The organism is Micromonospora sp. RTGN7, assembly GCF_033804645.1.
Lineage (GTDB): Bacteria > Actinomycetota > Actinomycetes > Mycobacteriales > Micromonosporaceae > Micromonospora.
This window is the reverse complement of the sequence record NZ_JAPZLF010000015.1, coordinates 57,672-153,675: the sequence shown is the minus strand read 5'-3', so window position 1 is coordinate 153,675 and position 96,004 is coordinate 57,672. Positions and strand designations below refer to the sequence as shown.

The following is a 96,004-nucleotide window of genomic DNA, read 5'->3' as shown; positions in this document are numbered from 1 at the left end:
CGAATGCGACGCATAATCCACCGGAATCAACCGCGCCCGCACGTCCTCGGCCTGACACGCCTGCACCAGATCCGCCACCGGCTGCGGCGGACCCGACACCACCACCGTGCCCGGACCATTCACCGCCGCCACCCCCACCCCGGGGAAACCAGCCAACCGCTCAGCCACCGCCTCGGCCGACAGATCCACCGACGCCATCGCCCCCGTACCCCGCAACACCACCAACGCCCGCGAACGCAACGCCACCGCCTTCGCCGCATCCTCCAGGGTGAGGATCCCGGCCACACACGCCGCACCGATCTCGCCCTGCGAGTGACCGATCACCGCCTGCGGGACCACCCCCGCGTGCTCCCACACCGCCGCCAGAGCAATACCCACGGCCCACAACACCGGCTGCACCACCTCCACCCGGTCCAACCACGACTCATCCGCGCCGGTCAACACCGACACCAAATCCACATCCAAATACGGAGCCAACGCCCGCCCGCACTCCGCAAGCCGCCCGTCGAACACCGGGGTCCGGCCGACCAGGCCCGACGCCATCCGCGCCGACTGCGCACCCTGACCCGGGAAAACGAACACCGCGCCGGGACCATGCGACGCGGCCACGCCCGACACCAGGCTTCCCGCCGGAGTCCCGGCGGCCAGGGCGTCCAGGCCCGCCAGCAACTCCCCGACGCCCGCGCCGACCACGGCAGCCCGCTGGTCGAACACCGACCGGGTCGCCGCCAGGGACCAGCCGACCGCCGCCGGGTCGAGGTCGCCGTGCTCGCGTACGTGCCGGGCCAGCCGCGCCGCCTGCCCCGCCAGGGCCCCCTTCGACCGCGCCGACACCGGCCACACCACCACGTCCGACGTCAACAGGCCTGGGGCGGGCTCCCCCGCCGCCTCGCCGACGCCGGTCTCGTCGGCCTGCTCGAGGATGACGTGCGCGTTCGTGCCCGAAATGCCGAACGACGACACCGCCGCCCGGCGGGGCCGGTCCGCCGCCGGCCACGGCCGCGCCTCGGTCGCCAACTCCACCGCGCCGGTGGACCAGTCGATGTGCGGGGACGGGGCGTCCACATGCAACGTCGCCGGGACCAGCCCCTCCCGCATCGCGAGCACCATCTTGATCACACCCGCCACGCCGGCCGCAGCCTGGGTGTGCCCGATGTTCGACTTCACCGAGCCCAACAGCAACGGCCGGTCCCGGTCCTGCCCGTACGTGGCCAGCAGCGCCTGCGCCTCGATCGGGTCGCCGAGCGTGGTGCCGGTGCCATGCGCCTCCACCACATCCACATCGGCCGTGGAAAGCCGCGCATCGGCGAGAGCCTGCCGGATCACCCGCTGCTGCGACGGCCCGTTCGGAGCGGTCAGCCCATTCGACGCACCATCCTGATTCACCGCGGAGCCACGCACCACCGCCAGCACCGTGTGGCCGTTACGGCGAGCGTCGGAGAGCCGCTCCAACAGCAGCATGCCGACACCCTCACCCCAGCCGGTGCCATCGGCGGCGGCGGCGAACGCCTTACAAAGACCATCGGCGGCGAGGCCGCGCTGCCGGGAGAACTCCACGAACAGACCCGGCGTCGCCATCACCGTCACGCCGCCGGCCAGGGCGACCTCGCACTCGCCCCGCCGCAGCGCCTGCACCGCCAGGTGCAACGCCACGAGCGACGACGAACACGCCGTGTCCACCGACACCGCCAGCCCCTCCAACCCCAACGCGTACGCCACCCGACCCGACAGCACACTCGCCGCGTTCCCGGTCGCCCCGAACCCCTCGGCCTCGTCACCGGACGCCACCAACAGGGCCCCATAGTCCTGACCATTCGTGCCCACGAACACCCCTGTTCGTGAACCCCGCAACGCGCCCGGCACCACCCCTGCCCGCTCGATGGCCTCCCACGACGTCTCCAGCACCAGCCGCTGTTGCGGGTCCATGGCCAGCGCCTCACGCGGGCTGATCCCGAAGAACGCCGGATCGAAGTCCGCGACGTCGTACAGGAAGGCGCCGCTGCGGACGTAGGAGGTGCCGCTGGAATAGGGGTCGGGGTCGTACAGCCGGTCGACGTCCCACCCCCGGTCCCCGGGCAGCTCGGAGACGGCGTCCCGGCCATCGCGCAGTAGCTGCCAGAACCGCTCCGGGTCGGTCGAGCCGCCGGGGAACCGGCAGGACATGGCGACGATGGCGACGGGCTCGTCGTCGGTCAGCGCCACGGGTGCGGCGGCGACGGCTGCCTCGGCCTCACCCCCCAGCTCCTCGTGCAGGTGCCGGGCGAGCCCGGTCGGTGTCGGGTAGTCGAAGACGAGGGTCACCGGCAGCCGCAGCCCGGTCGCGGTGGCGAGCCGGTTGCGCAGCTCGACGGCGGTCACCGAGTCGAAGCCGAGGTCCCGGAACGCGTGGTTCGGGTCGACGGCCTGGCCGTCGGCGTACTTGAGGACGGTGGCCGCCTGGTCGCGAATGAGGTCGAGCAGCGCCTGCCGGCGCTCGGCGGCACCCATCCGGGCGAACGTCGCGCCGGGGCCGGCCGGGTCGGCCTCCCCCGCCTCGGGGCTGCCCTTGATGGCCGCGAGCTGCTGCGCCTCGGGGATCTCGGCGATCAGCGGGCCGGGCCGGGTGGCGGTGAACGCGACGTAGAACCGGTCCCAGGCGATATGGGAGACGGTCAGGAACGTCTCGTCGTGCTCGACGGCCTGGTGCAGCGCGGCGACGGCGAGCCTCGGGTGCATCTCCGGGGCGCCATGCCGGTGCAACATTTGGCCGAAGCCCCCCTCGGCCATGCCGCCGCCGCCCCAGGCACCCCAGCCGATGGAGGTGGCGGGGAGGCCGAGGCCGCGCCGGTGCTCGGCGAGGGCGTTGAGGAAGGCGTTGCCGGGGGCGTAGTTGCCGACGCCGGAGCTACCGACGGTGCCGGCCATCGAGGAGAACAGGATGAACGCGTCGAGGTCCCGGTCGCGGGTCAGCTCGTGCAGGTTGATCGCGGCGGTGACCTTGGCGTGCAGTGCGTAGTCGATCTGGTCGAGGGTGAGCGAGCTGATCACGGCGTCGTCGAGCACGGCGGCGGTGTGCACGACGGTGGTCAGCGGGTACTCGGCCGGCACGGCGTCGATGACGGCGGCGAGCGCGGCGCGGTCGGCGGCGTCGCAGGCGGCGATGGTGACCCGGGCACCGAGGCCGACCAGCTCGGCCTCCAGCTCGGCGATCCCCTCGGCCTGCCGGCCGCGGCGGCTGAGCAGCACCAGGTGGGACGCGCCGTTGGCGGCGAGCCAGCGGGCCATGTGCCCGCCGAGCGCGCCGGTGCCGCCGGTGACCAGGGCGGTGCCGGTGGGCCGCCAGGTGCGGGTGGCGGGGGCGTCGCCGAGGGGGGCCCGTAGCAGCCGGCGGGCGAACGCGCCGGCCCGGCGCAGCGCCACCTGGTCCTCCCCGTCGGTGCCGGCGAGGACGCGGACGAGCCGCCGGCCGGCGGCGTCGTCGAGGTCGTCGGGCAGGTCGACGAGGCCGCCCCAGCGGTCGGGGTGTTCGAGGGCGGCGACCCGGCCGAAGCCCCAGGCGAGCTGCTGCAGCGGGTGAGGCAGCGGGTCGCCTCCGACGGCGGGGACGGCACCGCGGGTGAGGCACCACAGGGGCGCGCGGACGCCGGCGTCGCCGAGCGCCTGGGTCAGGGTGACGGTGCCGGCGAAGCCGACGGGCACCGAGGCGTGCGTGGGGCTCGGCGTCTCGTCGAGCGCGAGCAGCGACACGATCCCGGCGACGGGGCCCGCCCCGGCGAGGTCGCGGGCCCGGGCCGCGAGGGCGCCGCGCTCCGTCCGCTCGCCGTCCAGGGCCAGCGGTACGACGGTGCCGCCGCGCCGTTCGAGGGCGTCGCGGCAGAACGCGGCCTGTTCGGCGGTCTCGTCGGGGCCGGTGACGAGCCACCAGGTGCCGGCGAGGGTGGGCTCCCCGCCGTCGGCGACGGGCAGCCAGGCGTCCCGGTACCGCCAGGAGTCGATGGTGGCCTGGTCGCGGTGGCGGCGCCGCCAGGCGGCGAGCGCGGGCAGCACGTCCGCGACGGCGGCCTCGGGCACGGTGCCGGTGGCCTCGGCGAGTTCGGCGGTGACCGCGCTCAGGTCCTCCGCCTCGACGGCGGCCCAGAACCGGGCGTCGACCTCGTCCTCGACGACCGCTCCGGCGGCCGGTGCGGGCGCGGCGGCGGCCGACTGCGGCCAGTAGTGCTGCCGCTGGAAGGGGTACGTGGGCAGGTCGATCAGGCGGCCGGGTCGGTCGCCGAAGGCAGGCCGCCAGTCCACCGCAGTGCCACCGGCATAAACCTCCGCCAACGCACGGTGGAACCGGGCCAGACCACCCTCCCCACGACGCAGACTGCCAGTAACCGTCACCCCCGCCGAATCAACGACGGCCACCTCCACCGACTCCTGCACCGCCATCGTCAACACCGGATGCGCACTCACCTCCACAAACGTCGAACAACCAGCAGCAACCAGACCCCGCACCGCCTCCTCAAACCGCACCGTCTGCCGCAAATTCCGATACCAATACCCGCCGTCCAAACCAGCCGTGTCCAACCAGCCACCATCAACCGTGGACCAGAACCGGATTCCACCGGTGCGGGGACGCAGCTCGGCCAACGTTTCCAGCAACCGCTCTCGCAGCGGCTCCACATGCGCCGAATGCGACGCGTAATCCACCGGAACGCGACGCACCCGCACACCACACGACTCGTAATGAGCAACCAACTCATCCAACGCCGCGTCATCACCCGACACCACAACAGACGTCGGCCCGTTCACCGCAGCCAAAGCAATCCGACCGCCCCAACCCGCGATCGTCGTGGCGGCCTCCTCAGCGGCCGTCGCCACCGAAACCATCCCCCCACCCCCAGCGATCCCAGCGATCACCCGACTCCGCAACGCCACCACCGCCGCCGCATCACCCAACGACAACGCACCAGCCACACACGCCGCCGCAATCTCACCCTGCGAATGACCCACCACCGCCGACGGCCGCACCCCAAACGACTCCCACAACGCCGCCAGAGACACCCCCACCGCGAACAGGGCCGGCTGCACCACATCCACCCGATCCAGCGACGCCGCACCAGGCACCCCGCGCACCACATCCAGCAACGACCAATCCACAAACGGACGCAACGCCTCCGCACACTCCGCCAACCGCTCCGCGAACACCGGCGCCGTGTCGAGGAGCTCGGCGGCCATCCCCACCCACTGCGAACCCTGACCCGGAAACACAAACGCCACCTCACCGGGGCTGCCGGCGACACCGGAGACCACCTCGGAGCCGGTCCGCCCCTCGGTGAGCCCATCAAGCGCGGCCGTCAGATCATCCCGACCGGCGGCGAAGACCACCGCCCGGTGGTCGAGGGGGGCGCGGGTGGCGACCAGCGACCAGCCGACGTCGCCGAGGGCGGCGTCCTCGACGAGGTCGAGGTGGTCGCGCAGGTCGCGGGCACGGGCGGCGAGGGCGGCGGCGGTACGCCCGGAGAGCACCCAGGGCAGCTCCCCGGTCGGCCCGTCGGCGGCCGGGGCGGGCTCCTCCTCGGGAGCCTGTTCGAGGATGGTGTGCACGTTGGTGCCGCTGATGCCGAACGAGGACACCCCGGCGCGGCGCACCCCGTCGATCGGTTCCCAGGGACGGGCCTCGGTCAGCAGCGCGACGCTGCCGGCGGACCAGTCGACGTGCGAGGTGGGCTCGTCGACGTGCAGGGTGGGCGGCAGCACCCCGTGCCGCATGGCCAGGACCATCTTGATGATCCCGGCGACGCCGGCGGCGGCCTGGGTGTGGCCGATGTTCGACTTGATCGAGCCTAGCCAGAGCGGCCGGTCGGCGGGGCGGTCCTGCCCGTACGTGGCGATGAGGGCCTGCGCCTCGATCGGGTCGCCGAGGGTGGTGCCGGTGCCGTGCGCCTCGACGACGTCGACCTGGTCGGCGGTGAGCCGGGCGTTGGCGAGGGCCTGCCGGATGACCCGCTGCTGGGCGGGCCCGTTGGGGGCGGTGAGCCCGTTGCTCGCGCCGTCCTGGTTGACAGCACTGCCCCGCACTACCGCGAGGACGGGGTTGCCGTCTCGGCGGGCGTCGGCGAGCCGCTGGAGCACCAGCAGGCCGACGCCCTCGCCCCAGCCGGTGCCGTCGGCGGCGGCGGCGAACGGCTTGCACCGGCCGTCGGCGGCGAGGCCGCGCTGGCGGGAGAAGCCGACGAAGATGCCGGGGGTGGCCATCACGGTGACGCCGCCGGCGAGGGCGAGGTCGCACTCCCCCGCCTGTAGGGCCTGGGCGGCGAGGTGGAGCGCGACCAGGGATGACGAGCAGGCCGTGTCGACGGTGACGGCGGGGCCGTGCAGCCCGAAGGTGTAGGCGAGCCGGCCGGAGATGACGCTGGCGGAGACGCCGGTGGCGAGGTAGTTCTCGTCAACGTCCCCGGCCCCCATCAGCAGCGAGCCGTAGTCCTGCCCGTTCGTACCGACGTACACGCCGGTGCGGCTGCCGCGCAGCGCGGTCGGGTCGATGCGGGCCCGCTCGAACGCCTCATAGGTGGTCTCCAGCAGCAGCCGCTGCTGCGGGTCCATGGCCACCGCCTCGCGGGGGCTGATGCCGAAGAACGCGGGGTCGAACTCGCCGGCCCCGGCGAGGAAGCCGCCCTCGGAGACGTAGCTGGTGCCGAGGTGCTCGGGGTCGGGGTGGTACAGCTCGGCGACGTTCCAGCCGCGTTCACCGGGCATCGGGGTCATCGCGTCGGTGCCGGCGGCCACGAGGTCCCACAGCTGCTCGGGCGAGGACACGCCGCCGGGGAAGCGGCAGCTCATGGCCACGATGGCGATGGGCTCTCCGTGCCGGCCGGCGCCCTCGGCGACAACCTCGCCGGGGGTGTGTCCGGCGGCCAGGCCGTGCAGGTGGTCAGCCAGCTCGGCGACGGTGGGGTAATCGAAGACGAGGGTGGCGGGCAGCGTCATGCCCGTCTCGACGGCCAGCCGGTTGCGCAGTTCGACGGCGGTGAGCGAGTCGAAGCCGAGGTCGCGGAACGTCCGTTCGGGCAGCGCCTGCCCGGCCGGGTAGCCGAGCACGGCGGCGGCCTGGGTGCGGACGACGTCGGTGAGCTGCGGCAGGGAACGGCCGACGACGACGGCGCGGACGGTGCCGGCTGGTGCGGCGGGCACCCCGGTCAGGGCGGCGATCAGCGGGGTCGGCCGGCCCCAGGCCGCGGCGAGGCGGCCCCAGTCCACGTCGGCGACGGTGACCGCCGGCTCGGCGGTGTTGACCACCCGGCCGAGCGCGGCGACGGCCTCGGCGGGGGGCAGCGGGGTGAGCCCGCCCCGGGTCAGCCGGGCGGTCAGCGCGGTGGTGGCCGCCGCCATGCCGTCGGAGGCCCAGGCACCCCAGCCGATGGCGGTGGCGGGCAGCCCCTGGGCGCGCCGCCACGCCGCGAACGCGTCGAGGTACGCGTTGGCGGCCGCGTAGTTGCCCTGCCCGGCGCTGCCCACGACGCCGGCGAGGGAGGAGAAGAGCACGAACGCGTCGAGGCCACGGTCGACGGTGGCCTCGTGCAGCACCCGCACGGCGCGGACCTTGCCGTCGAGGACGGCCTGCATCCGGGCAAGGTCGAGGCCGTCGAGAATACCGTCGTCGACCACCCCGGCGGTGTGCACGACGGCGGTCAGCGCGGGCAGGTCGGCGACGAGGGCACCGACGGCGACGGCGTCGGTGACGTCGCAGGCCACCACCCGCGCAGCGCCGATCCCGGTCAGCTCGTCGAGCAGCTCGTTCGCGCCCGGGGCGTCCGGGCCACGCCGGGAGGCGAGCACCACCTCGGCGGCGCCGTTGGCGAGCAGCCACCGGGCGGTGTGCCGGCCCAGCGCACCGGTGCCGCCGGTGACGAGCACGGTGCCGGTGGGCCGCCAGGCCGTCCCGGCGGTCGGGGCGGTCGGGGCGGCGGGGACGAGTCGCCGCTCGAGCACGCCCTGCGGGCGGATCGCCACCTGGTCGTGGCCGCCGTCGGTGAGGACGGCGAGCAGCGCGTCCCCGGCGGCCCGGTCGAGGCGGCCGGCGGGCAGGTCGACCAGTCCGCCCCAGCGGTCCGGCTGTTCGAGGGCGACAACCCGGCCGAGGCCCCAGGCAGCGGCGGCGAACGGCTCGGTGACCGGCTCGCCGCCGCCGACGGACACGGCGCCCCGGGTGAGGCACCACAGCCGGCCGGGCAGGCCTGCGTCGGCGAGGGCCTGGACGAGGGTGAGCAGCAGCGCCGTCCCGGCGGGCACGCCGGGCGCCCCGGCCAACGGCAAGTCCCGCTCGGGCACCAGGCACACCACCCCGCCCCACCCCGCCTCCCCCCGCTCCCGCAGCACCGCACTGACCCGCTCGCGCCCACCCCCCGCCGCCACAGCAAGAACGTCAACCCCACCCCCACCCCGCCCCAACACGTCGACAACCCCACCCCACTCCCCGCGATCTTGCAGTTGCGGCCCCGGCGAAAGCCACATAGCACCCGTATCGGGGGCCGAAAGTGCAAGATCGGCGGGGTGGGTGGGGGTTACTACGAGCCAGCGGGGGGTGGGGGTGGGGGTGGGGGTAAGGGTGGGGGTGGGGGTGGGGGTGGGGTGGATCGGGGTCCAGGTTATGCGGTACTGCCAGGCGTTGAGGGTGGCGTCGCGCTGGCGGAGGCGGCGCCACGAGGAGAGCACCGGGACGGCCGGGGCGAGGGCCGCCACGGCGTCCGGGTCGTCCTGCACGGCCAGGTGGGACGCCACGGCGGGCAGGTCTCCACGTTCGACGGCGGCCCAGAAGTCGCCCTCGGCGCCGTCGACGCCCTCGCCCGCCGGGGCGGTGACGCCGGAGAACTCCGGCCAGTAGCGCGCGTGCTGGAAGGCGTACGTGGGCAGGTCGACCCGGCGCGCGCCGGTGCCGTCGAACCACGGCCGCCAGGTGACCGGGACGCCGTGGACGTGCAGCTCGGCCAGGGCCGCCAGCAGGGCGGAGGCCTCGGGCCGGTCCTTGCGCTGGGCGGCGACGGAGAGCACGCCGGTGTCGCCGGGCAGGATGTCGGCCGCCAGCGCGGTGAGCACGCTCTGCGGGCCCAGCTCCAGGAACACGCCCGCCCCGGCCGCGCGCAGGGCAGCCACCCCGTCGGCGTACCGGACGGTCTCGCGCACGTGCCGCACCCAGTAGTCGGGGCTGCGCAGCTCGTCGGCATCCGCCAGGGCGCCGGTCAGGTTCGACACGACGGGCAGCGTCGGCTCGGAGAAGGTCAACTTGCGCAGGACCGCCCGGAAGGTGGCCAGCATCGGCTCCATCAGCGGACTGTGGAAGGCGTGGCTGACCGTCAGCCGACGGGTACGGACGCCCCGGTTCCGCCAGGCCCGCTCGATCTCGTCGAGGGCCTCGGCCGCGCCGGAGAGCACGACGGAGGCGGGGCCGTTGACGGCGGCGACGCCCACCCGGTCGGCCAGAGCGTCGAGGGAGACCGGCACGTCGAGGGAGACCGGTCCGTCGAGGGAGGCGAGCACGTCGGCCTCGGGAGCGGCGACGGCGAGCATCCCGCCGCCGGCCGGCAGGGCCTGCATCAGCCGGCCCCGCGCCGCGACGAGGGCGCAGGCGTGCTCCAGGGTGAGCACCCCGGCGACGTACGCGGCGGTGATCTCACCGATCGAGTGCCCGCCCACGAGGTCCGGCACCACGCCGAACGACTCCACGAGGCGGAACAGCGCCACCTCGACGGCGAAGAGCCCGGCCTGGGTGAACACGGTCTGGTCCAGCAACTCCGCCTCGGGGGTGCCCGCCTCGGCGAACAGCACCGCCTTCAACGGCCGTGGCAGCGCCCGGTCCAGGTGGGCGCACACCTCGTCCAGCGCGGCGGCGAAGACGCCGAACGTCGCGTACAGCTCACGCCCCATGCCGGCGCGCTGCGCGCCCTGGCCGGAGAAGAGCACGGCGACTTGGCCGCGCCCGGAACCCGTACCGGCGGAGACGTTGCCGGCCGGCGTGCCGGCGGCCAGGGCGCGTAGCCCGGCCAGCAGGTCGTCGTGGCCGGCGGCGGCGACCACCGCGTGGTGGTCGAGCACGGACCGGGAGACCACCGAGGAGTACGCGACGTCGAGCGGACGGGCGTCGGCGTCGGCGTCAGCGTCAGCGTCAGCGTCGGCGTCAGCGTCGGCGTCAGCGTCAGCGTCAGCCAGCCAGGCGGCCCAGCGGCCGGCCTGGGTGGCGAGGGCGGCGGCGGAGCGGGCGGAGAGCAGCACCGGGACGACGGGACGGCCGACCGTCGGCGGCTCGTCGGAGGCGGGCTCCGCCGCCGGGGCCTGCTCGATGATGGCGTGCGCGTTGGTGCCGGAGACCCCGAACGACGACACCGCCGCCCGGCGCGGCCGGTCCACGGCCGGCCACGGGGTCGCCTCGGTGGCCAGCGCGACCGCCCCGGCGGCCCAGTCGACGTGCGGGGACGGCGCGGCCACGTGCAGGGTGGGCGGGACGGTGCCGTGCTGGATGGCCAGCACCATCTTGATCACCCCGGCGACGCCGGCGGCTGCCTGGGTGTGGCCGATGTTGGACTTGACGGAGCCCAGCAGCAGCGGGGCACCCTCGCCCCGGTCCTGCCCGTACGTGGCGAGCAGGGCCTGCGCCTCGATCGGGTCGCCGAGCCGGGTGCCGGTGGCGTGCGCCTCCACGACGTCGACGTCGGCGGGGGCGAGCCGGGCGTTGTCGAGGGCCTGCCGGACGACCCGTACCTGGGAGGGGCCGTGCGGGGCGCTCAGCCCGTTGGACGCGCCGTCCTGGTTGACGGCGCTGCCGCGGAGCACGGCGAGGACGGGGTACCCGTGGCGTCGGGCGTCGGAGAGGCGGGCGAGCAGCAGCACGCCGGCGCCCTCCGACCAGGAGGTGCCGTCCGCGTCGGCGGAGAACGCCTTGCACCGGCCGTCGGGGGCGAGGCCGCGCTGCCGGCTGAAGCCGACGAAGACCGTCGGGGTGGGCATGACCGTCACGCCGCCGGCGAGGGCCAGCTCACAGTCGCCGTTGCGCAGGGCCTGGGCGGCCAGGTGGAGCGCCACCAGCGAGGAGGAGCAGGCGGTGTCGACGGTGACGGCCGGACCCTCCAGGCCGAGGGTGTACGCGACCCGCCCGGAGATGACGCTGGTGGCGTTGCCGGTGAGCAGGTGCCCCTCGCCGTTCTCGCCCGTGGCCTGCGCGATCACCGCCTCGTAGCCGTGCCCGGCCGCCCCGACGAAGACCCCGGTACGACTGCCACGCACCGCCTGCAGCGGCAGCCCGGCCCGCTCGAAGGCCTCCCAGGACGTCTCCAGCAGCAGCCGCTGCTGCGGGTCCATCGCCAGGGCCTCGCGGGGGCTGATGCCGAACAGGTCGGCGTCGAAGTCCCCGGCGTCGTAGACGAAACCGCCCTCGGAGACGTAGCTGGTGCCCTGGTGGTCGGGGTCCGGGTGGAACAGCCGGTCGAGGTCCCAGCCTCGGTCGGCGGGGAACGGGCCGATGCCGTCGCCGCCGTCGCGGACGAGCTGCCACAGCGACTCGGGCGAGTCGACCCCGCCCGGGTACCGGCAGCTCATCGCGACGATGGCGACGGGCTCGGTGTCCCGGGCCTCCAGCTCACGCAGCCGACGTCGGGTGCGCCGCAGCTCCGAGGTCGTACGCTTGAGGTACTCGACGTACTTCTCGTCCTCGTTGCTCACCGTGGACCCACCTCACTCGGCATGCCGATGTCGTTGCGGCTGGCGGTCACGACGTCTCCAGCTCACGGTCGATCAGGTCGAAGATGTTCTCGGCGGTGGCCGAGTCCAGGTCGTCGTCGCCGTCGGGCCGCCGGTCGGCCAGCCGGTCGAGCAGGCCGTGCAGCCGGTCGGTGATCCGGCGGAACTCGTCGTCGGCCGGGTCGAGGCGGTCGAGCGCCGCCTCCAGCCGGTCGAGTTCCCGTCCGGGCCCCGTCGACGGGTCGGCCGCCGCCGGGTCGGCCGAAGTGAACTGCGTCGCCAGGTACGCGGCGAGCGCCGCCGGCGTCGGGTGGTCGAAGACGAGGGTCGCCGGCAGCCGCAGCCCGGTGGCCGCTCCGACCCGGTTGCGCAGCTCGACGCCGGTGAGCGAGTCGAAGCCGAGTTCCCGGAACGCCCTGGTCGGTTCGATGTCGGCCGAGTCGCCGCGGCCGAGGACCACGGCGACGTGCGCCAGCACCAGGTCGCGCAGGGCGCGTTCCCGCTTCTCCGCCGGCAGGCCGCGCAGGGTGTCGACGAACGCCTGCCCGCCGGCGGTCTCGGCGGCGACGGCCCGGCGTCCGGCGGGCCGGACCAGGGCCGCCAGCAACGGGTGGCCGGGCGCGCCGGACGCCGCCACCGCCGTGTTGATCTTCGCGGGCATCAGCACGGCCCGCTCCGACCGCCAGGCCGCGTCGAAGAGGGTAAGGGCCTCGTCGTTGGTCAGGGCCACCAGTCCGCTGCGCTCCAGCCGCCGCAGGTCGACGGCGTCGAGGTGCCCGGTGATGCCGCTGGCCTGCCCCCACAGGCCCCAGACCAGGGAGACCGCCGGCAGGCCGAGGGCCCGCCGGTGTTCGGCGAGGGCGTCGAGGAACGCGTTGCCGGCGGCGTAGTTGCTCTGGCCCGGCCCGCCGAAGACGCCGGCGGCGGCGGAGTAGAGCACGAACGCGGTCAGCTCGCGCTCGAGCGTGGCCCGGTGCAGGTTCCAGGCGGCGTCGACCTTCGGCCGCAGCACGGCGGAGAGGCGGTCCGGTGTCATCGACTCGACGGTGGCGTCGTCGACGACACCGGCGGCGTGCACGACGGCGCGCAGCGGGTGTCGGGCGTCCACCATGGACAGCACGTCGGTGACGGCGTCCGGGTCGGCCAGGTCGGCGGCGACGATCGACACCTCCGCGCCGAGCGCCTTGAGGTCGGCCAGCAGCTCGTCCGCGCCCGCGGCGTCCGGGCCGCGCCGGCTGACCAGCAGCAGGTGCCGGGCCCCGTGCGCGGTGACCAGGTGCCGGCAGAGCAGCCCGCCGAGGGTCCCGGTGGCGCCGGAGACCAGCACCGTGCCGTCGAGCCGCGGCACCCGCGGGATGCTCAGGGTCAGCTTGCCCACGTGTCGGGCCTGGCTGAGGAAGCGGAACGCCTCGGGGGCGCGCCGCACGTCCCAGGTGCGCCGGGGCAGCGGCCGCAGCGCACCGCCGGCGAAGAGCGCCATCAGCTCGGTCAGCATCCGCGCGATCGTGTCCGGGCCGGCCACCATGAGGTCGAAGACCTGGTAACTCACGCCGGGGTGCTCGGCCGCGACCCGCCGCGGGTCCCGCTTGTCCGTCTTGCCCATCTCGACGAACCGGCCGGCCGGGGAGAGCAGCCGCAGCGACGCGTCCACGAACTCGCCGCTGAGCGCGTTGAGCACCACGTCCACGCCGCGCCCGCCGGTGTGCTCGTGGAACGTGTCGACGAAGTCGAGGGTGCGCGAGGAGGCGATGTGCGCGTCGTCGAAACCGGTGGCACGCAGCGCCGGCCACTTGCCGGGGCTGGCCGTGCCGTAGACCTCCGCGCCGAGGTGACGGGCGATCTGCACGGCGGCCATCCCGACACCGCCGGCGGCCGAGTGCACCAGCACCGACTCCCCGGCACCGAGCCCGCCCAGCTCGACCAGCCCGTACCAGGCGGTCAGGAAGACCACCGGCACGGCCGCCGCGTCGGCGTACGACCAGCCGTCGGGGATGCGGGTGAGCATCCGGTGGTCGGTGACGGCCACGGGGGAGAACGAGCCGGCGATGATGCCCATCACCCGGTCGCCGGGCACGAGGTCGGTGACGCCCGGGCCGACCTGGAGCACCACGCCGGCGCCCTCGCTGCCCAGCACCTCCTGGTCTCCGACCATGCCGAGGGCCAGCACCACGTCGCGGAAGTTGAGCCCGGAGGCGCGCATCCCGACCACCACGTGGCCCGCCGGCACCTCGTCCTCGGCGACGGGGACGGGGAGCAGGGCCAGGTTCTCCAGCGTGCCCTTCTCGGTGACGTCGAGCCGCCACGGCGCCTCGCCGTCGGGCGGCGACAGCACCCCGGCGTCCCGCGCCCGGACCAGCCGCAGCACCGCCACGGCGCCGTCGCGGACCGCGAGCTGCGGTTCGCCGGTGCCGACCGCGGCCGCGACCGCGGCGAGCGAGGAGGCGGCGGCGTCGGTGTCGAGCAGCGTGAACCGGCCGGGGTGCTCGGACTGCGCCGAGCGGACCAGCCCCCACAGGGCGGCGCGGGCGAGGTCGCGGGGGGCCTCGCCGGGTGCGGCGGCTACCGCGCCCCGGGTGTGCAGGACCAGCCGGGTCTCCTCCAGTCGTGGCTCGGCGAGCCACCCCTGCACCAGCACCAGGGCGTCGCGGGCCGCGTCGTGCGCGTCCGCGCCGACGGTGGCCGGGTCCGCGTCCGCGCCGGCCCGCAGGGCGACCACGACATCCGGTACGTCGCCTCCGCCGTCGAGCGCGGCGACCAGCGCCGCCAGGTCGGCGTGGCCCGCCACCGGGTGCCCGGCGTCGGCCAGCGCGTCGGCCAGGCCGAGGGGGTCGTCGCCGAGCAGCGCCCAGCGCGGCGCGCTCCCGGCCGCCGCGTCGCCCGTCGCCACCGGCGTCCAGTCCAGGTGGAACAGCGCGCTGCGGCGCAGCGCGGCGGCCTCGTCGGCCCGGCCGGCGGTGACCGGCCGGAAGGTCAGCGACTCCACCGTGGCGACCGGCTGACCGGCCGCGTCGGCGAGGGTGACGGCGACCGTGTCCTGGCCGAGCGAGCGCAGCCGCACCCGCAGCCGGGTGGCGCCGTGGGCGTGCAGGGCGACCGAGCGGAAGGAGAACGGCAGCCCGCCGGTGCCGGCGGCGTCGGCCGGGTCGCCGAGCAGCCCGGAGGGCCCGGTGGCCTGCAACGCGGCGTCGAACAGGGCCGGGTGCAGGCCGAACCGGGACGCCTCGGCGGCCACCGCCTCGGGCAGCGCCACCTCCGCGTACACCTCGTCGTCGCGGCGCCACACCCGGCGCAGGCCGCGGAACGCGGGTCCGTAGCCGAGGCCGCGCTCGGCCGTCCGCGCGTACCAGGCGTCGAGGTCGTCCTCGACCTCGACGGCGCCGGCCGGCGGCCACTCCCCCGCCACCGCCTCGGCGGCGGGCAGCCCCGGCAGCAGCAGGCCCTCCGCGTGCCGGGTCCACTCCGCGTCCGCGCTTCCCTCGACGCGCGAGTGCACCGTGACGCCCCGCTCGCCGGCTTCGCCGGACGCGCCGACGTGCACCTGCACCTGGACGGCGCCGGTGGGCGGCAGCACGAGCGGGCTGATCAGGGCCAGGTCGCCCACCTGGCCGGCGTCGACCTCGTCGCCCGCGCGGATCACCATGTCCGCCAGGGCGGTGCCGGGGACGATCACCGCCCCGCCGACGACGTGGTCGGCCAGCCACGGGTGGGTACGCACGGAGAGCCGCCCGGTGAGCACCACCGTCCCGTCGTCGGCGACCGGCACGGCCGCGCTGAGCAGCGGGTGCCCGGCGTCGGAGAGGCCGGCGGCGCCGACGTCGCGCACCAGGTGGGCGGGAGCCTCCAACCAGTACCGCCGCCGGTCGAAGGCGTACGTGGGCAGGTCGACGGCCGGCGTCGGGGCGAGGACCTTCGTCAGGTCGACGGGAAGGCCGATCGCGTGGGCGGTGGCGAGGTTGGTCAACAGCCGCGTCGGGTCGTCGTCGCCCCGGCGCAGGCTGCCCAGGACGTGCCCGGCGGTGCCGGTGTCGTCGAGGATCGCGGTGACCGGCATGGCCAGCACCGGGTGCGCGGAGACCTCGACGAACGTGGTGTGCCCGGCGGCGATCGCCACCCGCACGGCCGCGTCGAACCGCACCGGGTTGCGCAGGTTCTCGTACCAGTAGCCGCCGTCCATGGCGGTCGGGTCGGCCCAGTCCCCGGTGAGGGTGGACACCAGCGGGGTGTGCCCGCGCTGCGGGCCGAGCCCGGCCAGGTCGGCCGCCATCCGGTCCCGGATCCGCTCCACCGCCGGGGAGTGCGACGCGTAGTCGAACCGGATCGGCCGCGCCCGCACCCCCTCGGCCCGGAACGCCTCGACCAGCGCCGCCACCCGCGGCGGCGGCCCGGAGATCACCACCGTCGCCGGCCCGTTCACCACCCCCACCACCACCTCGGGGTGGTCGGCCAGCCGCGCCGCGACCTCCTCGGCCGGCAGGTCCACCGCCGCCATCGCCCCCGTGCCGGCGAGCTCGGCCAGGGCGCGGGCCCGCAGGATCACCGCCCGCGCCGCGTCGTCCAGCGATAACACGCCCGCCGCGCACGCCGCCGCGATCTCCCCCTGCGAGTGACCGATCATCGCCTGCGGCGTCACCCCGGCCTGCCGCCACACCTGCGCCAACGCCATGCCCACGGCGAACAGCACCGGCTGCAGGATCTCCACCCGGTCCAGCCAGGACTCGTCGGCGCCGGTCAGCACCGACGCGATGTCCACGTCCAGGTACGGCGCGAACGCCCGCTGGCACTGTGCCAGCCGCGCGTCGAACGCCGGGCAGCGGCCCACCAGACCGGCCGCCAGCCGCGCCGACTGACCGCCCTGACCGGGGAACACGAACACCACGCCCGGCCCGTGGCCGACGGCCGTGCCGGTCACCACGTTGCCCGCCGGAGCGCCGGCCGCCAGGGCGTCCAGCCCGGACAGCAGCTCCTCGGCGCTCGCGCCGATGACGGCGGCCCGATGCTCGAACCTCGACCGGGTGGTGGCCAGGGACCAGCCGACCGCCGCCGGGTCGAGGTCGCCGTGCTCGCGTACGTGCCGGGCCAGCCGCGCCGCCTGGCCGGACAGGGCCGCCCTCGACCGCGCCGACACCGGCCACACCGCGACATCCGACTCCACCAGGCCCGGGCCCCGGGGCACGTCGTCTGCGGCCTTCGCGTCGTCGGGCAGGTCGTCGGGCCGCTCGACGATCAGGTGGGCGTTCGTGCCGGAGACGCCGAACGACGACACCGCCGCCCGGCGGGGCCGGTCCACGGCCGGCCACGGCCGCGCCTCGGTCGCCAACTCCACCGCGCCGGTGGACCAGTCGATGTGCGGGGACGGGGCGTCCACATGCAACGTCGCCGGGACCAGCCCCTCCCGCATCGCGAGCACCATCTTGATCACACCGACGACGCCTGCGGCGGCCTGGGTGTGGCCGATGTTCGACTTGATCGAGCCGAGCAGCAGCGGCCGATCGGCGGGCCGGTCCTGCCCGTACGTGGCGAGCAGCGCCTGCGCCTCGATCGGGTCGCCGAGCGTGGTGCCGGTGCCGTGCGCCTCCACCACATCCACATCGGCCGTGGAAAGCCGCGCGTCGGCGAGAGCCTGCCGGATCACCCGCTGCTGCGACGGCCCGTTCGGAGCGGTCAGCCCATTCGACGCACCATCCTGGTTCACCGCGGAGCCGCGCACCACCGCCAGCACGGTGTGGCCGTTGCGGCGGGCGTCGGAGAGCCGCTCCAACAGCAGCATGCCAACGCCCTCGCCCCAGCCGGTGCCGTCCGCCGCCGCCGCGAACGCCTTGACCCGCCCGTCGGCGGCCATCCCGCGCTGCCGGGAGAACTCCACGAAGAGGCCAGGGGTCGCCATCACCGTTGCGCCGCCGGCCAGGGCGAGTTCACACTCGCCCCGCCGCAGCGCCTGCACCGCCAGGTGCAACGCGACGAGCGACGACGAACACGCCGTGTCCACCGACACCGCCGGTCCCTCCAACCCCAACGCGTACGCCACCCGACCCGACAGGACGCTGGCCGCGTTTCCCGTGCCGCCGAACCCCTCGACCTGGTCGCCGGCCACCACCAACAGGGACCTATAGTCCTGACCGTTGGTGCCCACGAACACCCCTGTTCGTGAACCCCGCAACGCGCCCGGCACCACCCCTGCCCGCTCGATGGCCTCCCAGGACGCCTCCAGCACCAGCCGCTGCTGCGGGTCCATGGCCAGCGCCTCACGGGGGCTGATCTCGAAGAACCCCGGGTCGAAGTCCGCCGCGTCGTAGACGAAGGCACCCTTGTCGGTGTACGTGGTGCCGATCTTCTCCGGGTCGGGGTCGATGAGCCGGTCGAGGTCCCAGCCCCGGTCGGTGGGGAACTCACCGACGGTGTCCACGCCGTCGGCGACGAGCCGCCACAGGTGCTCCGGGTCGGTGACTCCGCCCGGGAAGCGGCAGGCCATCGTCACGATGGCAACCGGCTCGTCGCCGTCCACGGCGGAGGGTGCCACGGTCGCGGCGGCCGCCACGGTGTCGCCGAGCAGCCCGGCGAGCAGGAAGCGGGCCAGCACCACCGGGGTCGGGTGGTCGAAGACCAGGGTGATGGGCAGCGGCTGCCCGATCGCGGCGACCAGCCGGGCGCGCAGCTCGACCGCGGTCAGCGAGTCGAAGCCGAGGTCCCGGAACGCGGTGGTGGCCCGGATGGCGGCGGCGTCGTCGTGGCCGAGCACGCCGGCGGCGAGCTCCCGCACCAGGTCGGTGAGGGTTTCCTCCCGGCGGGCCGGGGTCAGCCCGGTCAGCTCGCGGCGCAGGCTCGCGGCGGCGCCGTCCTCGCCGTCGTCGACCGGCGCGTCGCCGTCGAGGGCGGCCTTCGCCTCCGGTACGCCCTCGAGCAGCGGCCGGCGCCGGGCGGAGGCGTACGCGGGGGCGAACCGGGACCAGTCGACGTCGGCGACGGTGAGGGCGACGTCGTCGTGGTCGAGGGCCTGTTGCAGGGCGCCCATCGCGACGGCCGGGTCCATCTCGGGCACGCCCCGGTTGCGCAGCTTCTGCGCGGAGTCGGCCGTGTTCATGCCGCCGTCGGGCCACGGGCCCCAGGCGATGGCGGTGCCGGCCCGACCGTCGGCGCGGCGCTGCTGCACGAGTGCGTCGAGGTACGCGTTGCCGGCGGCGTAACCGGCCTGGCCCGCGCTGCCCCAGGTGGCGGCGATGGAGGAGTAGACGACGAACGCGTCGAGTTCCTGATCGGCGAGAAGCTCGTGCAGGTGTGCGGCGCCGGCTGCCTTGCCGGCGGTCACCTCGGCCACCTCGGTGGGGGTGACCGCCATGAGCGGGGTGGTCTGGGCGATGCCGGCGGTGTGCACGACGGTGCGTACCGGTGGGCCGGCGGTCTGGATCCGGTCGAGCAGTGCGGCGACGGCGGCCCGGTCGGCGATGTCGCAGGCGGCGACGGTGACCCGGGTGCCGAGGTCGCGCAGCTCGGCGGCCAGCTCGGCGGCGCCGGGGGCATCGGGGCCGCGCCGGCCGACCAGCACGACGTGCTCGGCGCCGGCCGTGGCGAGCCAGCGGGCGGCGCGGGCGCCGAGGCCGCCGGTGCCGCCGGTGATCAGCGCGGTGCCGGTGGGCGTGAAGCGCCGCACCGGGGGACGGTCGCCGATCGGGGCGCGGACCAGGCGGCGAACGAAGACGCCGGGGGCGCGTACCGCGAGTTGGTCCTCGCCGGTCGATCCGGCGAGGATCGCGGCGAGCCGGCCGGCGGTGCGGCCGTCGAGGCGGGACGGCAGGTCGACCAGGCCGCCCCAGCGGTGGGGGGCCTCGACGCCGACGACCCGGCCGAGGCCCCAGATCGCGGCCTGGCCGGGGTCGGCGAGCCGGTCGTACGAGGCGGCGGCGACCGCACCCCGGGTGAGCAGCCACAGCGGGGCGGTGAGCTCGGCGTCGCCGAGTGCCTGTGCTAGGGCGAGGGTGGCGGTCAGGCCGGGCAGGGCGGCTCCCTCGCCGGCCGGGGCTTCCCAGGCGAGCAGGGAGACCACCCCGGCGAGGTCGACGCCGGCCAGGGTCGCGGCGAGCCGGGCCCGGTCGGCGTCGGGCGCGACGGCCAGCGGCAGCAGCTCGGCACCGGCGTCGGTCAGCGCGGCCCGGACGGTGCGCACCGCCGGGTCGTCGTCTCCCCCGGCGGGCAGGGCCAACAGCCAGGTGCCGTCGAGGCGGGCGGCGGCGGGCTCGGCGGTGACCTGCCAGTCGGCCCGGTACCGCCAGCCGTCGAGGAGGGAGTGTTCCTGCCGCTGGCGTCGCCAGCCGGCGAGGACGGGCAGCAGGGTACGCAGCGACTCGACGGCCTCGGCGTCGTCGACGGCGAGGGTGGCGCGCAGGGCGTCGAGGTCGGCGCGTTCGACGGCGTCCCAGAACCGGTGGTCGAGCAGTCCGGCACCGGTGGCCTGGGCGGCGGGCTCCTCGGCCGGCACCCAGTAGTGCTGCCGCTCGAACGGGTATGTGGGCAGGTCGATCAGGCGGCCGGGTCGGTCGGCGAAGACCGGCCGCCAGTCCACAACAGTGCCACCGGCATAAACCTCAGCCAACGCGCGATGGAACCGGGCCAGCCCACCCTCACCACGACGCAGACTGCCAGTGACCGTCACGGCGGCCGAATCAGCGACGGCCACCTCCACCGACTCCTGCACCGCCATCGTCAACACCGGATGCGCACTCACCTCCACAAACGTCGAATAGCCGGCAGCAACCAGACCCCGCACCGCCTCGTCGAAACGCACCGTCTGCCGCAGATTCCGATACCAGTACTCGGCGTCCAAGCCGGCCGTATCCAACCAGTCACCATCGACGGTGGACCAAAACCGGATTCCACCGGTGCGGGGACGCAGCTCGGCCAACGCTTCCAGCAACCGCTCTCGCAGCGGCTCCACATGCGCCGAATGCGACGCGTAATCCACCGGCACCCGCCGCACCCGCACACCACACGACTCGTAATGAGCAACCAACTCATCCAACGCCGCGTCATCACCCGACACCACCACAGACGTCGGCCCGTTCACCGCAGCCAAAGCAATCCGACCGCCCCAACCCGCGATCGTCGTGGCGGCCTCCTCAGCGGTCGTCGCCACCGAAACCATCCCACCGCCCCCGGCGATCCCAGCGATCACCCGACTCCGCAACGCCACCACCGCCGCCGCATCACCCAACGACAACGCACCAGCCACACACGCCGCCGCAATCTCACCCTGCGAATGACCCACCACCGCCGACGGCCGCACCCCAAACGACTCCCACAACGCCGCCAGGGACACCCCGACCGCGAACAGGGCCGGCTGCACGACGTCCACCCGATCCAGCGACGCCGCACCAGGCACCCCGCGCACCACATCCAGCAACGACCAGTCCACGTGCGGACGCAACGCCTCCGCACACTCCGCCAACCGCTCCGCGAACACCGGCGCCGTGTCGAGGAGCTCGGCGGCCATCCCCACCCACTGCGAACCCTGACCCGGGAACACAAACGCCACCTCACCGCCGCCACCGGTCACGCCGGTCACGACGTCCGGCCCAGGCCGGCCCTCGGCCACGGCGTCGAGCGCGGCCGTCAGCTCATCCCGGCCGGCGGCGAAGACCACCGCCCGGTGGTCCAGCGGCGACCGGGAGACCACCGAGGTCCAGGCGACGTCGGTCGGGCTCAGGTCGGCGTCGCCGGCGACGTACCCGGACCAGTGCTCGGCCTGCCGGCGCAGCGCGCTGCGGGTGCGCCCGGTGAGCAGGACCGGCGCGGGGGCGGGCGGCTCCGCCCGCTCGGCGGGGGCCGGGGCCTCCTCGGGCTGTTCCAGGACGAGGTGGGTGTTGGTGCCGCTCATGCCGAACGAGGAGACGGCGGCCCGGCGGGGCCGGTCCACCGCCGGCCACGGCGTCGGCTCGGTGACCAGGGTGACCGCGCCGGCGGCCCAGTCGACGTGCGGGGTGGGCTCGTCGACGTGCAGGGTGGCGGGGACGACGCCGTGCCGCATGGCCAGGACCATCTTGATGATCCCGGCGACGCCGGAGGCGGCCTGGGTATGGCCGATGTTCGACTTGACCGAGCCGAGCAGCAGCGGGGCGGCGTCGCCCCGGTCCTGCCCGTACGTGGCCAGCAACGCCTGCGCCTCGATCGGGTCGCCGAGGGTGGTGCCGGTGCCGTGCGCCTCGACGACGTCGACCATGTCGGGGGTGAGCTTCGCGCCGGCCAGCGCCTGCCGGATGACCCGCTGCTGGGCGGGCCCGTTGGGGGCGGTGAGGCCGTTGCTCGCGCCGTCCTGGTTGACCGCGGAGCTGCGGATGATCCCGAGCACCGGGTGGCCGTTGCGGCGGGCGTCGGAGAGCCGTTCCAGCAGCAGCATGCCGACGCCCTCGCCCCAGCCGGTGCCGTCGGCGGCGGCGGCGAAGGACTTGCACCGGCCGTCGGCGGCGAGGCCGCGCTGCCGGGAGAACTCGACGAACGGGCCGGGGGTGGCCATCACCGTGGCCCCGCCGGCCAGTGCCAGGCCACACTCGCGTTCGCGCAGCGCCTGGCAGGCGAGGTGGATGGCGACGGAGGACGACGAGCAGGCGGTGTCCACGGTGACCGCCGGTCCCTCCAGCCCGAACGTGTAGGCGAGCCGGCCGGAGACCACGCTGGCGGCGGTGCCGGTGAGGACGTAGCCCTCCACACCGGGCGCGCGGTGCAGCACGGCGGCGTAGTCCTGGCCGGAGGTGCCCACGAAGACGCCGGTGCGGCTGCCGCGCAGGGACAGCGGGGCGAGGCCGGCCCGCTCGAACAGTTGCCAGGTGACCTCCAGCAGCAGCCGCTGCTGCGGGTCCATCGCCACCGCCTCGCGGGGCGAGATGCCGAACAGGGCGGCGTCGAACTGCCCGGCGTCGGAGAGGAACCCGCCGGCGGCGGCGTACGAGGTGCCGGGGTTGTCGGAGTCGGGGTGGTGCAGCCGGTCGAGGTCCCAGCCGCGGTCGGCGGGGAAGTCGCCCATGGCGTCGCCGCCCGCCGCGACGAAGCGCCACAGCTCCTCGGGGGAGTTGATGCCACCGGGGTAGCGGCAGCTCATCCCCACGATGGCCACCGGCTCGGACTCCTCGGCGGTAACCTCGCGCAGCCGCTGGCGGGTCTGGTGGAGCTCGGCGACGACGCGCGTCAGGTACTCGCGGAGCCGCACCTCGTCCGACATGGTCGGTCGCGGCCCCTCGTTCTCCGTCGGCACGTTCGCCATGGTTCGTCTCACTTCCTCGTTACGTGACGCGTGCCTCAGGAGAGCCCGAGGTCCCTGTCCAAAAGATCGAAAAGCTCCTGGTTGCTGGCGTTACGCAACCGGTCGGCCACGTCGGCGGTCTCCTCGGGCTGTCCGGCAGCGCCGAGGCGCTCCAGCAGCCGGTGCAGCCGCATGGTGATCCGCACCCGGCCGAGGTCGTCGGCCTCGCGGCGGACGAGCGACTCCTCCAGCCGGTCGAGTTCCTCGACGGTGGGCAGCGCCTCCACCGACGCCTCGTCGACCAACTCGGCGCGTAGGTGCTCGGCGAGGGCCTGCGGGGTCGGGTAGTCGAACACCACGGAGCTGGGCGGATGCAGCCCGGTGGCCTTCGCCAGCCGGCCGCGCAGCTCCACTGCGGTCAGCGAGTCGAAGCCAAGGTCCCGGAACGGCCGGTCGGCCTCCAGGGCGTACGGGCTGTCGTGGCCGATGACCTCGGCGGCTGCGGTGCGGATCAGGTCGACCAGCAGCCGGTTCTGCTCGGCGGCGGTGAGGTCGGCGAGCCGTTTGCGCAGCCCGGTGCGGGTCTCGTCGTCGCCGTCGGCGGCCGGGTCACCGTCGGCGCGCAGGGCCGCCACCTCGGGCAGTTCGGCGATCAGCGGCCGGGGCCGGGCGGAGGCGAAGACCGGGGCGAAGCGCGCCCAGTCGACATCGGCGACGGTGAGCACCGTGCCGTCGCCGACGATCGCGGCGCGCAGCGCGGCCATCGCCGGCTCCCGGTCGAGCAGCGTGACGCCCCGGCGGCTCATCGCCACGGCGTGCGCGTCGCTGACCATGCCGCCGCCGGCCCACGGCCCCCAGTTGACCGAGAGCACCCGGGCCCGGCCGGCGGGCCGCGACTGCGCCCAGGCGTCGAGGAAGGCGTTGCCGGCGGCGTACGCGCCGTGGTCGCCGACGCCCCACGCGGCGGCGATGGAGGAGAAGTAGACGACCAGTTCCAGGTCATCGGGGTCGAGCAGCTCGTCGAGGTGGCGGGCCCCGGCGGTCTTGGCGGAGACCACCTCGGCGAGTTCGTCGGTGTCGACCGCGGCGATCGGGTTGAGCCGGCCGACGCCGGCGGCGTGCACGACGGCGCGTACGGTCTCGCCGTCGCGGCGCAGTCCGTCGACGAGGGCGGCGACGGCGTCCCGGTCGGCCAGGTCACAGGCCATGGCCCGGGCCTGCGCGCCGAGGTCGGCCAGCTCGGCGAGGGTATCGGCGACGCCGGGGGCGTCCGGGCCGCGCCGGCTGACCAGGACCAGCCGTCGCGCGCCGTGCCGGGCGAGCCAGCCAGCGGCGTACCGGCCGACGGCACCGGTGCCACCGGTGACGAGCACGGTCTCCGGCGACCGCCAGTCGGGGGCGTCAGGCAGCTCGGCGCGGGGGGCCCGGGCGAGCCGGCGCAGGTGCGTGCCGAGGGGCCGCACGGCGAGCTGGTCCTCAGCGTCGGCGTTGGTCAGCGCCCGCAGCAGGTGCTCCCCGGCGGCGGCGTCCAGCTCGGCCGGCAGATCGAGCAGGCCGCCCCAGTGCGTGGGGTGTTCCAACGCGGCGACGAGGCCGAGGCCCCAGGTAGTGGCCTGGGCGGGGTGGGCGATCCGGTCGCCGGGGCCGGTGCTGACGGCCTGCCGGGTGAGCAGCCACAGCGGCCCGGCCGGGGCGGCGTCGGTGACGGCCTGGATCAGGGCGAGGTTGCCGGTGAGCCCGGCCGGCACGGCCGGGTGGTCCGGGTGGGCCCGCTCGTCCAGGGCGAGCAGGGAGACGATCCGGGCGGGCGTCCGGGTCGGCGGGGGCAGCAGCCCGGCCAGTTCGTCCCGGGTGAGCGTCGCCGGGTCGACCGCGAGGGTGCGCACGGCGCCGCCGTGGTCGCCGAGCAGCGCGGCGACCCGCTCGGCGGTCTCGGACGCGGCCCCGGTGGGGACGACCAGCAGCCAGTCTCTGACGGCGGGGCCGGCGGCGAGCCGCCGCTGCGGCCAGGTGATCCGGTAGCGCCAGCCGTCGACCAGCGCATCGGTCTGCCGCTGCCGGTGCCAGCGCGCGAGGGTGGGTAGTTGGGCGCGTAGCGGCTGGTCCGGGTCGACACCGAAGCGGGCGGCCAGCCCGTCGCCATCGTCGGCGGTCACGGCCTGCCAGAACGCCTCGTCGACGGTGCCGGCCGTCGGGGCGGCCGGCGCGGCGACGCCGACCACGTCGCCACCGCCGACCGGCCAGAACCGCTGGTGCCGGAAGGCGTACGTGGGTGTCTCGACCGGCTCGGCGGCGGGTAGCAGCGCCGCCCAGTCGACCCGTACGCCGTGGCAGTGCAGCCGGGCCAGCGCGCCGAGCAGGGCCGCAGCCTCATCCCGGCCGGGGCGCTGGGTGCCGGTGACCAGGGTGCGCCCGGCGTCGGGCAGCGCCTCGGCGGCCAGGGCGGTGAGCACGCTGTCGGGGCCGACCTCCAGCAGGGCGGCCACTCCGAGGGAGTGCAGGTGGGCGACGGTGTCGGCGAACCGGACGGGCTCCCGTACGTGCCGCACCCAGTAGTCGGGGGTGCAGAGCAGCTCGGCGTCGGCGACCCGGCCGGTCAGGTTGGACACCAGCGGGACGGTCGGCGGGGCGTAGTCGAGCGTGGCGGCGACGGCGGCGAACTCGGCGAGCATCGGCTCCATCAGCGGGCTGTGGAACGCGTGGCTGACGGTGAGCCGCTTGGTGCGTACCCCGAGGGCGGTGAAGTGCCCGGCCAGTTCGGCGAGCGCGTCGCCGGCCCCGGAGACCACCACGGCGGCCGGCCCGTTGACGGCGGCGATCGCGACCCGGTCGGTGTACGGGGTGAGGGCGTCGGCGACCTCGGCCTCGCCGGCGGCGACGGCGAGCATCCCACCGCCGGCCGGGAGGGCCTGCATGAGCCGGCCCCGGCTGCCGACCAGGGCGCAGGCGTCGGCGAGGCCGAACACGCCGGCCACGTGGGCGGCGGCGATCTCGCCGACGGAGTGCCCGGCCACCAGGTCGGGGCGCACGCCCCAGCCGGCCAGGAGCCGGTGCAGGGCCACCTCGACGGCGAAGAGGCCGGCCTGGGTGAAGACGGTCTGGTCGAGCAGCGCGGCCTCGTCGGTGTCCTCGGCGGCGAAGAGCACCTCCTTCAGCGGCCGGGGCAGGTGGGCGTCGAGGTGCTGGCAGACCTGGTCGAGGGCCTCGGCGAAGGCGGGGAACGCGTCGTACAGCTCCCGGCCCATCCCGGCGTGCTGGGCGCCCTGGCCGGAGAAGAGGACCGCGAGGGTGCCGCCGGGCTCGGCGATGTCGCGGGTGACACTCGGGTGGCCCTGCCCGGCGGCGAGCGCCCGCAGCCCGGCCACGTACCCGTCGCGGTCGGCGGCGAGCAGCACGGCCCGGTGCCGCAGGTGGGACCGGGTGGTGGCCAGCGCCCGAGCGACGGCGACGACGGGCGCGGCGTCGGCGTCGGGCGCGGCGTCGGCGTCGGCCTCGGCCTCGGCGTCGGCGTCGGCGTCGGCCCAGTCGGCGAGCCGGGCGGCCTGGGCGCGTAGCCCGTCCTCGTCGTTGCCGGAGACCGCCCAGGGCAGCAGCGGCGGCACGGGCGGCTCGACGTGCTCCGCCGGCGGGGCGGGTTCGTCGGCCGGCGGGGCCTGTTCGAGAATGACGTGGGCGTTGGTGCCGCTCACCCCGAACGCCGACACCGCGGCGCGGCGCGGCCCGCCCCGCTCGGGCCAGGCGGTGGGCTCGGCGAGCAGTGCCACCGCGCCGGCCGACCAGTCGACGTGCGGGGTGGGCTCGTCGACGTGCAGGGTGGGCGGCAGCAGGTCGTGCCGCAGCGCCATCACCATCTTGATGACCCCGGCGACGCCAGCGGCGGCCTGGGTGTGGCCGAGGTTGGACTTGACCGAGCCGAGCAGCAGCGGCCGGTCGGCGGGCCGGTCCCGCCCGTACGTGGCGAGCAGCGCCTGCGCCTCGATGGGGTCGCCGAGGCGGGTGCCGGTGCCGTGGCCGTCGACGGCGTCCACGTCGGCGGCGGTGAGGCCGGCGTTGGCGAGGGCCTGCCGGATCACCCGCTGCTGGGCGGGGCCGTTGGGGGCGGTGAGCCCGTTGGACGCGCCGTCGGAGTTGGTGGCGGAGCCACGTACCACGGCGAGGACCCGCCGGCCGTCGCGCCGGGCGTCGGAGAGCCGTTGCAGGAGCACCAGGCCGGCGCCCTCGCCCCAGCCGGTGCCGTCGGCCGCGCCCGCGTACGACTTGCACCGGCCGTCGGCGGCGAGGCCGCGCTGCCGGGCGAACTCCAGGAACGGGCCGGGGGTGGCCATCACGGTCACGCCGCCGGCCACCGCGAGTTCGCACTCCCCGGCACGCAGCGCCTGGACGGCCAGGTGCAGCGCGACCAGCGACGACGAGCAGGCGGTGTCGACGGTGAGCGACGGACCTTCCAGCCCGAAGGCATAGGAGAGCCGGCCGGAGACGACCGCCGCCGCGTTGCCGGTGGCCTGGTAGCCCTCGGTCTCCGCGCGGGCGGCCATCAGCAGGGTGGCGTAGTCCTGGCCGTTGGTGCCGACGAAGACGCCGGTGTCGCTGCCCCGCGTGTCGGCGGGGGCGATGCCGGCCCGCTCGAAGAGCTCCCAGCCGGTCTCCAGCAGCAGCCGCTGCTGCGGGTCCATCACCAGCGCCTCGCGCGGGGCGATGCCGAACAGCGCGGCGTCGAAGCCGCCGACGTCGGCGAGGAAGCCGCCCTCCCGGGCGTACGAGGTCCCGGGGGCATCCGGGTCGGGGTCGTAGATGGCGTCGAGGTCCCAGCCCCGGTCGGCGGGGAACGCGGCGATCGCGTCGCGGCCGGAGGCGACCAGCCGCCACAGGTCCTCAGGGCTGGCCACCCCGCCGGGGTAGCGGCAGCTCATCGCGACGATCGCGATCGGTTCGTCGAGGGCGGCGGCGGCCCGGGTGGGCGCGGCGGCCTCCCCGGTGACGCCGAGGATGCGGTCGGCCAGCCAGCCGGCGAGCAGCGCCGGGGTGGGGTGGTCGAAGACCAGCGTGGCGGGCAGCCGCAGCCCGACCGCCTCGCCGAGCCGGTTACCCATCGCCACGGCGCTGAGCGAGTCGAAGCCGATCTCCCGGAACGGCCGGTCCGCGCCGATCGCCTCGGCGGAGGCGTGCCCGAGCACCGCCGCGGCGTGCACCCGGACCAGTTCCAGCAGGGTGCGGCGGCGTTCCGGCTTGGCCAGGCCGGCGAGCCGGCCGCGCAGCGGGGACGCCTCGGCCGGCTCGTCGTCGCGGTCACCGGCGGCGAGGGCCCGGGCCACCTCGGGGATCTCCTCGATCAGGGGCCGGGGGCGGGTCAGGGCGAAGGTCTGGTGGAACCGGTCCCAGGCGATGTCGGCCACGGTGAGGGCGGTCTCGTCCTGGGCGAGGGCCCGGGCCAGCACCGCGACAGCCAGGTCGGGGCGCATCGGCCGGACGCCGGAGCGGAACATCTGGTCGGCGGCGCCCTCGCTGTCGAGCATGCCGCTGCCCTCCCAGGCGCCCCAGGCGACGGCGGTGGCGGCGAGGCCGCGGCGGCGCCGGTCCTCGGCGAGGGCATCGAGGAAGGCGTTGCCGGCGGCGTAGCCGCCCTGGTGGCCGCCGCCCCAGACGCCGGCGCCGGAGGAGAAGAGGACGAACGCGGCGACGTCGCCGAAGGTCCGGTCGAGGTTGGCCGCGCCGGCGACCTTGGCGTACAGGCCGTCGGCCAGCGCGGCGAGGTCGGTGTCGCCGAGCGGGCCGGCATGGGCCACCCCGGCCGCGTGGAACACGGCGTCGACGGTGACATCCTTCGCGGCGAGCCGGTCGACCAGGGCGCGCAGGGAGTCCGGGTCGGCGATGTCGCAGGCGGCCACGGTGACGGCTGCGCCGAGGCCGGTCAGTTCGGCCTCCAGTTCGGCGGCGCCGGGGGCGGCCGGGCCCTGCCGGCCGGTGAGCACCAGGTGGGCCACGCCCTCGCGGGCCAGCCAGCGGGCCACGTGCGCGCCGATCGCGCCGAGGCCGCCGGTGACCAGGACGGTGCCGCCGGGCCGCCAGCCGGTGGCCTCCGGCGCAGCATCGGCGCCGGAGCGAACGAGCCGGCGGGCGAAGAGGCCGGAGGGGCGCACGGCGACCTGGTCCTCGTGGCCGATGCCGGCGAGGACGGCGGCGAACCGGCCGCGCGCCCGCCGGTCCAGGGTGGCCGGCAGGTCGACCAGGCCGCCCCAGCGGTCGGGGTGTTCCAGGGCGGCGACCCGACCGAGGCCCCAGACGAGGGCCTGCCGGGGGTGGTCGAGCGGGTCGGCGCGGCCGGTGGAGACGGCGCCGCCGCTGGCGCACCAGAGCGGGGCGGTGACGCGGGCGTCGCCGAGGGCCTGGATGAGGGCGAGGGTGCCGGCGAGGCCGGCGGGGACGACGGGCCGGTCCGGGTGCCCGCTCTCGTCGAGGGCGAGCAGGGAGAGCACGCCGGTGACGGCGTCGGTGGCGACGTCGGCGAGCCGCGCGGCCAGCGCCGCCCGGTCGGTCTCGGCGACGCTCACCGGTACGACGTCGGCCCCGGCCTCGCCGAGGGCCAGCGCGACCTGCCCGACGAGCGGGTGGCCGGCGCACGCGGCCGGGGTGACGAGCAGCCACGTGCCGGCCAGGGAGGCTTCGGCGGCGGCGAGCGGCGTCCACCGCACCCGGTAGCGCCAGGCGTCCACCGTGGACTCGTCGCGTCGACGCTGCCGCCAGGAGGAGAGCAGCGGCAGGGCCTCGCCGAGCATCCGGGCCTCGGTCTCGTCGACGCGCATCGCGGCGGCCAGGGCCCCGGTGTCGGCGCGCTCGACGGCGTCCCAGAACCGGCGGTCGGCCTGGTCCTCGGCGGTCGCGGTCGGGCCGCTGCGCACCGGCGACTCTGGCCAGTACCGCTGCCGCTGGAAGGCGTATGTGGGCAGCGGCACCGCCGGACCGGTGCGCGCGCCCCAGACGGCGTTCCGGTCCACCTCGACGCCATACGTGTGCAGCTCGGCGAGAGCGGTGAGCAGCCGGGCCCAGCCTCCGGAGTCGCGGTCCAGGGTGAACACCGTGGCGGCCTCGTGCTCGGTGGCGTCGATCGCCTCCCGCACGGCCGGGCTGAGCACCGGGTGCGGGCCGACCTCCAGAAAGACCTGGTGGCCCTCGGCGAGCAGGCCGTGCACGGCCCGCCCGAGGTTGCCGGCCTCCCCCGGGTCGCGGTGCCAGTGGCCGGCGTCGAGGGTGCCGGTGTCGACCGCCCCACCGGTGAGCGAGGAGTGGTACGGCAGCTCGGCGGGGCGGATCGTGACACCGTCGGCGGGGTCGGCCGGCGCCCGGCCGGCGGCGAGCCTCGCGCCGTCCGCCAGGGAGATGACCCCGGCGACGCAGGCGGCGGCGATCTCACCCTCGGCGTGCCCGAGCACCGCGCCCGGGCGTACGCCGAGCGAGCTCCACAGCCGCGCCAGGGAGACCGTCACCGCCCAGTGGGCGGGCCGCGCCACGCCCGGGGCGGCCGGCGGCGGGGCGCCCTCGGCGCCGCGCAGCACGTCGGTCAGCGACCAGTCCACCCAGGGCGCGAGGGCGGCCTCGCAGTCGGCGATCGACGCGGCGAAGGCCGGGGCGGAGTCCAGCAGTTCCCCGACCGTCCCGGGCCACTGCGAGCCGTCGCCGGGGAAGACGAGGACGGGGGCGGTGCCGCGCAGCGTCGCGCCGGTCACCACGGCGGCCGCCGGCTCGTCGTCGGCCAGCGCGGTCAGGCCCCGGGTCAGCTCGGCCCGGTCCCGGCCGAGGACGACGGCCCGCTGCGGGAAGGCCGCCCGCGTGGTGACCAGGGCGTACGCCACCTCGGCGGGGTCGACCTCCGGGTGGGCGGCCAGGTGCGCGCGCAGCCGGACGGCCTGCTCCCGCAGGGCGGGGCGGTCCGTGGCGGAGAGCACCAGCGGGACGAGCCCGCCGCCGGTGACGGGCTCGGTGCGCGGGGCGGCGGCCGGCTCGGGGGCCTGCTCCAGGACGACGTGGGCGTTGGTGCCGGAGATCCCGAACGACGACACCGCCGCCCGACGCGGCCGACCCACCTCCGGCCACGGCGTCGCCTCGGTGGCCAGGGCCACCGCCCCGGCCGACCAGTCGACATGCGGGGACGGCTCGTCCACGTGCAGCGTCGGCGGCAGCACGCCGTGCCGCATCGCCAGGACCATCTTGATGACACCGGCCACCCCGGCGGCGGCCTGAGTGTGGCCGAGGTTCGACTTGACCGAGCCGAGCAGCAGCGGCGCGACCTCGCTCCGGTCCTGCCCGTACGTCGCCAGCAACGCCTGCGCCTCGATCGGGTCGCCGAGGGTGGTGCCGGTGCCGTGCGCCTCGACGGCGTCCACGTCGGCCGTGGTCAGTCGGGCGTTGGCCAGCGCCTGCCGGATCACCCGCTGCTGCGACGGGCCGTTCGGGGCGGTCAGCCCGTTGGACGCACCGTCGGAGTTCACCGCCGTGCCGCGCACGATCGCGTGGACCCGGCGGCCCTCCCGGCGGGCGTCGGAGAGCCGCTGCACCAGCAGCACCCCTGCCCCCTCCGACCAGCCCGTTCCGTCCGCCGACGCCGCGAACGACCGGCACCGCCCGTCGGCCGACAGACCCCGCTGACGGGAGAACTCGATGAACGTCCCCGGGGTGGCCATCACGGTTACGCCGCCGGCGAGGGCCAGATCGCACTCGCCGGACCGCAGCGCCTGCACGGCGAGGTGCAGCGCGACCAGCGACGACGAGCATGCGGTGTCCACGGTGACCGCCGGCCCTTCCAGGCCGAACGTGTACGCCACCCGGCCGGACAGCACGCTGCCGGAGTTACCGGTCCCGATGTACCCCTCGACCTCGTCGGGGGCGTCCATGAGTCGGGAGGCGTAGTCGTGGTACATGACGCCGGCGAAGACACCGGTCCGGCTCCCCCGTAGCCCCGCCGGGTCCATCCCGGCGGACTCGAACGTCTCCCAGGAGGTCTCCAGCAGCAGCCGCTGCTGCGGGTCCATCGCCAGGGCCTCGCGCGGCGAAATGCCGAAGAAGGCCGGGTCGAAGTCGGCGGCCCGGTACAGAAAACCACCATGCCGCGTGTACGACGTGCCCGGATGGTCCGGATCCGGGTCGAACAACGACTCCAGGTCCCAGCCCCGATCTGCGGGGAACTCGCCGATCCCCTCAGCACCGGCGGCCAGCAACGCCCACAACTGCTCCGGCGTCTCCACCCCACCCGGGTAGCGGCAGGCCATGCCGACGATCGCGATCGGCTCGTCGAGGCCGGTGCTGGTACGCGCGCCCGACACGGCCACGGTGCTGCCGGCCCCGGACAGTTCGTCGTGCACATGGGCGGTCAGCGCCTGCGGCGTCGGGTAGTCGAAGACCAACGTCGACGGCAGCCGCAGGCCGCTGGCGGCGTTCACCCGGTTGCGCAGGTCCACCGCCGTCAGCGAGTCGAAGCCCAGCTCGCGGAACGCCCGGTCCGCCGGCACGGCCTCCGCGCCGCCGTGACCGAGCACCTGGGCGACGAGGCCCCGGATCAGCACGTCGATCTGGGCACGGGCCTCCTCGGCGGTGAGGCCGGCAATGCGGGTGGCCCAGGTGGCCCCCTGTCCGGCCTGGCGGCGGCTGGTGGTTGCCCCGACCAGGGTCCGCAGCAGCGGCGGCACCATGCCGGAGCCAACTGCGGCCCGTAGGGCGGCCACGTCGATCACGGCCGGCACCAGCGCCGGCCGGTCCGCCGCGACCGCCGCGTCGAAGAGCGTCAGCGCGGTCTCGGCGCTCATCGCGGCGACGCCGCCCCGGGTCGACCGGACCCGCTCGGCCTCGCCGAGGGACGCCGCCATCCCGTCGGTGTCCCACATGCCCCAGGCGAGACTGACCGCCGGCAGGCCCGCCTGCCGGCGGTGCGCCGCCAGCGCGTCCAGGAACGCGTTGCCCGCCGCATACGCCGCCTGACCCGGGGAGCCCATCACCCCGGCGATGGACGAGAAGAGCACGAAGAGGTCCAGGTCCAGCTCGGCGGTCGCCTCGTGCAGGAACCAGCCCGCCGACACCTTCGGCGCCAACACCCCCGCCAACCGCTCGGCGGTGAGCCCCTCGACCACACCGTCATCGAGCACCCCGGCCGTGTGCACCACGCCCGCCAGTCGGCCCGCCGAGGCGATCTCCGCGACCAGCCCGGTCACCTGCTCCCGGTCGGTGACGTCGCACGCCACCACCCGGGCCTCAGCGCCCAACCCCGCCAGCCGCTGCACCAGTTCGGCCGCGCCCGGAGCGTCCACGCCCCGCCGGGACACCAACACCAACGACCGCACCCCATGCGCCGTCACCAGGTGCTCCGCCACCAACGCACCCAACGCACCCGTACCACCGGTCACCAACACCGAACCCTCGCCCACCCCGGGCGAGGAATCCGACGCGGCCACCGACGCGCGGACCAGGCGCGGCGCGAGCACGTCGCCACCCCGTACCGCGACCTGGCCGCCGGTGGCGAGCGGTTCGTCCGCCACCCGGGCCAGCAGGCTCAGCGTCGCCACATCCAGGGCACCGTCCACGTCGGCGAGGACGATCCGACCCGGATGCTCCGACTGCGCCGACCGCAGCAAACCCCACACCGCCGCACCCGCCAGATCAGCCACCACATCACCGTCCCGGGCCACCACCGCACCCCGAGTCACCACCACCAACCGCGAACCAGCAAGGACCTCCGCCGCCAACCACCCCTGCACCACCGCCAACACACCAGACGCCACCCCACCCACCAACTCCGGCACCGCCCGACCAGCCACCGACGGGGACGACCCCACCACCCCGGAGGCAACAGCGGACACCGGCAACACCAACGCAACCGGCGCCACCGCACCCGCCGCAACCGCCTCCACCACCCCCGCCACATCCACATACGACGCCAACCCACCGGCGGCACTGGGAACCTGCCCCGGCGGTGCTACCAGCAACGCCCAACCGTCGAGCTGCCCAACCGGGGAGACCTCCTCGGCCAACCAGGACACCTCGAACAACGACCGGGCCGCCGGACTCACCGCAGCCACCCCGGACATCTCCCGCAACACCAACGAATCCACCGACACCACCGGCACACCCAACTGGTCCACCGCCACCAACCGCACCCCAGAACCCACCCGCGACAACCACACCCGCAACACCGCAGCACCCGACGCATGCACCTGCACACCCTCGAACACAAACGGCACCCGAGGACCACCAGACTCACCCGCCAACAACAACCCCACCGGATGCAACGCCGCATCCAACAACGCCGGATGCACCCCGAACGCCGCAGCCTCCCTGGCCACCTCGTCCGGCAACGCCACCTCCGCGAACACCTCGTCACCGGTCACCCACGCCCGACGCAAACCCCGGAACACCGGCCCGTACGCCAGGCCACGCTCCGCGACCGCCGGGTACCAGCCGCCGAGGTCCACCTCGGACGCGCCGGCCGGGGGCCACTGCCCGAGCACCGGCTCGTCGGCCGACACCGGCTCCAGCACTCCCTCGGCGTGCCGGACCCACTCCGGGTCGACGTCCTCCTCCGGCTGCGAGTGCACCGTCACCGACCGCACGCCGGACGCGTCGGCCGCGCCGACCCGCACCTGGACACGCACCCCGCCGGTCGCGGGCAGCAGCAGCGGCGCGGCCACGGTCAACTCCCGCACCCGTGACGCGCCCACCTCGTCGCCGGCCCGCACCGCCAACTCCACCAGCGCGGTCCCCGGCACCACCACGGAGCCGGCGACCACGTGATCGGCCAACCACGAATGAGTCGCCACCGACAACCGGCCAGTCAGCACCACCATGTCCTCGCCAGCCACCGAGACGGCGGCGCCGAGCAGCGGGTGCCCGGCCGCGCCGAGACCGGCCCCGGAGACGTCCATCCACCGGCCGGCGGACTCCAGCCAGTACCGCTGGTGCTGGAACGCGTACGTCGGCAGGTCGATCCGCCGGCCGTCGGCGTCGCCGAGCAGCCGTGCCCAGTCGAGTGCCAGGCCGTGCACGTGCAGTTGGGCGAAGGCCTCCAGGACGGCCTGCGGCTCGGGCCGGTCGGGCCGGGACACCGCGACCAGCAGGGGCTCGGGGTCGTCCCCCGGCCGGTCGGTGAGGCAGCCCTGCGCCATGGCGGTGAGCACGCCGCTCGGCCCCAGCTCCAGGTAGGTGCCGACCTCCTCGGCGTGCAGGGAGGCGACGGCGTCGGCGAAGCGCACGGCGCCTCGGACATGCCGCACCCAGTACCGGGGGTCGCGCAGCTGCCCCGGCTCGGCGATCCGGCCGGTCAGGTTGGACACGACCGGGATGGCCGGCGGGTGGTAGGTCAGCCCGTCGGCGACGGCCGCGAACTCCGCCAGCATCGGGTCCACCCGGACGCTGTGGAAGGCGTGGCTGACCCGCAGCCGGCGGGTCGGGACGCCCCGGTCGGACCAGGTCCGCTGAAGTTCGTCGAGGGCCTCGACGTCCCCGGAGACGACCACGGCGGCGGGGCCGTTCACGGCGGCCACGTCGAGCCGGTCGGCCAGCCCGACCAGAGACTTGACGACCGCGGCCTCGTCGGCGCCGATCGCGAGCATCCCGCCGCCGGCCGGTAGGTCCTGCATCAGCCGGCCCCGCGCGGCGACCAGGACGCACGCGTCGGCCAGGGAGAGCACCCCGGCGACGTGGGCGGCGGCGATCTCCCCGATCGAGTGCCCGGCGACGAAGTCCGGGGTGATGCCGAACGACTCGACGAGGCGGAACAGCGCTACCTCGACGGCGAAGAGGCCGGGCTGGGTGAAGACGGTCTCGTTCAGCAGTTCCGCGTCGGGCGTTCCCGGCTCGGCGAACATGACCTCGCGCAGCGGGCGGGGCAGACGCGGGTCGAGTTCGGTGCACACCTCGTCGAGGGCGGCGGCGAATCGGGGGAAGGTCGCGGCGAGCTGGCGGCCCATGCCGGGACGTTGGGCGCCCTGGCCGGAGAAGAGGAACGCCACCCGGCCGCGCGGGGACGCCGACCCGGTGGTGACCGTCCCGTTCGGCTCGCCGTCGGCGAGGGCCCGCAGCCCGGCGAGCAGATCGTCGGGCCCCTCGGCCAGGACGACGGCCCGGTGTTCGAGCCCGGAACGGCTGATCGAGGAGACGGCGACGTCCACCGGCCTCGGGGCGTCGCCCGCGGCGAGGTGGTCGGCCCACCGGGCGGCCTGCCCGGCGAGCGCCTCGGCGGTGCGGGCGGAGAGCAGCACCGGGGCCAGCGGCAGCGCCACCGGTGCGCCGGTCGGGGCAACGGCGTCCACGGCGGGCGCGACGGCGGGGGCGGGGGCGAGGGCGGCGGGGGCGTCGGCGGGGGCGTCGGCGGGCGGGGCCTGCTCCAGGATGACGTGGGCGTTCGTACCGCTGATGCCGAAGGACGACACGGCGGCCCGGCGCGGCCGGTCGGACGCCGGCCAGGCGCGGGGCTCGGTCAGCAGCGAGACCGCACCGGCGGTCCAGTCGATGTGCGGGGACGGCTCGTCGACGTGCAAGGTCCGCGGCATCGTCCCGTGCCGCATCGCCTCGATCATCTTGATCAGGCCGGCTGCGCCCGCCGCCGCCTGGGTGTGGCCGAGGTTCGACTTGATCGAGCCCAGCCAGAGCGGCCCGCCCTCGCCCCGGTCCTGCCCGTACGTGGCGAGCAGCGCCTGCGCCTCGATCGGGTCGCCGAGGGTGGTGCCGGTGCCGTGCGCCTCGACGATGTCGACGTCGGCCGGGGAGAGCCGGGCGTGGGCCAGGGCCTGCCGGATCACCCGCTCCTGGGAGGGGCCGTTGGGTGCGGTGAGACCGCTGCTAGCGCCGTCCTGGTTCACGGCGCTGCCGCGCACCACGGCGAGGATCCGGCGGCCGTCGCGGCGGGCGTCGGAGAGCCGCTGGAGCAGCAGCACGCCGACCCCCTCGGACCAGCCCGTGCCGTCGGCGGCTGCGGCGAACGACTTGCACCGGCCGTCGGAGGAGAGGCCGCGCTGCCGGGAGAAGTCGGCGAAGGTGCCCGGGGTGGACATCACGGTCACGCCGCCGGCCAGCGCGAAGTCGCAGTCGCGCTGGCGCAGGGCCTGCCCGGCGAGGTGTACGGCCACCAGCGAGGACGAGCACGCGGTGTCCACCGTGACGGCCGGCCCCTCCAGACCGAGGGCGTACGCCACCCGACCGGAGACGACGCTGCCGGAGTTGCCGGTGCCGATGTACCCCTCGACGCCGTCCGGCAGGTCCAGCACCCGGGACGCGTAGTCGTGGTACATCACCCCGGCGAAGACGCCCGTTCGGCTGCCCCGCAGCCGCTGCGGGTCGATGTCGGCGTGCTCGACCGCCTCCCAGCAGGTCTCCAGCAGCAGCCGCTGGTGCGGGTCCATGGCCAGGGCCTCGCGGGGGCTGATGCCGAAGAAGCCCGGGTCGAACTGTGCGGCCTCGTAGAGGAACCCGCCCTGGCTGGTGTACGAGGTGCCCGGGTTGTCCGGGTCGACGTGGAACAGCCGCTCCAGGTCCCAGCCCCGGTCGGTCGGGAAGTCCCCCACTCCGTCGCCGCCCGCGTCGACCAGATTCCACAGCTCCGCCGGGCTGGACACCCCGCCCGGGTAGCGGCACGCCATCCCGATCACGGCCATCGGCTCGCGGTCCTTGGCCTCCACCTCACGCACCCGCCGGCGCGCGTCGCGCAGGTCAGCGGTGGCGCGCCGGAGGTAGTCGAGGAACTCAGCCTCAGTGGGCATCGGGCTACTCCGTATCGGGAATCAGGGTGCGGAACATGCCGGTCAAGCCGAGCCGAGTTCTTCGTCCAGGAAGCTGAAGATCTCCTCTGCGGAGGCCGAGGAGAGGCTCGCGCCGTCGTCGGTGGCGTCGTGGGCACCGGAGCCGGTGTAGGTCCACAGGGAGACCAGCTCGCGCAGCCGGTCGCCGACGGCGACCCGGTCGGCGTCGGTGTCGGCCACGGTGCGCATGACGTGTTCCAGCTTGTTCAGCTCGCCGAGCACCGTCAGCGCGGACGTGCTCCGCTCGGCCAGCAGCGCGCCGCGCAGGTACTCCACGAGGGCGGAGGTGGTCGGCCGGTCGTAGATCAGCGTGGACGGCAGGCGCAGGCCGGTGGCCACGTTGAGGCGGTTGCGGAACTCGACGGCGGTGAGCGAGTCGAAGCCGAGTTCGACGAAGCCGCGCTCGGCGTCGACGGACCGGATGGAGGCGTACCCGAGGACTGCGGCGGCGTGGGTGCGGACCAGGTCGGACAGGACCTGGTCGCGGTCGGCCTCGGCGGTGGCGGCGAGGGTGTCGCGCAGCGCCGCCGCCGGGTCCCGCTCGGCGGCGCGAGCCGCGCCGGTGGTCGCGGGGCGAACCAGCGCCCGCAGCACCGGCGGCACGGTGGCGGGCCCGTGCCGGCCGATCAGGGCAAGATCGAGATTGACCGGTACGACCACCGGGTCGGCGCAGCGCAGCGCCTCGCTGAACAGGTCCATGCCCTCCTCGGCGCCGAGCGGGACGAAGCCGCCCCGGTTCATCCGCTCCTCGTCGACGTGCCCCGGCTGCCCGTCGCCGGTGTCGTTGGCCCACGGCCCCCAGGCCATGGAGGTGGCGGGCAGTCCCCGGTCCTGCCGGTGCTGGGCGAGGGCGTCGAGGAAGCAGTTGGCGGCGGCGTGGTTGGCCTGCCCGGGGCCGCCGAACAGGCCGGCGGCGGAGGAGAAGAGCACGAACGCGGCCAGGTCCAGCTTCTCGGTCAGCTCGTGCAGGTGCCAGGCGGCGTCGACCTTGGGTCGGAGCACGGTGTCGAAGCGCTCCGGGGTGAGCGCGCCGAGGATGCCGTCGTCGAGCACGCCCGCGGCATGCACGACGCCGGTGAGCGGCCGGTCGGCCGGGATCTGGTCGACCAGCAGGGCCACCGCGTCCCGGTCGGCGACGTCGCAGGCGACCACCCGGGCGGTCGCGCCCAGCTCGGCCAGCTCCTCGACCAGCGCCGCCACGCCGGGAGCGTCCGCGCCGGTGCGGCTGGCCAGCAGCAGGTGGCGTACCCCGTGCCCGTCGGCGAGCCGGCGGGCGACCAGCCGGCCGAGCGCGCCGGTCGCGCCGGTGACCAGGACGGTGCCGGCGGCCAGGTCGGGGGCGGGCCGGTCGGCGGGCGGCGGGGCCAGCCGGGTCAGCCGGGGCACCCGGAGCTGGCCGACGCGCACCGCGAACTGCGGCTCACCGGTGGCGAGCGCCGCCGGCAGCAGGTCGGCGGCAGCCCGGTCGTCGTCGACGTCGACGAGGACGATCCGGTCCGGGTTCTCCGACTGGGCGCTGCGCAGCAGGCCCCACCCGGTGGCGGCGGGCGCGTCGGCGATCCGGTCTCCCGGGTCGACCCGGACCGCGCCGCGGGTGACCACCACCAGCCGGGCGGCAGCGAGGGCGTCCTCGGCGAGCCACCGTTGGGCGAGGGCGAGCGTGCGGTGGCTGACCCGGTGCGCCAGCCGGGCCGGGTTCGGCTCGTCCGGGTCCGGCCCGCCGCAGGTGACCACCACCGCGTCGGGGACGGGTGCGCCGCCGCGCACGGCGACGAGCAGGGCGTCGAGGTCGGCGAACCGGTCGACGGCGGGCCAGTCGTCGCCCAGGGCGACCAGCCGGTACGGGTCGTCGACGCGGCCCGCGTCCCGGGTGATCCAGTCGAGGCGGTGCAGGGAGCGGCTGGCCGCGCGGCGGGCCACGCCGAGTTGCTCACCGGAGATGGGCCGCAGGACCAGGCCGGCGACGGAGGCCACCGGCGTGGCCCCGGTGTCGGTGACGTTCAGCGCCAACGTGCCGGAGCCGGTGGCGGTGAGCCGGATCCGCAGCTCCCGGGCGCGGGTGGGGCGGATCGTCACGCCGGTCCAGGTGAACGGCAGGCCCGGCCGGATGTCGGAGGTGTCCCGCGCCGGGGTCGGGTCGGGGCTGCCCTCGATGCCGGCGACGCTGGCACCGATGGCGTGCAGCGCCGCGTCCAGCAGCGCGGGGTGCACCGAGAAGGCGGTGGTGCCGGTCGCCGCGTCGGCGTCCAGGGCCACCTCGGCGAGGATGTCGGTGCCGCAGCGCCACGCGGCGCGCAGGGCCCGGAACGCCGGGCCGTAGTGGTAGCCCTGCTCGGCGAGGCGGGTGTAGAGGCCGTCGAGGGCGATCGGCTCGGCGTCGGCGGGCGGCCACACCGCCGCCGGGGCGTCGGCTGGGTCCTCGGTCGCGGCGAGCAGGCCGGAGGCGTGCCGCTGCCACTGCCGGGATCCGTCGGGCTCGGCGTCGTCGGGTCGGGTGTGGACGGCGACCGGGCGGTGCCCGGTGTCGTCGGCGGGGCCGACCCGGACCCGCAGGTCGACGCCGCCCTCGGCGGGGATCACCAGGGGCGCTTCCAGGTTCAGCTCCGCCACGGAGGCGGCGTCGGCGTGCCGGCCGGCCCAGGACGCCAGCTCGACCAGCGCGGTGCCGGGCAGCAGCACGGTGCCGAGCACGGCGTGGTCGGCCAGCCACGGCTGGGTGGCCAGCGAGATCCGGCCGGTGAACAGCAGCCCCTCGTCGCCGGGCAGCTCGGCGACGGCGCTGAGCAGCGGGTGGTCGACGACGTCGAGGCCGACGGCGGGCAGCACCGCCCGGTGGGCGCCGGTGCGCTCCAGCCAGAAGCGGTGCCGCTCGAACGCATACGTGGGCAGTTCCACCGGGTCGGCTCCGGCGAGGATCCGGCGGTGGTCGACGGGCAGCCCGACGGCGTACGCGGCGGCGAGGGCGGCCAGCAGTCGGGTGGGTGCGTCGCCGTCGCCGCGCAGGGTCTCCAGCACCTGGGCGGCAGCGCCGGTCGCGGCGAGGGCTCCGGTCAGCTCGGCGGTCGACGCCGGGTCCGGCGACAACGCCACGAAGGTGACGTGGCCGGCGGCGACGGCGGTCCGCACGGCGGCGTCGAGTGCCCCCGACTGCCGTGCGCCGTCGGCCCAGTGCTCGGCGCCCAGGGACGCCGGGTCGGCCCAGTCCCCGGTCACGGCCGAGAGCAGGCGGGCGGTGCCCGGTTGCGGGGCGAGGCCGGCCAGCTCTGCGCGGAACCGGTCGGCTCTGGCAGCGGGGTCGGCCGGGGCCGCGCCGGCCCGGGCCCGCAGGGCGACCACCCGGGCCGCGTCGGGCAGGGAGAGCACGCCCGCCACGCAGGCGGCGGCGATTTCCCCGTCGGCGTCGCCGAGCACGGCGGCGGGGGCCACCCCGGCGTGCCGCCACACGGCGGCGAGGGCGACGCCGGCGGCGAAGGCGACCGGCTGGGCCAGCTCCGGCCGGTCGGCCCAGGAGCGGTCCGCGCCGGTGAGCAGGGCGGCCGGGTCGACGTCCAGCCAGGGGGCGAGGGCGTGTCGGCACTCGGCGAGGGCGTCGTCGAGGACCGGGCACCGGCCGACCAGCCCGGCCGCCGCGTCGAGGGCCGCCCGGGTGTCCGGGAGGACGAGGACGGGACCGGGGCCGTGGCCGGCGACGACGCCGGTGAGCAGGTTGCCGGCCGGGGCCCCGGCGGCGAGCGCGTCCAACCCCGCCAGCAGCTCGGGGGTGCCCGCGCCGAGCACGGCGGCCCGGCGGTCGAACGCCGACCGGGTGGTGGCCAGCGACCAGGCCACCGCCGCCGGATCCAGCCCGGGGTGTTCCCGCAGGTGCCGGGCCAGCCGGGTGGCCTGCGCGGCCAGGGCGGCCGTGGAACGCGCCGACAGCGGCCACACCACCACGTCGGAGGCGACCAGCCCGGGGGCGGCGGTGGCCTCGCCGGTTGGGCCGTCGGTGGCCTCGCCGGCCGGGGCGTCGGTGGCGGGCAACTCGACGACCACGTGGGCGTTGGTGCCGGAGATTCCGAAGGAGGAGACCGCGGCCCGGCGTGGCCGGTCCACCGCCGGCCAGGGGCGGGCCCGGGTGACCAGTTCCACCGCCCCGGCCGACCAGTCGATGTGCGGGGACGGCTCGTCGGCGTGCAGGGAGGCCGGGACCAGCCCCTCCCGCATGGCCAGCACCATCTTGATCACGCCGGCCATCCCGGCGGCGGCCTGGGAGTGCCCGATGTTCGACTTGATCGACCCGAGCAGCAGCGGTTCCGCGCCGTCGCGGCCCTGGCCGTACGTGGCCAGCAGCGCCTGCGCCTCGATCGGGTCGCCGAGGACGGTGCCGGTGCCGTGCGCCTCGACGACGTCCACGTCGGCCGTGGTCAGCCGGGCGCTGGCCAGGGCCTGCCGGATCACCCGCTGCTGCGACGGCCCGTTCGGGGCGGTCAGCCCGTTCGACGCGCCGTCGGAGTTCACCGCCGAACCGCGTACCACGGCGAGGACCCGGCGGCCCTCCCGGCGGGCGTCGGAGAGGCGCTGCACCAGCAGCATGCCGACGCCCTCGGCCCAGCCGGTGCCGTCGGCTGCGGCGGCGAAGGACTTGCACCGGCCGTCGGCGGCCAGCCCGCCCTGCCGGGAGAACTCCTGGAACGCGGTGGGGGTGGCCATCACCGCCACACCGCCGGCCAGGGCCAGATCACACTCGCCCCGGCGCAGCGCCGCCCCGGCCAGGTGCAGCGCCACCAGCGACGAGGAGCAGGCGGTGTCGACGGTGACCGCCGGCCCCTCCAACCCCAGGGCGTACGCGACCCGGCCGGAGATCACGCTGTGCGCGGCCCCGGTCATCAGGTATCCCTCGACGCCCTCGGGGACCTCGGTCAGCCCGCTGCCGTACCCGGAGGTGGAGGCGCCCACGAAGACGCCGGTGCGGGTGCCGCGCAGCTCCGCCGGGTCCACCCCGGCCCGCTCCAGCGCCTCCCAGGACGCCTCCAGGGTGAGCCGCTGCTGCGGGTCCATGGCGAGTGCCTCGCGGGGCGAGATCTCGAAGAACGCGGGGTCGAAGTCAGACACGTCGTAGAGGAAGCCACCGGCGGGGCCCTGGGCCCCGTCGAGGCCCTCGGGGATCTCCCAGCCCCGGTCGGTGGGGAACGCCGAGACGGCGTCGACGCCGTCGGCGACGAGCCGCCACAGCTCCTCCGGCCCGCCGACGCCGCCCGGGTACCGGCAGGCCATGCCGACGATGGCCACGGGCTCGTCGGCGGGAACGACGGTGTCCCGTGCCGCGTCGGCGGTGTCGGTGCCGAAGACCAGTTCGCGCAGGTGCGCGGCCAACTCGCCGGGGGTGGGGTAGTCGAAGACGAGGGTGGTGGGCAGGCGCAGGCCGGTGGCGGTGTTCATCCGGCCCCGGAAGTCCACGGCGGTCAGCGAGTCGAAGCCCAGGTCCTTGAAGGGGCGACCGCGCAGCTCGTCCGCGGTGGCGTGGCCGAGGACCGCGACGGTCTGCTCGTTGACCAGCCGCAGCAGTTCGCGCTCCTGGTCGGTGGGGGCCAGGCCGGCCAGGGAACGCAGCGGTTCGGCGACGGTGCCCGGCGCGGGCGCGGCGGCGTCCTCGGCGTCGAGCAGGGCCCGCACCTGCGGCAGGTCGGCGAGGAACGGGCTGGGCCGGGTCACGGTGAACGCCGGGTGGAACCGGGCCCAGTCCACGTCGGCGACGGTGACGCATCCGGTGGGCCGGCGGGTGGCCCGCTCCAGCGCGACGAGCGCCTGATCGGGGGCGATCGGGGGCAGACCCATCCGGTGGAGCTGCGCGGTGGCCACGTTCTCGGCGGCCATGCCGCCCTCGCCGCCCCAGGCGGTCCAGGACACGGCGGTGGCCGGCAGCCCTCGGCCGCGCCGGTTGACCGCGAGGGCGTCCAGCAGCGAGTTGCCGGCCCCGTACGCGCACTGGCCGGCGCTGCCCCACACCCCGGAGATGGAGGAGAAGAGCACGAACGCGGCGAGCGGGCGGTCGGCGAGGCAATCGTCGAGGTGCAGGGCGCCGAGCACCTTCCCGGCGACGACCTGCGAGAACTCGTCGAGGGTGGTGCCGGTCAGCGGGGTGAGCTGGTCGGTGCCGGCGGCGTGCACCACGGCGGTCAGCCCCGGCAGCGAGTCCACCAGGGCGGCCACGGACGACCGGTCGGTCACGTCGCAGGTGGCGGCGGTGACCCGCCCGTCCGCGCCGTACGTCTCGAGCAGTTGCGCCACGGCGGGGGCGGCGGCGCCCCGGCGGCTGGCCAGCACCACCTGGCGGGCGCCCCGATCGAGCAGCCAGCGGGTGAGGTGGCCGCCGAGCCCGCCGGTGCCACCGGTGACCAGGATCGTGCCGGCGGCCCAGTCGACGGCCGGCGGGTCGTCCACGGCGGCCGGGGCGGTCAGGAGCCGGCGGGCCCAGACGCCGCCGGACCGGACGGCCACCTGGTCCTCCGTACCGTCGGCGAGCACCGCGGCCAGCCGGCGGGCGACGGTCTCGTCCACGGTGGACGGCAGGTCGATCAGGCCGCCCCAGCGGTGCGGCTGCTCGACGGCTGCGGCGCGGCCGAGCCCCCAGACCTGGTTCTGCAACGGGTGGTCCACCAGGTCTGCCGGGGCGGCGGCGACCGCGCCGCTGGTGACGCACCAGAGCGGGGCGACCAGGTCCAGGTCGGTGACGGCCTGGACCAACGCGAGGGCGGTGGCGGCGGCGAGAGTGACGCCCGGGTGCTCGGGCAGCAGCCGGTCCTGGCCGGCGACGACCAGCAGCATCCCGTCGACCGGCCGTTCGCCGGTGCTCTCCGCCAGCCGGGCGGCCAGCGCCGCGCGGTCCAGGTCGGCCGCGCCGACGACGAGCCGGTCGGCGTCGGGCAGCAGGTCGGCCAGCCCGTCGGCCCAGGTGGGGGCGTCGGCGGCGGGCAGCACCACCAGCCAGCGGCCGGGAGGTGCGGCCCGGTCGGCGACCGGCACGGGCTTCCAGGCCACCTGGTACGACCAGTCGTCGGCGCGGGACCGTTCCCGGCGGGCCCGTCGCCAGGAGGCGAGCACCGGCAGGGCGGGCAGCAGCGCCCGGACGGCGTCGTCGTCGGGGTCGACGCCCAGCTCGCCGCCGAGGGTCTCGGCGTCGGCGCCGTCGAGGGCCGCCCAGAACCCGTCGTCGGAGCCCGGGGCGGCGAGCGCGGCGGGGGCGGGCGGGGGCTCGGGCCAGAACCGCTGGCGGCGGAAGACGTAGCTGGGCAGCGGCACCCGCGCGGCGTCGGTGCCTGCGAAGAGCGCCGCCCAGTCCACGTCGACCCCGCCGGTGTGCAGCTCGGCGAGGGCGGCGAACGCGGAGCCGGGTTCGGTGCGGTCGCGGCGCAGCAGCGCCGTCGCGGCCCGGCCCTCGTCGCGGCCGGTGGCGGCGAGGAGGTCGCGGGTGAGCGCGGTGAGCACCCCGCTGGGGCCGACCTCCAGGAAGGTACGCACGCCCATGGCGCAGAGCCGGTCCACGCCGTCGGCGAACCGGACGGCCTCCCGCACGTGCCGTACCCAGTACTCGGGGGTGCGCACGGCATCCGGGTCGACGACCTCGCCGGTCAGGTTCGACACGATCGGCAGGGTCGGCGGGTGCAGCTCGACCCCGCGCAGCACGGCGGCGAACTCGTCGAGCATCGGTGCCATCAGCGGGCTGTGGAAGGCGTGGCTGACCCGCAGCGGCTTGGTCCGTACCCCCTGGTCGGCCCAGCGTCGTTCGAGTTCCTCCACCGCGTCGGCGGCCCCGGAGACCACCACGGAGGTGGGGCCGTTCACTGCGGCGACCGCGACGGAGTCCTCGAGGCCGGCCAGGGCGGCCCGGACCGCGTCGGCGGGGAGCTGGACCGACAGCATCGCGCCGCCCGCGGGCAGGGCCTGCATCAGCCGGCCGCGCGCGGCCACGACGGCGGCGGCGTCCGGCAGGGTCAGCACGCCGGCCACGTGGGCCGCCGCCAGCTCGCCGATCGAGTGGCCGAGCAGGACATCGGGGACGATCCCCCAGCTGGCCAGGAGCCGGAACAGCGCCACCTCGACGGCGAAGAGCCCGGCCTGGGTGAACAGGGTCTGGTGAAGCAGCGCGGCGGCCTCGTCGCCCTCGGCGGCGAAGAGCACCGGGGCCAGCGGCCGGGGCAGGTGACGGTCCAGTTCGGCGCAGACCTCGGCCAGCGCGCCGGCGAAGACCGGGAACGCGGCGGCCAGGTCGCGGCCCATGCCGCAGCGCTGCGCCCCCTGGCCGGAGAAGAGGAAGGCCAACTGGCCGCCGCGCGGGCCGGCACCGGTGATCAGCCCGGGGGCGTCGTGGCCGGCGGCGAGCGCGCGCAGCCCGGCGAGCAGGTCGGCGCGGTCGGCGGCGAGCAGCACCGCCCGGTGCTCCAGCCGGGCCCGGGTGGTGGCCGCCGACCAGCCCAGGTCAGACAGCCGCAGGTCGGGACGGGCGTCGACCCAGTCGGCCCAGCGGGTCGCCTGGTCGGCGAGCGCCGCCGCCTCGCGGGCGGAGAGCAGCACCGGCACGAGGCCGGCGCCGGTGATCGGGGCGGGTCCGTCGCCGGCCGCCGTCACAGTGCCCGCACCGTCCCCGGCGGTGGTGGCCGCGCCCTGACCGGCGGTGGTGGGCGCGGGGGTGTCGGCGGTCGTGGGGGCGGCCTCGGCGGGCGCCTCCTCGATGATCACGTGGGCGTTGGTGCCGCTCATCCCGAACGACGACACCCCGGCCCGGCGCGGCTGGTCACCGGCCGCCCACGGCTGGGCCCGGGTCACCAGCGACACCGCGCCGGCCGTCCAGTCCACGTTGGGGGTGGGCGCGTCGACGTGCAGCGTCGCCGGCACCGTCTCGTGCCGCAACGCCATCACCATCTTGATCACCCCGGCGACGCCGGCGGCGGCCTGGGTGTGGCCGATGTTCGACTTCACCGAGCCCAGCCAGAGCGGCCGGTCCGCCGGCCGGCCCTGCCCGTACGTGGCCAGCAACGCCTGCGCCTCGATCGGGTCGCCGAGGGTGGTGCCGGTGCCGTGCGCCTCCACCACGTCGACCTGCTCGGGCGCCAGGCGGGCGCTGGCCAGGGCCTGGAGGACGACCCGCTGCTGGGACGGGCCGTTGGGCGCGGTAAGACCGTTGGACGCGCCATCCTGGTTGACGGCGCTGCCCCGGACCACGGCGAGGACGGGGTGGCCGTGCCGGCGGGCGTCGGAGAGCCGCTCGACCAGCAGCAGGCCGACCCCCTCGCCCCAGGCGGTGCCGTCGGCGGCGGCGGCGAAAGACTTGCACCGGCCGTCGGCGGCCAACCCGCGTTGCCGACTGAAGCCGAGGAAAGCCGACGGGGTGGACATGATCGTGGCGCCGCCGGCCAGCGCCAGGGTGCACTCCCCCTGCCGCAGCGCCTGGGCGGCCAGGTGCAGGGCGACCAGCGACGAGGAGCAGGCGGTGTCGACGCTGACGGCGGGGCCCTCGAGGCCGAGGGCGTACGAGATCCGGCCGGAGACCACGCTCGCCGCCGTGCCGGTGAGGACGTACCCCTCGGTGCCGGCCGGCGGCGGCTGGAGCAGCGCCGCGTAGTCCTGGCCGGTGGTGCTGGCGAAGACGCCGACCTGGTGGCCGCGGAGCGCGGACGCGTCGATGCCGGCGTGCTCGAACGCCTCCCACGACGTCTCCAGCAGCAGCCGCTGCTGCGGGTCCATCGCCAGCGCCTCGCGCGGGGAGATGCCGAAGAACCCCGCGTCGAACTCGGCCGCCGAGTCGACGAAGCCGCCCTCGGAGACGTACGAGGTGCCGGGGTGGTCGGGGTCGGGGTGGAACAGCCGGGTCAGGTCCCAGCCACGGTCGGCGGGGAACCCGGAGCGGGCGTCGGCGCCCGAGGCGACGAGCTGCCACAGGTCCTCCGGGGAGCGCACCCCGCCGGGAAAGCGGCAGGCCATGCCGACGATCGCGATCGGCTCGCGGCTGGCGGCCTCAACCTCGCCGAGCTTCCTCCTGGTCTGGTGGAGGTCGGCGGTCACCCATTTCAGGTACTCCCGTAGCGTATCTTCATTCGCCATTGCCGCCACCTTTTCGGGCCGGAACCACCAGGCGGCCCAATACCGTCCACAGACGCCTCAAGCCGCGAATACCAGAGCCCATTGCACCGACCACAAATTGCCCAGATAAAAATGCTGTGGCGCAGATCAGGTCTTACTTACCGGAGGAAGGTATTTGGCCCCGGACCGCGCTGCCAACCCCTAGCGTGCCCCTAGCGCTGCCCCTACGAGCAGGGCAGCAGGCTGGGACGGGGCGCCCCTCGACCGGGGCACCGGCCGGCACCCGCCGACCGGCGGCCGGGCGGGTGCGACACCCGCCCGGCCGGCTTCGCCGTTCTCGTCGACACCACGCACCCGCCAGCCTTTCCACTATGGCACATCGAACCATTCCGCGTAACGATGCATGACGTCGCGCAGTTGGCCATTCGCACAATATTCTGAGCACGAAACGTGCTGTCCGGATTGGGTGGTCACGGAAGGGAATCGCCGCCGGGCGGTCATCACCCGATACCGAGGGCCGTGGCGAGTTGGGCCACGTCGGCCGGGACCGGTCCGTGGCGGGTCAGGTCGGTGAGCAGGGTACGGGCCACCGGCCGTAGCCGGACTTCGACAGGTGCGGTGCGGTTCGCGTCGACCAGGGCGCGTCCGGCCGTGAGTGGGTCTCCGATCTGGAGGTACGCGCGGGTGACGTCGAGCAGATACCCCGCCCGGTGTTCGGCGGGCAACCGCCGCCAGTCGTCCGCGCCGACCACCTTCTCGTGCCGGGCGACGGCCTCGCCGCCGGCACCCAGCCCGACGGCCCGGCCGTCGGGCGGCGCGCTGCGGGAGGCGTACGCTGACCACGGTTTTCACCGCGCCCGGACGCCCCTCCGCACGGCCCAGGCCGCCGGAGCACGGTGCCGCGCGGGCGCTAAGCGCCGTGCCGGGCTCACACACTCGGAAAATGGTGACGGGAACACATGGCCTACCTCCGGATCGGCGACGTCGACCTGTATTCGGAGGTCGTCGGCGAGGGCGGTCCCGTCCTGCTGCTGCACGGCGGCTTCTGCTCCCTGGAGTCGATGCGGGCGCCCTCCGACGCGCTCGTTCCGGATCACCGGGTGTACGCCTTCGAGCGTCCCGGGCACGGCCGGTCGGCCGACATCGACGGGGAGTACGACTACGCGCGCGGGGTCGCCGACACCCTGGCCTACCTCGACGCCGTCGGCCTCGAATCGGCGCACGTCGTCGGCTACAGCGACGGCGCGATCATCGGGCTGCTGCTCGCCCTCGACCATCCGGCGCGGGTGCGGTCGCTGACCGCGATCAGCGCGAACCTCGACCCGTCGGCGTTCACGGACTCCGCCTCCCCCGTGCTCGCCCCGCTCGAAAGGGAGCCAGGACCGGACGTCGAGCGGATGCACTACGAACGCCTCTCCCCGGACGGGCCAGGGCACGCGGACGTCGTACTCGCCAAGCTGTTCCGCCTCTGGCGGAGCGAACCGCACATCGACCCGGCCGCGCTCGCCCGGATCGCGGCGCCGGTGCTGGTGATGTCGGGCGACCGGGACACGATCCCGCCCGGCCACAGCCTGCTCATCGCCGCGTCGATTCCGGGTGCGCAGTTGTGCGTGGTGCCGGGCGCCACGCACGGCCTCCTCGCCGAGCGCCCCGAGCTGGTCGGGGCGATCGTCCGCGACTTCGTGCGGCAGGCCGCCGGTCAGAGCCGTGAGCGGCGCAGCAGCCAGACGAAGTAGGGCGCTCCGACGAGGGCCATCATCAGCCCGGCGGGGATCTGCGAGGGGGCGATGAGCGTGCGGCCGAGGGCGTCGGCGACGCAGACGAGCAGGCCGCCGATCAGCATGGCGACCGGGATGATGCGCCCGTGTCGCACGCCGACGAGGCTGCGGGCGATGTGGGGGGCGACGAGCCCGACGAAGCCGACCACGCCGACCGCGATCACGCTCACCGCCGCCACGACCGCCGCGATCGTCAGCAGTGCCAGGCGCGCGCCGTCGCGGCGGACGCCGAAGATCCGCGGGGTGTCCTCGTCGATCGCCAGGAGATCGAGTTGGCGGCGCATTCCCAGCACCACGGGGGTCGCGAGGAGGAGCACGAGCGCGACCGGCAGCACGTCGGCGAAGGACCGGCCGTAGGTCGTGCCCGAGAGCCAGGTGAGGATCCGGGGCGTGTCCCACGGGTCGGCGCGCAGGAGCAGGAAGGTGCTGATGTTGCTGAGCGCGTAGCCACAGCCGATGCCGACGAGCAGGAAACGGTCGGGCAGGAGCCCGCCGCGCCACGCCAGCAGGGCGATGAGCGCGAAGGTGGCGAGTCCCATCGCGACGGCCGTGACGATGAGCACGGGACGTCCGCCGGACACACCCGAGGTCACCACGATCACCGCGCCGAGGCCGGCGCCGGCGGTGATGCCGAGCACGCCCGGCTCGGCCAGCGGGTTGCGTACCGTGCCCTGCACGACGGTTCCGGCCAGGGCGAGCGCCGCGCCGGCGACGACGGCCGCCGCGACCCGGGGGGCGCGGTCATCGAGGGCCCGGCCGATCAGGTCCGGCGCGGCGCCCTGGAGCCAGAGCGCGATGTCGCCGGCGCGTAGCCACAGGCTGCCGGCCAGCAGACCGACCAGCACCGCCGCGACGAGCAGGCCGGCCGCGACGACCGCCACGGCGAGGAAGCGGCGGCGCGAGCGGAGGGCGACGGAGGCCCGGGGCGCGTCGCGCGCCGCCCCCGCGTCGCGGAGCCGGAGCGCGAGGATCACGATGACGATGGCGCCGAGCAGCGAGGTGGGGATGCCGGTGGGGATCGAGGCGGCCGCCTGGGCACCGAGGACCGCCCGGAGCACGACGTCGGCGAGGAGCACCAGGAGCGCCCCGGCCAGCCCGCAGGCGGGGATCAGGAAGGCGTGCCGGCTCAGCACGCCGATGCGGTTGGCCGCGAGGCGCACCGCGACCGGGGCGGCGAGGCCGACGAAGGCGATGGGGCCGGCCAGCGTCACCGAGATGCTGGTCAGCAGGACGGCGCAGAGCACGGCGACGACCCGGGTCGAGCGGATCGGCACGCCGAGCGAGGCGGCGGTGTCGTCGCCGAGGCCGAGCACGTCGAGTCGCCGGGCCAGCAGCACGGCGACGGCGAGCACGACGACGATGACGGGAACGGCGCGCATGGCGGCGTCGATGTTGAGCTGGGCCAGGGAGCCGCTGCCCCAGGCGTAGAGCCCGGTGGTGCTCTCCTTGAACAGGATCAGCAGGGTGGCGGTGGCCGCGTCGAGGGCCATCGCGACCGCCGAGCCGGCGAGGATGAGCCGCGTCGATGCGGTGCCCGAGGCGGTGCCGACGAGGCCGAGCACGATCCCGGCGGCGAGGAGGCCGCCGGCGAAGGCGACGGCGCCCGAGGCCCACAGCGGCACCGCGAGGCCGAACGCGGCGACCGCGCAGAGGGCGAAGTAGGACCCGGCGGTGACGGCGAGCGTGTCCGGGGCGGCCAGCGCGTTGCGGGTGACCGACTGGAGCAGCGCCCCGGCCGCGCCGAGGGCCACGCCGACGGCGATCCCGGCGAGCACGCGCGGCAGGCGGGACCCGGTCAGCACGTTGGCGACCGGTACGCCGCCGACGTCCTCGCGCGCCCCGAGGAGGTGGCGCAGCAGGTCCCAGAAGCCCACCCCGGAGGTGCCCTGCGTGACGTGCCACAGCCCGGTCACGACGACGAGGACGAGCAGGACGGCCAGGACGGCCGTCCCGCTCGCGCCACGGCCGAGCCCGACGCGGGGCAGCGGCCGCGGCGCGGCGGTGTCGGTCACTTCCCGGTCAGGATCTTCACGTACGCGTCGATCGCGGCCTCGTTCGACTTCGGGCCACCGGCTCCCCAGACACCTGCGGGGAAGGCGTACGCCCGGCCTTCCTTCACGGCCGGCAGCGCGGTCCAGATCGAGCTCTTGCGCAGTTCCTTGACGTAGCTGTCCGGAGTGTCGTCGTCGGAGTAGAACAGGCTGGCGCTCCCGACGGCGGTGAGTCCCTCGATGTCGGTCTGCGCGAGACCGTACGAGGGGTCCACGCCGCCGCTGCCGTAGGCCGCGTTGATCTTGTCGGTCCAGGCCGTGGTCATGCCGAGCTGCTCGCCGAGCTCGGTGAACAGGGCACCCTTGCCGTAGGGGCGGATGACGACGTTGCCGCCTTCGATCCAGCCGTCGAAGAACAGGAAGTCCTTGGACCTGATGTTCGCGGCGGCGGCCTTCTTCCTGGCCTCGGCGAGGTGTTCGTCGAACTGCCGCAACACCAGCTCGGCGCGCTCGGTGCGGCCGGTGGCCTGACCGATCATCGAGAACACCTTCTTCATGTTCGCGATCTGGCCCGAGGCGTCGGCCCCGACCGTGGCAAGCACGGGAACGCCACGCTTCTCCAGCTTGGCGATCTGCTCGTCGTCGGCCTTGAACGCCTCCACGATGATCAGGTCGGGCTTCGTGGCGTACAGCGCGTCGAGGTCGGGCTCGCCGCGCTCGCCGGTGTTGACGACGCTCGCCGGGAGCGGCTCCGCCTTCACGTAGGTGCCGTAACCCTTGGTGTCGGCGGCCGCGACCGGGGTGAGGCAGAGCGTGAGCACGTCCTCGGTCTGCTGCCATTCCAGCACCGCGACCCGCTGGGCGGGCTTGGCGAGCTCGACCTTGCGGCCGACGCCGTCGGTCAGCGACACCGGGCCGGTCGATGTTGTTGTCTTGTCGTCGGCGCACGTCTGCGACGAGGGGGCGGTCGAGCCGCCGGCGGCGGGTTCGTCGACCTTCGTGGTGCCGCAGGCCGTGAGGGTCACGGCGATCGCGCTGAGCGTCGCGGCGGTGGCCGCGAGGCGGGTGCCAAGGATCATGCGGGTTCTTCTCCTGAGTTGATGTTCCGGTTCCGTGCGGGATGCCGGCCGACCGGGTCGATGCGAAGGCGGCCGGTGCGGGGGTCGACCTCGACCTCCACGCACAGGTCGTAGACCTCGCCGATGTGTGCGGCGGTGAGCACCTCGACCGGGTCGCCTGCGGCGTGGATGTGCCCGGCGCGCATGAGCAGCAGCGTGTCCGCGACGCGTGCGGCGTGGTCGAGGTCGTGCAGCACGACGCCGACGGCGACGCCGTGGTCGTCGACGAGATCCCGGATGAGGTCGAGCGTCTCGATCTGGTAGCGCAGGTCGAGATGGTTCGTCGGCTCGTCGAGGAGCACGACGCCGGTCTCCTGGGCCAGGCAGGCGGCCAGCCAGACCCGCTGCATCTCGCCACCGGAGAGCTCGCCGACCGGCCGCTCGGCCATGTCCCGTACGCCGGTGACCTCCATCGCGCGCCCGACCGCCGTCCGGTCAACCGGGGACGGGCCGGCGAAGCGGCGCCGGTGCGGGTGGCGCCCGAACGAGACGACCTCGTGCACCGTGAGCCCGTGGGGGGCCTGCCGCGACTGGGCGAAGAGCGTGACCTCCCGCGCGAACTGGCGCACGCTGAGCAGCGACACCGCCCGCTCGGGCCGCCCGTCGCGGTGGCCGAGCAGCACCTCGCCGCCGTCCACGCGGTGCAACCGGGCGAGGGCGCGCAGCAGCGTCGACTTCCCGCTGCCGTTCGGCCCGACCAGCGCCGTCACGCGACCGGGGGCCAGCGTCACCGAGACGCCGTGCACCACCGCGGTCTTTCCGTAGCGCAGCACCAGTTCGTCGCCGCGCAAGGCGGCCGCCGCCGTCGAGCTGGCGGCCTCTCTCCGGTCGGCGAGGGGCGCAAGGGTCACGGGCATCGGTCGGCTCCGAATTCGCGGGGTGGCAGGCGCAGGACGCCCCGGGTCGAGGTAGCCCAAGTAAGGGTTGCCTTGCCTTGCTTCACGGAGGCTAGGTGATGTTCCGGGCGGCAGCAATCCTGCGCTTAGGACAGTCGCCGCACATTCCGGACATCAAGCGCGATACGAGCACGGACCACCGACCGGCCCGGGGCGGGGGTAACCTTCGTCACCACCGCCGCCGCCCCGCCCGTCGAGTCCCGGACTGCCTGGTGGCGAGCGCCGTCGAGCCGTTCGAGTTCCGCCAGCAGCGGCGCCGCCGTCGAGCCGCCGCCCTCGACCAACTGGTCGCGCAGGTGCCGGGCCAGCACGGCCGGCGTCGGATAGTCGAACACCACGCTCGCGGGCAACTGCACCCCGCTGGCGGCACGGAGCCGGTTGCGCAACTCCACGGCCGTCATCGAGTCGAAGCCGACCTCCCGGAACGCGCGGTCCGGTTCCAGCCCCACACCGTCGGCGTGACCCAGCACGCTGGCGGGGCTGGACGCAGGGCGGCGAAGGTCGGCACGAACCGCTCCCAGCGCACGTCCGCCACCACGACCGACGCCTCGTCCCGGACCGCCCGGGCGAGGGCCCAGTCCACGTTCCGGCCGCCGGCGTGCAGGGCGGCGAGGGCGGCCAGCAGGGCGGCCGGCTCGGCCGCGCCGGCTCGCAGCGCCGCCACGGCGGTGCCGTCGGACTCGGTGGGGACAGCAGCCACTCCCCCTGCGTCGACAATCGCGTGGTGAAGTCGGCCATCAAGATCTGATGCAGTGCCCGATCCTCGTTGTTTCCGGATACCGGACGGCCGCTGCAAGGTGAGCCCGCAGGTCTCTCCAGGTAGGAAAGGCGTCCCGAAACGCTTCGGTGGTGCCGACGTCGACAGTCATGGCTGCACCGCTTCGGTCTGGAGCGCCTCCAGCAGGGGAGCCCACCGACGGCGCTCGGCGAGGCTGAAATTCGCCGTGAGATCCTCCGCGGTCGCCCATCCGCCCCGAATGAATCCGCGGACCAGCGACTGCGCCTCTGTGATATCCAGCGGCTCAGCATCGGCCAAGTCGAGCAGAGTCCGCGCAGGCGTGGTGACCGGCAACCCGTCCACCCACTGCCACGACCCTGGGCCCAAATCAACTTGCGGCGCGCGTCCGCCCCGCGCCACGACACCGGCACCTATCGTGAACTGCGGATGATCACCGGGCAGGTCTCCGAGTCGGTACAGGCGCACCGCAGAGCGGTGTGACACCACTCCGCTATCCGGCAAGGACCTTTCCCACCCGGGCGTCTCTGGGGCCAGCCGGAGTCACGCGGCGTACAGCCGCGGCATCGAATGCCGCCCGCCAGCGCGTAAGCGAACCACTCCGTCCATCACCGGCTCGATCAGGTGAAGTGCTTCGAGTTCGGCCAACGCTGCTTCACGAACCCCCACTCGCCCGGCTTGTTCGGCGGTCACCTGCCCCCACTGGCCGTCGGCGATATCTGCCAGCTTCGCGATGTCATCGATCCCTGCCATGCCCGCAGCGCAACGGTGGAGATGGATTACCGTGGTCCCGTGACTCTTTCCACACCGCCCGACTGGCGCAACGACCGAATCGGTGCGGCCGATCGTGGCGAGAACCCCACGGTGATCACCCGAATGCGGACTGGCTGGGCCGTCTTGGGTGACACCCAGCATCTCCCCGGCTATACCCTTCTGCTCTATGCCGGGAAGGCGGACCATCTCACCGATCTGCCTGTGGGCCAGCGAACCGAGTTCCTGACGGACATGAGCCTGTTAGGTGAGGCCGTCCTCAAGGTGATCAGCCGTCGAGACCCCGCGGTTCACCGGCTCAACTACGAGATCCTCGGTAACTCCTGGCACCACCTGCACGCCCACATCCACCCTCGATACACCTGGGAACCTGAGCCCTGGCGAAACGGGCCTGTATGGCGGTACGACCCAGGCGTCCGAGACGCACCAGAGCACGCCCTCGGCCCTCACCACGAGGAGCTCAAGGAAGCGATCGCTGCCGAGCTGCGCGCCGCTGCCTCCCGCTAATCTGGCTTACAAGGTGATCGCCGGTCTGCGTCTACCTGAGCTCCTCCCGCCCCGTCCCCTCCCGGGAGACCCGGGCACCCGGGTACCGACGCGGGTCCTGGTCGCAGGCCAGCGGCCAGGACCACCCACCAGACCTGGATCTGGACCTACGTCGGGACCTGAGTCCGACCTGAGCCCGGACCTAGATCCGGCGTAGCCGCCCCGGACAAAGACCTCGGGCGATTCCAGCGCAGCCACCGGGCTCCCGACCTCGGCCAACCGCTGGGCGACATCCACTTCAAGCCGGGCGCACTGGTGGGCGACCGGCGCCACCCGGGCGAGCACGGCGCAGGGCTGCAGACGCAGGGTGAGCGTGTTCGAGTTGTGCAGGACGGCGGCATCGTGGACGGTCAGGCCGAGCGATGAGCCGCTCGACATGGCTGCCCGTGTTGCCCGCTGAATCTCATCTTCCTGCATCGGAGCCACCGTAGTTCACTGTTCCGTGGCGCAGCAGCCGTATTTCCATCGATAGGCACGTCCTTACATCACCACCACGGCGGCAACGTCCGTGTCGTCACCTGACGGGTGGCCGCAGTGGACCTCCGACGTCCGCCCAGGACGTGAACACGACACGACCTGCGCACGCGCCCACCCGCAGATCTTGCCCGAGTTGACGGCTTGGACCGGCGACGGACTGCACGCCCTGGCCGACCTGGGCCACGAGGGCGAAGCCACCATCTTCACCGTCCCGATCAAAAGATGAAGGGCGTCGAACTGACCGACGCCCAACAGCAGCGTCACGAGCCATTACCGAGAATAGCTCAATTGATTCAACACATTTCCATCAATGAATCAATCGGCCGAACGGATGACCGGGCCCCAGGGTCAACGCACATACCCTGGCCATTGATCTTCGTGAAAGGATCGCGACCGTTCCGGCACCACCGCACGGGGGAGCATCACCATGCGCCGTCCATCGGCCGTCATACTCGCATGTCTACTGGCCGTCACACCGGCCGCCATCGTCGCCATCGGACCACCCGGGTTGCCGGCCATCCCGGCCCGCGCCGAAACCGCGGCACCCGTGCCGGACCGCTTCGTGACCGTGCCACCCACCTCCATCGGTAACGTCGTGGTCCCGGCCAGCGGCTCGACCGCGGTGCAGGTCCGAGGGGTGGCACCGGTCCCCGCGTACGCCACCGGGGTCTCCGCCCGGCTGGTGGCGAACTCCACCGGCGCCGGCACGGTGAGCGTCGCCCCGTCCGGCGCGCCGGCCACACCCGCCCGGCAGGTCACCTACCGGCCCAACCTGGCCACCCACTCCTCGGCGACCGTCGGCCTCGGCCCGAACGGCGCAATCACCCTGACCAACGGCGGCGCCGCCAGCGTCACCGTCACCGTGGTCGTGCAGGGCTACCTCCAGCCGCCCAGCCAGCCGGGCGGCGCCTACTACGTGCCGCTGAGCCCGAGCAGCCTCGCCTCCGGGGTCACCGTCGCGGCCGGGGCGACCTATCTGTTCACCACACTGCCCTCCGGGACGAGCGTCACCGACGTCAAGGGGGTGCTGCTGAACCTGATGGTGCGCTCCACGGCGGCCGGCACCGCCTCGGTCCACCCGGACGGCGGCACCAACCCGGCCGTACCGCAGCTCAACTACATCGTCAACGACTACGCGACGAACGAGGTCGTGGTGGCGCCCGGCAGCACCGGGAAGGCGGGGTTCCGCAACAACGGCACCGCCAGCGTCACCCTCTACGTCTACCGCGCCGGCTACTACACCACCAAGGGCGGCTACAACGCGGCCTCGATCGTTCCGGTGCCGCCGCAGCGCGTCCAGACCGACCTGGTGGTCGCCGCCGGCAGCAGCGTCGCGGTCCAGGTCGGGGGCCTCACCGGCGTGCCCGCCAACGCCGGAGGCGCCTGCCTGCACCTGACCGCCGCCAGCGGCACCACCAGCAACGGAAGCCTGGCCTACGTCCGCTACCAGACCGGCCAGGCCGCCACCGGCCCGATGACGGTACGGCTGCTCTCCGGCAAGTACACCGTGGCCAACACCGGCACCGGCAGCGTCACCTTCTCGGTGGACGTCACCTGCTACTTCCGCGACCCGACCGCGCCCGCCCCGCCGACCGGGGTCAACGCCAGCGGCGGCAACGGGCAGGCCACCGTCCGCTGGACCGCGCCGTCCGACGACGGCGGCGCCCCGATCACCGGATACACCGTCACCACCTACCCGGGGGCCCGCACCGTCACCGCCACCACCCTTTCCGCCACCGTGACCGGGCTGACCAACGGCCGCACCTACTGGTTCACCGTGCGCGCCCGCAACGCCGCCGGCGAGTCGACCGAGTCGGCGCAGTCCCCCGGCGCCACGCCCGCGCCGCCCAGCCCGCCGGGCACCCCGTTCGTCACCTCCGTCTATCCGCGGGACGCCGCGGTCAAGGTCACCTGGTCCCCGCCGGACCGGGGCGCCGCCGACGTGACCGGATACCGGATCACCGCCAACCCGGGTGGTGCCAGCGCGCAGGCCGCCGCCGATAAAACCGAGGTGATCGTGGGCGGCCTGGCCAACGGGACCACCTACACCTTCACCGTGGTGGCGTTGAGCGCCGCCGGCAACGGCGCGACCTCACCCCGTTCCGAGGCGGTGGTGCCGAGCCTGGCGGACGTGCCGCTGGAGCCGGCCGCCATGCTTGTCGTACCGCTGAACCAGCGGGTCGACGTGCAGTGGGTCGCCCCCTCCGACGGCGGCGCCCCGATCACCGGCTACACCGTCACCGCCGAGCCCGGCGGGCACCAGGTGCAGGTAGCTGCGGACACCACGGTCGCGGCACTGACCGGACTCACCAACGGCACCGCCTACACGATCCGGGTGGTGGCCCGGAACAAGGCCGGCGCGTCCCCGGCCGCCGAGCGCACCGGGGCGAAGCCCGCCGCGGCCCGTGCCCCGGCCGCGCCGACCGACGTGCGGGCCGGAGCCCGCGCCAGCGGCGTGGTCGACGTCCAGTGGAACGCCCCGGTGGACGTGGGCACCAGCGCCATCACCGGCTACACCGTGGTGGTCACCCCGTCTGGCGGGACCGTATCGGTCTCCGGGACCGGTGCCACCGTCTCCGGTCTCGACCCGGCGCTCGCCTACCGGTTCTCGGTCCGAGCGACCAACGCGGCGGGCACCGGAGCGGCGAGCCAGAGCAGCCCGGAGGTGACCCCGCAGCTCCAGGTCAAGGCGACTCCAAAGGTGCTCACCGAGGCGGAAAGCGCCACCCTCCGGCTGGTCCGCGGCGATGGCACTCTGGTCTTCGAGCAGCCGCCGGCGGCGATCCGGTCGCTGACGGCCGGTACGGTGCTGATCCTGCAGGCCCACCCGCTCGCCCCCAACGGCCTGTTCCGCACCGTGACGAAGGTGACCACCGAGAGCGGACTGGTGCTGGTGGCCACCGAACCGGCGGCCCTGGACCAGGTCTTCGACCAGGTCAGCCTGGCGGCGGTCTCCGAGGTCGGCGACGCGGACGTGGCCGAGTTCGTCGCCGAGTCGCCGCAACTGCGGCGCAAGCAGCCGACACTGCGTGGACGCACCCTCGACCAGGGCGCGCCCGCCGCCGGCACCCAGGGCGTGAACATCGGGCTGCGGCACGGGCACGTGGTGGTCGAGGCCAACGTCTCGATGAACGGCGAGCTGGGCAGCGACCCGCTGCGCCCGCCGTCACAGCTTCCGCCGGTGGGCGGCAAGCTGGAGGCGCAGATCGATCTCAATCCGCGCCTGGACAATGACATCGACATCTCCGAGACCGGTGTGGACACGTTCCACCACGTGAGCGTGGACTACGTGTCGGAGTTCCGGGCCAAGTTCGGCTTCCTCAACCAGGAGGAGTTCGAGCTGCCCGGGGTCAAGATCCGCTCACGCTGCTTCACCATCCAGGCCGGGCCGGTCCCGGTCGTCCTCTGCCTGGACTTCTCGGTCAAGCCGACGATCACCGTCGAGGGGTCGATGGGGGTTACCGCGTCGGTGACCTTCGGCCGGCTGGTCGGCGCCGAGATGGCCACGCACAACGGTGCGGTGATCTCGCACCGCGGCATCAACCAGTCCAACGGCCGGCAAGCGTCCAACGTGGAGGCGTACGCCGACGGGGACATCACCCTGGCCCTGCCGGTGGTCAGCACCCTCTACTTCTACGACGCCGCAGGGCCGGGGCTGACCGTCCGGCCTTACCTACGGCTGAAGATGGACACCACGCAGAACCCGTGGTGGGAGCTGCGCGCCGGGGTGACCGTCGGGGTCTTCTTCAAAACCAGGAAGTTCTTCGGCCGGGAGATCGAGTTCTCCAAGGACAACCTGGTCGACTTCTTCGTCACCCTGGCCAGCTCCGGCAGCGCGTTCAAGGGCCTCAAGGTGACCCCGCTGGAGTCGTCGATCGATCCCGGCGAGTCGGTGCAGCTCTCCGCGCAGCCGGTGCTCTATCCACCCGAGATACCGATCAGTTGGCGTAAGCTCTCCGGCCCCGGCTCGGTCGACGGCAGCGGCAACTTCACCGCCAACCTGGCCGGCACCGCGGTGATCGAGGCGTACAGCCCGCCCGGCCCGCTGACCGGCGGCGAGGAGCTGGCCCAACGGGCGGTCGTCCACGTCCAGGGCACCACCCCGCCGGACGTGCCCGGCAACGTGGACGCGCAGCCACGGCCGCTCGCCGCCCAGGTGAGCTGGACCGCGCCGCCGGTGACCGGCAACCTGCCGATCACCCGCTACGCGGTGACGTCCACCCCGGAAACCCGGACGGTGTACGTCAACGCGCCGGCCACCAGCGTCCTGGTGCCCAACCTGACCCCCGGGGTGTCATACCAGTTCCGGGTCTTCGCGATCAACGAGGCGGGGAGCAGCGACGCGTCGAAGCCGAGCCCGGTGGTGGTACCGACCGAGGCCTACCGGGGCACCGGTCCGGTGGTCAACATCGCGGTGGACGCGGCGGGCAACCCCGACAACGTCGGCCAGCGCAGCGGCGTGGTCATCTCCGGAAACGGCCGGTACGTCTTCTACGACGTCAAGACCAACAGCAACATCATGCCGGCGGAGGGCGCCGGCCCGGGCGGACGCTGGCGCATCGTGCGCACCGACCGGTTCACCGGCGAGACGGTGCTCGCGTCGAAGGGGCTGCCCGGTTACGGGTACGGCGATGTCTGGATGCCGGTCGCGGCGAACTACGACGGTTCGGTGGTGGCCTACGTCGGTTACCCGTACACCGACTACGGCCGGACGTCGAGCGAGCTGATGACGTACAACGTGACCAGCGGGGTCACCACGGCGGTAACCGGCAAGACCATCAACTCGCCGCAGATGGTCATCGAATACCCGACCCGCCGGCAGGCGAAGCTGAGCCGGGACGGCTCGATCGTGGCCTTCCCGGCCACCCTCTACGGGGCCAGCCAGAGCCGGATCTACTACGCGGTCGGTAACGGGGAGGCCCAGCCACTGGAGCGGTGCCCGCTGGAGCCGGGCTGCACGGCAAACGGGGACATCCGCTTCGACATGACCGCCGACGGCAGCGCGATCTACTACGTCACCCGGGACAGCCGGACCGAGGACGAGTACGGCATCTGCTACAGCGTGATGCGGTTCGACGTCGGTGGTGGCGGCGGTCAGCCGATGGGCCCGAGCTGCGCGGTGGACACCGGCGAGGAGATCAGCGCCCTCGTGGTGGCTGGGAACGGTTCCCAGTTGGCGGCCACGTACTCCTACGATCCCCCCCAGATCGAGCTCAACGTCAGCGGGCTCGCGGTGAAACCCCTGCCCACCGAGGCGCGGATCACTCCGGATGACGTCGCGTACAGCTGGAACGTCTCGTACGGGGTGACGCCCAGGATGATGTCGATGGACGGCGGGGCCGTTGTCGTGGTGGACCAGCGCGACTGGAACAAGCCCAACTCCAGCGTCGCGGTGTTCAACACCGGCACCCGGGAGTTCACCACCATCGTGGCGATCGACGCCATCCACGAGATGAGGGACCAGCTCTGGGCGGTGGCCGCCGACATGTCGGCCGTCGCCTACGTGCTGGAGGACAAGTGCGACCCGTTCTACTGCCCCGGTAACGAGAAGGTCTGGGTGCAGTCGCTGTACTGATCCGTCCGGCGGTTGGTTCCAGCGCTCGGTCCGGTGTTCGCACCGGGCCGGGCGCTCGGTCGTGGTTGCGGGTCGGCCGCCCGTCCTCGCGGCTCACGTGCGGCACAGGGCAGAGGACCGACCGTAGGCAGGGGGCAGGGCGTCGCCGCTGCTGAGTTACCGGGGCATTCGCTTCCTACACCTGGCGCACGGACCGCCGAGGTGATCGCGGCGCTCAGGGGAAGGGGCCGAGGGCCGTCACCCGATGCCGAGGGCCGTGGCGAGTTGGGCCACGTCCGCCGGGACCGGTCCGTGGCGGGTCAGGTCGGTGAGCAGGGTACGGGCCACCGGCCGTAGCCGGACTTCGACCGGTGCGGTGCGGTTCGCGTCGACCAGGGCGCGTCCGGCCGTGAGTGGGTCGCCGATCTGGAGGTACGCGCGGGTGACGTCGAGCAGGTACCCCGCCCGGTGTTCGGCGGGCAACCGCCGCCAGTCGTCCGCGCCGACCACCTTCTCGTGGCGGGCGACGGCCTCGCCGCCGGCACCCAGCTCGACGGCGGCAGCCACCCGGGCCAACTCCACCGCCGTGGGCCCGAAACTGCTCCAGTGCCGGTCGTGGCCCTCGCCGATCTCGCCGGCGATCCCGGCCGCCTGGTCGAGCAGCTCCCCTGCGCTGCGTTCGTCGCCGAACCCGGCGGCGGCCAGGGCGGCCTGGATCAGCAGCGTCCCGCGCAGCGCCAGCTCCCGCGGCGGCGAGCCGCCGCCCGGCATTCTGGGGGCGATGCGGTGCGCGGCGGCGACCGTGACGGCCAGGGCCGGCCGGGGGCGGTCGAGGACGCGCAGCGCCTGCCCCAGCGGCACGGTGGCCGCCGCCACCAGCAGCGGGTCGCCGGTGGCCACGGACATCGCCCGGTCGGCGGCGAGCCAGCCGAGGTCGCCCTCGCCGAGCTTCACCAACACCGACGACGTGATCCGGTACGCCTGCACCAGCAGCTCCGCCGCGCCGTCCCCGGCGGCGCCTCCGTCGTGGGCGTGGGCGGCGTGGGCGTGGGCGTGTTGGGTGTCGCCGAGCAACTCCGGCAGCATCCGCAGCAGTTGCGGGTAGTCGGCGTGCTGGTACGTCAGCCAGGCGTGCCGCACCCGCCGGCGCAGCTCGTCGGCCGGCGGTGCCGCCCGCACCTGCGGCCCGGTCAGGGCGGTGTCGTAGCGGGCGAGGGCGGCCCGTACCCCGTCGACGCCATGTACGGCGGCGCGGGCAGCCTGCGACGGTAGGGCGTCACGGCCGAGGAGCACCACCGGGTCGACGCGGAGCACCTCGGCGAGTTCCTGGATGACCGTGAACCGGTCGAGGGCACGGACACCCCGCTCGACCTTGTCGACCCAGCTCTTCGACTTGCCTAGCCGGTCGGCGAGCATCTGCTGGGTCATCCGCCGTCGCACCCGTAGCCGGGCGATCCGGCGTCCTATCGGCACTTCACGGTTGGTCACGACGCCACCGCCGGTCGGGCACCGCCCTGGTCGTGTCGTCCACCGGTACCCGATCCGCCTCGGCCTGCTCCAGCAGGCGTTGCCTCGCGGCCTCCCGTTCGGCGGCCTCGGCCTGCTCACTGCGGCTCTGCGCCGCGCCGTTCTCCTTGGCGCCCATATCTGCCTGCCTTCCGATGGGGTCGGTAGCGTCGGTGCCGGTCTTGATCTCCCAAGTCGGCGCGTGCTCCTGGACCGCCCACATCTCCAACGGTCTGCCGCACCACCCGACGATGCGTTCGGTGATGTCACTGCTGCTCACGCCGGCGATTTCGGCCCGGGCGTCCGGCAGGTACTCGGTCATGTAGCGGACGAGCGTGCGAATGTTGCACTGGCACAGCTCCTTGAGCTGCCGTTTGCGGGTCAGGCAGGGCCAGGGGTCCCCGCAGACGAGGCAGTTCCAGTCCGGCCTGGACGGGCCATGGATCGCCGGGTAGTCAGCCATCGCCGCCGCCTTCGTCTCCCGGCTGACGGTGGCAGCCCTGCCGGCGGGGCGAGTACGACGGCCACATCGGCGGACGCCGGTACTCACCCCGGGGCCGCTGCGCCCACGGCTCGCGAGGACGCCAGCGCTCTGCTCGCAGCTCGGTCGCGGCGTCGCGGTGGTGGCGCGCCTCGTCCCGAGCGGCGATGACCTCCTGGTACAGGGCGTCCAGGTCGACCTCTACCCGACGGAGGAACCTGCCGACCGCCTCAGGATCGAGGCCCCGGCGACCGAACCTGGTCAGCGGGAAGTCCTGCCACCGGATGTCGGCCGGGGTCAGCAGGTTCCGGCGGGACTGGTAGACCGCACCGCCCTCGCCGGTGCCGCCGACACCGATAGAAGACCCACCCCCAACCAGCTCGGCGGGTTCGTCTTCTCTGGGCTCCATATGCCTCCGTCCTGCGCTGTCGAGATGGCTGGCGGCCCGGCCGCTGTCACGACCTGGGGCCGGGTGGCTGGTGGCTTGATCGGGTCCGGTGCCTGCCGCGATTGGGCAACGGGGAACAAGTGGGCAGGCACCGGACTCGTGCCCCTCCTGGTGCGACCCGAGGACGAACACGACTCGGAGCATAATCGACGTAGTGTACGTAGTCTACGTGGCTCGACATAGTTGATGTGGATATCTGGAGGTGATCTACTCGGAGGTGCGACCCGAGGAGTAGAGATGACCGCAAAGTACGAGCGAGTGGCAGAGGCCATCCGCGAGCAGATTCGCACCGGCGAACTGTCTGTTGGGGACAAGCTGCCCTCGATCACCGAGCTGCAGACCCAGCACGGCGTGTCCTACGGCTCGATCCGTGGAGCCATGCTGGTACTCAAGGCCGAGGGCCTGGTCGAGGGTCGCCAGGGCGAGGGCGTCTACGTCAAGGCCAAGGCGGCCGGCTGAACCAGGCACTTCGAGCGGCCATGACCGAGGCCGGCGAGACGGCAGAGAGTCTTGCAGCTCAGACGGGGGTAGATCCGAAGACCGCCGAGTGAATGAGAGTGATGCGCGATGGCCGCATCTGAGAGTGTGAACCCGCCACCGACCGGCTGATCGACATGAGCTCACGTGCTGTGGAGGACCGGTGTCGGTATCGGTAAGGCTTCCCCGCGGATCGCGGGTCATCGTCGCGGCTCTCTTCGGAACCGTGCTGATCTGCGGTGCCGTCCTGCTCGATGCTCAGCTGAACGCCACTGTCGACCAGCGGGTCAACGAGGGAACGGCAGTGACCGGCCGAGTCGTGCAGGCGGACCGGCTCCGGGTGAGCCGTTCGTCCTCGGTGACCAGGATGACCGTGGCGTATTCCGTCGGCGGTGTGGCGTACCAGGAGCGGTTCTCCAGCGAGCTCGACGAGGGTCGGCGCCACGCCGGGGAGGAGCTCACGGTGTACGTCGACCTGAACGATCCGTCCAAGGCGGCCACGGCTGACGGGTACGCGACGGAGGACCTGCTGCTCCAGTTGCCCATCCTGCTCGGGGTCGCCGGGGGCCTGGCGATCGTGGCGGCGCTCGTCTGGATCAAAACGGGTCGCCACCCCGGTTCCCGGTGATCCGGAACGCCGCCGCCGAGGTGCGCGAGCGCGTGCAGGAATGGCGCGACGACCTGGGCTGGCGGAACACCCCGGGAAACAGTCACCGCTACGAGAGACGTCAGCGCGATCGAAGCTACGGGCGGTACGGCCCTTGAGGACCAACGGCGCTGGATCCGGCGCTAAGGCTCGGGTCTGTTGATGGCGGCGGATGTGCCGTACGTTGATCGGTCGTGCCGAGCAGATTCTTGACGGATGACCAGATCGCGCAGTTCGGCCGGTTCGCGGCTGTGCCTCCTGATCAGGAGGCGTTGGAGCGGTTCCTCTTTCTCGATGACGCTGACCGGGAGTTGGTGGCGACTCGTCGTGGTGATCACAACCGGCTGGGGTTCGTGTTGCAGTTGGTGACGGTCCGGTTTTTGGGGACGTTCCTGCCGGATCCGTTGGATGTGCCGCTGGTGGTGCTGGATTACGTCGCGGCGCAGGTCGGGGCGGCTGACTCGTCGTGTGTGAAGCGGTACACGGAGCGGGAGAAGACCCGGCTGGAGCATCACCCCGGATGGGACGGCGACAACGAGATCAGCTCTGTCTGGAACCGCACCGGTCAGAAGCTGACGATTTTCGACAACGACAACTACACCGGCACGCGAATCTGCCTCAACGCCGGCGAATATGTCGCGGAACTGGGGCCGGAGCGCAGCTTCGACAATGAGGCGGAGAGCTACAAGCTCGCCGGCAACTGTCTCTGATCGATCACAGCCACGCGCGGCGAGGGTGCTGGCCATAGATTCGTATGGCTGGCATCCTCAGCGTCGTGAGCAACTTCGGGGGTGGTCTTCAGGATGGGCATCGGTGTGGGCGCTGACGTCGTCTCGAGCGATGGCCTGACCTACACGGTCGGCCAGACGGTTGCCGTGCGCGAGGCCAGCGTGCGTGTGTCCAGGGGCGAGGTAGTCGCGATCACGGGCCCGTCCGGCTCGGGCAAATCCACTCTGCTGTTCCTGCTCGCGGGAGTGTTGAGCCCGGACAAGGGGTCGGTGTATCTCAACGGCGTCGACCTCAGCGCGGTCGATGACCGCGCACGAGCCGGTTTGCGGCTGCGCCAGTGCGGCTTCGTGATGCAGTTCGGCGACCTGATACCGGAGCTGACGCTGGCCGAGAATGTGGAGCTGCCGTTGCGCCTGACCGGCGTCTCCGCCCGTAAGGCCCGCGCGACCGCGGACGGGCTACTTGCTCGCCTCGGCCTCGACGGTGAGCGGAATCGCACGCCGTCGCGGGTCTCCGGTGGGCAGGCCCAGCGGGCCGCCATCGCGCGGGCGCTCGTGCACCAGCCGAGTGTGGTCTTCGCTGACGAGCCGACCGGCGCGCTGGACTCCCGCTCCGCCGCGCAGTCGCTGTCGGCGCTGCTCGACCTGGCTCGCGCTGGCGGCAGCGCGCTCATCCTGGTCACCCACGCCGCCGAGGTCGCCGCCGAGGCCGACCGGGTCCTGACGATGCGAGACGGCGTTCTGCAAGCATGAGCTACCTCCCGTTCGTGCGGTTGGGATTGCGGCTGTGCCGCGGCGGCGGCGCCACTGGACTGGTCCGCCTGGTACTGCAGGCCGCAGCGGTCGCCTTCGGCGCGTTCGTGCTCCTAGCCACCCTCGCCGCTCCCGGTGTCGCCGAGCGGCAGGACGGCCGCATCGGTAAGCGAGAGCCCGTCCTGGCCACGTCAGCCGGCACGGCGGATTGTCTCAAGCTACGCACCGTCGAGGACAACATCGGCTCCCGTCCGTTACGCCGTGTCGCCGTGTGGAACACCACCGCGCAGTCGCCTCGCCCACCCGGCATGCTGGCCTGGCCAGCGGCCGGTGAGATCGTGGTGTCACCTGCCCTGGCAGAGCTCATCGGCGACGACGCGCGCGCTGCTGCGAGATTCCCGCAGCGTGTCGTCGGCATCGTTGACCCCGCGGGCTTGGTTGCGCCGGACGAGCTGTTGGCCTACGTCGGCGTGCCCGCTGCCGAAGCGGAGCGGGCTGGCGGGACGCAGTGCGTCGAACGGATCGGTACGAAGATCAGGCATCGGGGCGCTTCCTGGGCTGGGGCTGTCGAGGAGGTGCTGCGGCCGGCTGTGCTCGTGCCGGTCGGCATGGCCGTGTTCGTTCTCATTCCTCTGGGCATCTTCCTGGCGGCGTCGGCACGGTTGTCGGCGGCCACCCGGGAACGACGGCTGGCCGCTCTTCGCCTACTCGGGGCCGACGCCCGCCAGACGCAGGTGGTCAACGCCGTCGAGACCGGGGCGGTGGCGGCCGTCGGCGCCGCGATCGGGATCGCCGGCTGGCTGTCCGCGCGCGGCGGAACCGAACAGGTGAGTCTTGGTCACCTGCACTGGTTCGCCGAGGACCTCTCGCTGTCGCCGTTCACGGTCGCGTTGACCGCAGTGGGGCTGCCGCTGTATGCCGTCGCCGTGGCCACCGGCGCGTTCGCCCGCCTGCGCGGCAATCCACTCCACGCCTTCCGCAATGCGGCCAGCCGACGGCCGGCGCTACTGCGGATCGCGCCCATCACCTGCGGAGTCGTCCTCCTGGCCGGCGCAGCGGCACTGCCCGCCACGAGGGCCTTCTGGGCGCTGTTGGCCTTCGCCGCTGGCCTCGTCCTGACAGCCGTAGGACTGCCGCTTGTCACGCCGCTGCTCGTGCAGACCGTGTGGCAGCGCCTCAACCGGCGTCCCGGGCTCCCGCCCGCGCTGCGTATCGCCGGGCGGCGCGCCCTGGCCTCAGACGGCGCCGCGGCCCGGCTCGTCGCGACGGTAGGTGTCACCCTCTTCGCCGCGGGTATCGGCCTCGGCGCCGCGGAGCACGTCCGCCTCGCCGAGTCGTTGGCCACACCGTCCGCGCCGACCCAACTCAAACTCACCCTCGATGGCGCCGTGAACCCCACCGCGCTCGACGCTCTGCGCGCCACCCCGGGCATACGCGGCGCCTCCCAATACGTATACGCCTCGGCGGAACTGGGCGCCGAGAAGCGGGCCGACGTCATGATCGCCTCCTGCGCCGACGTCCGCGGGCTGTTCGACGGCGCGGAAGCATGCAGCCCTGAGCGCGTCTACCGGCTGCACATCAACTCGCCCGACTTCTCCGGCGAGCGACAACTCCCGGCAGGTACCACCCTGCGCCTCGCGCCGGCTGCGGAAACCAACTGTCCCGCGGCGCGGACCATCGTGGCCCCCGCCGACAAGCTTGAGCTGACCCCGAAGCTGTACGCCGACCGGCCCTACCAACTGCTCATCACCACCGCTGCGGACTGCACCGCTGCGCAGACCACCACCGTTCTCCTGCGTAACGAAGCACCCATCCTTGAGCGGGCCCGCCAGATCCTCGCCGCACAAGCGCCCGCATCCAACGTTCAGGGCTTCCTCGGCACCACCCAGGGTCTCGGAGGCGCCACCGTCACGGTGATCATCGGCGCGCTCATGGCCATCACCCTCATCCTGTGCCTCGCCGCACTCGTCGTCGTCGCCGTCGACCGGCTGATCGAACGCCGCAAGCTCATCGCAGCCCTACGGATTGTTGGAGTGCCCCGCCGGACAGAAGCCGCAGCCGACATGGCAGAAGTGGCTCTCCCGTTGGTCATCTCGGCGGCAATGGCGATGGCAGCGACCGCGGGTGCCGTCTACACCGCCATCGAAATCACCGGGGTCACCACGCGCCGGTTTGGGCACATCCTGCTCACACAGGTTGGCCTCACCGCAACCGCCGTCGTGCTGCTCACCGCGGTCGTCTACGTCGGCACCCTGCTCAGAACCAGCAGCGAAGACCTCCGGCGCGAGTAACACCGGGAAGCTCTTGGGATCTGTCTCGATCCGGCGTTCAAGCGGCAGCCCGAGCGGCTGATGACGAGGGCGAAACAACGCGTCCCGTAAACGCTCCTTTGCGGGACGGCCCCTCAAGGTCAACTATTGGAGATGTTCGCGCAGGACGGCGAGTCCCGAAACCCGTCCCAGAACCGGCGTGGCGGAACCGAGATTACGGGACGTTTCCGGGACGATCGGCGGCGTGACTCCCGCCTCCGCACGCCCCGCCTCCGCGCCGCCGCAGCCGCACAACCGGATCCGCGTCGGCTACGCCCGGGTCAGCACCCGCGAGCAAGATCACGACTCCCAACTCGACGACATCAACGCCGCGCACTGCCGCGAGATCATCATCGAGACCGCGAGCACCCGCGGCGACCGTCCCAAACTGCGCACTGCCCTGGACACCCTGCGCCCCGGCGACACCCTCGTCATCCACCGCCCCGACCGGGTCGCCCGCTCAATGAAGGAACTGCTCGTCTTCCTCGAAGACGAACTCCACGCCCGCGACATCACCCTGGAAATCCTCACCGGCATCTGCGCCGGCGTGCACCGCCCCGGCGGCGCCACCCTCGCCGACCGGCTCCTGTTCGCCGTCGCCGCCCTCGCCGCCGAGATGGAACGCGAACTGATCCGCGACCGCACCCTCGACGGACTACGCGCCGCAGCCGCCGCCGGCCGACACGGCGGACGCCCCACCACCGTCACCGACGACATTCTCGCCATCGCCCGCGCACGCCAAGCCCGCGGCGAATCCGTCACCGCCATCGCCAGACACCTCAGCGTCGGCCGCTCCACCCTCTACCGGGCACTACAACCCCTCGACCAGGCGATTACGGCTTAGCGCCGGATCCAGCGCCGTTGGTCCTCAAGGCCCGGTACAGCATGACATCGTACCGGCTGCCCGACCATCATCGCCGGCTGGCGTTTCCGCAGCTTAATGCCAGAAGCTGGCAAGCGATGACAAGCTGGATGCCTAATACTCCAGCCGCACCTGATGAAGTCGGAGTCGTCGCTGGTGGTGGGCTGTTCGGGCGCGGTGCTGGTGTCGGCGACGCCATCGTGACCATCGATGGATGCGGTCGAACGGTCGGGTCGTGGTGATCAGGTGTGCCAGCAGACGTCGGACCTCGCCGAGGGTGTAAGGAATGAGGCCATCATCGGATTCAGCGCCCCCTTTTTGGCCTGCACGGCGGTGACGGCGAGGTATGCGTGGGCGCATAGAACGAGCGTTATGTGGCGGTACCAGGCGTCGTAGCGACGCACCTGGTAATGATCCAGCAAGGACGTCCGGGCGGGAGTTGCCCACCGTGGTGGGGACCCGCTGGTTGCGGGGCACGGCCAGGACGTAGCCGATGCGCTGCTGCTGCAGCCACGTCCGGAACTTCGAGTCCTGCCCGTATGCCTCGTCGGCGGTGACCCACCTTGCCGGCAGTCCGGCGGTGATGGCGCGTTCGAGCATCCGCAGTCCCAGCGCGGGTTTCGTGGCGAACCCGACGCTGGCTGCGATGCCGGCTTCCTCACGGCGGGCGAGATTGTCGCACCAGCCGCGGGGCAGATACAGCTCCCGGTCGATCAGCGTGCGCCCGTGTGGGCCGGCGTAGGCCAGGAACGCCCCGAGCTGGCAGCTCTCCGTCCGCCCCGCTGTGCCGGAGTACTGACGCTGCACCCCCGCCGACTTGATCCCCTTCTTCAGGAAGCCGGTCTCGTCCACCGCAGGCGCGGTCTTGCATAGATGCCTACGACTGGTTGACTTCCGCTATAGACGCCGAAGCATGAACACTCCGAAAAGGAGAGACACGGGATGCCCCGCAAACGGTTTCGTGGTCGCGCAAGTGCCCCTTCCGACCCTGATCCGACAGCGAGCAGGCGCGGGCCGCACCACCGCCTTCCTCGCGGTTTCGCGCCTGGCACCTCGCGAGCACCAGGCGCGAAACTGACATCTACGAGGATTCCAGATCAGCCCATAAACCAGCGCTGTCCAGATTTATTGGCACAAGGAAGGGCCCACACCCCACCGTTATTCCAATTCTCCAGGCAAAGGCCGGTCGCCTTGTTTTGGATCTGCCAGACCGCCTTTCCGGAGGTGTTCACCCTATTGAAATGCCACCGCTGATAATTACCGCCGTTGCAACCCATGACGTAGGGCTCGCCCTGGGCGTTGCTGTCCAGGCATCCATCGGCGTGGAAAATAGTATGCCCGTTGGGCGCATTGTCCTGAACGATCCAAGACTGCCGCGGCTGGCTGCCCAAGATATTGTCGGAGGCATAAATGAAACGAGGGGTTGAAATTGACCAAGTCAAAGTCTTGGTCCACTGGTACTCATTGAAGATCATCCCCCAGGCGTTGACCGAAACATACTGCGCCTGGGCGGGCGTCGCCGTGACCATCGCCGGGGCACCGATCGCCACCACTACCACTGCCAACCTGGCAATGGCTCGTTTGAGACTTCCAACCTTCACGTTCTTCACTCCCATCTCAACGTTCCTACGCGCGAAACTTCTCCGCAACGCACGGGTCGATCACTGCCTGCACATCCATACCTGGAAAACCCGGGCCGATCCCTCCCACCACACAGCGCGTCGGCGGCGGCGAGCGCCTTTGGCCGATCACCTGAGGGGACTACCGGGTGCGATGAAAACCCTCCCCGAGCGTTTCGGCACGTCCAGGTGGGACGAAGCCGAAGGCCCCAATGGGGTTGCTGCGAAAATCAAGCCGGTCAGCGGATGCCGATGAAGGGCGACGTCAATTTATCCGGCGCGTGGAACTCGCTCAGTTCGCCGTGGATCTCGGCCGAAGATAGGGTGCGCTTTGAGCGGGTGCCGCCCTGACCGGCATCGAGGTGCCGATCGCTATCACCGTGACTGACCCGCACACCTCACCCCTCGGCTCCCCCATCTCCGCGCGCGCAAAAGCGCCTCGTAAGCGCCGGAAAGAGTGTCGCATAGGCATTCAAAGATGACAAGGTGGAGCTTCCCAAACTGCGGGCGTTCAGAAAACGAGTTATACGGATAGGAGCCGTCGAAAGTTCACCAGAAAATTTTGTCAGGACGCCGCCGTCGATGTCAGGGCGCTCGGCTGCCGCACCGCTTCGCGGTTTGGCACCGAGTACGAGGACCAGGCCGCAGAATGCCGGCGCCACGCCAAGCCGCCCCCGGTCCGAGGGGCCAGGGGCGGGAAGCCGTACGACGCCGGACAGCCACGCCGAGGGGGTTGCCGAAAGCTAGGAGACGTCGAAGAGCCGGAGGCCGTCGTACTCGGCGTAGTACTTGCCGTTCAAGGTTGCCAGTGGCAGCCGGTCGACCAGGCAGCAAGCCGCGATCCAGGAATCGTTCGTCGGCCGAGGCCGCCCACGATGTTGCGCCCGCTCCTGGAGCTGCCCCCAGGTGGTTGCCACCGCCTCGTCGAAGGGCAGGAGGACGACACCCGACCGCCACTGCGCGAGGTCAGCCAGCTTGCGTGGCCCTCAGCTCCGCAGCACGGTCCACTTGGTCAACTCCCCGAGCGTGACGAAGCTGATGCACAAGGTCTTACCGGCCAGCCGGGCCACGGAGGCGGTCATGTTCTACGAACGCCAGCTTCCGGCCACGAGCACGAACCGGTGAAGCTCGTCCAGACCTATCGCACGCTGGCGCGGAAGCCCTACTTCCGCCGGTATCTCTTCGGTGAGGCGGTGTCCAGTGGTGTGCTCCGTGTTCGCTCAGGGCCGCAGCAGGGCTTTGATGGCGCGGCGTTCGTCCATCGCCCGGTAGCCTTCGGCGGCCTGGTCGAGTGGCAGGGTGAGGTCGAAGACCTTGCCGGGGTCGATCGTGTGGCTGATGATCAGGTCGACGAGTTCAGGCAGGAACCGGCGGACCGGCGCGGGTCCACCGTGCAGGTGGACGTGGGAGTAGAACAGTTCCTCGCCAGGCAGTTGGATGCCGTGGGCGACGCCGACGTAGCCGACGTGGCCGCCGGGGCGTGTGGCGCGGATGGCCTGCATCATCGATTCCTGGGTGCCGACGGCCTCGATGGCCGAGTGCGCGCCGAACCCGTCGGTGAGGTCCTTGATCCGGGTGACTCCGTCGTCGCCGCGTTCGGTGACGATGTCGGTGGCCCCGTATTCGAGGGCGAGTTTCTGGCGGTCGGCGTGCCGGCTCATCGCGATGATCCGCTCCGCACCGAGTTGCTTGGCGGCGAGTACGGCGAGCAGGCCGACGGCTCCGTCGCCGACGACGGCGACGGTCTTGCCGGGCTTGACGTCGGCGGCGACGGCACCGAACCAGCCTGTTCCCAGCACGTCGGAGGCGGCCAGCAGGCTGGGGATCAGGTCCTCGTCGGGCCGCTCGGCGGTGGCGACCAGGGTTCCGTCTGCGAGCGGGACGCGCAGGTATTCGGCCTGCGAGCCGAGCGGTCCGATCCATTCGCGGTGCACGCACGAGGTCTGGTATCCGGCCTGGCAGATTTCGCAGGTGTTGTCCGAGGCGACGAACGAGCCGACGACGCACTGGCCGGGCCGGATCGTGGTGACCTGGCTGCCGACTTCCTCAACGATGCCGATGTATTCGTGGCCCATCGGAGTCGGCCGGTTGACGGGCTCGATGCCGCGGTATGGCCACAGATCGGACCCGCAGACGCATGCGGCGGTGATGCGGATGATCGCGTCGGAGGGTTGTTCGATGCGGGGGTCGTCACGGGTTTCCACCCGTACGTCGCCCGGGCGTACAAGACAGCGCCACGCATGATCGAGAATCCTTCCCAATGGAGTCATTGCGATGCGGGATGGCGCGCCGAACCGAGGGCGGCGGCCGGTTGTCAGTCGGCGGAGGCGAAAACCTGCTTGGCTACCGCCATCGCGGACATTGCTTTCGGCCACCCGGCGTAGAACGCCAGGTGGGTGATGGCCTCGATGAGCTCGGTTTCGGTGAGGCCATTCTGCTTGGCGTAGGCGAGGTGGAAGGTGAGCTGTTCGGTGTTGCCACCGGCGAGCAGGGCGGCCACCGTGATGAGGCTGCGGTCGCGCCGCGACAGTTCGGCCCGTTCCCACACCTGGCCGAACAGCAGATCGTCGGTGTACTCGACCAGAGCTGGGGCGAAGTCGCCGAACATCCCTCGCGCTCCCGGGGTCACCGTGTCGTCAGCCATGCGGTATCTGTCCTTCCTGTGCGTTCTTGCGCTGCGTTATGGCGGCTTGGTCACCTGACTGGTACGACGGTGACCGGGCCTTGTTCGAGCCGGTCCAGCCGGTCCATGCCGGTCTCGACGGTGCCGAGCGGGATGAGGTCACCGTCGTGCCCGACCGGTGACGAAAGCGACCTTACCGGATAAATCGTACGTCGGGTTCATCGAGCAGCACACCCTTTCGGATCTAGGAAGCTCGCCGCCACACCCCGCTTCCTGCCGTCGCCGACAGGCGGCACGCGCAGCTTGTAAGGCGGTTACCGATCCAGCGAACCTCATCCCGTCGGCGCCTGGGAGTCATCAGCCAAACGTGTACCGGCAGGGCACCCCACCCCCCGGCAGTACGCCGTACCGTCGGTGAGATGGACACCGCGTCGAAGTCCGCGACTTCCTCGTCTCCCGACGGGCCAAGATCACCCCGCAGCAGGCCGAATTACCCGACATCGGGCCCCGCCGCGTACCCGGACTGCGGTGCGGCGAGGTCGCCACCCTCGCAGGCGTGAGCATCGAGTACTACTCGAAACTCGAACGCGGCGCGATCACCGGCGTGTCCGCCTCCGTCCTGGACGCCCTCGCCCGAGCCCTGCAACTCGACGACGCCGAACGAGCCCACCTGTTCCACCTCGCCCACGCCGCAGACGGCACCAGCGCAGGCATGCGACCCCGCCGCCGCCCGGCGAAACGATGGACACCCCGGCCCAGCCTGCAATGGGCCCTCGACCGGTTCACCGCACCGGCCATCATCCGTAACGGCCGCATGGACCTCCTGGCAGCCAACCACCTCGGCCGCGCCATGCACGCCACCGTCTACGACACCGCACCCGCCGAGGACTGCCCGAACTTCGCCCGGTTCACGTTCCTGCACCTGGACACCGCACGAGACTTCTACCCCGACTGGGACCTGGCCGCAGACACCTGCGTCGCCATCCTGCACACCGAGGCAGGCCGCGACCCCCACGACAAAGACCTGCACGACCTCGTCGGCGAACTGTCCACCCGCAGCGGACCCTTCCGCCGACGCTGGAGCGCCCACAACGTCAGAGCCCACGGCGCCGGAATCAAACACTTCCGCCACCGCGACGTCGGCAACCTCGAACTCGCCTACGAAAGCGTGGAACTCGTCTCCGAACCCGGCTTCGCCCTCACCCTCTACGTCGCCGAACCCGCCTCACCCACCGCCCAAGCCCTGGACCTTCTAGCCTCCTGGACCGCCACAGATGCAACCATCGGTTCTCGAAGCCGGCCCTCGATCACCTCATCAAGCTCAACACCGCCTCACGGCGTCGACAGCAACGGGTAACGGCGGATGTCGCGCCCTGTCGGCCATCGGCCGACGACCTACACGGTGTGTTAGCAATATTTGGGCTCAATAGTTGACAGGAGACGACCGCATGACCGTCAACGGATCCGGCCAGTTCGCTGGGAAGGTCGCGTTCATCACCGGCGCGAGCAGCGGCATCGGCCGTGCGACAGCGCTCGCATTCGCCCAGCAGGGAGCCAGCGTCACAGTTTCCGCCGAATCCGAGGCGGGCATTGACGAGACAGCTCGCCTCGTCGAGCAGCATGGCGGCCGTGCCCTCGCAGTTCGCTGCGACGTCTCCCGAAGCGACGACGTCGCCGCTGCAGTCGCGGCGACGCTGAAGCAGTTCGGACGGCTGGACATAGCGTTCAACAACGCTGGCGTCGAGCAGCCGCCCACGGCGCTGGCTGATACCAGCGACGAAGACTGGGACCGCATTGTCAATATCAACCTGCGGGGGGTCTTCTACGGCATGAAGCACCAGATTCCCGCCATGCTTGAAACCGGCGGGGGCACGATCGTGAACACCTCCTCGGGCGCTGGAGTGGTTGGCATAGCAGGGCAGGCAGCCTATGCCGCGTCGAAGCATGGCGTCATCGGTCTGACCAAAGCGGCTGCCCTGGACTATGCAGCGTTCGGCGTCCGAATCAACGCCGTCTGCCCCGGCATCATCGACACACCGATGATGGACCGCTTCTCCGGCGGCACTGAGGAAGGCCGACAACGCGTGATCGGTCAGGAACCCATCGGGCGGATGGGACGTCCCGAGGAAATCGCCTCAGCCGTGCTGTGGCTATGCTCCGATCTTGGCGCTTTCACCATCGGCCACGCTCTCGTCGTCGACGGAGGCCAGACCGTCGGACTATGACACCAGGCACGCCTATTCGACACGGCCGTTGTTCGTTGACCGGCCCGTACATCGTGAGGTTCCCCCGATAATGATCTTGCTGGCGAATTTATGTTGATGTTGGTTGAAGTCTCGCCGCCACCATAAACCAGACAGCCGAACAACCGATCGACAATCTCTGACCAGCCAGACTCGACTCACAACGCCAGCAAGGAGAGTTGCGCATGCGTAGCCGCCCACTCGGAACACAAGGACTACAAGTCTCCGCCATCGGCTTCGGTGCCATGGGCATGAGCCAGAGCTACGGACCCGCACCCGACCGGCCCGACAACATCGCCCTCATCCGCGCCGCCGTCGAGCGCGGCGTCACCTTCTTCGACACCGCCGAGGTCTACGGTCCGTTCGTCAACGAAGACCTCGTCGGCGAAGCTCTGCAACCGTTCCGTGGCCAGGTCGCCATCGCCACCAAGTTTGGGTTCGCCTTCGACGCCGACGGCCGCCAAACCGGCCTGTCCAGCCGCCCCGAACACATCAAGCAGGTCGCCGACGCCAGCCTCAAACGGCTGCGCGTCGACGCCATCGACCTTTTCTACCAACACCGCGTCAACCCCGACGTCCCCATCGAGGACGTCGCCGGCGCGGTCAAGGAACTCATCGAGGCGGGCAAGGTCAAACACTTCGGCCTGTCCGAAGCCGCGTCGGACACCATCCGCCGCGCCCATGCCATTCAGCCCGTCACGGCGCTGCAGAGCGAATACTCGCTGTGGTGGCGCCGCCCCGAAACCGACATCCTGCCCACGCTCGAAGAACTTGGCATTGGCTTCGTCCCGTTCAGCCCGCTGGGCAAAGGCTTCCTCACCGGCACGATCAACGCCGACACCACATTCGCCGACAACGACATCCGCACCAGCATCCCGCGCTTTGACACCGACGCGCGGCAGGCCAACCAGACCCTGGTCGACCTGCTCAACACCATCGCCGCTCGCAAGAACGCGACCCCGGCGCAGATCGCTCTGGCCTGGCTGCTCGCGCAGAAGCCGTGGATCGTGCCGATCCCCGGCACCCGCAAACTCAACCGCCTCGAAGAGAACCTCGGTGCCGCCGACGTCCAACTCACCGCCGAAGACCTCCGAGAGATCGAAGACACCTCCGCAAAGATCGAGATTCAGGGCGCGCGGTATCCCGAACAACTGGAACGGATGACCAACCTGTGACCGACCCGATGGGGAGCAGTTTTGGGATGTTTCCCGCCGGGGGCACCTCAAAGATCAGCAGGCCGGGGGTTGACGTGTAGCAGCATGAGGGCGGTGTCGTCGACGGCGTGACCGCCGGCGTATCCGGCCGCGTCCTTCGACAGCCGGGCCAGGGTGTCGGTGGCACCGGCACCGTGGGTGGCGGCCAGCGACTGCGCGAGGCGGTCCTCGCCGAACATGGGCCCCTGGCCGCAGTCGCGGGCTTCGGTGATGCCGTCGGTATAGAGCAGCAGCGCATCGCCGGGATTCAGGTGGAACGCGGTTTCCTTCAGGTGCTCTCTGCCGAGTCGCATCAACGGGCTCAGCAGGATCCCTGCCGCGTCGAGTGGTTCCACCGTCCCGTTCGCGCGGCGGATGAGGGCCGGTGGGTGTCCGGCGCTGGCGTAGTGCCCGTTGACGCCGTCACCGGACGGGCGGAACGTGGCGAGCGCGGCTGTCAGGAACCGGTCGCTGACCTTCTGCTCCAGCATTGCCTCGTGCAGGCGGTGCAGGACCAGGCTGGGCCGGGCGTGCTGGGTGGCCTCGGCGCGGATCGTGTACCGGGCCAGGGCGGTCACCTTCGCGGCGTCGATGCCCTTGCCGCACACGTCACCCATCACGGCACACCATGCTTTGCCGCGAGTGCGGAACAGGTCGTAGAAGTCGCCGACCACGTCCGCGCCGGCCACCCCGGTGGTGTCGGCCGGCAGGTGTACGGCGGCGACGTCCATGCCGGGCGCGCTCGGCAGCCGTGGTGGCAGGAGGCTGTCCTGGAGGGTCCGGGCGAGTGCCGAGGAGGCGTCGCCTGCGGTGCGGGCGTCGTGCAGCGCCTGACGCAGGGCGATCTCGGAGGTCACCGAACGGGCCAGGATCCGCAGCGCCTCGCGCTGCGGCTTGGTGAAGGGCCGGGCTGCGTCGTCGACCACGCAGAACCCGCCGAGTACCTGTCCATCCGGTGATAGCACCGGGTAGCCGGCCCACGCGCCGATGCCCAGCACCTCGACTGCGGCCAGATCCTTGATCCGAGGATCGGTGACGGCGTTCTCGGCGATCAGCGGCTCGCCGGTGCCGATCAGGATGTGGCACGGGCTGTCCCGGATGTCGTTCTCCCGACCGACTGTCGGGTCTACGCCAATCGCGCTCTTCCAGAACGACCGGCGGCCGTCCGCGACGGTGAAGAACGCCATCCGGGTGCCGGTGACGGCCAGAGCCAGCCGCGCGAGGTCATCGAACGTGCCCTCGGCGGCGGTGTCCAGCAACCCAGAGGCGGTGACCGCTGCCAGTCGTGCCGGGTCAAACACGGCCGGTGGCAGCTCGCCCGCCGGAGGGATGGCCTCCTTGGCCATCACGCTGTTCCTCCTGCCGCTGTCGCTTTCAGGGCTCCCGCTCCTGTTCCCGTGTTCCGAACTGAAGTGAAGAATAGTGCCCCGTCCAGGCGATGGACAGGACGCAGAACACCAGGCACGGGAGTGCCTGGTTGCAGGTGGGCGGGTATCCAGCGCGATCCAGGACCGAGCCGGGGTGAGCAGGAGCCGGCGGCCCGCAGGCGATCGACGTGGCCGTTGTATGGGCCGGGACCATGTTCAGGGGTTCGTCGGCGTTCCTCTGCCCAGGGAGCATGCCTGACAGCCCGCAGCGGGCGGGCCCCGGTGAACGCCGGAACGCCTCGGACGACGCCCGATCCGGCACGCTCGCCGCCGGCTCGGCACGAACTGCTCATCGCCATGGCCGACCTCGCGGGCCTGCCTACATCGCCCGAGACCTCGGCGCGCACGCCAGCGCCGCCGAGTACACGCGAGTCGCGCTGTCCGTTCCCGTCACGGACTGCTCTCCATGCTCAGCGCGTCTCGCCGAAAGGCTCACCACCGTCGGGGCCGCCGAGTTCACGTCGGATGAAGTCGAAGATCTCGGCGTCGGTCGCGTCGTCGAGGGTCTGCGCGACCGGCTTCTCCTCGACCGCCCGTTCGTCGCCCCACCGGCCGACGAACGCCTGCAACTGGACCATCAGCTTCTGCCGGGTCAGCCGGTCCGGTGCGCCGGCCGCGAAGACGGCGTCGAGCCGTTCCAGTTCCGCCAGCAGCGGCGCCGCCGTCGAGCCGCCGCCCTCGACCAACTGGTCGCGCAGGTGCCGGGCCAGCACGGCCGGCGTCGGATAGTCGAACACCACGCTCGCGGGCAGTTGCACCCCGCTGGCGGCACGGAGCCGGTTGCGCAACTCCACGGCCGTCATCGAGTCGAAGCCGACCTCCCGGAACGCGCGGTCCGGTTCCAGCCCTCCACCGTCGGCGTGGCCCAGCACGCTGGACGCCTGCGCGCACACCAGGTCGACGAGGATCGCCTCGCGTTCCCCCGCGCCGAGCGGACGCAGCCGGTCCCGCAGCGCCGCCGCTGTCTCGTCGTCCGCCGGCTGGCGTACGTCATCGGCGGGCAGCGCCTGCCGCGCCTCGGGGATCCCGGTCAGCAGCGGGGCTGGACGCAGGGCGGCGAAGGTCGGCACGAACCGCTCCCAGCGCACGTCCGCCACCACCACCGACGCCTCGTCCCGGACCGCCCGGGCGAGGGCCTCGACGGCCAGCTCCGGCGGCAGCCCCGGCAGCCCGAGGCGGCGCAGCTGCTCCAGCTCCGGCGACGCCCCACCGTCGGCCTGCCACGGCCCCCACGCCACGTCGGTGGTCGGCAGGCCGCCGTGCCGACGGTTGGCGGCCAGCGCGTGCAACAGCGCGTCCCCGGCCGCCTGACCGGACCGGCCCCCCGCCCCCCACACCCCGGAGGTGGAGGTGCAGAGCACGAAGGCATCGACGCTCGGGTGGGCCAGCTCGTCGGCGTACCGGGGAATGTCGCCCACGGTCGCGACAAGGTCCGCGGCCAGGCCCTCGACGGTCAGCTCGGCCAACGGCACCGACCCGGTCTCCGCCGGCAGATGGACCACCGCCGTCACCGGCCGGCCCTCGACGGCCAACCGTCCCATCAGGTCGGTGAGCTTGCCCGCCGCCGGTCCGGCCAGCGACAGCACCTCCGCGCCCTGCCGGGTCAGCCATCCGCCGGTGTGCCGGGCGAGTTCACCGGCACCACCGGTGAGCACGACGGTCCCGTGCGGGGTGTACCCCCGGGCGGTGGCCGCCGGGCGGGAGGTGTCCCGGACGAGACGTCGGGTGTGCACCTCGGCGCCCCGGATCGCGAGCTGGTCCTCCCCATCAACGTTGGTGAGGGCGGCGACCAGCGCCGCGTACGCCGCCTCGTCGGGGGTGCCCGGCAGGTCCACGACTCCCCCGACGTGCCGGGGGTGTTCCAGCGCCGCGACCAGGCCGAGGCCCCAGGTGGTCGCCTGGGTCGGGTGGGCGACCGGCTCGTCGTCGACGGCGACAGCACCGGCGGTGGCCAGCCACAGCGGCACGGCCGGGCCGCCGGGCCGGGTGTGCGCCTGCACCAGCAGCAGGTTCGCCGCCAGCCCGGTCGGCAGGGCGGTCTGCTCGGGGTGCGGGGCCTCGTCGAAGGCCAGCAGGGACAGCAGCGCCGTCGGCCGGTGCTCCGCGCCGAGCCGGTCGAGGTCGGCGGCCAGGGTCTCCCGGGTCACCGAGGCCGGGTCGACCGTCAGCACGTGCACGGTCGCCCCACCCGCGGTGAGCGCGGCGACGATCCCGTCCGGGGCCTGCTGCCGTGGGGCCACCACCAGCCAGCTGCCCGGGTCGCCGACGGCCACCGACCGCCGCCGCCAGGTGACCCGGTACCGCCACCCGTCGAGGGTGCCGTCCCGGTGCTGGCGACGCCGCCACGAGCCGAGCTCCGGCAGCGCCTCGCTCAGCGGCTGGTTCGGGTCGATGCCCAGCCGGTCCAGGTCGCCGTCGGTGACCGCCCGCCAGAACTCGTCGTCCACCGGGTCGGTGGTCGACGCCGGGGACAGGGTCAGCGTCGGCCAGTAGCGCTGCGGCTGGAACGCGTACGTGGGCAGCTCCGGCAGTTCGCGGGGCGTCGGGGGCGGCCCGGCGAGCGCGCCGAGCGCCGCCGCCCAGTCCACGTCCCGGCCGCCGGCGTGCAGGGCGGCGAGGGCGGCCAGCAGGGCGGCCGGCTCGTCCGCGCCGGCCCGCAGCGCCGCCACGGCGCTGCCGTCGGACTCGGTGGGGAGCAGGCCGGCGGTCAGCGCGGTCAGCACGCCCTGCGGGCCGAGCTCCAGGAAGGTGTCCACCCCGGCGTCCCGCAGGGCGGTGATCCCGTCGGCGAACCGGACCGCCTCCCGCACGTGTCGCACCCAGTATTCCGGGGTGCGGATCTCGGCCGGGTCGGCCGGCGCGCCGGTCAGGTTCGACACCACCGGCAGCGCCGGGGCGGAGAACGTGAGGGTGTCGAGGACGGCCCGGAACTCGGCCAGCATCGGCTCCACCAGCGGGCTGTGGAACGCGTGGCTGACCGTCAGCCGGCGGGTCCGCGCGCCCCGCTCCCGCCACACCCGCTCGACCTCGTCGAGGGCGTCGAGGGCCCCGGAGACCACCACGGCGTCCGGCCCGTTCACGGCGGCGATACCGACCCGGTCGGCGAGCCCGCCCAGGGTGGCGAGCACGTCGACCTCGGGCGCGGCGACCGCGAGCATCCCGCCGCCGGCGGGGAGCGCCTGCATCAGCCGGCCCCGCGCCGCCACCAGGGCGCACGCGTCCGCCAGGGAGAACACCCCGGCCACGTACGCGGCGGCGACCTCGCCGATCGAGTGGCCGGCCACCTGGGCGGGGACCACACCGAAGGATTCGACGAGCCGGAACAGCGCCACCTCGACGGCGAAGAGCCCCGCCTGGGTGAACACGGTCCGGTCCAGCAGCTCCGCCTCGGCGGTGCCCTCGGCCGCGAAGAGCACCGGCTTGAGCGGCTGCGGCAGCAGCCCGTCGAGCAGCGCGCAGACCTCGTCCAGCGCCACGGCGAAGACCGGGAACGCGGCGTACAACTCCCGGCCCATGCCGGCGCGCTGGGCGCCCTGCCCGGAGAAGAGGACGGCGAGACCACCGGAGCGACGTCGGGCCGTGACGAGCGCGGGGTGCGGCTCCCCCACGGCCAGCGCCCGCAGCGCCGCCGACCGGGTCGGCCGGTCCGCCGCGACCACGACCGCCCGGTGGCCGAGGTGGGCCCGTCCCGCCACCAGTCCCCAGGCGATCCGGGCGGCGTCGTCCGCTTCGGCCGCCACCCCGTCGGCCAGCCGGCCGGCCTGGCCGCGCAGCCCGGCCAGGTCCGCCCCGGAGAGCAGCCACGGCAGGGAGATGGTGGCTGGCTCCGGGTCGGCCCCGCGACCGCCCGCCGCGACGGCCGTCCCGGCGGGTGCGGTCTCCGGGGTCGGGGCGGCGGGCGGCTCCTCCAGGATCACGTGGGCGTTGGTGCCGCTGATCCCGAACGAGGAGACCCCGGCCCGCCGGGGTTGGTCCGTCCCGGTCCACGGCCGGGCCTCGGTGAGCAGCGCCACCGCACCCGACGACCAGTCCACGTGCGGGGTGGGCGCGTCGACGTGCAGCGTCGCCGGCAGCACCCCGTGCTGGAGCGCGAGCACCATCTTGATCAGGCTGGCGGCGCCCGCAGCGGCCTGGGTGTGCCCGATGTTCGACTTCACCGAGCCCAGCCAGAGCGGCCGGTCCGCCGGCCGTCGGCGTCCGTACGTCGCCTGCAACGCCTGCGCCTCGATCGGGTCGCCGAGGGTGGTGCCGGTGCCGTGCGCCTCCACCGCGTCGATGTCGGCGGGCGTCAGGCCGGCGTTGGCCAGCGCCTGCCGGATCACCCGCTGCTGCGCCGGCCCGTTCGGCGCGGTCAGGCCGTTACTCGCGCCGTCCTGGTTGACCGCGCTGCCACGGACCACGGCGAGGATCCGGTTGCCGTCCCGCTGCGCGTCGGAGAGCCGTTGCAGCAGCAGGACGCCGACGCCCTCGCCCCAGCCGGTGCCGTCCGCGCCGGCGGCGAACGCCTTGACCCGTCCGTCGGCGGCGAGGCCGCGTTGCCGGGAGAACTCCATGAACGCCCCCGGCGTCGACATCACGGTCACCCCGCCGGCCAGCGCCAGGTCACACTCGCCCGAGCGCAGCGCCTGGGCGGCCAGGTGCAGCGCGACCAGGGACGACGAGCACGCCGTGTCGACGGTGACCGCCGGGCCGTGCAGCCCGAAGGAGTACGCCAGCCGGCCGGAGACCACCGACGCGCCGTTGCCGGTGGCCTGGTAGCCCTCGACCTGGTCCCGGGCACCGAGCAGCAGGGTCGCGTAGTCCTGCCCGTTGGTGCCCATGAAGACGCCGGTGGCGGAACCGCGTACCCGCTGCGGGTCGATGCCGGCCCGCTCGAACGTCTCCCAGGTGGTGTGCAGCAGCAGCCGCTGCTGCGGGTCCATGGCCAGGGCCTCGCGGGGGTTGATCCCGAAGAACGCGGCGTCGAAGTCCGCCACGGCGTCGAGGAAGCCGCCGCTGCGGGCGTAGCTGGTGCCCACCCGATCCGGGTCGGCGTCGTAGAGGGCGTCGAGGTCCCAGCCCCGGTCGGTGGGCATCGGCGTGACCGCGTCGACGCCGTCGGCCAGCAGCCGCCACAGCTCCTGCGGGGAGGAGACTCCGCCGGGGAAACGGCAGGCCATGGAGACGATGGCGATCGGCTCGTCCACCGCCGGCCGGGCCGCGACCGCGCGGGCCGCCGGGTCGCCGTCGGCCGCGCCAACCACCAGTTCGGTACGCAGGAAGCGGGCCAGTTCCGCCGCCGACGGGTGATCGAAGACCACGGTCGACGGCAGGGTCAGCCCGGTAGCCCGGCCCAGCCGGTCGCGCAGTTGCACGGCGGCGAGGGAGTCGAAGCCGAGTTCCCGGAACGCCCGGTCGGCCGGCACCTGGTCGGTGGAGCTGTGCCCGAGCACCGCCGCCGACTCCGCCCGGACCAGGTCGACCAGCAGGGTCTCCTGGCCGGTCGGCGGCAGCGCGGCGAGCCGGGACCGCAGCCCGTCGGTGACGGCGTCGGTGGCCGGCCGCTCCGGTTCCTCGGTGACAGCCGGGGCGACCCGGTCGAAGAGGTGACTCGGCCGCGCCGCGGTGAAGGCCGCGACGAACGTGGACCAGTCCACCTCGGCGATGACCGGCGCCGGCTCGGGGGCGTTCACCCACCGGCCGAGCGCCGCGACGGCGGCGTCCGGCGAGAGCGGGGTGAATCCCCGCCGGCGCAGGCCCTCGGCGGTCTCCCCGGCGGCCATGCCGTCGGACGCCCAGGGCCCGTAGGCCAGGGCGGTGGCGGGCAGGCCGGCGGCCCGGCGGGCGGCGACGAGGGCGTCGAGCAGGGCGTTGCCGGCCGCGTAGCCGGCCTGCCCGCCGCCACCCCAGACGCCGGCCACCGAGGAGAACACGACGAAGGCGTCGAGGTCCCGGTCCCGGCACGCGGTGTCCAGGTGCATCGCCCCGAGGACCTTGCCGGCGAGGGTCTCCGACAGGTCGCTGTCGGTCATCGCGTACGCGGGTACGGCCCCGCCGGACGCGCCGGCGGTGTGCACGACGGCGGTGAGCGCCGGCAGCTCGGCGACCAGGGCGGTGACCGCCTCGGCGTCGGCGACGTCGCAGGCGACCATCCGCACCGCTCCCCGTTCGGCGAGGGCGTCGACCAGTTCGGCCGCGCCGGGGGCGTCGGGGCCCCGGCGGGAGGCCAGCACCACCTCGGCGGCGCCGTTGGCCAGCAGCCAGCGGGCCGTGTGCCGGCCCAGCGCGCCGGTGCCGCCGGTGACCAGCACCGTGCCGGTCGGACGCCAGCCCGGCCCGGTGGGCGGGGCGGCGGGGACGAGCCGGCGACCGAAGATGCCGTTGCGGCGGATCGCCACCTGGTCTCCGGTGCCGTCGGCAAGCACCGCGACGAGCGCGGCGCGGGTGCTCCGGTCGGCGCGGGCCGGCAGGTCGACCAGGCCGCCCCAGCGGTCGGGCTGTTCGAGGGCGACGGCCCGGCCGAGGCCCCAGGCGAGCGCCGCCCAGCTGTCGCCGGCCCGCTCGCCGGCCGTGACCGGCATGGCGGCGCGGCTGAGCGCCCACACCTTCCCCGGCAGGCCAGCGTCGGTCAACGCCTGGGTGAGCGCGAGCAGCACCGCCGTGCCGGCGGGCACGGCCGGCGCGTGCGGGACGGGCCGGTCCTGCCGGGGCAGCACGCAGAGCACCCCCGTCCAGCCGTCGACGCCGATGCGGCGCAGCCGGTCGGCCAGTTCCTCCCGGCCGCAAGCCGGCGGCACGGTCAGGGTGTCCACCCGAGCGCCGGCTTCGGTGAGCGTCTTCGGTACGCCCGCGTCGGTGCCGCCGCCGACGGTGACGACGAGCCACCGGCCGGAGAGCCCGGCCGCCGAGGCGGGCCGCACCGGCTCCCAGCCGACCCGGTACGACCAGCCGTCCAGGGTCGTGTCCCAGTTCCGGTTCCTGCGCCACTGCGACAGGGCCGGCAGGGCCGGGGTGAGGGCGTCCACGGCGTCATCGCCGAGCTCGGTGGCGAGGGCGGTGAGGTCGCCGCGTTCCACGGCGGCCCAGAACCCGGCGTCGCCGCCGTCGACGGGCGCGGCCTGCAGCCGGGACACGGCCTCGGGCCAGAACCGCTGGTGTTGGAACGCGTACGTGGGCAGCTCCACCCGGGCCGCGCCGGCGTCGGCGAACCACGACTGCCAGGTCACCGGCACACCATGAACATGCAACCCACCCAACGCCGCCAACAGCGCCTGAGCCTCCGACCGATCCCCACGCTGCACCGCAACCGCAACGACAATGTCCTCGGCCGGCAGAACATCGGCAGCCATCGCCGTGAGCACACTGCGCGGGCCGACCTCCAGGAACGTGCCCACCCCGGCAGCACGCAGCGCGGTCACCCCGTCGGCGAAACGAACCGCCTCCCGAACATGCCGCACCCAGTAATCAGCCGAAGTAATCTCCTTCGGATCCGCCAACGCCCCCGTCAGGTTCGACACCACCGGCACCAACGGCACGGCGAACGTCAACCCGTCAAGGACCGTGCGGAACTCCGCCAGCATCGGCTCCATGAGCGGGCTGTGGAACGCGTGGGACACGGTCAGCCGACGGGTACGCGCACCCCGCTCCCGCCAGCCGGCCTCCACCTCGTCCAAGGCGTCCACGGCACCGGAGACGACGACCGCGTTCGGCCCGTTGACGGCCGCGATCCCGACCCGGTCGGTCAGGCCGGTGAGAGACTCCACCACCTCCGCCTCGGACGCGGCCACGGCCAACATCCCGCCGCCGGCCGGCAACGCCTGCATCAACCGACCCCGCGCCGCCACAAGTTGACACGCATCGGCCAGGGAAAGCACACCGGCCACATACACGGCCGTGATCTCACCAACCGAATGCCCACCCACGAAGTCCGGCACCACACCGAAGGACTCCACCAGGCGGAACAACGCCACCTCAACCGCGAACAACCCCGCCTGCGTGAACAGAGTCTGATCCAACAACTCCGCCTCGGCGGAACCCTCCGCCGCGAAAAGCACCTCGCGCAGCGGGCGAGGCAGCAGCGGATCCAACACCGCGCACACCTCGTCCAAGGCCGACGCGAACACCGGGAACACCGCCGACAGCTCCCGACCCATGCCGGCGCGCTGCGCACCCTGACCGGAGAAGAGAACGGCGAGGTGACCGCGCTCGGTGGCGGAACCGGTGACCAGGGCACCGGACGGCTCCCCGTCGGCGAGGGCGGTCAGCGCGGCGAGTAGGCCGTCGCGGCCGGCGGCCGTCACCACGGCCCGCCGCTCCAGGGCCGGTCGGGTGATCACCGACGACCACGCCACATCCACCGGACGCAGCGCCTCGTCGCCGGCCAGCCACCGCACCCACCGACCCGCCTGCCCCACCAACGCCGCCTCGGACCGCGCCGAGAGCAACACCGGCAGCACCGGCGGCACCACCGGGCCGACGACCTCACCCTCGACCACATCCGCCGAAGGCTGCTCGATAATCACATGCGCATTCGTGCCGGAAATCCCGAACGAGGAGACCGCCGCCCGACGCGGCCGGTCCAACGCCGGCCACGGCATCGCCTCCGTCGCCAGAGCAACCGCCCCAGCCGACCAGTCGATGTGCGGCGACGGCTCATCCACATGCAACGTGGCCGGAACGAGACCGTGCCGCATGGCCAGGACCATCTTGATGATGCCCGCGACGCCCGCCGCAGCCTGGGTGTGGCCCATGTTGGACTTGATCGAGCCGAGCAGCAGCGGCCGGTCGACCGGCCGGTCCTGCCCGTACGTCGCCAGCAACGCCTGCGCCTCAATCGGATCACCCAGCGTGGTGCCCGTGCCATGCGCCTCGACCGCGTCCACGTCGGCCGGGGTCAGCCGCGCGTTGGCCAGCGCCTGCCGGATCACCCGCTGCTGCGACGGCCCATTCGGGGCGGTCAGCCCGTTCGACGCGCCGTCCTGGTTGACGGCGGTGCCGCGCACCACTGCGAGCACCCGGTGCCCGTTGCGCTGGGCGTCGCTCAACCGCTCCACCAACAGCATGCCGACGCCCTCGGACCAGCCCGTGCCGTCCGCCGACGCGGCGAACGACTTACACCGCCCATCCTGCGACAAACCCCGCTGCCGAGAGAACTCCACAAACGTCCCCGGCGTCGCCATCACCGTCACACCACCGGCCAACGCCAGATCACACTCACCCGAACGCAACGCCTGCGCCGCCAAATGCAACGCCACCAACGACGACGAACACGCCGTGTCCACCGTGACGGCCGGCCCCTCCAAACCAAACGTGTACGCCACCCGACCGGAGAGCACACTGCCCGAGTTACCGGTGCCGATGTAGCCCTCCACCTCCGCCGGCAGGTTCATCAGGCGCGTCACGTAGTCGTGGTACATCACGCCCGCGAAGACGCCGGTCCGGCTGCCCCGCAACCGGTCCGGATCCACCCCGGCGGACTCGAAGGTCTCCCAGGACGCCTCCAGCAGCAGCCGCTGCTGCGGGTCCATCGCCAGGGCCTCCCGGGGGCCGATACCGAAGAACCCGGGGTCGAACTCCGCCGCGTCGTACAGGAAGCCACCGTGCCGGGTGTACGAGGTGCCGCTGCTGTTCGGATCCGGGTCGAAGAGGGACTCCAGGTCCCAGCCCCGGTCGGCGGGGAACTCGGAGATCGCGTCCCCGCCGGCGGCGAGCAGTTCCCACAACTGCTCCGGACTGTCGACCCCGCCCGGGTAGCGGCAGGCCATCCCGACGATCGCGATCGGCTCATCGGTGCCAGCAGTCTGCACCACCGAACGACGGGCGGTGAGCTGACCGGAGACCAACTCATAAAGATGCCCCGCCAACACCACCGGACTCGGATAATCAAAAACCAACGTCGAAGCCAACCGCAAACCAGTCACCGCATTAACCCGATTACGCAAATCCACCGCCGTCAACGAATCAAAACCCAACTCCCGGAACGCCCGATCCGCCGGCACCGACTCCGCACCACCATGCCCCAACACCTGCGCCACCAGACCCCGCACCAACAGACCGACCCGCGCACGGCCCTCGTCCTCGGAGAGACCGGCGAGCTGCCCGGCCCAACCGTCAGCGTCCTGTCCCGCCTGGCGGCGGGTCGTGGTCGCGCCGAGCAGGGCCCGCAGCATCGGGGGCACGATGCCCGTGACGGCGGCCCGCAGCGCCGGCACGTCGATCGTCGCCGGCACCAGCACGGGCCGTCCCGCCGCCAGGGCAGCGTCGAACAGCTCCAACCCGACCCCGACACTCATCGGCGCAAGACCCGACCGCGCCGACCGCGACCGCTCGACCTCACCAAGCGACGCCGCCATCCCCGCCGCATCCCACATACCCCACGCCAAACTCACCGCCGGCAACCCCACCTGCCACCGATACACCACCAACGCATCCAAAAACGCATTACCCGCCGCATACGCACCCTGACCCGGGGAGCCCAGCACCCCGGCGATGGACGAGAAGAGCACGAAGAGGTCCAGGTCGAGCCCCACCGTCGCCTCATGCAACAACCAACCCGCCGACACCTTCGGCGCCAACACCCCCGCCAACCGCTGCGGACTGATCGACGACACCACACCGTCATCGAGCACCCCGGCGGTGTGCACCACACCGGCCAACCGGCCGGCCGAGGTGACCCCGGCGACCAACGCGCGGACCTGCTCCCGGTCGGTCACGTCGCACGCCACCACCCGGGCACTCGCCCCCAACCCGGCCAGCCGCTGCACCAACTCCGCCGCCCCCGGAGCGTCCACACCCCGCCGGGACACCAACACCAACGACCGCACCCCATACGCCACCACCAGGTGCTCCGCCACCAACGCACCCAACGCACCCGTACCACCGGTCACCAACACCGCACCCTCACCCACCACCGGCGGCTCCGACACCACCGGCACAGACGCCCGCACCAAACGCGGCACGAACACCCCACCTGCGCGGAGAGCCAGTTGGGCGGTGGTGTCGGCGACGCCGGCGAGCACGTTCAGCAGGGCGGGCTCGACGTCGCCTTCGGAATCCAGGTCGGCGAGGACGATCCGGGTGGGGTGCTCGGACTGGGCCGACCGCAGCAGGCCCCACACGGCCGCGCCCGCCAGGTCGGTCACCCGGTCCCCGTCCTGGGCCACCATCGCACCCCGGGTCAGCACCACCAGCCGCGAGTCGGCGAGGACCTCTGCGGCCAGCCATGCCTGGGCCACGGCCAGCACACCGGACGTCACCGTCCGGACCGCCTCCGGCAGGTCATCGCCCGGTTCGGGCGCGTCGAGGACCGGCAGCACCAGAACCCGCGGTACGGCCGCGCCCGCCTGGACCGCGGCCAGCACCGCCGCCACGTCCGGGTACGCCGCCAGCCCGGCCCCGGTCGTCAGCTCCTCGGCCAACCCGGCAACACCCCCAGCGTCGACGCTAGAGAGCTGCCCCGGCTGCGCCGCAACACCCTCACCGTCGGCACTAGGGAGCTGCCCCGGCGGTGCTACCAACGACACCCAACCGTCGAGCTGTCCAACCGGGGAGACCTCCTCGGCCAGCCAAGCCACCTCGAACAACGACCGGGCAGCCGGACTCACCGCAGCCACCCCGGACATCTCCCGCAACACCAACGAATCCACCGACACCACCGGCACACCCAACTGGTCCACCGCCACCAACCGCACCCCAGAACCCACACGCGACAACCACACCCGCAACACCGCAGCACCCGACGCATGCACCTGCACACCCTCGAACACAAACGGCACCCGAGGACCACCAGACTCACCCGCCAACAACAACCCCACCGAATGCAACGCCGCATCCAACAACGCCGGATGCACCCCAAACCCAGCAGCCTCCCCCACCACATCCTCCGGAAGCGCCACCTCCGCGAACACCTCACCATCGGCCACCCACGCCCGACGCAAACCCCGGAACACCGGCCCATACGACAAACCACGCCCATCAAGCCCGTCGTACCAACCACCCAAATCCACCTCCACCGCACCCACCGGCGGCCACACACCCCCCACCACCGGCTCCACCAACGACGACGGCTCCAACACACCATCCGCATGCCGAACCCACTCGGCCGCCGGGTCGTCGTCCCGGCGCGAGTAGACGGCGACGGCGCGCTGCGGGGAGTCCGCCGGGGCCTCCACCCGCACCTGAATCCGCACGCCCCCGGTGGCGGGAACGACCAGCGGCGCGGCCACGGTCAGCTCCCGCAGCCGGGAAACGCCTGCCTCGTCGCCGGCCCGCACCGCCAACTCCACCAGAGCCGTACCGGGAACCAACGTCACCCCGGAAACCACGTGATCGGCCAACCACGAATGAGTCGCCAACGACAACCGGCCGGTCAGCACCACCTCGTCGTCACCGGCCAGGTCCACCGACGCCCCGAGCAGCGGATGTCCGGCGTCACCGAGACCCGCTCCCGAGATGTCCCCGACCCGGGGCCGGCCAGCGGCGGGCCAGAACCGTTGGTGTTGGAACGCGTACGTGGGCAGCTCCACCCGGGCCGCGCCAGCGTCGGCGAACCACGACTGCCAGGTCACCGGCACACCATGAACATGCAACCCACCCAACGCCGCCAACAGCGCCTGAGCCTCCGACCGATCCCCACGCTGCACCGCAACCGCAACGACAGCGTCCTCAGCCGGCAGAACATCGCCAGCCATCGCAGTGAGCACACTGCGCGGCCCGACCTCCAGGAACGTGCCCACCCCGGCCGCACGCAACGCGGTCACCCCGTCGGCGAAACGCACCGCCTCCCGAACATGCCGCACCCAGTAATCAGCCGAAGTAATCTCCTTCGGATCCGCCAACGCCCCCGTCAGGTTCGACACCACCGACACCAACGGCACGGCAAAAGTCAACCCATCAAGGACCGCACGGAACTCCGCCAACATCGGCTCCATCAACGGACTATGGAACGCATGAGACACCGCCAACCGACGAGTCCGCGCACCCCGCTCCCGCCACACCCGCTCGACCTCGTCCAGCACGTCCACCGCACCGGAGACGACAACCGCGTTCGGCCCGTTCACCGCCGCGACCCCGACCCGGTCGGTCAGCCCGGTAAGAGACTCCACCACCGAAGCCTCGTCGGCGGCCACGGCCAGCATCCCGCCACCGGCCGGCAACGCCTGCATCAACCGACCCCGCGCCGCGACAAGTTGACACGCGTCCGCCAGAGACAACACACCGGCCACATACACGGCGGTGATCTCACCAACCGAATGCCCACCCACGAAGTCCGGCACCACACCGAAGGACTCCACCAGGCGGAACAACGCCACCTCAACCGCGAACAACCCCGCCTGCGTGAACAGAGTCTGATCCAACAACCCCGCCTCGGCGGAGCCCTCCGATGCGAAGAGCACCTCCCGCAACGGCTGCGGCAGCAACGGGTCCAGGTGCCCGCACACCTCGTCCAGTGTGGAGGCGAAGACCGGGAATACCCCGTACAGCTCCCGGCCCATGCCGGCACGCTGCGCACCCTGACCCGAGAAGAGCAGGGCGAGGTGACCGGGCTGCGAAGTGCCGCCGGTGACCACGGCACCGGACGGCTCCCCGTCGGCGAGGGCACGCAACGCGGCGAGTAGATCGTCGTGACCGGTGGCCGTCACCACGGCCCGCCGCTCCAGGGCCGGTCGGGTGATCACCGACGACCAGGCCACATCCACCGGGCGCAGCGCCTCGTCGCCGGCCAGCCACCGCGCCCACCGCCCGGCCTGCCCCGCCAGCGCCGCGTCCGACCGGGCGGAGAGCAACACCGGCACCACCGGCGGCGTCGCCCCGACGACCTCGCCCTCGACCACATCCGCCGAAGGCTGCTCGATGATCACATGCGCGTTCGTACCGGAAATCCCGAACGAGGAGACCGCCGCCCGACGCGGCCGGTCCAACGCCGGCCACGGCATCGCCTCCGTCGCCAGAGCAACCGCCCCAGCCGACCAATCGATGTGCGGCGACGGCTCATCCACATGCAACGTGGCCGGAACGAGACCGTGCCGCATGGCCAGGACCATCTTGATGATGCCCGCCACCCCGGCCGCCGCCTGGGTGTGCCCAAGGTTCGACTTGACCGACCCCAACCAGAGCGGGCGATCAGCCGGCCGGTCCTGCCCATACGTCGCCAGCAACGCCTGCGCCTCGATCGGATCGCCCAGCGTGGTGCCAGTGCCGTGCGCCTCGACGACGTCCACGTCCAGGATCGACAACCGGGCCGAGGCGAGGGCCTGCCGGATGACGCGCTGCTGCGACGGACCGTTCGGGGCGGTCAGCCCGTTCGACGCGCCGTCGGAGTTGACGGCCGAGCCGCGCACGACGGCGTAGATCCGCCGGCCCTCCCGGCGGGCGTCGGAGAGGCGCTGCACCAGGAGCATGCCGACGCCCTCGGACCAGCCCGTGCCGTCCGCCGACGCGGCGAACGACTTACACCGCCCATCCTGCGACAGACCCCGCTGCCGAGAGAACTCCACAAACGTCCCCGGCGTCGCCATCACCGTCACACCACCGGCCAACGCCAGATCACACTCACCCGAACGCAACGCCTGCGCCGCCAAATGCAACGCCACCAACGACGACGAACACGCCGTGTCCACCGTCACCGCCGGCCCCTCCAAACCAAACGTGTACGCCACCCGACCCGAGAGCACACTGCCCGAGTTGCCGGTGCCGACGTAGCCCTCGGTGTCCGGCGGCAGGTCGGCCAGCCTGGAGGCGTAGTCGTGGTACATCACGCCGGCGAAGACGCCGGTGCGGCTGCCCCGCAACCGGTCCGGGTCCAGGCCTGCCGACTCGAAGGTCTCCCAGGACGCCTCCAGCAGCAGCCGCTGCTGCGGGTCCATCGCGATCGCCTCGCGCGGGGAGATCCCGAAGAACCCCGGGTCGAACTCGGCGGCACCGGGCAGGAACCCGCCGTGCCGGGTGTACGACGTTCCGCTGCGGTCCGGGTCCGGGTCGAAGAGGCCGTCGAGGTCCCAGCCCCGGTCGGTCGGGAACTCGCCGATGCCGTCCCCGCCGGCGGCGAGCAGTTCCCACAACTGCTCCGGACTGTCGACCCCGCCCGGGTAGCGGCAGGCCATCCCGACGATCGCGATCGGCTCATCGGTGCCAGCAGTCCGCACCACCGAACGACGGGCGGTGAGCTGACCGGAGACCAACTCATAAAGATGCCCCGCCAACACCACCGGACTCGGATAATCAAAAACCAACGTCGAAGCCAACCGCAAACCAGTCACCGCATTAACCCGATTACGCAAATCCACCGCCGTCAACGAATCAAAACCCAACTCCCGGAACGCCCGATCCGCCGGCACCGACTCCGCACCACCATGCCCCAACACCTGCGCCACCAGACCCCGCACCAACAGACCGACCCGCGCACGGCCCTCGTCGGGCGCCAGGCCCGCCAGTTGGTCGGCCCAGTCGCCGCCCTGTCCGGCCTGCCGCCGGGCGACCGTCGTGCCGACCAGGGTTCGCAGCACCGCCGGCACCTGCGCGCCGACCGGGAGCGCCGCCCGCATGGCCGGCGCGTCGATCATCGCCGGCACCAACACGGGCCGTCCCGCCGCCAGAGCAGCGTCGAACAACTCCAACCCGACCCCGACACTCATCGGCGCAAGACCCGACCGCACCGACCGAGACCGCTCGGCCTCACCGAGGGACGCCGCCATCCCGTCGGTGTCCCACATGCCCCAGGCGAGACTGACCGCCGGCAACCCCACCTGCCGCCGATATACCGCCAACGCATCCAAGAACGCATTACCCGCCGCATACGCCGACTGGCCCGGGGAACCCAACACCCCCGCCACCGACGAAAACACCACGAACAAACCCAGGTCGAGCCCCGCCGTCGCCTCATGCAACAACCAACCCGCCGACACCTTCGGCGCCAACACACCCGCCAACCGCTCGGCGGTGAGCCCCTCGATCATCCCGTCGTCGAGCACACCCGCCGTGTGCACCACACCCGCCAACCGGCCCGCCGCAGTCACCTCGGCAACCAACGCGTCGACCTGCTCCCGGTCGGTGACGTCGCACGCCGCCACCCGCGCCGACGCGCCCAGGCCGGCCAGCCGCTGCACCAACTCCGCCGCGCCCGGAGCGTCCACGCCCCGCCGGGACACCAACACCAACGACCGCACCCCATACGCCACCACCAGGTGCTCCGCCACCAACGCACCCAACGCACCCGTACCACCGGTCACCAACACCGAACCCTCACCCACCACCACCGGCGACTCCGACACCACCGGCACAGACGCCCGCACCAAACGCGGCACGAACACCCCACCCGAACGGAGAGCCACCTGGCCGCCCGTCAACAGCGGGTCCTCGGCCACCGGGGCCAGCAGGCTCAGCGTCGCCACGTCCAAGGCACCGTCCACATCGGCGAGAACGATCCGGCCCGGATGCTCCGACTGCGCCGACCGCAGCAAACCCCACACCGCCGCACCCGCCAGATCAGCCACCACATCACCGTCCCGAGCCGCCACCGCACCCCGAGTCACCACCACCAACCGCGAACCAGCAAGGACCTCCGCCGCCAACCACGCCTGCACCACCGCCAACACACCAGACGCCACCCCACCCACCAACTCCGGCACCACCACCGCCCCACCAGCCACCGACGGGGACGACCCCACCACCCCGGAGGCAACAGCGGACACCGGCAACACCAACGCAACCGGCGCCACCGCACCCGCCGCAACCGCCTCCACCACCCCCACCACATCCACATACGACGCCAACCCACCGGCGGCACTAGGAACCTGCCCCGCCGGCCCCACCAACGACCCGCCAACACTCTCGTCGGCACTAGGGAGCTGCCCCGGCGGTGCTACCAACAACGCCCAACCGTCGAGCTGCCCAACCGGGGAAACCTCCTCCGCCAGCCAGGACACCTCGAACAACGACCGGGCAGCCGGACTCACCGCAGCCACCCCGGACATCTCCCGCAACACCAACGAATCCACCGACACCACCGGCACACCCGACGAATCCACCGCCACCAACCGCACCCCAGAACCCACACGCGACAACCACACCCGCAACACCGCAGCACCCGACGCATGCACCT

At 73.2% G+C, this 96,004-nt stretch carries 34 protein-coding genes and 3 pseudogenes (1 of these 37 running past the window's edge); 14 read left to right on the top strand and 23 right to left on the bottom strand.

What is annotated here, in order from left to right; translation table 11 throughout:
- The 5 genes from SNR22_RS21610 to SNR22_RS21590 form a co-directional block, all read right to left on the bottom strand.
- Positions 1–11,673: type I polyketide synthase (locus SNR22_RS21610; RefSeq protein ID WP_320068448.1), on the bottom strand; the 11,673-nt coding region annotated here is incomplete at its 3' end.
- 46 nt (positions 11,674–11,719) lie between these two features.
- On the bottom strand, positions 11,720–22,927 hold the full coding sequence (locus SNR22_RS21605; RefSeq protein WP_413775680.1) for a type I polyketide synthase: 11,208 nt from the start codon (positions 22,925–22,927) through the stop codon (positions 11,720–11,722).
- Between the two features lie 44 nt (positions 22,928–22,971).
- Positions 22,972–37,650, bottom strand: coding sequence for a type I polyketide synthase (locus SNR22_RS21600; RefSeq protein WP_320068446.1), 14,679 nt, complete (start codon positions 37,648–37,650; stop codon positions 22,972–22,974).
- A gap of 42 nt (positions 37,651–37,692) precedes the next feature.
- Positions 37,693–47,775, bottom strand: coding sequence for a type I polyketide synthase (locus tag SNR22_RS21595; RefSeq protein ID WP_413775678.1), 10,083 nt, complete (start codon positions 47,773–47,775; stop codon positions 37,693–37,695).
- A gap of 470 nt (positions 47,776–48,245) precedes the next feature.
- On the bottom strand, positions 48,246–48,497 hold the full coding sequence (locus SNR22_RS21590) for a hypothetical protein (RefSeq protein WP_320068444.1): 252 nt from the start codon (positions 48,495–48,497) through the stop codon (positions 48,246–48,248).
- A 207-nt stretch (positions 48,498–48,704) separates the two neighbouring features.
- Here SNR22_RS21590 and SNR22_RS21585 point away from each other — a divergent pair, with 207 nt between their 5' ends.
- Entirely contained in the window at positions 48,705–49,481 is a 777-nt protein-coding gene (locus SNR22_RS21585) for an alpha/beta hydrolase (protein WP_320068443.1), read from the top strand.
- On the opposite strand, the gene SNR22_RS21580 is transcribed toward SNR22_RS21585, so the two are convergent.
- The 7 genes from SNR22_RS21580 to SNR22_RS21550 form a co-directional block, all read right to left on the bottom strand.
- A complete protein-coding gene (locus tag SNR22_RS21580; RefSeq protein ID WP_320068442.1) occupies positions 49,445–51,535 on the bottom strand; it encodes an iron ABC transporter permease in 2,091 nt (696 codons plus the stop codon). The genes SNR22_RS21585 and SNR22_RS21580 overlap by 37 nt on opposite strands.
- The gene (locus SNR22_RS21575; protein ID WP_320068441.1) at positions 51,532–52,593 is read right to left on the bottom strand and encodes an iron-siderophore ABC transporter substrate-binding protein; all 1,062 of its coding nucleotides are present in this window, start codon (positions 52,591–52,593) and stop codon (positions 51,532–51,534) included. Before SNR22_RS21575 ends, SNR22_RS21580 begins: the two co-directional genes overlap by 4 nt.
- Entirely contained in the window at positions 52,590–53,489 is a 900-nt protein-coding gene (locus tag SNR22_RS21570; RefSeq protein WP_320068440.1) for an ABC transporter ATP-binding protein, read from the bottom strand. The genes SNR22_RS21575 and SNR22_RS21570 overlap by 4 nt, the downstream gene beginning before the upstream one ends.
- A gap of 125 nt (positions 53,490–53,614) precedes the next feature.
- Positions 53,615–53,977, bottom strand: a complete 363-nt coding sequence (locus SNR22_RS21565) for an acyl carrier protein (protein ID WP_320068439.1) — start codon at positions 53,975–53,977, stop codon at positions 53,615–53,617.
- Positions 53,926–54,228 carry a hypothetical protein gene (locus SNR22_RS21560; protein WP_320068438.1) on the bottom strand — a complete coding sequence of 101 codons (303 nt, stop codon included), beginning with the start codon at positions 54,226–54,228 and terminating at the stop codon, positions 53,926–53,928. The genes SNR22_RS21565 and SNR22_RS21560 overlap by 52 nt, the downstream gene beginning before the upstream one ends.
- A gap of 165 nt (positions 54,229–54,393) precedes the next feature.
- Positions 54,394–54,732 carry a hypothetical protein gene (locus tag SNR22_RS21555; protein ID WP_320068437.1) on the bottom strand — a complete coding sequence of 113 codons (339 nt, stop codon included), beginning with the start codon at positions 54,730–54,732 and terminating at the stop codon, positions 54,394–54,396.
- A 75-nt stretch (positions 54,733–54,807) separates the two neighbouring features.
- Positions 54,808–55,017 carry a hypothetical protein gene (locus SNR22_RS21550; protein ID WP_320068436.1) on the bottom strand — a complete coding sequence of 70 codons (210 nt, stop codon included), beginning with the start codon at positions 55,015–55,017 and terminating at the stop codon, positions 54,808–54,810.
- A gap of 39 nt (positions 55,018–55,056) precedes the next feature.
- Here SNR22_RS21550 and SNR22_RS21545 point away from each other — a divergent pair, with 39 nt between their 5' ends.
- From SNR22_RS21545 to SNR22_RS21535, 3 genes and pseudogenes are all read left to right on the top strand, one after another.
- The gene (locus SNR22_RS21545; protein WP_320068435.1) at positions 55,057–55,542 is read left to right on the top strand and encodes an HIT family protein; all 486 of its coding nucleotides are present in this window, start codon (positions 55,057–55,059) and stop codon (positions 55,540–55,542) included.
- Between the two features lie 522 nt (positions 55,543–56,064).
- Positions 56,065–56,278, top strand: a pseudogene (locus SNR22_RS29435) (IS5/IS1182 family transposase); the annotation flags it as partial.
- 342 nt (positions 56,279–56,620) lie between these two features.
- Entirely contained in the window at positions 56,621–61,633 is a 5,013-nt protein-coding gene (locus SNR22_RS21535; protein WP_320068434.1) for a fibronectin type III domain-containing protein, read from the top strand.
- A 237-nt stretch (positions 61,634–61,870) separates the two neighbouring features.
- Here the strand turns inward: SNR22_RS21535 and SNR22_RS21530 are convergent, their stop codons facing one another.
- Genes SNR22_RS21530 through SNR22_RS21520 form a run of 3 tightly spaced genes read right to left on the bottom strand, consistent with a single transcriptional unit; the run spans position 61,871 to position 64,008 of the window.
- Positions 61,871–63,100 (bottom strand): helix-turn-helix transcriptional regulator, encoded by a 1,230-nt coding sequence (locus SNR22_RS21530; RefSeq protein WP_320068433.1) that lies wholly within the window; start codon positions 63,098–63,100, stop codon positions 61,871–61,873.
- Positions 63,087–63,581, bottom strand: a complete 495-nt coding sequence (locus SNR22_RS21525) for a hypothetical protein (RefSeq protein WP_320068432.1) — start codon at positions 63,579–63,581, stop codon at positions 63,087–63,089. Before SNR22_RS21525 ends, SNR22_RS21530 begins: the two co-directional genes overlap by 14 nt.
- Positions 63,574–64,008, bottom strand: coding sequence for a DivIVA domain-containing protein (locus tag SNR22_RS21520; RefSeq protein ID WP_320068431.1), 435 nt, complete (start codon positions 64,006–64,008; stop codon positions 63,574–63,576). Before SNR22_RS21520 ends, SNR22_RS21525 begins: the two co-directional genes overlap by 8 nt.
- Positions 64,009–64,284: 276 nt before the next feature.
- On the opposite strand from SNR22_RS21520, the gene SNR22_RS21515 reads away from it, so the two are divergent.
- From SNR22_RS21515 to SNR22_RS21485, 7 genes and pseudogenes are all read left to right on the top strand, one after another.
- A complete protein-coding gene (locus tag SNR22_RS21515) occupies positions 64,285–64,506 on the top strand; it encodes a winged helix-turn-helix domain-containing protein (protein ID WP_320068430.1) in 222 nt (73 codons plus the stop codon).
- A pseudogene (locus tag SNR22_RS21510) lies at positions 64,503–64,592 on the top strand (XRE family transcriptional regulator); the annotation flags it as partial. The gene SNR22_RS21515 and the pseudogene SNR22_RS21510, both read left to right, overlap by 4 nt.
- A gap of 95 nt (positions 64,593–64,687) precedes the next feature.
- The gene (locus SNR22_RS21505) at positions 64,688–65,152 is read left to right on the top strand and encodes a DUF3592 domain-containing protein (RefSeq protein WP_320068429.1); all 465 of its coding nucleotides are present in this window, start codon (positions 64,688–64,690) and stop codon (positions 65,150–65,152) included.
- A 227-nt stretch (positions 65,153–65,379) separates the two neighbouring features.
- Positions 65,380–65,880 carry a DUF4158 domain-containing protein gene (locus tag SNR22_RS21500; protein WP_320068428.1) on the top strand — a complete coding sequence of 167 codons (501 nt, stop codon included), beginning with the start codon at positions 65,380–65,382 and terminating at the stop codon, positions 65,878–65,880.
- 93 nt (positions 65,881–65,973) lie between these two features.
- Positions 65,974–66,651, top strand: a complete 678-nt coding sequence (locus SNR22_RS21495; RefSeq protein WP_320068427.1) for an ABC transporter ATP-binding protein — start codon at positions 65,974–65,976, stop codon at positions 66,649–66,651.
- Positions 66,648–68,942, top strand: a complete 2,295-nt coding sequence (locus tag SNR22_RS21490) for an FtsX-like permease family protein (RefSeq protein ID WP_320068426.1) — start codon at positions 66,648–66,650, stop codon at positions 68,940–68,942. The genes SNR22_RS21495 and SNR22_RS21490 overlap by 4 nt, the downstream gene beginning before the upstream one ends.
- Before the next feature lie 223 nt (positions 68,943–69,165).
- The gene (locus SNR22_RS21485) at positions 69,166–69,804 is read left to right on the top strand and encodes a recombinase family protein (protein WP_320068425.1); all 639 of its coding nucleotides are present in this window, start codon (positions 69,166–69,168) and stop codon (positions 69,802–69,804) included.
- 474 nt (positions 69,805–70,278) lie between these two features.
- On the opposite strand, the pseudogene SNR22_RS21480 reads toward SNR22_RS21485, so the two are convergent.
- The 6 genes and pseudogenes from SNR22_RS21480 to SNR22_RS21455 all read right to left on the bottom strand — a co-directional run.
- A pseudogene (locus SNR22_RS21480) lies at positions 70,279–70,674 on the bottom strand (transposase); the annotation flags it as partial.
- Positions 70,675–70,919: 245 nt separating this feature from the next.
- Positions 70,920–71,438 (bottom strand): hypothetical protein, encoded by a 519-nt coding sequence (locus SNR22_RS21475; protein WP_320068424.1) that lies wholly within the window; start codon positions 71,436–71,438, stop codon positions 70,920–70,922.
- A gap of 242 nt (positions 71,439–71,680) precedes the next feature.
- The gene (locus SNR22_RS21470; RefSeq protein ID WP_320068423.1) at positions 71,681–71,836 is read right to left on the bottom strand and encodes a hypothetical protein; all 156 of its coding nucleotides are present in this window, start codon (positions 71,834–71,836) and stop codon (positions 71,681–71,683) included.
- A 348-nt stretch (positions 71,837–72,184) separates the two neighbouring features.
- Positions 72,185–72,376 (bottom strand): hypothetical protein, encoded by a 192-nt coding sequence (locus SNR22_RS21465; RefSeq protein ID WP_413775679.1) that lies wholly within the window; start codon positions 72,374–72,376, stop codon positions 72,185–72,187.
- A gap of 285 nt (positions 72,377–72,661) precedes the next feature.
- The gene (locus tag SNR22_RS21460) at positions 72,662–73,816 is read right to left on the bottom strand and encodes a zinc-dependent alcohol dehydrogenase family protein (RefSeq protein ID WP_320068421.1); all 1,155 of its coding nucleotides are present in this window, start codon (positions 73,814–73,816) and stop codon (positions 72,662–72,664) included.
- Positions 73,756–74,085 (bottom strand): carboxymuconolactone decarboxylase family protein, encoded by a 330-nt coding sequence (locus SNR22_RS21455; protein WP_320068420.1) that lies wholly within the window; start codon positions 74,083–74,085, stop codon positions 73,756–73,758. The genes SNR22_RS21460 and SNR22_RS21455 overlap by 61 nt, the downstream gene beginning before the upstream one ends.
- A 448-nt stretch (positions 74,086–74,533) precedes the next feature.
- Between SNR22_RS21455 and SNR22_RS21450 the strand changes: the two genes are divergently transcribed.
- The 3 genes from SNR22_RS21450 (at position 74,534) to SNR22_RS21440 (ending at position 77,482) form a co-directional block, all read left to right on the top strand.
- The gene (locus tag SNR22_RS21450) at positions 74,534–75,421 is read left to right on the top strand and encodes a helix-turn-helix transcriptional regulator (RefSeq protein ID WP_320068451.1); all 888 of its coding nucleotides are present in this window, start codon (positions 74,534–74,536) and stop codon (positions 75,419–75,421) included.
- A gap of 91 nt (positions 75,422–75,512) precedes the next feature.
- On the top strand, positions 75,513–76,289 hold the full coding sequence (locus tag SNR22_RS21445) for a glucose 1-dehydrogenase (protein ID WP_320068419.1): 777 nt from the start codon (positions 75,513–75,515) through the stop codon (positions 76,287–76,289).
- A 203-nt stretch (positions 76,290–76,492) separates the two neighbouring features.
- The gene (locus SNR22_RS21440) at positions 76,493–77,482 is read left to right on the top strand and encodes an aldo/keto reductase (RefSeq protein ID WP_320068418.1); all 990 of its coding nucleotides are present in this window, start codon (positions 76,493–76,495) and stop codon (positions 77,480–77,482) included.
- A 47-nt stretch (positions 77,483–77,529) separates the two neighbouring features.
- Here the strand turns inward: SNR22_RS21440 and SNR22_RS21435 are convergent, their stop codons facing one another.
- A complete protein-coding gene (locus SNR22_RS21435) occupies positions 77,530–78,846 on the bottom strand; it encodes a GAF domain-containing SpoIIE family protein phosphatase (protein WP_320068450.1) in 1,317 nt (438 codons plus the stop codon).
- 491 nt (positions 78,847–79,337) lie between these two features.
- Positions 79,338–96,004: the 3' portion of a type I polyketide synthase gene (locus SNR22_RS21430; RefSeq protein ID WP_320068417.1), read on the bottom strand. Its footprint extends 13,360 nt past the window's final position; the window shows 16,667 of its 30,027 coding nt (coding positions 13,361–30,027); its start codon lies off the right edge, out of view — the gene reads right to left on this strand; it ends in the stop codon at positions 79,338–79,340.

Coding starts and splice junctions, on each gene's coding strand:
- SNR22_RS21550 (WP_320068436.1), bottom strand. CDS start 55,017: ATGGCAGGGATCGATGACATCGCGAAGCTGGCAGATATCGCCGACGGC.
- SNR22_RS21575 (WP_320068441.1), bottom strand. CDS start 52,593: ATGATCCTTGGCACCCGCCTCGCGGCCACCGCCGCGACGCTCAGCGCG.
- SNR22_RS21520 (WP_320068431.1), bottom strand. CDS start 64,008: ATGGAGCCCAGAGAAGACGAACCCGCCGAGCTGGTTGGGGGTGGGTCT.
- SNR22_RS21495 (WP_320068427.1), top strand. CDS start 65,974: ATGGGCATCGGTGTGGGCGCTGACGTCGTCTCGAGCGATGGCCTGACC.
- SNR22_RS21515 (WP_320068430.1), top strand. CDS start 64,285: ATGACCGCAAAGTACGAGCGAGTGGCAGAGGCCATCCGCGAGCAGATT.
- SNR22_RS21525 (WP_320068432.1), bottom strand. CDS start 63,581: ATGGCTGACTACCCGGCGATCCATGGCCCGTCCAGGCCGGACTGGAAC.
- SNR22_RS21435 (WP_320068450.1), bottom strand. CDS start 78,846: ATGGCCAAGGAGGCCATCCCTCCGGCGGGCGAGCTGCCACCGGCCGTG.
- SNR22_RS21570 (WP_320068440.1), bottom strand. CDS start 53,489: ATGCCCGTGACCCTTGCGCCCCTCGCCGACCGGAGAGAGGCCGCCAGC.
- SNR22_RS21585 (WP_320068443.1), top strand. CDS start 48,705: ATGGCCTACCTCCGGATCGGCGACGTCGACCTGTATTCGGAGGTCGTC.
- SNR22_RS21490 (WP_320068426.1), top strand. CDS start 66,648: ATGAGCTACCTCCCGTTCGTGCGGTTGGGATTGCGGCTGTGCCGCGGC.
- SNR22_RS21475 (WP_320068424.1), bottom strand. CDS start 71,438: ATGGGAGTGAAGAACGTGAAGGTTGGAAGTCTCAAACGAGCCATTGCC.
- SNR22_RS21600 (WP_320068446.1), bottom strand. CDS start 37,650: ATGCCCACTGAGGCTGAGTTCCTCGACTACCTCCGGCGCGCCACCGCT.
- SNR22_RS21455 (WP_320068420.1), bottom strand. CDS start 74,085: ATGGCTGACGACACGGTGACCCCGGGAGCGCGAGGGATGTTCGGCGAC.
- SNR22_RS21445 (WP_320068419.1), top strand. CDS start 75,513: ATGACCGTCAACGGATCCGGCCAGTTCGCTGGGAAGGTCGCGTTCATC.
- SNR22_RS21440 (WP_320068418.1), top strand. CDS start 76,493: ATGCGTAGCCGCCCACTCGGAACACAAGGACTACAAGTCTCCGCCATC.